94 protein-coding genes, 4 tRNA genes and 2 pseudogenes (2 of these 100 cut by a window edge) are annotated in these 114,501 nt (G+C 69.9%); 58 read left to right on the top strand and 42 right to left on the bottom strand.

From position 1 onward, the window contains the following. Together OG595_RS27460 and speB are read right to left on the bottom strand one after the other, a co-directional pair. Nucleotides 1-1,314, bottom strand: the 5' portion of a protein-coding gene (locus tag OG595_RS27460) for a thiamine pyrophosphate-binding protein (RefSeq protein ID WP_329276536.1). 375 nt of this gene lie to the left of the window's left edge; 1,314 of the gene's 1,689 nt are visible here — the first part of the coding sequence; its start codon is at nt 1,312-1,314; its stop codon lies off the left edge, out of view. Then, a complete protein-coding gene (gene speB / locus OG595_RS27455) occupies nt 1,311-2,315 on the bottom strand; it encodes an agmatinase (RefSeq protein ID WP_329276534.1) in 1,005 nt (334 codons plus the stop codon). Before speB ends, OG595_RS27460 begins: the two co-directional genes overlap by 4 nt. A gap of 224 nt (nt 2,316-2,539) precedes the next feature. On the opposite strand from speB, the gene OG595_RS27450 reads away from it, so the two are divergent. Together OG595_RS27450 and OG595_RS27445 are read left to right on the top strand one after the other, a co-directional pair. After that, nucleotides 2,540-4,057: a helix-turn-helix domain-containing protein gene (locus OG595_RS27450; RefSeq protein WP_329283232.1), complete on the top strand. Its 1,518-nt coding sequence runs from the start codon at nt 2,540-2,542 to the stop codon at nt 4,055-4,057. 73 nt (nt 4,058-4,130) lie between these two features. Further along, nucleotides 4,131-4,925 carry a phosphatase gene (locus tag OG595_RS27445; RefSeq protein WP_329276532.1) on the top strand — a complete coding sequence of 265 codons (795 nt, stop codon included), beginning with the start codon at nt 4,131-4,133 and terminating at the stop codon, nt 4,923-4,925. Between the two features lie 17 nt (nt 4,926-4,942). On the opposite strand, the gene tesB is transcribed toward OG595_RS27445, so the two are convergent. The 3 genes from tesB to OG595_RS27430 all read right to left on the bottom strand — a co-directional run bounded on the left by tesB (nt 4,943) and on the right by OG595_RS27430 (nt 7,807). After that, entirely contained in the window at nt 4,943-5,824 is an 882-nt protein-coding gene (gene tesB, locus OG595_RS27440) for an acyl-CoA thioesterase II (RefSeq protein ID WP_329276530.1), read from the bottom strand. A gap of 129 nt (nt 5,825-5,953) precedes the next feature. Continuing rightward, nucleotides 5,954-7,111, bottom strand: a complete 1,158-nt coding sequence (locus tag OG595_RS27435) for an acyl-CoA dehydrogenase family protein (protein WP_164406893.1) — start codon at nt 7,109-7,111, stop codon at nt 5,954-5,956. A 96-nt stretch (nt 7,112-7,207) separates the two neighbouring features. Continuing rightward, the gene (locus tag OG595_RS27430) at nt 7,208-7,807 is read right to left on the bottom strand and encodes an SACE_7040 family transcriptional regulator (protein ID WP_329276527.1); all 600 of its coding nucleotides are present in this window, start codon (nt 7,805-7,807) and stop codon (nt 7,208-7,210) included. 132 nt (nt 7,808-7,939) lie between these two features. Here OG595_RS27430 and OG595_RS27425 point away from each other — a divergent pair, with 132 nt between their 5' ends. From OG595_RS27425 to OG595_RS27410, 4 genes are read left to right on the top strand one after another with little or no spacing between them, the layout of a single operon-like run. Then, a complete protein-coding gene (locus OG595_RS27425) occupies nt 7,940-9,556 on the top strand; it encodes a carboxyl transferase domain-containing protein (protein WP_329276525.1) in 1,617 nt (538 codons plus the stop codon). A 21-nt stretch (nt 9,557-9,577) separates the two neighbouring features. Beyond that, on the top strand, nt 9,578-11,530 hold the full coding sequence (locus OG595_RS27420; RefSeq protein ID WP_329276523.1) for an acetyl/propionyl/methylcrotonyl-CoA carboxylase subunit alpha: 1,953 nt from the start codon (nt 9,578-9,580) through the stop codon (nt 11,528-11,530). Then, entirely contained in the window at nt 11,527-12,513 is a 987-nt protein-coding gene (locus tag OG595_RS27415) for a hydroxymethylglutaryl-CoA lyase (protein WP_329276521.1), read from the top strand. The genes OG595_RS27420 and OG595_RS27415 overlap by 4 nt, the downstream gene beginning before the upstream one ends. A 6-nt stretch (nt 12,514-12,519) precedes the next feature. After that, entirely contained in the window at nt 12,520-13,692 is a 1,173-nt protein-coding gene (locus OG595_RS27410; protein ID WP_329276519.1) for an acyl-CoA dehydrogenase family protein, read from the top strand. Here the strand turns inward: OG595_RS27410 and OG595_RS27405 are convergent. Together OG595_RS27405 and OG595_RS27400 are read right to left on the bottom strand one after the other, a co-directional pair. After that, entirely contained in the window at nt 13,649-14,335 is a 687-nt protein-coding gene (locus OG595_RS27405; RefSeq protein WP_329276517.1) for a biliverdin-producing heme oxygenase, read from the bottom strand. The two genes, OG595_RS27410 and OG595_RS27405, sit on opposite strands and share 44 nt — an antisense overlap. Continuing rightward, the gene (locus OG595_RS27400; RefSeq protein WP_329276515.1) at nt 14,332-15,504 is read right to left on the bottom strand and encodes a polyprenyl synthetase family protein; all 1,173 of its coding nucleotides are present in this window, start codon (nt 15,502-15,504) and stop codon (nt 14,332-14,334) included. The genes OG595_RS27405 and OG595_RS27400 overlap by 4 nt, the downstream gene beginning before the upstream one ends. 265 nt (nt 15,505-15,769) lie before the next feature. Here OG595_RS27400 and OG595_RS27395 point away from each other — a divergent pair, with 265 nt between their 5' ends. The 3 genes from OG595_RS27395 to OG595_RS27385 all read left to right on the top strand — a co-directional run bounded on the left by OG595_RS27395 (nt 15,770) and on the right by OG595_RS27385 (nt 19,438). After that, complete coding sequence (locus tag OG595_RS27395; protein WP_329276513.1) at nt 15,770-16,708, top strand: hypothetical protein; 939 nt, start codon at nt 15,770-15,772, stop codon at nt 16,706-16,708. A gap of 436 nt (nt 16,709-17,144) precedes the next feature. Then, a complete protein-coding gene (locus OG595_RS27390; RefSeq protein ID WP_329276512.1) occupies nt 17,145-17,699 on the top strand; it encodes a DUF5753 domain-containing protein in 555 nt (184 codons plus the stop codon). 80 nt (nt 17,700-17,779) lie between these two features. Continuing rightward, nucleotides 17,780-19,438 (top strand): IS1182 family transposase, encoded by a 1,659-nt coding sequence (locus OG595_RS27385; protein ID WP_329276511.1) that lies wholly within the window; start codon nt 17,780-17,782, stop codon nt 19,436-19,438. A 105-nt stretch (nt 19,439-19,543) separates the two neighbouring features. Here OG595_RS27385 and OG595_RS27380 read toward each other — a convergent pair. Next, nucleotides 19,544-19,939, bottom strand: a pseudogene (locus OG595_RS27380) (transposase); the annotation flags it as partial. Between the two features lie 397 nt (nt 19,940-20,336). On the opposite strand from OG595_RS27380, the gene OG595_RS27375 reads away from it, so the two are divergent. Beyond that, nucleotides 20,337-21,572 (top strand): IS110 family transposase, encoded by a 1,236-nt coding sequence (locus OG595_RS27375; protein ID WP_329283230.1) that lies wholly within the window; start codon nt 20,337-20,339, stop codon nt 21,570-21,572. Between the two features lie 33 nt (nt 21,573-21,605). Here OG595_RS27375 and OG595_RS27370 read toward each other — a convergent pair. Further along, nucleotides 21,606-21,977: pseudogene (locus OG595_RS27370) on the bottom strand (helix-turn-helix domain-containing protein); the annotation flags it as partial. Between the two features lie 73 nt (nt 21,978-22,050). On the opposite strand from OG595_RS27370, the gene OG595_RS27365 reads away from it, so the two are divergent. Further along, the gene (locus OG595_RS27365; RefSeq protein WP_329276509.1) at nt 22,051-22,434 is read left to right on the top strand and encodes a hypothetical protein; all 384 of its coding nucleotides are present in this window, start codon (nt 22,051-22,053) and stop codon (nt 22,432-22,434) included. 39 nt (nt 22,435-22,473) lie between these two features. Here the strand turns inward: OG595_RS27365 and OG595_RS27360 are convergent, their stop codons facing one another. The 5 genes from OG595_RS27360 to OG595_RS27340 all read right to left on the bottom strand — a co-directional run bounded on the left by OG595_RS27360 (nt 22,474) and on the right by OG595_RS27340 (nt 34,265). Further along, entirely contained in the window at nt 22,474-22,833 is a 360-nt protein-coding gene (locus OG595_RS27360; protein WP_329276507.1) for an SCO4402 family protein, read from the bottom strand. A gap of 124 nt (nt 22,834-22,957) precedes the next feature. Continuing rightward, complete coding sequence (locus OG595_RS27355) at nt 22,958-23,215, bottom strand: DUF7660 family protein (RefSeq protein WP_329276506.1); 258 nt, start codon at nt 23,213-23,215, stop codon at nt 22,958-22,960. Beyond that, entirely contained in the window at nt 23,215-29,721 is a 6,507-nt protein-coding gene (locus tag OG595_RS27350; protein ID WP_329283228.1) for an RHS repeat domain-containing protein, read from the bottom strand. The genes OG595_RS27355 and OG595_RS27350 overlap by 1 nt, the downstream gene beginning before the upstream one ends. A gap of 148 nt (nt 29,722-29,869) precedes the next feature. Next, nucleotides 29,870-33,493, bottom strand: coding sequence for a LamG domain-containing protein (locus OG595_RS27345; RefSeq protein WP_329276504.1), 3,624 nt, complete (start codon nt 33,491-33,493; stop codon nt 29,870-29,872). Between the two features lie 418 nt (nt 33,494-33,911). Continuing rightward, nucleotides 33,912-34,265, bottom strand: a complete 354-nt coding sequence (locus OG595_RS27340; protein WP_329276502.1) for an SCO4225 family membrane protein — start codon at nt 34,263-34,265, stop codon at nt 33,912-33,914. Nucleotides 34,266-34,627: 362 nt separating this feature from the next. Between OG595_RS27340 and OG595_RS27335 the strand changes: the two genes are divergently transcribed. The 8 genes from OG595_RS27335 to OG595_RS27300 all read left to right on the top strand — a co-directional run bounded on the left by OG595_RS27335 (nt 34,628) and on the right by OG595_RS27300 (nt 44,556). Then, a complete protein-coding gene (locus OG595_RS27335; protein ID WP_329276500.1) occupies nt 34,628-35,689 on the top strand; it encodes an ABC transporter substrate-binding protein in 1,062 nt (353 codons plus the stop codon). A gap of 162 nt (nt 35,690-35,851) precedes the next feature. Next, nucleotides 35,852-36,730: a siderophore-interacting protein gene (locus OG595_RS27330; protein WP_329276499.1), complete on the top strand. Its 879-nt coding sequence runs from the start codon at nt 35,852-35,854 to the stop codon at nt 36,728-36,730. A 128-nt stretch (nt 36,731-36,858) separates the two neighbouring features. Further along, nucleotides 36,859-38,331 carry a lysine decarboxylase DesA gene (desA, locus tag OG595_RS27325; RefSeq protein ID WP_329276498.1) on the top strand — a complete coding sequence of 491 codons (1,473 nt, stop codon included), beginning with the start codon at nt 36,859-36,861 and terminating at the stop codon, nt 38,329-38,331. A gap of 10 nt (nt 38,332-38,341) precedes the next feature. Continuing rightward, entirely contained in the window at nt 38,342-39,646 is a 1,305-nt protein-coding gene (locus tag OG595_RS27320) for a lysine N(6)-hydroxylase/L-ornithine N(5)-oxygenase family protein (RefSeq protein WP_329276497.1), read from the top strand. Then, on the top strand, nt 39,643-40,185 hold the full coding sequence (locus OG595_RS27315; protein WP_329276495.1) for a GNAT family N-acetyltransferase: 543 nt from the start codon (nt 39,643-39,645) through the stop codon (nt 40,183-40,185). Before OG595_RS27320 ends, OG595_RS27315 begins: the two co-directional genes overlap by 4 nt. Continuing rightward, entirely contained in the window at nt 40,182-41,975 is a 1,794-nt protein-coding gene (locus OG595_RS27310) for an IucA/IucC family protein (RefSeq protein WP_329276493.1), read from the top strand. Before OG595_RS27315 ends, OG595_RS27310 begins: the two co-directional genes overlap by 4 nt. Nucleotides 41,976-42,157: 182 nt before the next feature. Next, nucleotides 42,158-43,648 (top strand): RICIN domain-containing protein, encoded by a 1,491-nt coding sequence (locus OG595_RS27305; RefSeq protein WP_329276491.1) that lies wholly within the window; start codon nt 42,158-42,160, stop codon nt 43,646-43,648. A 23-nt stretch (nt 43,649-43,671) separates the two neighbouring features. Further along, the gene (locus OG595_RS27300) at nt 43,672-44,556 is read left to right on the top strand and encodes a DUF4429 domain-containing protein (protein ID WP_329276489.1); all 885 of its coding nucleotides are present in this window, start codon (nt 43,672-43,674) and stop codon (nt 44,554-44,556) included. Nucleotides 44,557-44,624: 68 nt separating this feature from the next. Here OG595_RS27300 and OG595_RS27295 read toward each other — a convergent pair whose 3' ends face one another. Continuing rightward, nucleotides 44,625-46,199, bottom strand: coding sequence for a purple acid phosphatase family protein (locus OG595_RS27295; RefSeq protein WP_329283226.1), 1,575 nt, complete (start codon nt 46,197-46,199; stop codon nt 44,625-44,627). Between the two features lie 164 nt (nt 46,200-46,363). Between OG595_RS27295 and OG595_RS27290 the strand changes: the two genes are divergently transcribed. Together OG595_RS27290 and glmS are read left to right on the top strand one after the other, a co-directional pair. Continuing rightward, nucleotides 46,364-46,621, top strand: a complete 258-nt coding sequence (locus tag OG595_RS27290; protein WP_164313127.1) for a hypothetical protein — start codon at nt 46,364-46,366, stop codon at nt 46,619-46,621. Nucleotides 46,622-46,638: 17 nt separating this feature from the next. Then, complete coding sequence (gene glmS, locus OG595_RS27285) at nt 46,639-48,456, top strand: glutamine--fructose-6-phosphate transaminase (isomerizing) (protein WP_329276485.1); 1,818 nt, start codon at nt 46,639-46,641, stop codon at nt 48,454-48,456. Between the two features lie 176 nt (nt 48,457-48,632). On the opposite strand, the gene OG595_RS27280 is transcribed toward glmS, so the two are convergent. Continuing rightward, nucleotides 48,633-49,202: an acetate uptake transporter gene (locus OG595_RS27280; RefSeq protein WP_329276483.1), complete on the bottom strand. Its 570-nt coding sequence runs from the start codon at nt 49,200-49,202 to the stop codon at nt 48,633-48,635. Nucleotides 49,203-49,372: 170 nt separating this feature from the next. After that, entirely contained in the window at nt 49,373-49,900 is a 528-nt protein-coding gene (locus tag OG595_RS27275) for a universal stress protein (RefSeq protein WP_006376589.1), read from the bottom strand. A 358-nt stretch (nt 49,901-50,258) separates the two neighbouring features. Between OG595_RS27275 and OG595_RS27270 the strand changes: the two genes are divergently transcribed. From OG595_RS27270 to OG595_RS27250, 5 genes are all read left to right on the top strand, one after another. Beyond that, a complete protein-coding gene (locus OG595_RS27270; protein ID WP_329276479.1) occupies nt 50,259-50,579 on the top strand; it encodes a hypothetical protein in 321 nt (106 codons plus the stop codon). A gap of 386 nt (nt 50,580-50,965) precedes the next feature. Further along, nucleotides 50,966-52,246: a helix-turn-helix domain-containing protein gene (locus OG595_RS27265; RefSeq protein ID WP_329276477.1), complete on the top strand. Its 1,281-nt coding sequence runs from the start codon at nt 50,966-50,968 to the stop codon at nt 52,244-52,246. A 232-nt stretch (nt 52,247-52,478) separates the two neighbouring features. Continuing rightward, nucleotides 52,479-53,084, top strand: a complete 606-nt coding sequence (orn, locus tag OG595_RS27260; RefSeq protein WP_329276475.1) for an oligoribonuclease — start codon at nt 52,479-52,481, stop codon at nt 53,082-53,084. Nucleotides 53,085-53,191: 107 nt separating this feature from the next. Continuing rightward, nucleotides 53,192-53,264 (top strand) — tRNA-His (locus OG595_RS27255). 84 nt (nt 53,265-53,348) lie between these two features. After that, complete coding sequence (locus tag OG595_RS27250; protein ID WP_329276473.1) at nt 53,349-53,861, top strand: GNAT family N-acetyltransferase; 513 nt, start codon at nt 53,349-53,351, stop codon at nt 53,859-53,861. Here OG595_RS27250 and OG595_RS27245 read toward each other — a convergent pair. Next, nucleotides 53,845-54,651 (bottom strand): serine/threonine protein kinase, encoded by an 807-nt coding sequence (locus OG595_RS27245; protein WP_329276471.1) that lies wholly within the window; start codon nt 54,649-54,651, stop codon nt 53,845-53,847. The genes OG595_RS27250 and OG595_RS27245 overlap by 17 nt on opposite strands. A 90-nt stretch (nt 54,652-54,741) precedes the next feature. On the opposite strand from OG595_RS27245, the gene OG595_RS27240 reads away from it, so the two are divergent. Then, nucleotides 54,742-55,113 carry a hypothetical protein gene (locus tag OG595_RS27240; protein WP_329276469.1) on the top strand — a complete coding sequence of 124 codons (372 nt, stop codon included), beginning with the start codon at nt 54,742-54,744 and terminating at the stop codon, nt 55,111-55,113. Nucleotides 55,114-55,150: 37 nt separating this feature from the next. On the opposite strand, the gene OG595_RS27235 is transcribed toward OG595_RS27240, so the two are convergent. After that, a complete protein-coding gene (locus tag OG595_RS27235; protein WP_329276467.1) occupies nt 55,151-56,206 on the bottom strand; it encodes a LacI family DNA-binding transcriptional regulator in 1,056 nt (351 codons plus the stop codon). A gap of 470 nt (nt 56,207-56,676) precedes the next feature. On the opposite strand from OG595_RS27235, the gene OG595_RS27230 reads away from it, so the two are divergent. The 4 genes from OG595_RS27230 to OG595_RS27215 all read left to right on the top strand — a co-directional run bounded on the left by OG595_RS27230 (nt 56,677) and on the right by OG595_RS27215 (nt 61,551). Beyond that, a complete protein-coding gene (locus OG595_RS27230) occupies nt 56,677-58,005 on the top strand; it encodes an ABC transporter substrate-binding protein (RefSeq protein WP_329276465.1) in 1,329 nt (442 codons plus the stop codon). A gap of 5 nt (nt 58,006-58,010) precedes the next feature. Next, the gene (locus OG595_RS27225) at nt 58,011-59,027 is read left to right on the top strand and encodes a carbohydrate ABC transporter permease (protein WP_329276463.1); all 1,017 of its coding nucleotides are present in this window, start codon (nt 58,011-58,013) and stop codon (nt 59,025-59,027) included. 9 nt (nt 59,028-59,036) lie between these two features. After that, nucleotides 59,037-59,945, top strand: a complete 909-nt coding sequence (locus tag OG595_RS27220; RefSeq protein WP_329276461.1) for a carbohydrate ABC transporter permease — start codon at nt 59,037-59,039, stop codon at nt 59,943-59,945. A gap of 178 nt (nt 59,946-60,123) precedes the next feature. Then, nucleotides 60,124-61,551: a GH1 family beta-glucosidase gene (locus OG595_RS27215; protein WP_329276459.1), complete on the top strand. Its 1,428-nt coding sequence runs from the start codon at nt 60,124-60,126 to the stop codon at nt 61,549-61,551. 184 nt (nt 61,552-61,735) lie between these two features. On the opposite strand, the gene OG595_RS27210 is transcribed toward OG595_RS27215, so the two are convergent. Both OG595_RS27210 and OG595_RS27205 read right to left on the bottom strand, forming a co-directional pair. Next, the gene (locus OG595_RS27210) at nt 61,736-63,154 is read right to left on the bottom strand and encodes a sensor histidine kinase (protein ID WP_329276457.1); all 1,419 of its coding nucleotides are present in this window, start codon (nt 63,152-63,154) and stop codon (nt 61,736-61,738) included. A gap of 10 nt (nt 63,155-63,164) precedes the next feature. Next, entirely contained in the window at nt 63,165-63,869 is a 705-nt protein-coding gene (locus OG595_RS27205) for a response regulator transcription factor (protein WP_329276455.1), read from the bottom strand. Between the two features lie 120 nt (nt 63,870-63,989). Between OG595_RS27205 and OG595_RS27200 the strand changes: the two genes are divergently transcribed. Further along, nucleotides 63,990-64,517: a hypothetical protein gene (locus OG595_RS27200; RefSeq protein WP_329276454.1), complete on the top strand. Its 528-nt coding sequence runs from the start codon at nt 63,990-63,992 to the stop codon at nt 64,515-64,517. Nucleotides 64,518-64,539: 22 nt separating this feature from the next. Here OG595_RS27200 and OG595_RS27195 read toward each other — a convergent pair whose 3' ends face one another. Beyond that, nucleotides 64,540-65,409 (bottom strand): spermidine synthase, encoded by an 870-nt coding sequence (locus OG595_RS27195; protein WP_329276452.1) that lies wholly within the window; start codon nt 65,407-65,409, stop codon nt 64,540-64,542. A gap of 65 nt (nt 65,410-65,474) precedes the next feature. Continuing rightward, nucleotides 65,475-65,918, bottom strand: coding sequence for a hypothetical protein (locus OG595_RS27190; protein ID WP_329276450.1), 444 nt, complete (start codon nt 65,916-65,918; stop codon nt 65,475-65,477). 295 nt (nt 65,919-66,213) lie between these two features. Here OG595_RS27190 and OG595_RS27185 point away from each other — a divergent pair, with 295 nt between their 5' ends. Next, nucleotides 66,214-67,668, top strand: coding sequence for a hypothetical protein (locus OG595_RS27185; RefSeq protein WP_329276448.1), 1,455 nt, complete (start codon nt 66,214-66,216; stop codon nt 67,666-67,668). 86 nt (nt 67,669-67,754) lie between these two features. Here the strand turns inward: OG595_RS27185 and OG595_RS27180 are convergent, their stop codons facing one another. Next, a complete protein-coding gene (locus OG595_RS27180) occupies nt 67,755-68,351 on the bottom strand; it encodes a histidine phosphatase family protein (protein WP_329276446.1) in 597 nt (198 codons plus the stop codon). 284 nt (nt 68,352-68,635) lie between these two features. Between OG595_RS27180 and OG595_RS27175 the strand changes: the two genes are divergently transcribed. The 7 genes from OG595_RS27175 (at nt 68,636) to OG595_RS27145 (ending at nt 75,283) form a co-directional block, all read left to right on the top strand. After that, nucleotides 68,636-69,601, top strand: coding sequence for a phosphatase PAP2 family protein (locus OG595_RS27175; protein ID WP_329276444.1), 966 nt, complete (start codon nt 68,636-68,638; stop codon nt 69,599-69,601). Continuing rightward, nucleotides 69,552-70,778: a hypothetical protein gene (locus tag OG595_RS27170; RefSeq protein WP_329283223.1), complete on the top strand. Its 1,227-nt coding sequence runs from the start codon at nt 69,552-69,554 to the stop codon at nt 70,776-70,778. The genes OG595_RS27175 and OG595_RS27170 overlap by 50 nt, the downstream gene beginning before the upstream one ends. Further along, nucleotides 70,769-72,397 carry a hypothetical protein gene (locus OG595_RS27165; protein ID WP_329276442.1) on the top strand — a complete coding sequence of 543 codons (1,629 nt, stop codon included), beginning with the start codon at nt 70,769-70,771 and terminating at the stop codon, nt 72,395-72,397. Before OG595_RS27170 ends, OG595_RS27165 begins: the two co-directional genes overlap by 10 nt. A gap of 91 nt (nt 72,398-72,488) precedes the next feature. Beyond that, nucleotides 72,489-73,841, top strand: a complete 1,353-nt coding sequence (locus OG595_RS27160; protein WP_329276440.1) for an AAA family ATPase — start codon at nt 72,489-72,491, stop codon at nt 73,839-73,841. A 167-nt stretch (nt 73,842-74,008) separates the two neighbouring features. Then, entirely contained in the window at nt 74,009-74,419 is a 411-nt protein-coding gene (locus tag OG595_RS27155) for a hypothetical protein (RefSeq protein WP_329276438.1), read from the top strand. Between the two features lie 152 nt (nt 74,420-74,571). Further along, the gene (locus OG595_RS27150; RefSeq protein ID WP_329276436.1) at nt 74,572-75,219 is read left to right on the top strand and encodes a hypothetical protein; all 648 of its coding nucleotides are present in this window, start codon (nt 74,572-74,574) and stop codon (nt 75,217-75,219) included. Next, a tRNA-Lys gene (locus tag OG595_RS27145) sits at nt 75,210-75,283 on the top strand. The genes OG595_RS27150 and OG595_RS27145 overlap by 10 nt, the downstream gene beginning before the upstream one ends. 71 nt (nt 75,284-75,354) lie before the next feature. Here the strand turns inward: OG595_RS27145 and OG595_RS27140 are convergent. After that, nucleotides 75,355-76,722, bottom strand: coding sequence for a M6 family metalloprotease domain-containing protein (locus tag OG595_RS27140; protein WP_329276434.1), 1,368 nt, complete (start codon nt 76,720-76,722; stop codon nt 75,355-75,357). Between the two features lie 448 nt (nt 76,723-77,170). Between OG595_RS27140 and OG595_RS27135 the strand changes: the two genes are divergently transcribed. Next, complete coding sequence (locus tag OG595_RS27135; RefSeq protein WP_329276432.1) at nt 77,171-79,150, top strand: putative bifunctional diguanylate cyclase/phosphodiesterase; 1,980 nt, start codon at nt 77,171-77,173, stop codon at nt 79,148-79,150. A gap of 90 nt (nt 79,151-79,240) precedes the next feature. Here OG595_RS27135 and OG595_RS27130 read toward each other — a convergent pair whose 3' ends face one another. Continuing rightward, nucleotides 79,241-80,353 (bottom strand): LLM class flavin-dependent oxidoreductase, encoded by a 1,113-nt coding sequence (locus tag OG595_RS27130; RefSeq protein ID WP_329283221.1) that lies wholly within the window; start codon nt 80,351-80,353, stop codon nt 79,241-79,243. 139 nt (nt 80,354-80,492) lie between these two features. Next, nucleotides 80,493-81,203: a maleate cis-trans isomerase family protein gene (locus OG595_RS27125; protein ID WP_329276430.1), complete on the bottom strand. Its 711-nt coding sequence runs from the start codon at nt 81,201-81,203 to the stop codon at nt 80,493-80,495. Between the two features lie 306 nt (nt 81,204-81,509). Here OG595_RS27125 and OG595_RS27120 point away from each other — a divergent pair, with 306 nt between their 5' ends. The 7 genes from OG595_RS27120 to OG595_RS27090 all read left to right on the top strand — a co-directional run bounded on the left by OG595_RS27120 (nt 81,510) and on the right by OG595_RS27090 (nt 86,744). Next, a complete protein-coding gene (locus OG595_RS27120; RefSeq protein ID WP_329276428.1) occupies nt 81,510-82,460 on the top strand; it encodes a D-2-hydroxyacid dehydrogenase in 951 nt (316 codons plus the stop codon). 187 nt (nt 82,461-82,647) lie between these two features. After that, entirely contained in the window at nt 82,648-83,556 is a 909-nt protein-coding gene (gene ehuB, locus OG595_RS27115; protein WP_329276426.1) for an ectoine/hydroxyectoine ABC transporter substrate-binding protein EhuB, read from the top strand. Next, nucleotides 83,553-84,221, top strand: a complete 669-nt coding sequence (gene ehuC / locus OG595_RS27110) for an ectoine/hydroxyectoine ABC transporter permease subunit EhuC (RefSeq protein WP_329276424.1) — start codon at nt 83,553-83,555, stop codon at nt 84,219-84,221. The genes ehuB and ehuC overlap by 4 nt, the downstream gene beginning before the upstream one ends. Further along, nucleotides 84,218-84,868, top strand: coding sequence for an ectoine/hydroxyectoine ABC transporter permease subunit EhuD (gene ehuD / locus OG595_RS27105; protein ID WP_329276422.1), 651 nt, complete (start codon nt 84,218-84,220; stop codon nt 84,866-84,868). The genes ehuC and ehuD overlap by 4 nt, the downstream gene beginning before the upstream one ends. Next, nucleotides 84,858-85,622 (top strand): ectoine/hydroxyectoine ABC transporter ATP-binding protein EhuA, encoded by a 765-nt coding sequence (ehuA, locus tag OG595_RS27100; protein WP_329276420.1) that lies wholly within the window; start codon nt 84,858-84,860, stop codon nt 85,620-85,622. Before ehuD ends, ehuA begins: the two co-directional genes overlap by 11 nt. A gap of 192 nt (nt 85,623-85,814) precedes the next feature. Then, nucleotides 85,815-86,573, top strand: a complete 759-nt coding sequence (locus OG595_RS27095) for an IclR family transcriptional regulator (protein WP_329276418.1) — start codon at nt 85,815-85,817, stop codon at nt 86,571-86,573. A gap of 97 nt (nt 86,574-86,670) precedes the next feature. Next, nucleotides 86,671-86,744: transfer RNA gene (locus OG595_RS27090), tRNA-Lys, on the top strand. A gap of 40 nt (nt 86,745-86,784) precedes the next feature. Here the strand turns inward: OG595_RS27090 and OG595_RS27085 are convergent. From OG595_RS27085 to OG595_RS27065, 5 genes are all read right to left on the bottom strand, one after another. Then, nucleotides 86,785-88,449: an AMP-binding protein gene (locus OG595_RS27085; protein WP_329276416.1), complete on the bottom strand. Its 1,665-nt coding sequence runs from the start codon at nt 88,447-88,449 to the stop codon at nt 86,785-86,787. Between the two features lie 40 nt (nt 88,450-88,489). Then, nucleotides 88,490-89,038, bottom strand: coding sequence for a DUF3592 domain-containing protein (locus tag OG595_RS27080; protein WP_329276414.1), 549 nt, complete (start codon nt 89,036-89,038; stop codon nt 88,490-88,492). Between the two features lie 113 nt (nt 89,039-89,151). Further along, nucleotides 89,152-89,757 (bottom strand): lytic polysaccharide monooxygenase auxiliary activity family 9 protein, encoded by a 606-nt coding sequence (locus OG595_RS27075; protein ID WP_329276413.1) that lies wholly within the window; start codon nt 89,755-89,757, stop codon nt 89,152-89,154. A gap of 120 nt (nt 89,758-89,877) precedes the next feature. After that, complete coding sequence (locus tag OG595_RS27070) at nt 89,878-91,005, bottom strand: SPFH domain-containing protein (protein ID WP_329276412.1); 1,128 nt, start codon at nt 91,003-91,005, stop codon at nt 89,878-89,880. Nucleotides 91,006-91,114: 109 nt separating this feature from the next. Continuing rightward, on the bottom strand, nt 91,115-92,590 hold the full coding sequence (locus OG595_RS27065) for a peptidoglycan-binding protein (protein WP_329276411.1): 1,476 nt from the start codon (nt 92,588-92,590) through the stop codon (nt 91,115-91,117). 181 nt (nt 92,591-92,771) lie between these two features. Between OG595_RS27065 and OG595_RS27060 the strand changes: the two genes are divergently transcribed. The 3 genes from OG595_RS27060 (at nt 92,772) to OG595_RS27050 (ending at nt 97,273) form a co-directional block, all read left to right on the top strand. After that, nucleotides 92,772-92,845: transfer RNA gene (locus OG595_RS27060), tRNA-Lys, on the top strand. 451 nt (nt 92,846-93,296) lie between these two features. Continuing rightward, nucleotides 93,297-95,339 carry a glycosyltransferase family 2 protein gene (locus tag OG595_RS27055; RefSeq protein WP_329276409.1) on the top strand — a complete coding sequence of 681 codons (2,043 nt, stop codon included), beginning with the start codon at nt 93,297-93,299 and terminating at the stop codon, nt 95,337-95,339. Beyond that, complete coding sequence (locus OG595_RS27050) at nt 95,336-97,273, top strand: kelch motif-containing protein (RefSeq protein ID WP_329276407.1); 1,938 nt, start codon at nt 95,336-95,338, stop codon at nt 97,271-97,273. The genes OG595_RS27055 and OG595_RS27050 overlap by 4 nt, the downstream gene beginning before the upstream one ends. Before the next feature lie 133 nt (nt 97,274-97,406). Here OG595_RS27050 and OG595_RS27045 read toward each other — a convergent pair whose 3' ends face one another. The 6 genes from OG595_RS27045 to OG595_RS27020 all read right to left on the bottom strand — a co-directional run bounded on the left by OG595_RS27045 (nt 97,407) and on the right by OG595_RS27020 (nt 103,436). Beyond that, on the bottom strand, nt 97,407-98,438 hold the full coding sequence (locus OG595_RS27045; RefSeq protein ID WP_329276405.1) for a glycoside hydrolase family 6 protein: 1,032 nt from the start codon (nt 98,436-98,438) through the stop codon (nt 97,407-97,409). Nucleotides 98,439-98,933: 495 nt separating this feature from the next. Continuing rightward, nucleotides 98,934-99,605, bottom strand: a complete 672-nt coding sequence (locus OG595_RS27040; RefSeq protein WP_329276403.1) for a class F sortase — start codon at nt 99,603-99,605, stop codon at nt 98,934-98,936. A 5-nt stretch (nt 99,606-99,610) separates the two neighbouring features. Further along, entirely contained in the window at nt 99,611-100,219 is a 609-nt protein-coding gene (locus tag OG595_RS27035) for a hypothetical protein (protein WP_329276400.1), read from the bottom strand. A gap of 128 nt (nt 100,220-100,347) precedes the next feature. After that, nucleotides 100,348-101,127, bottom strand: a complete 780-nt coding sequence (locus OG595_RS27030) for an HAD-IIA family hydrolase (RefSeq protein ID WP_327695163.1) — start codon at nt 101,125-101,127, stop codon at nt 100,348-100,350. A 105-nt stretch (nt 101,128-101,232) separates the two neighbouring features. After that, nucleotides 101,233-102,009, bottom strand: coding sequence for a hypothetical protein (locus OG595_RS27025; RefSeq protein WP_329276397.1), 777 nt, complete (start codon nt 102,007-102,009; stop codon nt 101,233-101,235). Between the two features lie 242 nt (nt 102,010-102,251). Then, nucleotides 102,252-103,436: an ROK family transcriptional regulator gene (locus tag OG595_RS27020; protein WP_443073363.1), complete on the bottom strand. Its 1,185-nt coding sequence runs from the start codon at nt 103,434-103,436 to the stop codon at nt 102,252-102,254. Between the two features lie 108 nt (nt 103,437-103,544). Between OG595_RS27020 and OG595_RS27015 the strand changes: the two genes are divergently transcribed. From OG595_RS27015 to OG595_RS27000, 4 genes are all read left to right on the top strand, one after another. Beyond that, on the top strand, nt 103,545-104,627 hold the full coding sequence (locus OG595_RS27015; RefSeq protein ID WP_443073362.1) for a Gfo/Idh/MocA family oxidoreductase: 1,083 nt from the start codon (nt 103,545-103,547) through the stop codon (nt 104,625-104,627). After that, nucleotides 104,624-105,157 (top strand): heme-degrading domain-containing protein, encoded by a 534-nt coding sequence (locus tag OG595_RS27010; RefSeq protein ID WP_329276393.1) that lies wholly within the window; start codon nt 104,624-104,626, stop codon nt 105,155-105,157. The genes OG595_RS27015 and OG595_RS27010 overlap by 4 nt, the downstream gene beginning before the upstream one ends. Nucleotides 105,158-105,256: 99 nt before the next feature. Then, entirely contained in the window at nt 105,257-106,147 is an 891-nt protein-coding gene (locus OG595_RS27005) for an LLM class F420-dependent oxidoreductase (RefSeq protein ID WP_329276391.1), read from the top strand. Nucleotides 106,148-106,271: 124 nt separating this feature from the next. After that, entirely contained in the window at nt 106,272-107,783 is a 1,512-nt protein-coding gene (locus tag OG595_RS27000) for a condensation domain-containing protein (protein ID WP_329276389.1), read from the top strand. Here OG595_RS27000 and OG595_RS26995 read toward each other — a convergent pair. The 4 genes from OG595_RS26995 to OG595_RS26980 all read right to left on the bottom strand — a co-directional run bounded on the left by OG595_RS26995 (nt 107,770) and on the right by OG595_RS26980 (nt 110,934). Next, the gene (locus OG595_RS26995) at nt 107,770-108,627 is read right to left on the bottom strand and encodes a fumarylacetoacetate hydrolase family protein (RefSeq protein WP_329276387.1); all 858 of its coding nucleotides are present in this window, start codon (nt 108,625-108,627) and stop codon (nt 107,770-107,772) included. The two genes, OG595_RS27000 and OG595_RS26995, sit on opposite strands and share 14 nt — an antisense overlap. A gap of 125 nt (nt 108,628-108,752) precedes the next feature. Continuing rightward, nucleotides 108,753-109,535, bottom strand: coding sequence for a YidC/Oxa1 family membrane protein insertase (locus OG595_RS26990; RefSeq protein WP_329276385.1), 783 nt, complete (start codon nt 109,533-109,535; stop codon nt 108,753-108,755). A 109-nt stretch (nt 109,536-109,644) separates the two neighbouring features. Then, a complete protein-coding gene (locus OG595_RS26985; protein WP_329276383.1) occupies nt 109,645-109,968 on the bottom strand; it encodes a DUF6412 domain-containing protein in 324 nt (107 codons plus the stop codon). Between the two features lie 141 nt (nt 109,969-110,109). Then, nucleotides 110,110-110,934: a class E sortase gene (locus OG595_RS26980; protein ID WP_329276381.1), complete on the bottom strand. Its 825-nt coding sequence runs from the start codon at nt 110,932-110,934 to the stop codon at nt 110,110-110,112. A gap of 266 nt (nt 110,935-111,200) precedes the next feature. On the opposite strand from OG595_RS26980, the gene OG595_RS26975 reads away from it, so the two are divergent. The 3 genes from OG595_RS26975 to OG595_RS26965 form a co-directional block, all read left to right on the top strand. After that, nucleotides 111,201-112,676: a beta-1,6-galactanase gene (locus OG595_RS26975; protein ID WP_329276379.1), complete on the top strand. Its 1,476-nt coding sequence runs from the start codon at nt 111,201-111,203 to the stop codon at nt 112,674-112,676. Between the two features lie 194 nt (nt 112,677-112,870). Beyond that, nucleotides 112,871-113,890, top strand: a complete 1,020-nt coding sequence (locus OG595_RS26970; RefSeq protein ID WP_329276376.1) for an SEC-C domain-containing protein — start codon at nt 112,871-112,873, stop codon at nt 113,888-113,890. A 309-nt stretch (nt 113,891-114,199) separates the two neighbouring features. Further along, nucleotides 114,200-114,501 carry the 5' portion of a VOC family protein gene (locus OG595_RS26965; RefSeq protein WP_327695174.1) on the top strand. It continues 73 nt past the right edge of the window, so only the first 302 of its 375 coding nucleotides appear in the window; its start codon is at nt 114,200-114,202; the stop codon falls past the right edge of the window.

Below are 114,501 nucleotides of genomic sequence, written 5' to 3'. Positions count from 1 at the left end.
CGGGAAGGCGTAGCCGAGGCCACCCGCGCCCTGGGCCGAGTGCATGGTGTTCGTGCCGCGCGGGTCGAAGGCCGACCATGCCCAGTAGGACAGGATCGTCATGTCCCAGAAGGAGGGCGAGCGGGACGGAAGCGCCCCCCTGATCGACGCCAACAGGCCCTGTTCCAGGGTTAGTTCCTGGGCGGCGAGGCGGGCAGCCACCCGGTCCAGCACTCCCCGGACCCGGTCCCCCGCCGTCGCGTCCTCCCTCGCCGCCGGCACCGTCTCCAGCAGCGCCTGCAGCGCCAGCCGTGCGTCCGCGTGGATGCCCAGCGCCGGGTGGTTGGACTCCAGCTTGCCCAGATCCGCATCGACTTGGACGACCCGGCCGCGCGGCTTGAACGTGTGGTAGTTGGAGGAGAGTTCACCCAGGCCGGAGCCGACGACCAGCAGGACGTCCGCGTCCTCCAGGAAGTCGGTCATGTGCCGGTCCTCCAGCCAGGACTGGAGGGAGAGCGGGTGCGTCCAGGGGAACGCGCCCTTTCCGCCGAACGTCGTCACCACCGGCGCCTGAAGACGTTCCGCGAGCGCCCTCAGCTTGCCCGCGGCGTCGGCCCGTACGACCCCGCCGCCCGCGATGATCGCCGGGCGCTCGGCGTTCGACAGCAAGTGGGCGGCCAGCGCCGTCAGTTCGGGGCGTGGGGGCAGTTCCTCGGGGAAGGCGTCGCCGCCCGTCACCACGGGAATCGGAGTTTCCGCCATCAGCACGTCCTGCGGGATCTCCACCCACACCGGGCCGTGCGGAGCCGTGAGCGCCGACTTCCAGGCGTCGGCGATCGCCGAGGGGATCTGGGACTGCGTACGGACCGTGTGGACCGACTTCACCACACCCCTGAACGAGGCCTGCTGGTCCGGGAGTTCGTGGAGGTAGCCGTGTCTGCCGCCGCCCAGCCCGGCAGTTGGGATCTGGCTGCTGATCGCCAGGACAGGGGCCGAGGCCGCCGCCGCTTCCTGGAGCGCCGCCAGTGACGTCAACGCGCCCGGGCCCGTCGACAGGAGCAGCGGCGCCGCCTCCCCCGTGATCCTGCCGTACGCGTCGGCCGCGAACCCCGCGTTGTTCTCCACTCGCAGGCCGATGTAGCGGAGGTCGGAGCGGCGCAGCGCGTCGAACATGCCCAGGGCGTGCTGGCCGGGCAGACCGAAGACCGTCGTCGTGCCGAGTCCGGCCAGCGTCTCCACGACCAGGTCTCCGCCGTTGCGGCCGGGGGGCGGATTGAGCGCGGCCTCCGTCTGGGCGGCGGTCGGCTTCAGCACCAGGTCGTGGTCGTGGGTCACTTCGTTTCGCCGTCCTTGTTCTCGCCCTTGTCCCTGCGGGCCTCCGCGATCTGCCGGGACATGATCGTCGTCAGTTCGTACGCCGTGTGCGACGCCGCGACCGACGTGATCTCGGCGTGATCGTACGCGGGGGCGACCTCCACGACGTCCGCCGAGACCAGGTTGCAGGACGCCAGGCCGCGCAGGATCTCCAGCAGTTCGCGCGATGTCATGCCGCCGGCCTCGGGCGTGCCCGTGCCCGGGGCGAACGCCGGGTCGAGGCAGTCGATGTCGATGGAGACGTAGAGCGGACGGTCGCCGATGCGCTGGCGGAGCTGGTCGGCGACCTCGTCGACACCGCGCCGCATCACGTCCGCCGACGTGACGATGCCGAAGCCCATCTTCGCGTCGTCGTCCAGGTCCTGCTTGCCGTACAGCGGGCCGCGCGTACCGACGTGCGAGAGGGCGGAGGTGTCGAGGATGCCTTCCTCCACCGCCCGCCGGAACGGCGTCCCGTGCGTGTACTCGGCGCCGAAGTAGGTGTCCCAGGTGTCGAGGTGCGCGTCGAAGTGGAGCAGGGCCACCGGGCCGTGCTTCTTCGCCACTGATCGGAGCAGGGGCAGCGCGATCGTGTGGTCACCGCCGAGGGTCATCAACCTCGCGCCTGTTCCCAGCAGTTCGTCCGCCGCCGCCTCCACCGTCTCCACGGCCTCGTGGATGTCGAACGGGTTGACGGCGATGTCTCCGGCGTCCGCGACCTGGGCGAGTGCGAACGGGGACGCGTCCTGCGCCGGGTTGTACGGGCGCAGCAGCCGCGACGCCTCGCGGATCGCGTTGCCGCCGAAGCGGGCCCCCGGCCGGTACGAGACCCCCGAGTCGAACGGCACGCCGATCACGGCGACGTCCGTACGTCCGCCGACCTCGTCGAGGCGCGGCAGCCGCGCGAAGGTCGCGGGGCCGGCGTACCTCGGAATGCGCGACGAGTCGACGGGGCCTCGGGGCGTCTCGAAACTGCTGGTCATACCGTCTGCCTTCTTCCTGCGCCTCAGGACCGATTCGGTTCGGTTCGGCTCGGTTCCGTTCGACTCGGTTCCGTTCGACTCGAATCAACGCGAATCGGATGCGAGTTCGATGGTGTGGTCCACGCGTCGCTCGCGCCAGAGTAGGTGGCCGGAACGGGTCCAGGAAGTGTACATTTCATCCACTTCCAGCACCCAGTACGGATGGAACATCCATCATGTCCACCATGCCGGACCCCTCCGTATCCCCCGCACCCCTCGCACCGCCCACACCCCCGGTACCGCTCTCCGCCCTCCTCGCCCGCGAGGACCTCGCCCTGCGCCAGATCGCGGGCCCGACCGCCCCCGACCCGGCGATCCACTGGGCGCATGTGTCGGAGATGGCGGACCCGTACCCGTATCTGCTCGGCGGTGAGCTGCTGCTGACCGCCGGGGTGCACATCCCGGAGGCGACGGGCTCGGGGGCAGGGACAGGGACAGGGTCGTACTTCGACGACTACGTGGGGCGGATCGTGGCGGGAGGCGGCGCGGCGCTCGGATTCGGGGTGGCGCCGGTGCACGACAGGGTGCCGGAGGCGCTGGTCGCGGCCTGCGACGCGTACGGACTGCCGCTCGTCGAGGTTCCGCCGCGGACGACGTTCTCGGGCGTGGCCCGCGCGGTCTGGCAGCTCATGGCCCAGGCCCGGCTGGCCGAGCTCCGCCGTGTGACGGAGGCCCAGCAGAGCCTGGCCGCCGCCGCCTGCCGCCCGGACCCGGTGCCCTCCGTGCTGCGTCGACTGGCGCGGCGGGTGGGCGGCCGGGCGGTGCTGTACGGGCCGGACGGGACGGAGATCGCGGCGGCGGGGCGGGAGACGGGCACCCTGGGGGCACTGGCCGCGCTCGCGGCCGTCGTGCGGGCCGACCGCGGCCCGGCCTCCGCCGCCGACACCACCGCCGGCGTCCACCTCGCCGCCTACGCCCTCAGCACCGGCACCGGAACCGGCCGGGGCTTCGCGCTCGGCGTCGCGACACCCGAACAGACGTCCGGCGACCACACGATCGCCTCCGTGGCGGCCGTACTCCTCGCCCTGCTCACCGGCGAACACCAGAGCGGCTCGGGCGCGGCCCGCTCGTCCGCCCTCGTACGGCTGCTGCTGGGGGCCACCCCGGAGACGGTCGCGCCGCTGCTGGGCGGGGACGGTGACGGGCGCTGGGTGGTGGTGCACGCGCGGCCGGAGGCGCCCGACGGACCGGCGCCCGATCCGGTGACGGCCTCGGCGCTCGCCACGGCGTTCGGTTCGCCGCTGGTCGACATCGACGAGGACGTCGTACGCGTCCTGCTGCCCGCCGGTCGCGAACCCGCCCCGCAGCCCGGCTGGACGTGCGGGGTGAGCGCCCCGGCCGGTCCGCGCGAGTGGCCGGCCGCCGACGTGCAGGCGTCCCGCGCGCTGGCCCGCGCCCGGGCCGTCCGCAGCCCGCTGATCCGGCACGGCGAGCGGCCCGCGCTGTCGGACCTCGTCCCCGAGGCGGACGCCGCGGCTCACGCCCGTACCCTTCTCGCGCCGATCGCAGCGACCCCCGCGCTGGTCGAGACACTGCGCACCTGGCTCTCCCTGCACGGGAGTTGGGACCGTACGGCGATCGCCCTGACCGTGCACCGCAACACCGTGCGGCAACGGATCGCGCGCTGCACGGCCCTCCTCGGCACGGACCTCGACGACCCGGACGTACGGATGGAGTTGTGGTTCGCGCTGAGGCGGCACTGACGTCGCGTGACCTGCGTCCCAGCGGTCGGGACGTCCGGGTGCTCGCGGTGTCGCCTGCCTCACAATGGGAGGCATGCCGATACCCGGGATTCCCAGCCGCGCCGAGCTTGTCGATCACCTTGTGAAAACCCGCATCGCGGGTGATGTCGCCACGCCCCGCGAGAACAACCTCTCCCACTACCGCAAGCTGGCGAACGGCGAACGGCACTACTGGCTCGGGCTGGAGCTGGGCGACCGCTGGAGCGACGAGCAGGACGTGCTCGCGGTGATGGCCGAGCGGGTCGGCGTCAACGACGATCCCGAACACCGGTACGGCCAGGACACCATCGATCCCGAACTGACGGTCGCCGGACTGGAGCGGCTGGCGGCCCGGCTGCGCAAGGCGGCCGACGGGCAGCAGCGGGTGCTGTTCGCGACCGGCCACCCGGGCGGCCTGCTCGACGTGCACCGCGCCACCGCCGAGGCGCTGCGGAGCGCCGGCTGCGAGATCGTCGTCATTCCGGACGGTCTGACGACGGACGAGGGATACGTGTTCCAGTTCGCGGACGTGGCGGTGCTGGAGCACGGTGCCTCGCTGTGGCACACGCACTCCGGCGAGCCGATGCGGGCGATCCTGACGGGACTGGAGCGGGAGGGCCGCCCGCTGCCCGACCTGGTCGTCGCCGACCACGGCTGGGCCGGGTACGCGGCACAGCACGGCATCGACTCCGTCGGTTACGCCGACTGCAACGACCCGGCGCTGTTCCTGGCCGAGGCGGAAGGCACCCTCCAGGTGGCCGTTCCGCTCGACGACCATGTGACGAGCCCGCGCTTCTACGACCCGCTGACGGCGTTCCTGCTGAACGAGGCCGAACTGCTCGGCGAGTAAAAGGATAAAACTCCTGTTCAGGGGGTGCGGGGGACCCTGATCACGCCCTCCTGGATGACCGTGATGGCCAGCTGTCCGTCCTGCGTGTAGATGCGGCCCTGGCCGAGGCCCCGGCCGCCGGACGCCGACGGTGACTCCTGGTCGTACAGCAGCCATTCGTCGGCGCGGAACGGGCGGTGGAACCACATCGCGTGGTCCAGGGAGGCGCCGACCACGTCGTTGACGGCCCAGCCGCCCCGTCCGTGCGCCAGCAGGATGGAGTCGAGCAGCGTGTAGTCGGAGACGTACGTGGCGAGGCAGACGTGGAGCAGGGGTTCGTCGACGGCGCCGCCGAGCTTGCCGTTCGTACGGAACCAGACCTGGGAGCGCGGTTCGCGGGGCTCGCCGAACCTGCCGTAGGGCGGGTCGTCGACGTAGCGGATGTCGACGGCCTCGCGGGACTCCAGGAACTTCTCGACGACAGCCGGGTCCAGGTGCGCGTACCGGGGAAGCTGTTCGTCGGCCGTGGGCAGGGTCGCCGGGTCGGGGGCGGCGGGCATCGGGGCCTGGTGGTCGAGACCGTCCTCGTGCCGCTGGAAGGACGCGGAGAGGTGGAAGATCGGCTGCCCGTGCTGGACCGCGACGACGCGGCGGGTGGTGAAGGAACGACCGTCCCGGATGCGGTCGACGGTGTAGACGATCGGCACACCGGGGTCGCCGGGGCGCAGGAAGTACGAGTGGAGCGAGTGCGCGGGGCGGTCGGCGGGGACCGTCCGCCCGGCGGCGACGAGCGCCTGGGCCGCGACCTGCCCGCCGAAGATACGCGGGACGATGGCGGGCCGGGACCGGCCGCGGAAGATGTTCTCCTCGATCTGCTCAAGGTCGAGCAGATCGAGGAGAGACTGAAGTGCCTGACTCATACAGTCATTTCTACGGGTCAGCAATTTCCGGGATCTTACGGACCCATGTCCTTACAGGCCCGCAGGGCCCGCAAGGTCCCGGCCGTGCGGATGTACCGCCTGCATGCACCTATGGGTACCCACAGGTACCTACAGGCCCATGTCCTTGGCGATGATCGACTTCATGATCTCGCTGGTGCCGCCGTAGATCCGGTTGACGCGGTTGTCGGCGTACAGGCGGGCGATCGGGTACTCGTTCATGAATCCGTAGCCGCCGTGCAGCTGGAGGCAGCGGTCGATGACACGGTGTGCGACCTCGGTGCAGAACAGCTTGGCGCTGGCGGCCTCGGCCGGGGTCAGCTCGCCCGCGTCCAGGGCCTCGGTGGCCCGGTCGGCGACGGCCTCGGCGGCGTCCACCTCGGCCTTGCAGGCGGCCAGCTCGAACTTGGTGTTCTGGAAGTGCGCGACCGGCTTGCCGAAGACGACCCGCTCCTGCACGTACTGCTGGGCGAACCGGACAGCCGCCTTGGCCTGTGCGTACGCGCCGTAGGCGATGCCCCAGCGCTCGGAGGCGAGGTTGTGGCCGAGGTAGTAGAAGCCCTTGTTCTCCTCACCGAGGAGGTTCTCGACGGGCACCTTGACGTCGACGAACGCCAGCTCGGCGGTGTCGGAGGTCTTCAGACCGAGCTTGTCCAGCTTGCGGCCGATCGAGTAGCCCTCGGACTTGGTGTCCACCACGAGGAGGGATATGCCGTGGCGGCGGTCCTCGGCGCTGGGCGCGTCGGTGCGGGCGCAGACGATCATCTGGTCGGCGTGGACGCCACCGGTGATGAAGGTCTTCGAGCCGTTGAGGACGTAGTGCGTGCCGTCCTCGCTCAGCTTGGCGGTGGTCTTCATGCCCGCGAGGTCGGAGCCGGTGCCCGGCTCCGTCATCGCGATCGCCCACATCTCCTCGCCGGAGACGAACTTCGGCAGGTAGCGCTTCTTCTGCTCGTCGGTGGCGAGCAGTTTGACGTACGGCAGACCGAGCAGCACGTGCACACCGGAGCCGCCGAAGGACACACCCGCGCGCGCGGTCTCCTCGTACAGGACGGCCTCGAACTTGTACGAGTCGATGCCGGCGCCGCCGTACTCCTCGTCGACGCGGATGCCGAAGACGCCCAGTTCGGCGAGCTTGTAGTAGAACTCGCGCGGCGCCTGGCCGGCGGCGAACCACTCGTCGTAGACCGGAACGACCTCGGCCTCGATGAAGGCGCGAAGGGTCTCCCGGAACGCCTCGTGATCCTCGTTGAACACAGTACGGCGCACCGCCGCCTCCTCGACTCGAACACCTAAGCGCTTGCTCAGATCAACCGTACCGGCGAGTACGAAGCCCCGTCCAGTGGAGTTGGGCCGTAACGCTCATCACTCCCCCGCCCTCGCCGCCGCCGCGAAGGCACCCCTGGCCATCCGGTGCAGCAGGCCCGCCGTGACGCCCCGGCCCGGCAGCGCGCCCGGGCGGCCGAGGTGCGGGGTCGAGTTCAGGAGGCCGAAGACCGAGTGGACGGCCGCGCGGGCGGTCGGTTCCGTCAGCTCCGGGTAGACCTTCCGCACCACCTCCACCCACAGCTCGACGTACTGCCGCTGGAGCTGACGCACCAGCTTGCGGTCGCTGTCGCGCAGGCGGTCCAGTTCGCGGTCGTGGAGGGTGATCAGGGGGCGGTCGTCGAGGGCGAAGTCGATGTGGCCCTCGATGAGAGAGTCGAGGAGCGCCCCGGGGTCCCCGTCGGCCTCGGAGACCCGCCGCTTGCCGCCGGTCAGGAGCTGGCCGCTGATGCCGACCAGCAGTTCGGCGAGCATCGCGTCCTTGCCCGGGAAATGGCGGTAGAGGCCGGGACCGCTGATGCCCACGGCCGCCCCTATCTCGTCCACGCCCACACCGTGGAAACCGCGCTCGGCGAAGAGCCGCGCGGCCTCCTTGAGGATCTGTTCGCGGCGGGTCGGGGCGTCGGTTCTCGTGGCCATGCGATTGATTCTAGACACGGAGGTTAGCGGTCGTTAACCTGAGGGAAATACGTTAACGCTCATTAACCGGTCGGCCTTCGGCGGATCACTGGACGACGACCGGCTTCGGCCACTGGGTGAGGGGACCGCAGGATGCAGGAGGCACCGGAGCTCCACAGCGCGGCGGACCCCGCGTCGGAGGCCTGGCGGGCCAACGAGGCGGCTCACCGCGCGCTGGTCGGGAAACTGCACGGCAAGCTGGCCGCGGCCCGGCTGGGCGGGGGCGAGAAGGCCCGGGAGAGGCACACCGCGCGCGGGAAGCTGCTTCCCCGGGAGCGCGTCGACCGGCTCCTCGACCCCGGGTCGCCCTTCCTGGAGATCGCCCCCCTCGCCGCCGACGGGATGTACGAGGGGCAGGCGCCGGCCGCCGGTGTCATCGCCGGGATCGGGCGGGTCAGCGGGCGTGAGTGCGTGATCGTCGCCAACGACGCCACCGTCAAGGGCGGCACGTACTACCCGATGACCGTGAAGAAGCATCTCCGCGCGCAGGAGATCGCCCTCGACAACCGGCTTCCCTGTATCTACCTGGTGGACTCCGGGGGCGCCTTCCTGCCCATGCAGGACGAGGTCTTCCCCGACCGTGACCACTTCGGGCGGATCTTCTTCAACCAGGCCCGGATGTCCGGCGCCGGGATTCCGCAGATCGCCGCCGTGCTCGGATCGTGCACCGCGGGCGGCGCCTACGTACCCGCCATGAGCGACGAAGCGGTCATCGTCCGCAATCAGGGGACCATCTTCCTGGGCGGTCCCCCACTGGTGAAGGCCGCCACCGGTGAGGTCGTGACCGCCGAGGAACTGGGCGGAGGCGACGTCCACGCGCGCGTGTCGGGCGTCACCGACCACCTCGCCGAGGACGACGCGCACGCCCTGCGCATCGTCCGCAACATCGCCGCCACCCTCCCCGCGCGCGGGCCGCTGCCCTGGGACGTCCAGCAGTCCGTCGAGCCCAAGGTCGACCCCCACGGGCTCTACGGCGCGGTGCCCGTCGACTCCCGCACCCCCTATGACGTACGGGAGATCATCGCGCGCGTGGTCGACGGTTCCCGGTTCTCGGAGTTCAAGGCCGAGTTCGGGCAGACCCTGGTCACCGGCTTCGCCCGCGTCCACGGCCACCCGGTCGGGATCATCGGCAACAACGGCATCCTGTTCTCCGAATCCGCCCAGAAGGGCGCCCACTTCATCGAACTCTGCGACCAGCGCGGCATCCCCCTGCTGTTCCTCCAGAACATCTCCGGCTTCATGGTGGGCCGGGACTACGAGGCGGGGGGCATCGCCAAGCACGGCGCCAAGATGGTCACGGCGGTGGCCTGCACGCGCGTGCCCAAGCTGACGGTCGTGGTCGGCGGGTCGTACGGCGCGGGGAACTACTCGATGTGCGGCCGGGCGTATTCACCGCGCTTCCTGTGGATGTGGCCCGGCGCCAAGATCTCCGTCATGGGCGGCGAGCAGGCCGCGTCCGTCCTCGCGACCGTCAAGCGGGACCAGTTGGAGGCGCGCGGGGAGTCCTGGCCGGCGGCGGACGAGGACGCCTTCAAGGACCCGATCCGCGCACAGTACGAGCGCCAGGGCAACGCCTACTACGCGACCGCCCGACTCTGGGACGACGGTGTCATCGACCCCCTCGAAACCCGCCAGGCAGTGGGGCTCGCGCTCACCGCCTGCGCCAACGCGCCACTGGGCGAACCCCAGTTCGGCGTCTTCCGGATGTGAGACGTGAGGGGACCTCTGACCATGTTCGACACAGTGCTGGTCGCCAACCGGGGCGAGATCGCGGTCCGGGTCGTCCGCACCCTCCGCGCGCTGGGCGTGCGTTCGGTGGCCGTCTTCTCCGACGCGGACGCCGACGCGCGGCACGTCCGGGAGGCCGACACCGCCGTACGGCTGGGACCGGCGCCGGCCGCCGAGAGCTATCTGTCCGTCGAGCGGCTCCTGGAGGCGGCTGCCCGCACCGGCGCCCAGGCCGTGCACCCGGGGTACGGCTTCCTCGCGGAGAACGCGGGCTTCGCGCGGGCGTGCGTCGATGCCGGGCTCGTCTTCATCGGGCCGCCCGCCGACGCGATCTCCCTGATGGGCGACAAGATCAGCGCCAAGGAGACGGTGAAGGCAGCGGGAGTACCCGTGGTGCCCGGCGGCCGTGACCCCGAACTCGCCTTGGCAGCAAGGGAGTTGGGTGCCCCGGTACTGCTGAAGCCCAGTGCGGGTGGCGGCGGCAAGGGCATGCGTCTGGTCCGGGACCTCACCACCCTGGAGGAGGAGATCGCCGCCGCGCGGCGCGAGGCCCGCGCCTCCTTCGGTGACAACACGCTCCTCGTCGAGCGATGGGTCGACCGGCCCCGGCACATCGAGATCCAGATCCTGGCCGACGCCCACGGCAACGTCGTACACCTGGGCGAGCGCGAGTGTTCGCTCCAGCGGCGCCACCAGAAGCTCATCGAGGAGGCGCCCAGCGTGCTCCTCGACGAGCGGACCCGGGCCGCGATGGGCGAGGCGGCGGTCCAGGCGGCACGCTCCTGCGGGTACGAGGGCGCGGGCACTGTCGAGTTCATCGTCCCGGGCAGCGACCCCTCCTCGTACTACTTCATGGAGATGAACACCCGCCTCCAGGTCGAGCACCCGGTGACGGAGCTGGTCACCGGCCTCGACCTGGTGGAGTGGCAGCTGCGCGTGGCCGCAGGCGAGCCCCTGTCCTTCGGTCAGGCGGACGTACGGCTCACCGGGCACGCGGTCGAGGCCCGTATCTGCGCGGAGACGGTGTCCGTGCGGGCGGGCGCGCGCGGGTTCCTGCCGTCCGGCGGCACGGTGCTCGCCCTGCGCGAACCCTCCGGCGACGGCGTACGCACCGACTCGGGCCTGACCGAGGGCACGGAGGTCGGTTCGCTGTACGACCCGATGCTGTCCAAGGTGATCGCGTACGGCCCGGACCGCCCGACCGCGCTCCGCAGACTCCGGGCGGCCCTCGCGGAGACGGTCACCCTGGGCGTGCCGACCAACGCGGGGTTCCTGCGTCGGCTGCTGGCCCATCCGGCGGTCGTGGCGGGCGAGTTGGACACCGGACTGGTGGAACGCGAGGTCGACTCCCTCGTACCGGACGGGGTGCCGGAGGAGGTCTACGAGGCGGCGGCGGCCGTACGACTGGAGGCGCTGCGGCCGAAGGCGACGGAGGGCGGCTGGACGGATCCCTTCTCCGTGCCCAGCGGCTGGCGCCTGGGCGGCACCCCGAAGCCACTGCCCTTCGAGCTACGGGTGACAGGACTCGAACCCGTCACTCACGTCCTCCAGGGCACGCACACGGTCACCGACGACCAGGTGTCCGTGGTCGTCGACGGCGTCCGCCACACCTTCCACCGCGCCGGCGACTGGCTGGGCCGCGACGGCGACGCCTGGCAGGTGCGCGACCACGACCCGGTGGCGGCCTCGCTCAGCGCCACGGGCTCCGCGGGTGCCGGTTCCCTCACCGCGCCGATGCCCGGCACGGTGACGGTGGTGAAGGTGGCGGTCGGGGACGAAGTGGCCGCCGGGCAGAGCCTGTTGGTGGTCGAGGCGATGAAGATGGAGCACGTCATCACCGCCCCGCACGCAGGCACCGTAGCCGAGCTGGACGTCACCCCGGGGACGACGGTCGCCATGGACCAGGTACTGGCCGTGATCGCACCCGCGGAGTCCTCGGCAGAGGAGGAGAAATGACGCTCCCCATGGTCGTACCGGCCCCGGACCTGCCCGCAAGGGTCAGAATCCACGAGGTGGGCGCACGGGACGGCCTCCAGAACGAGAAGACGACCGTCCCGACAGCCGTAAAAGCGGAGTTCATCCGCCGGCTGGCCGACGCGGGCCTGACGACGATCGAGGCGACGAGCTTCGTCCACCCCAAGTGGGTGCCCCAACTGGCGGACGCGGAGGATCTGTTCCCCCAGGTCGGCGATCTCCCCGTACGTCTGCCGGTGCTCGTCCCCAACGCACGCGGCCTGGACCGCGCCCTGGCGCTCGGCGCACGGCAGGTCGCCGTCTTCGCCAGCGCGACCGAGTCCTTCGCCAAGGCCAACCTCAACCGGACGGTCGACGAGTCGCTCGCGGTGTTCGAGCCGGTGGTCCGGCGGGCGAAGGACGAGGCGGCGCATGTGCGCGGCTATGTGTCGATGTGCTTCGGCGACCCCTGGGAGGGGGCGGTCCCGCTCCACCAGGTGGTACGGGTGTGCCGGGCGCTGCTGGACATGGGCTGCGACGAGTTGAGCCTGGGCGACACGATCGGCGTCGCCACCCCCGGCCATGTCCTGGAGCTGCTGTCCTCCCTCAACGAACAGGGTGCGCCGACGAACGTGCTGGGCGTGCACTTCCACGACACGTACGGACAGGCGCTCGCCAACACCCTGGCCGCGCTCCAGCACGGCGTCACCACCGTGGACGCCTCCGCGGGCGGCCTCGGCGGCTGTCCGTTCGCCCGGTCCGCGACCGGCAACCTCGCCACCGAGGACCTGGTGTGGATGCTCCAGGGCCTCGGCATCGAGACCGGGGTCGACCTCACCGGCCTCGTCGCCACCAGCACCTGGATGGCGGACCGGTTGGGCCGGCCGAGCCCGTCCCGCACCGTACGAGCCCTGTCCCACAAGGATTCCGCGGAATCAACGGAATCCACGGAACCTACGGCACCCACGGAATCCCAGGAGCGGTGAAGGACCATGGACCACAAGCTCTCCCCCGAACTGGAAGAACTCAGGCGTACGGTCGAGCAGTTCGCGCACGACGTCGTGGCCCCGAAGATCGGCGACTTCTACGAGCGGCACGAGTTCCCGTACGAGATCGTCCGCGAGATGGGCAGGATGGGCCTGTTCGGGCTGCCGTTCGCCGAGGAGTACGGCGGGATGGGCGGCGACTATCTGGCGCTGGGCATCGCCCTGGAGGAGTTGGCGCGGGTCGACTCGTCGGTGGCGATCACGCTGGAGGCGGGGGTGTCGCTGGGCGCGATGCCCATCCACCTGTTCGGCACGGAGGAGCAGAAGAGGGAGTGGCTCCCGCGCCTCTGCTCCGGCGAGATCCTGGGCGCGTTCGGCCTGACGGAACCGGACGGCGGCTCGGACGCGGGGGCGACCCGGACGACGGCCCGGCTGGACTCCGACACCGGTGAATGGGTGATCAACGGCACGAAGTGCTTCATCACCAACTCGGGCACGGACATCACCGGCTTCGTGACGGTCACGGCGGTGACGGGCCGCAGGGCGGACGGCAGGCCGCTCATCTCCGCGATCCTCGTCCCGTCCGGGACGCCGGGCTTCACGGTGGCGGCGCCGTACTCGAAGGTCGGCTGGAACGCCTCGGACACGCGGGAACTGTCCTTCGCGGACGTACGGGTGCCGGCCGCGAACCTGGTCGGCGAGGAGGGGCGCGGCTACGCCCAGTTCCTCCGCATCCTCGACGAGGGGCGCATCGCGATCGCCGCGCTGGCGACCGGACTTGCCCAGGGCTGCGTGGACGAGTCGGTGAAGTACGCCAAGGAACGGCACGCGTTCGGGCGTCCGATCGGCGCGAACCAGGCGATCCAGTTCAAGATCGCGGACATGGAGATGAAGGCCCACACGTCCCGCCTGGCCTGGCGGGACGCGGCCTCCCGGCTGGTGACCGGCGAGCCCTTCAAGAAGGAAGCCGCCCTGGCCAAGCTGTACTCGTCCACGATCGCGGTGGACAACGCCCGCGACGCGACCCAGATCCACGGCGGCTACGGCTTCATGAACGAGTACCCGGTGGCCCGGATGTGGCGCGACTCGAAGATCCTGGAGATCGGGGAGGGCACAAGCGAGGTCCAACGGATGCTCATCGCGCGGGAGTTGGGGCTGGGGATGGAGATGGCGGGCTGAGATCCACGGACAGGGCGCCGGTGATCGCGGCGATGTGCCGGTAGGCACTGTGGGCCGCCGCGACGGCCCGGTCCTGCGCCTCGGGGCCGCTGAGTGCCTGGTTCATCCGGGCGGTGAGGCGGGCCCAGCGCTCGCGGTCGCCGCTGGTGTAGTAGTCGACGCCGTCCGTGCCGGGCAGACGGTAGGCGGCGGTGACGTACGGGTGCAGGAAGAGGGCGCCGAGCGTCGAGCCCTCCATGACGTAGAGGGACCCGACGAGGGCCGGCAGGTCGGACTCCTGGGCCCGCTCCCGAATCTCCGCCGCGAACGCTTCCGCCTCCTCGGCGGCCTGGGAACCGGGCGCGGTGCCGAGGTCCGCGAAGTAGGCCAAGTCGCGCTCGATGAGCGGGAGTTTGCCGAGGTCCGCCGACCACACGGAGTCGGCGGAAGGCTCCACGGCTCGGGCGAGTTCACCTTCGAGGGCGCTCAACACCACCCGGTAGGCGGCGAGTTGACCGACGTAGCGCTCGACGGGAAGTGTCCCGGCGATCATCGCGCTCGCGAAGGGGGTGGCCTCCAGTGCGTCGTGCCAGTCGCGGGTACTCGCACGCAGCCGCTCGACCGGCGTGGCCGACGCCGGGACCGGGGCCGGGGCCGCCGTCACGCGCCGCTCCGCTGCTGGAGCGTCTCGTGGAGACGGTCGATGAGGTGGCCCTTGCGTTCGATGGTGAGGTCGAAGTAGGCGGCGCTCCGGTCGGACCGGCACACGCGGTACACGCTCTCCTTGGCCTCACGCTTCAGCAGGACCGCTTCGGCGGCGAGCGCGAGAAGCGTCGACTCCAGTTTCGGATGCCCGAGGACGTACGACTTGAGCGCCTCCCCCGAGAGTGACGGCTGAGCCGACTGGGACGACTCCGGGTCGAGCAGTTCGAGGAAGACCCGGTTGCTGAGCCCGTCGTAGTCCTCGTGGATCCGGCCGCCGCCGAACTCGGGCACGAAGTCGGTGAGGTCGTTGAACAGCTGGCTGGCCAGGCCGAGTTGGCGCATGGCGGCGTCCAGGACGTACTGCTCGTCGTCGACGACGCGCAGACCCGCGAGCGCCGAGTCGAGGGGCATCCGGAAGAGGGTGCCGGTCTTGAGGGCGGCCAGCGACTCCCAGTAGGCCACGCGCTCTTCGAGGGGCGCGGCGATCAACTCGGCGCGGGTCTCGGCCGTACGGGTGGACAGGTCGACGGCCTGCCCGGTGAAGCCGCTCTCGACGGCCCGCACGAGGCTGTCCACCACAGCGGGATCGGCCGCGTGCCGCAGGACGGCCGCGATCAGCCAGGAACCGGTGTTGAGCGCGAGGGGCACGCCGTGGGTGACGTGGAGGGCGGGTTCGCCGTAGCGGACGTCGCTGCCGTCCTGGATGTCGTCGATCGCGACGAATGCCTTCAGCATGACCCGCACGGCCACGGCGGCCCGCCGGACGACGGCCAGGTCGGCCTCGGCAACGTCGTGCCCGGTCTCATCGGGGAAACCCCGGTAGTTGCGGTAGGCCCAGTACACCATCGACGGCCGCAGCGGAGCCCGGTCGCCGCCGGGCGCCCCGGCGGTCGGGGGCAGCGCCTCCTGGCCCACCTTCGACCCGACGGCGTCGGCGACGGGCTCGTACAGGGAACGTCGCAGGGCAGCCTCGTACACGGACTGCGCGGCGACCGCCCCGGGAGCGGTCAGCGAACCGAGAAACTCGGCCAAGTCGTCCTCCAGCAGTGCGGCGTCGCTCCGCACCACCTCCGCCACCGCGTCCAGCGCTTCCCCAGCCGCCTCAGCGACCCTCTCCGTGGCACCCATACCCGCCCCAGCCTCCGCTTCCCGCTCCCGCCCCGACCCCCGTCGACACGCAGAAGCGTGATCGCAACTGGCATATTTCGCAAGGGAGTTCGAGGACAGTGAGGCGGTCAATATGGCAAAATCCGGCCACCGAGTGCACCGAACAGGCCTGCACAGGCATGCACGCATACCCCTCTGGCAAATTCCAAAGACAAAAGCCACTCGTACGGCTGAACGCATCGCCTTGGCACCGCAGAAACGTATTCACCCCATTACGTTCCATCGCATGGTCAGCTCACCGCACGAGGCGATGCACCAGATCTTCAGGGAGGACCCGGAGCTCTTCGCCCGAGCCCTTCCGAGGGCCGGCATCCCCTTCCCCAAACCCACGTCGATCCAGTTCCTGGACACCGATCTCACCGAGATCAAGCCCCTGGCACGCCGCGTGGACACCCTGTTACGGATCACCACGGAGGACAACGACGGTTATCTGCTCGCCTTCGAGTCCCAGGGCAAACCGGACCAGGAGAAGCACAGCAGTTGGACGTACTACTTGGCCTATCTCTACGCCACATACAAGGTGCCCCCGATCCTGCTGGTGCTCTGCCGGGACAAGAACACCGCGTCCTGGGCCGCGAACCCGATCCGCATCGGCCTGCCGGCCCACACCAGCATCGCGGCCTTCCCTCTGGTCCTGGGCCCCGACAACCTGCCCACGATCATCGACCCGGACGAGGCGGAACAGGACATCCCCCTGGCGGTCCTCTCCGCACTCGCTCACGCCAAGGACCCGGCCCTCCCTGCGATACTGGAAGCTCTGGCAACGGCGCTGGCCAACATCGGCGGCAATGCCTTGGATGACTGGGCGGAATACACCGAAATCGGCTTGGGCGACACCCCGGCCCGCGCACTCTGGAGGAACCTCGTGGCCATGCGTCCCAGCCGCTTCCCGGGCAGCGGCACCATCGTGGAGGAGTACCGCATCAAGGGCTTCGCCCAGGGGGAGGCCGAAGGCAAAGCCAAGGGCGAGGCCGAGGGCCGGGCCAGGGGCGAAGCTGAAGGCCGCGTCCAGGACATCCTCCGCATCCTCGACCTCCGCGGCATCGACATCACCGAGGCCGCCCGCGAACGCATCAGCGGCTGCACCGACCTGGACACCCTCGGCACCTGGTTCGACCGGTCACTCACAGCCACCGACGCGGAAGAGCTGTTCGCCCAGGGGTAGCCTCCGGAACCGACACGGGCCGCGCCGCCAGAGTTCACCGGGGGCGCGGCCCGTTCCACTTGAGGAAACCTTGGGTCGGGGGATCAGAGCGACTGGATCCGGGAGCGACGCCGGCCTGAGAGGGCACGGCCGAAGGCGACCGATTCCCCTGTTCTTCTCACGCTATAAACTCACCCAACTACCCTAGGTGCACATTCGTTTTCAAGTGCCCCACCGCGTCCACAAATTGCCAGGCCCGGAGTGCGCACAGGTAGGGACTCGGGATGCGGCGATCTGACAGCGCGAGGGGCGTGGTCCGGTGACAGCACAGGACAGCAGGGGCAGGCAGCAGGGTCGGGGTACGGGCGTAGGGCTTGACCCGTACGCGTCGCCGAGGGCCTTCTACGGCTGTGAGCTGCGCCGGGAGCGGGAAGCAGCCGGCTTCTCCCAGGAGTAGTTGGGCGAGAAGGTCTTCTGCTCGGGCACGTACATCGGCCAGTTCGAGTCCGCGATCCGCCGCCCACAGCCGGACCTGTCCCGCCTTTTCGACCAGATCTTCGGTACGGGACAACACTTCGAGCGGCTGTGCGGCCTTGCCCGCAAGTCCAAGCACGCGGCCTACTTCGCGGACGCGGCGGAGTTGGAGACACTGGCGAAGACGATCAGCGAGTACGCGCCGATGTTGGTGCCGGGGTTGCTGCAGACGGAGGCGTACGCGCGAGCGCTGATCAGCGCGGCTCAGCGGTTCGAACCGCAGAAGACGGTCGAGAAACTGCTGCGGACCCGAATGGAGAGGCAAGCCCTTCTGACCAGCCCCACGGCTCCCCAACTCTGGGTCGTTCTGCACGAGGCTGTGTTGCGTACGCAAGTGGGCGGTGCAGCCGTGATGGCCGAGCAGCTGACCAGTCTCGTCGAAGCGGCTCGGACGAATCGCCGGGTACTGATGCAGGTGCTGCCGTTCGAGGCTGGGGCGAGCGCGTTCCTCAACGGAACGACGAGACTCTGTTGGTGATCTTCAGTGGGTGCTGACAGTCGCTCCGGTCGGTGCTTCAGTGGAGGCAGCGGGGCGGTGTCGAGGTCGGGGCGGGCCTGATGTCGTTGCAGCCAGGGGATTACCAGCGGATTCCGGCGCGGACCGTGCGCACGGCGTGGGCGGCCTGTCCGAAGGGAACCCCCGCGATGCTGGTGCGGGATCGTCTCGATGTGCTGTTCGAGGATGAGGAGTTCGCCGACCTCTATCCCGCAGATGGGCGGCCAGGGTTCTCGCCGGGGCAGCTGGCACTGGTCTCGGTGCTGCAGTTCGCCGAGGACCTGTCGGACCGGGCAGCCGCGCAGGCGGTGCGCACTCGGATCGACTGGAAGTACGCCCTGGGCTTGGAGTTGGAGGACTCCGGGTTCGATCACTCGCTCCTGTGCGACTTTCGGGCACGGCTGGTCGAGGGCGACGCGGCGGACCGGATGCTCGGTGTGATGCTCAAGCGGCTGACCGAGGCAGGGCTGCTGAAGTCCGGCGGGCGGCAGCGGACCGACGCGACGTATGCGCTGGCCGCGGTGCGGCGGCTCAGCCGCCTGGAGCTGGCCGAGGAGAGCCTGCGGGCGGCCCTGGAGGAGCTGGCGGAGATCGCGCCGGGATGGCTGCTGCCGTTGATCGAGCCCGAGTGGGACAAGCGTTACGGGCGGAGGATCGAGATCAGGAAGGTAGCCGGCGGGCCGGAGGCCGTGATCGCGCGGGCGGAGACTTTCGGACGGGACGGGCAGAAGGTGCTGGCCGCCCTGTGGTCTCCCGGCACGCCGGGCCGGCTGCGGGCTCTTCCCCAGGTGGAGATCCTGCGACAGGTGTGGGTTCACCACTACTACTGGGACGAGGAAGGACGACTCCGCTGGCGTGACGGGCACGCGCTGCCACCGGCGAGCCTGCGCTTCGACTCCCCGTACGACACCGACGCGCACTACTGCACCAAGAACGGCACCGAGTGGAGCGGCTATCGCGTGCATTACACCGAGACCTGCGAGGAACAGCGGCCCGAGATCGTGGTGCACGTCGCCACCACGATCGCCCCGGTCCAGGACGGCCGGCTCACCGAGCAGATCCATGACGACCTGGCCCAAGCAGCCCTGGTCCCGGCCGAGCACGTGGTCGATGCCGCCTACATCACCCCGGCTCACGTCCAACGCGCCCAGCAGGTCCACGCGATCACGCTGCTCGGCCCGATCGTCGCCGACCACAGCCGCCAGGCCAAGAACGGCGAGGGTTTCGGGAAGTCCGCCTTCACCATCAACTGGGGGAACCAGCAGGCCACCTGCCCCCAGGGCAACCTCAGCCGGGAATGGCGCCCCCTGCGCATCAGCGGCCACGACTACATCCAGGTCAAGTTCGACAAGGCCACCTGCCTGGCCTGCCCGGTCCGCCCGCAGTGCACCGACGCAGTCAGCGGACCGCGCTCGCTCGCGCTGCTACCCACCCGCGAACTGCACGAGATCCAGCAGAGCAACCGCCTGGACCAGAACACCGAAGACTGGCAGCGTCGCTATGCGATCCGTGCTGGCATCGAGGCGACACTCTCCCAGACCGTCCGGAGCAACGGCCTACGGCGTGCGCGCTACCGCGGGCTCGCCAAGACGCACGTCCAACACATGCTCACCGCCATGGCCTGCAACCTCACCCGCACCGCCGACTGGATCACCGAGACACCCAGAGGACGCACACGATCAAGCCGATTTCACACCCTTTGCACTGCAGCCACTGGATGACTCCCGAAGATCACCAACAGAGTCACGGCATTGCCTCTAAGGGCCGTCCCGTAAGTGATCTCCGAGCTGCCTCGGGCGTGACTGGCCGTGGACCGACTCGCCCGTCTATCCGGCGAGGGCGAGGTTGTGCAACCGAGCAATACCGAGCATGGCGTGGTGGACTCCGTCGCCTTTGAGACGGCAGTCACGGAGGATCTTCCACGTCTTCATGCGGGCAAAGACGTGCTCGACGCGCGCGCGGACCTGCTTGTGGGACTTGTTGTGCTCCTGCTTCCAGCCGGGCAGGTCTTCGCCCTTGCGCGGACGGTGGGGCATGACGAGCCCGGTGCCGGGATAGCCTCCGTCGGCGATTGTGAGTGTCCTGCCAACGGCGGCCTTGGCGCCGGATTCCTCCCACGCTTTGCAGTCATTGCGGTTTCCGGGCAAGGGCCGGCCGACCACGACGACCAGCCGGGTATCGGCATCGATGACGACCTGATGGTTGGTGGAGTACCGGTAGTTCTAATAGCTCATCGGTGAGCCTGAGCGCGTGAGCGCAAGGGCTGCCGAGTGAGGTGGAAGCCTGCCCCACTTCCGGGACGAGATCCCCGTGGTCAGACCGGCTCTGCCTCGCGCCCGCCCTGCCGGGCGGAGACCTTCGGTAGTTCCGGGACCTTCGATCTCTTGTCTAAGACCGGTCCCGCCCGGCAGGAGCGGGTCAGGTTTCATGTCGCCAGCCCGCCGACAGGGGCCGACCTCTCAACAGTTCGCGAGCCCAGAGCTCTCCAGCAGACCGAGGTCCCTGCCGGTCGCTGGAGACACGAACGGCTCATGAGATGGCGTGCCCCGAGCACTTCTATTAGAGCGCCGCGTGCTCCGCCCGGGAAATGACGTGCATGACGAGACGGAGGTAGAGAAGTTGAGCGCGATCTTCTGCGGCATCGACTGGGCGGAGGGGCACCACGACATAGCCCTCGTCGACCAGGACGGCAGCCAATTGGCCAAGTTGCGGATCAGCGACGACAGCGCCGGCTTCCACGCCCTGCTGGAACTCCTGGCCCGCCACGGCGACAGCGCCGAGTGCCGGATCCCGGTCGCCATCGAGACTCCGCGTGGGCTGCTGGTCGCCTCTCTGCGAGCCACCGGCCGCACGGTCTATGCGATCAACCCCTTGGCCGCCGCCCGCTACCGCGACCGCGGCAGCGTCTCCAGGGCCAAGTCCGACGCCGCTGACGCCCGAGTACTGGCCAACATTCTCCGTACCGACCGGCACGCACATCGCCCACTGCCCGCAGACAGCGAAGCCGGGCAAGCCATTGCCGTCCTCGCCCGTGCCCACCAGGACGCGGTCTGGGATCGGCAACAGATGGTCAACCGGCTCCGCTCCCACCTGCGCGAGTACTACCCGGCCGCCCTCACCGCCTTCCACGGACCCGGCAAACTGGGACTCGACTCCGCACACGCACGAGCGGTTCTTGCGGCCGCCCCCACGCCGGCCTCTGCGGCCAGACTCACCCGCAGCCAGTTGCGCGGACTCCTCACACGGGCGGGTCGCCTGCGGCGCGGCATTGAAACGGAGGTCGAACGGCTCCGGGAGATCTTCCGGGCGGAGCACCTCCACCAACTGCCGCTGGTCGAAGAGGCCATGGGGCGACAGGCATCGGCACTCATCCAGCAGGTCAACGCTGCCTGCAGCAGTGGCACCGACCTCGCAGCGGCGACAGAGGATGCGTTCCTCGCGCACCCAGACGCCGACATCATCACCAGCTTCCCGGGTCTGTCCGTGCTCTCCGGGGCCCGACTGTTGGCCGAGATCGGCGACGACCGCTCCCGGTTCGCGGACGCGAGGGCGGTCAAGGCATACGCCGGAGCGGCACCCGTGACACGGGCGTCAGGCCGCAGCCACGTCGTCGTGGCTCGGACCGTCAAGAACCAACGACTCGCCAGCGTTGGTCACATGTGGGCCTTTGCCACACTCCGCACAGGCGCTCCCCGCGCCCATTACGACAGGCGACGAGCCGGCGGAGAACGCCATACCGCCGCACTACGAAACCTGTTCAACAAGCTCCTGGGCTGCCTATACCACTGCCTGCAGAACCGAACGACGTACGACCCCGACCGAGCCTTCCCAGCCCCTTTGCCCCTCGCCGCCTGAGCGCGGACTTGACCTCTCAACGACATGAGATGTCTTGGACTGCTCGGACACGGTGTGATCGCGGGTGGGCACCAGAGTGCCGTCCACGATGAGCACGGTGTCCTTGGTGAACCGCTTGCGGCCCTGGAGAGCGAGCATCGGCCCGAGGTGATCGATGATGCGGTCGGCCGCGGACTTCGAGACCCCGAACAGCGGGGCAAGCTGGCGCATCGTCAAGTTGGTTCGCCAGTAAGCCGCCACCAGCAGTGCTCGGTCCTCCAGCGGCAGGTTCCACGGTCGGCCCCGCCGCACCGCATCCGCGCCCCCGCGGCGCAACATGGTCACCATCTTGGCGAACTGGCGCGGGCTCAGCCCAGTGAATGGGGCTATCCAGGTCGGCTCCGACGCCGTGATCACACAAGCCATCGCCTGATCATCTCAGTTGCACGTGTGGCTCTCTCCAGCCGATCCTGTGTACTCGACGGATGAGGAGGACGGCGTGGGGCTGATTCTGTTCCCAGGCGACGGGGACACTACCAGTCCGGATGTCGCCTGGTCCTACTCCGGCTTCCACGCGTTCCGCTGCCGCCTGGCGCAGGCGGAAGGATTCGCCCTCGACGAGATGCGGGGCTTCGGCGGAGAGCGACTCTGGAGCAACGTCTCCACCACGCTGGAGCCCTTCCTCGACCGTCCGGACGACGGCGGCGGTGAGCTCTCGACTGCCGAGTGCACCGGGATCTTGCCCCGGCTGGAAACGATCACCGGCGAATGGCAAGAGCAGACCGCCCGCCCTCTCCTCCAGCAGCACATCGAAAATGCCCGCCAACTGGCGCTCGTCCTAAGCCTCTGCATCGAGAAAGACGTCGAACTCCTCTTCATGTGAGGCCTGTCGATCCGGGTCCACTCACCATGGCGGCCACAGTTACGGGACAGCCCTTAGCGCACATTGAGCGGCAGCGACAACATCTACCCAACCCACGGAATGAATTATCTCCTCATCGCTCATTCCCCTTCCGCTTACCACACCGTCCAGGACGCGATTCAGCTGTTCCAGTGCAACAGCTTTCCTGTCGTTCAGCAGAATGAATCCGATTCGCCCGGAGGGCTCGTCGAGCACTCCGGTGTCGTCGAAGAAGTCCAAGGCGTCGTCGAACCCGACCCCAGCCTGTGCCACCGGCAGCCAGTTCTTCTCCTGCCATTCTCGACTGCACAGCCTGCGCAACCATTCCACAAGTTGGAGGCGCAACCAGGGCATCTGCGCGTCGGGGCCGTCAACGTGCATTGCAGCTCCTCCACGCCATAGCCACCACTGCGGCAACGGTCAGCTCTTCCGGCAGCACCGGACTCCAATGCCTCCGCACGGCGCTGCTCGGACATAAACATGGTGCACCTCTTCTATAGAAGTGTCACTCATACACCCGAGCTGCCATCACCATGTCCCCCACGAACTTCCAGCTCGGCGATTCAGGCACCTCTTGGCCATTGTTCCGAAACCAACCGGGGCAGTCGTTCAGCCAAGCGGCCCAGGCTTCCAGGAAGGCGGGCAGGGAATCGTTCTCCCAGCGCTCGGGATGCGCAGCTAGGTCCTCCGCAGCCAGTTGAAGGAAAGCCGCCAGATCCTCCCTGGTGCGCAGTTCGCGCACCTTGCCAGCCAGCCGTTCCATTACTTTCCTCTCACTGCGATCGAAATTCCGTCATTCTGCGTGGTGAACTTCCACGACTGATTCTCCACCTCGGCAGCCGTGGCCCGCTGGAACCGGATATCAACACCGGCCTGTTGGAACACATAGAGCCTTCGGTTGTCAAGGGTGTACTTCTTTCCATCTCTTTCGAATATCTTAATGGGCGGAATGGCGTCAGCGTTGGTGCGACCGAACTTCAGGTCGTCGATCACCTCGGTGACTGACCTCCCGTCGCTGAATTTTGCGCCGATACTATCCTGCGAGAATCGCACGGCCTTGGGTGAGATGGTCCCCTGCGCAGGTAGGCCGCCCATCGGTCCTGGCTTCCGCGGCCCCGGCTTGCCCTTGCTTCCGGCGCCTCCCTTGCCGCCGGGCAGGATGGCGCCGGCTGCGGCCCCGACCCCAGCCGCGTTGCCGTCAGCACTGAACCCGTGCTCCTCGCCCCAGGCCCTGTACCTGTCGGCGAGGCACTCGTTCTGCACGATGCAGGCAGGTGTGAAGAGGGCACCGATAATGTCGAGAGTGCTGGCGATCGGCAGGCCCACACCATAGAGGGCGTTGGCCAACGGACCCTTCTGGCTGCTGGTCGCCCAAGCCATCACCACCGGGTCTTCGGCCCACTTTGGATCGAAATAGGGCCCAGGGGTGGTCAGGTCGGTGTCCCCGAACAAGGACCCGGAACTGGAGGTAGCAGCGGTCCCCTTGGAGTAGTTGACGGCCTCCATCGGGCGCCCATTCCCGGACGAACCGTCAGGACGCTTCGGGCAAGCATCCTCCTTGCCACCGCACGCAAGCCCCAGCCCCGTGGGGTCGCTGAACGTAAGCGGGTTCTGGCCGCCGTAGGTGTAGCCGTTGAGGGTCTGCTGCTTGTCGAGTTCCAGTAGCGGGTCGACGCTGATGAACCGCCCGGTAGACGGATCGTATTCACGCGCCCCCAGATGCGTCAGCCCCGTACCAGAATCCGTCGAAGCGCCAAGGAACCCCTTGTCGTCGGGCCAAGGGCCGAAGGTCGACTGGTCTCGGTCCGCGCCGAACGGTTTGCTGTAGCGCTTCGTGATCCCCTGGGTCGCGTTGTCCACGGCGAGGCTGCTCGTGCCGTGGTGATCCGCGGCCAGCCAACTCAGCTTGTCCGTACCCGACTTGTTGGTGCGCATCGCGATCGTCGCGCCGGCGCCCGAGTAGTAGCGCTGAGCCCAGAACTTCGCCGTCGAGGTCGAGGTGTCGAGGTGGATCTCGCTCGATCCCAGGTACAGGACCGTCTCGCCGGCTGTGTTGCGGCGGATCAGGAGGCTGCCGTCGGCGTCGTAGACGTAGCCGGTAGTGCTGGTGCCCTCCTTGAGGGTGTCGAGCTTGCTCTCCGCCGACCAGGTCAGTGTCTGGCTCGCGGTGCCGTCCGGCCGGGTCGTGGTGTTGCCCGTCGCGTCGTAGGCGTAGGCCGAGGCGATGCCGGTGCAGGTGTTGGCGGTGGTGGCGAGGAGACGGTGGGTCTTCGCGCTGTCGTAGCAGTACGTCGTGGTCGTGGGTGTACTGCTGGTTTTGGTGACCTCGGTCGCACGCAGGCCCGAGTCCTTGTACGTGTACGACGTCCAGTAGGGGGCGGCGCCTCCCAGGCTGGCCGTCGTGCGGTTGGCCGTGGAGCAGTCCGCTGCCGCCGGGGTCCAGGCGTCGGTCAGACGGCGGTGGCCGTCGTAGGTGAAGCACTGGTTGTCCGCCGCGCCGGTACCGCCGAGGGTCATCGGGTCCGAGACGGACGTGACGTTGCCCGCGACGTCGTAGCCGTAGTTCAACTGCTGGAGCGTGTAGGCGTGTGTGTCGTCGGTGACCGACGACCGGAGGAGACGGTCGGTACCCGGCTCATAGATGTTGCTGACGTACACGTTGTAGGTGCTCTCGGCCTCGGACTTGCCCAGGCTGAGCACCTGAGGCTGCCCCAGGGACGTGTAGCTGGCGTCCAGCATGTAGACGCTGGTCCCCTTGACCCGGGTGTTCAGACCAAGGCCGTCGTACGAGTAGGCGACGAGCTCCGACTCAAGGCCACCGGCGGCCGGCACCGTGACGTTTCGTTGAGTCCCGTCGACGTCGTAGTACGCGGTGGAAGTCAGCTTCGCAGCGACAGCCTTCTTGGCGACGAGGGGGTCCGCCTCCGGCAGTTCGAGCTGGGTGGCGGTGGCCCGGTACATGCTGTCGAATTCCGTGACCCTCTTCGTGTACGCGGTCTCAGCAGGCTTGACAGCCCCGCCGACATAGCGGGTGGCGGAGTCCCGCTGGCCCTTGGCGCCGGTGACCCCGTCGTAGGTGTACGCGGTGAGTTTGTTCGCGTCGACCTTTTCCTCGGTGGTCGAGGTCAGGTCCGCCGTTGCGGGGGCCGACCACGTGCCGGTGTTGCGGCCCAACACGTCGTAGCCGCTGATCACGACCCGGGCCGCCGCGTCCTTGGTCCAGGAGACCTGGTCCAAGGTCGTGTAGCCGGTGGTCGTCGTACCCATGTCGGGATCAGTGGCGGAGGTCTGACGGCCGTACAGGTCGTAGGCATACGACCAGGCGCTGTCGGGGCCAGTGATCGTGAACGGCTTACCGTCGCGGGTGTACGTGAACTTCGTGGACGTGTAGGTCGCGCCCACCGTGGCGCCGTAGCCGGTGTCGGCCGGGCTGGTGCCCTCGTACTCGCGGGTTTCCGTCGTACGGCCCTGGGCGTCCACGATCGTACGGACGGCCGAGCCTCCGTCCAGGGCAGTCGTCGCGGTGGAGTCACCCGTGTAGCTGGTGCTGGTGCTCCACTTCTTCACTCCCCCGCTGTAGAAGGTGCTGGTGACGGGCCGTTCCGCACCATCGAAGACGATCACCGACTCTTTGGGGGTCTGGCCGTCGCCGGCTTCGAAGTACTCGCCGGACGGAGGGTTCTCGTCGTCGAAGAGATCGGCGTACGTCTGGCTGACCAGGCCTCGGTTGTTGTAACGAGTGTCCGTCAGCAGTCGACCGCCGTGCGGTGTGACGCTCTGGGTCTGGAGCGGCCTCAGCAGCGAGTCGTAGATCTCGTAGCTGGTGTTGTACGTGCCGTCGTTCTTGAGCGTCGAGGTCGAGGACCAGGAGTTGTCGGCGTTGGAGACCGAGTAGGCGTACGTGTAGTTGGGGCTGTAGTCGGCAGCGCGGGAGCGGTTGGGCAGCCACGTCGCGGTCTGTCGGCCGAGGGCGTCGTACGTCGTCTCCGTGATCTTGCTGTTGATGTCGTAGACCTTGGTCGGCAGACCTCGGGCGTAGTCCGCGTAGACAAAGGTGCTCTGCGTCTTGGCGTTGGTGACCTTGGTCCGGGTCAGCGGGCCCGCCGTCTCGGGAACGTAGAACGTGGCCGTGGTGTTGCCGTCGGTGTCGGCTACCGTGGCGACGCGGCCCAGGGTGTCGTACGTCGTCCGACTGGTCGTCTGCCATGCGGACGGGTGGCGTTCGCCGTTCGTGGCCGCCGCCGGGTAGGCGGTGGGGCGGCCGACCCAGGTGACCGCGCCCTTGGTCGGGGTCTGGGACGCGGACCAGGCGGCTGTCGTGGACGTGCCGTCGTAGACCATCGCGGTGTCGGAGAGGACGTCACCGCGTGTGGCCGATGACGTGGGCAGAGCCAGATCGGTCTCGGCGGTCGTGCAAGCTCTGCCGAGCACTCGGGTACGGGAAACCAGGGAGTTGATACCGAGCGTGTCATTGGCCGCGTACCAGGTGCGGGTGCACGTCTCGTCGCCGGTGATGGCCGCGTCACCCGCGTCGTACACCTTCAGCGGCTGGCCGTAGGCGTCCCATTCGGTGGTGGCCGTGGTGCGCGTGCGCCAGGATGTGTTCGCCGTCAGATAGGTGTGCGTGTACGCCTTCTCCGTACGGACGAAGTAGGCCTTGCTGTTCGAAGCGCTGTGGGTGGCAGTGGTGCGGTACCAGGGGTCGTTGACGGTCACGCTGACCGGTGTCGAACCGTTGTAGGTGATCCGCTCCCGCAGGAAGCCCGCGTACGGGTCGCTGTCGGTCTGGTCGGCGATGTCCAGGCCGGTGAAGTCGATGCCGGCGACCGAGGCGGACCGCGTGGTGGCGGTGCCCTTGAGTTTGTCCCCGTGCATGCCCTGCAAATAGGTGGAGACCGTCTTGCTCTGGGTGGTGCCCGCGATGCCCTTGGTGGAGGTGACCTTTCCGTAGCCGCGCCAGTCGGACCACGTGCGCTCGGCTACGGGGGTCAGCGGGTCGTCGTTGTAGTGCCAGGCGGGGCCGGAGTAGGTGTAGGTGTTCTCGACGTCCGCGCTCTGGCTGTACGGGTCTGCGCTGAGGACAGCGGTGACCCGGTACTTGTGGAACCAGTCGATGGATGCCTCGGCGGCTCCGTTGATGTTCCAGTACTGCGGATAGCAGGGCTTCGAGTTGTCGTCCTCGGCGGTCGGCATGTTCGAGCCGCGCACGCACTCCGGGCCGGTGATGGTGACCGTGGTGACGGCGCCCGTCTCGGAGGTGACCGTCCTGATCCGGGGGCGGTTGAGCGGCAGGATGTTGTCGGTGTCGCCGTCGACCCGGTTTGGCCGCATCTCGTAGGTGAAGGTCACCGGATCGAGCTTGATGGCCGTGCCGTTCTTACCGGTGTGCTGAACGGACTCCAGGACCAGGCTGTGGTCGGAGGTGTCACCGATGTCGTTGCCGTCCTTGAAGTCCTGGTCCAGGGCCCAGGAGTCGACGGCGGTGAACGCGCTCGTGGCGGCCGACCAGGCGTAGGTGTTGACGCCGGTCAGGCGCTTGCGGGTGAAGAAGGACGGGCTCGACGCGTCGCAGTCGGCCCCTGAGGCACAGATCGAGTCGAAGGGGACATCGGGCCACTTGGGGGCGGAGGAGTCCGTCAGTTCGCCGCAGTCGGAGACCGTGCAGCGTTCGGCGTAGGAGAAGGTGACCTTGTCGGAGGTCACGCCTGAGAACAGGGTGTCCTTGTTCTGGCCGTAGCGGATCTCAGTGAGGTAGCCGCCGCGGGTGTACTTGGCTGTGGCGGTGGAAGCGTCGTTCTGGGCGTAGTAGTTGGTCTCGGGGGTGTACCAGTACGTCATGGCATTGCCGCGAACGTCCACGACGTAGTCCAGGTTCCAGCGCCAGGCCTGGGTGAGCGAGCGGCTGGCGAAGGCGGAACCCTTGTCGTAGCCGGGCTCGCCGGAGTCGTTGCCGTAGACCGGCACCGTCCATACGGAGTTGGTGCGGTCAGTGGTGGCCGCGCCGGGGAGCTTGTGCTGACCGAAGACGTACTTCGTGCCATCGCCGGTAGTGACGGTCCAGTACTCGCCATCGTCGTCGCCGTTGTCGCCCCCGGTGGAGCGGACAACGGTGGAGGCGTCGTCAGAGCTCAGTCGCCAGACGTCGTCGGTCTTGTCGGCCGCGTCGACCTTGACCAGCTTGCTGGACTTGCCGTTGAGGACGATCGAGGCGTTCTCGAACTTCCAGCACAGGTCGAACTTGTCGGCCTGCCCGTCCTTGTCACAGCTGCCGTAGGAGCGCTCGATGTACGAGGACGACGAGATTTCGAAGCCCTCGCCAACCGGGTTCGACTGGTTGTTCGTCGAAGCGGTACGCCCGTCGACACTGCCGGAGTCGTAGGACAGCGACAGTGACGGGGACGGTCCGGCCGCAGCGGGCGGCACGGCCATGCCGTACGACCATGTGAAGGCGCCGGAGGAGCCCCCCGCCTCCCAGCTGGAGGCGGGGGAGAGCGGGCTCGCTGTGTAGTCGCCCGCGCCGGACGGGGACGCGCCCGCAGTCGCCGCGAGGGCCAGGACGGTCACCGCAGAGGAAGCGGAGGACGTCGAAGTGGTGACCTTGGCGGTAGAGTTGGGCGTCGACGAACTCTTCTGAGCCCTCGATGCCCCAGGTTCCGCAGCGAGGGATACCTTCGCCGAGACGGTCTGGCCCGAGATGTTGTTGTGCGAGTCGAGCGGTGTCCGCTCTCGGCAGGCCGCCTTGTTCGGCGTCGTCAACGCACAGGCCGGGAGCTGGAACAGCCGCAACCGACCGGACCATCCGCCGCCGTACGCGGAAGCGAAGTCCGAGTAGTCGACGCTGACTTCGGCAGTGCCGGGGTCGGCAGCCGTCGCCGTCAGCAGTACGCCCTTGATACCGGCAGCTTCGGTCGCCTTGCGGCTGCGGACCTCGACACGGGTGTCGCCCGAGGCTCCGTCCCGCGTACCGGTCAGCGTCACCGGAAGACCGCCGGCCGTCAGCCGGGCAGCCTTGCCCTTCCCTGCGAGCCCCGCCTTCGCCGAACCCGCCTTCGGCCAGGTCGCGGTCTGCTCAGCGCGGGCGCGCCTGCCCTGTTCGGCGTTCTCCGCACGGGTCTCGGCCACCCGGGCCCTGGCCTTCTTGGCGCCCTGCCCGTTGAACTCGTGTACCTCGGAGACCAGTTGCTCCGGCATCTTGGGCTTGCCCAGGCCGACGACGCTGTCCGCCGCCTGGACGGGTGCCGCGACAACGCTCGACACGACGAGGGACATCACCACAGCCGACAGAATGCGTCGGCTGAAGACAACCCGTCTGATACTGGCGCCAACCCCACGCCTTCCGGCACTCACAGCAGAACTCCCCATTTGATCAAGGCGAACAGAGAATGACCGGACGGCGGAAGACCGGTGAGACGAAAGGTCAGTCATCCGTGCCACCCACGATGGCGCCGACCTGCTGCTCGGACATGGCACCGGCCCAGATCCGAATCCGGGTGATCCGGCCCCCGAGGTAGTGGCCCCAGGCGGAGTCGACGAAGCCCGTGCCGACCGCGAAGTCGCCCGAACCCACCACAGCGGTGTAGGCGAGGTCGGGGCCGTTCGGGTTGCCGCCGATGTACAGGCTGATCGTGCCTGCGGAGGCGTCGAACACACCGGTCAGCCGCGTCACACTGTTGGCCGTCACCGTCGTGGGCAGATCGGAGGCAACGGCTGTCCAGGCCCCCGCTGCGTCCAGCCGACCGAAGTACCATTTACCGATGGGGAGTTCCTTTTCGGTCTCCGGGTCGAATTCGGTGCCCTTCTTCTCGAACCACAGACCCCACGAGGAGCCGTCGGCGCCTCGCTGACCGACGACCTGAGCGACATAGTCGTCACTCTTGGCTTCCATAGCCTGTGTGTCCAGCTCCACGGCCGTCGTCACTGTGAAAGACCCCGAGTCGTCCACGACCGGGCCTGCCGTGGTGGCCGTGTCATTCGTGCCGTCAAGGACGATCGCCTTGCCGTCGAGGGACGCTCCGTTGGAGAGCCTGAGGGACCGCTTGTAGCCGGAGAAGGTGTCCGCCAACGGGCCTGTGCCCGGAACAGCCCCGTCCGGATTCCAGTCGGCGACGAGCTCGGTGTACGCGTCGCCGTTCTCGTCCAGTAGGTGGGCCTCCGTGGCCACGTCTTCGTCGGTCAACAGCCGCTGCCAGACAGTCATTTCGTCGACGCGACCGCTCATGTAGTTCTGGTAGGTGCCACCCGAGGTGAACGCGACCCGACCGACCTGCAGCGCGCCACCCGCGACCGTCGCCTTCGACGTGCTGGGCAGGAACACCGGAGAACCCTGTGGCTGGCCGTTCACGTAGAGGCGGATCGACCGGCTTTCGGCGTCGTAGGAACCCGCCACGTGGACCCACGCATTGAGCGGCACGCCTGTGGCACTCGCATTGACGCTGTCGTACTTCCGTACACCGTTCTCGTACCAGCTCCACAGGAACACCCAGCGCTGTACGCCGGACGAGTAGTAGAGAGTGAAGTTGGAGTTGTCGCTTCCCGTCTGGGAGATGACTGTCCGGCTGGCGGACGCGTCACTCAGGTTGGCCCAGGCCGAGACAGTGAAGGAGAACCTCGCGTCGACCACTGCCTCCGAGGTGGCCGCGTATCCCGACTGCCGAACGGCATCGTTGGGATCACCGTTCAGCCACAAGGAGTAGTCCAGCTCACCCCGTCTCGCCAGCAAGGACCAGCCCGCGCCCGCGCCGCGCAGAGTCATGGGGTGCCGTGTGCCCTCTGTTGCGGTGTCAGCCGCCGAGGTCTCAGTCGTGGTGGGGTCAGGGGTGTAGTCGTTGAAGTGCCAACGGCCAACTGCCGGTTGGCCCTCGGCGACCTTGAACTCCACGATTTTACTGTCGCCCTCACCAGCGCTGTCTCCAGCCCGGACCTCAAGCTGTTCCGTGCCCGCGACCCTCGGCGTGACCCATGTCACGACCGTGTTTCCCGCGATCCGTTCCGACCACGACGCGCTCTTGGACAGCTTGTACTGGTAGTAGTCGTTCACGTCTCCAACCGCCGGAGAGAACGTGAACTTCCCCTTGATGCCCGGCCCGCCGGCCGCCACGCAGACGCCGTCACACTCGCTGTACGGACCGCCGAAGGTCACCACCGGGGGCTTCGGGGAGTGCAGGTCGACCGTGAAATAGCACCAGTTCTTGGTCGTCACCGTGCTGGACGACTGTAGGTAGCTCTTGTCGTCGTTGTAGAGAGACTGTGTGGACGCCGCCATCCGGTACGTGCCGTTCTCGGCGAGTGTGATCGGCGTCTCGGCCTTCACCTGTGCGTTGTCGAGCACGGTACTGGGCTGAGGCCGCACCGGCTCGGTGGCCAAGACCCATGTGCCATCGTCCTGCTTCTTCTGGACGTAGAAATGGGCTCGCAGGTGCGCAGCACCCTCACCACCCGCGGCGGTCTGCGGTCGCGCGGTCAGTATCGGATTCCGGTCCGCGATGACGTCCGGATCCGTGGACTTGGTCGAGCATTTGACACCCTTGCCCACTGCGATGCCGGGATAGGTCGGCACAGCAGGCAGCCCCACGAACTTGACCGACAGAGTGGCGTTGTCGTCGAACCGCTTCCATCCGTTGGGGTCGCCCTCGTCGTGCGCCTTCAACATCAGGGTCAACCGGGAGAAGCCACCGTCCGCGAAGACCTTCACCGTGTGGGTGAGGTTCTGGTAGCTCTTGGCAGGGTCGTCATTGAACTCGACCGGCGCGTCCGGCTGGCTCGGAGAACATGCCGTCCCACGCCCTGCAGCGACTCTTTGGTCGCCCATGACATCCCAGTTCGCCGTCGGGCCCGGCCAGTTGGTCGCCGAGGAGATGTTGCCGGTACGGACGAGGTCGACGACCGTCTTCTCGCAGGACATCGAAAACAGCTCGGTCACCCGGAAGGTCGCGTCAAGTACGTGCTTGCCCGCGAGCTTTGCCGACCCGAACTCGAAGTACATGCGCTGCCGGTAACCCGAGCCGCAGTAGTAGGCGAACCCGCCGGTCACGTACGTACCGCAGAGGCCGACGCCCTCGCCGTCGTCTCCGCCGTCGAAGTTGTAGAAGGTGTCGCCGTCCGAGGACAGCACGGTGCGCTCGGACTCGTCCAGCCCCACATCCGGGTCGATGTACAGCGGGTAGACCGTGTTCTCGCCGCTCAGCAGGCCCGCGTCCGGCACCACGGCCACCGCGTCCTCGGTCAGTTCCACCTGCAGCACGGCTGAGGCGTCGCCGTTGCCGGGGCCGTCGGCCGGGTCGGCGGAGGTCTCACCATGGCCGTCCACGACGGGCTCGTCGTCAGCGGCGGCAAGCGACATGGTCGTCGTCCCCGTGCCGGCGGTGTCCCCTGCCGAGTCCCACATCCGCGCGGCCGGTGAACGGAACACCGCGTTGCCGTCCTCGTCCATGGCGGCGAGACCACCACCCGCCCGGGTGGCCACCGTCAGGCCCTGCGTCTTGAGGGAGAACTCGATCCGCTCCAGCTCCGGATTGGCGGCTGCCTCGGCGGACTTGACGATCAACACCTGCCGGACGCCCTCGACCGTCGCCGTCATCCGCAGGTCAACTCCGGGCAGCACCTCCGGGTACGTGGCGGACGCACCGTCCAGCACCGGCTTCGGCAGGTTGCCGGGCCAGCCCAGGCTCAGCCAACGGCCGTCCTCGGCCAGCTTCACCAAGCCTCCGCCGTCACCACCGGCGGAGAAGGAGGTGTCGGCCACCGACGCCTTCGGCCCGATCGAGCCGTCGGCCCGGCGCTCCAGGGTCGCGTCCGGCTCCGCCCAGGATCCGTCCGGCCGCGCGACGCGCACCGGTACGGCGGACTGGGTGAGGGTGAACGAGTAGCCATCAGGGTTGGCGTGGGTCGTGGCGTATTCCTCGCGGGCGCCTACGACTTCGACCGCTTCGCCGGAGGCCGCTGCCTGTTCCAACGCGGCGGACGCCTCGGATGTCGGCGACTCCGTGTCGTCGGCTCGCGCCACCGATGTGGTGACGCCCAGGGCGGGTAGAGCCGCCAGCAACGCCGTGACCGTCAGAGCGGAGACCAACCGTCTCGCACGTCCGACGCTTCCGCGCTGCGGGCAGCGCAAAGAGTCCCCACCCATCCGTACCCCCGTTTTACGTGATCTTTATGAGCCCCCATATCGAACACGGTTGATCGAGAACGGTCAAGCAATTTCAAAGTGAACACATCGGCGTCACAGAACTGCGCACCGAGTGCTGACGCACCTTCTGTGACCGCTCATTGAGACTCAAAATCGATGTTTACCCATGCGCACCATCCGCCAAGATGGCAGCCAGAACGCCATGCTCACACCAGAAGGTGAGTGCGAGTGGCTTGAAATCAACCACCGTTCCAGCTCGCACCCAAGCGGCTTCGACCAACAAGAAAAGGGCCCCGCAAGGCCCTTACCTCACCACCGCACCCCGTTTCCGGGCTCACACCCCAGCAGCCGCACCCCCCGAAGCCGGCCGGATCTGCCGCAGCGCGTAACCCATGAACGCCGCGTTGGCCAGAGCCGCCGCCGCGATGCCCACGAGGTAGAGGGCCAGGAACACTCCGTCACCCGTGCCGTTCAGGGTGCCCTCCGGGAGAAGCATGTAGAGGAGGCTCAGCGGGGCGGTCAGCAGCCACGGGACCACGCCCGACATGGAGGCGTCGGCATGGGAGACGAAGAAGGTGTCGACGAGGAAGAAGCCCGTCGCGGCGACGACCGCGGCCAGGTAACCCCGGGAGAGCCAGTTGTCGGTGGCCAGGGTGAGCAGGGTGCGGGGGCGGCGGTTGCCGTTCATCGTGTCCTCCGGTGAGTGCGCCGCGTCGTGCTGCGCGATGCCTCAACAATGGCCCGCGCCGGCCGACCTGGCATGAGTACACCTACTCATCCGTAACTAGGCTTTCCTGAGTGCGAGTTGGACCTCACGCACCCCTTCGCCTTCGCGGCGCGGGCGGCACCATCACGCGCGAACTGCCACCTGGACGGGCACCCCGCCTTCGATACACGGGCCCACCACAGGAATCGGCACGCGCCACCCCGCCCACGCACCCACCCGCACCACTCGCATGACCCGCCCCCTGGACAGCAGATAAAGTTAGGCTAACCTAACTTTCGAATTGTTCGGTGGGCCGACCCGCCCCGTTCGAAAGCAGCCATCTCATGTTCAACGCCCGTGCCACCCACCTCTCCCGCCGCGGCATGCTCGCCGCAGGCGGCGCCCTCGGCCTCGGGGCCGTCCTCGCCGCCTGTGGGGACGACGACGCGAAAAGCGGTGGCTCGGGCGCGGACGCGTCGAATGCCGCCGCCACTCCCGCCGCCGGTCCCTGGACGTTCAAGGACGACCGCGGCGAGACGGCCAAGGCCGACAAGGTGCCCTCCGACATCGTCGCCTTCACCGGCGTCGCCGCCGCGCTCCACGACTACGGCGTCGAGGTCAAGGGCGTCTTCGGCCCGACCACCACCAAGGACGGCAAGGCCGACGTCCAGGCCGGTGACCTGGACGTCACCAAGGTGACCGTCCTCGGCAACGAGTGGGGCCAGTTCAACATCGAGAAGTACGCGGCCCTCGCCCCCGACCTCCTCGTCTCCACGATGTTCGACAGCGCCGGCACCCTCTGGTACGTCCCGGAGGAGTCCAAGGAGAAGATCCTCGCCGTCGGCGCCCCGACCGTCGGCATCTCCGTGTTCGACATCCAGCTGGACCAGCCGCTGCAGCGCATGCTGGAGCTGGCCAAGACCCTCGGCGCGGACATCACCTCCGCCAAGGTGACCGCCGCGAAGAAGGCCTTCGAGGACGCCGCCGCCCGACTGCGCGCGGCCACCAAGGCCAAGCCGAACATCAAGGTGCTGGTCGGTTCCGCGAGCCAGGACATCTTCTACGTCTCCGGCTCCAACCTCTCCGTCGACCTGGAGTACTTCAAGGCCCTCGGCGTGAACTTCGTCGAGCCCTCCGCCGATGCCCTGAAGGCGAGCGGCGGCTGGTACGAGAACCTGAGCTGGGAGAACGTCGACAAGTACAAGGCCGACGTGATCATGATGGACAACCGTACGTCGGCGATCCAGCCCGGCGACATCACCGAGGCGACCTGGAAGCAGCTGCCCGCGGTGAAGGCGGGGCAGGTGATCGCGCGCAATCCCGAGCCGATCCTGTCGTACGACAAGTGCGTGCCGCTTCTCACGAGCCTCGCGGAGGCGATCGAGAGCGCGAAGAAGGTCGGTTGACACCGGGCGCCCTGAATCTGCGCAGTGAGTGTGCTTGGCGGTGGGGAACTGCGGGCCCGCCGTGGCTGGTCGCGCCCCGCGGCGGAGCCGCAAATGTCACAGCCCCGCGCGCCTTTCGGGGCGCGTCATCGCGTCCCCTGACGATTCGCATCAGGAGTTCGCATGCCGACCGCCACCGACGCCGCCCCCTTCCGGTTCTTCGCCCTCCATGTCGTGCGGACCGCGCGGCCCGGGCCCTCTCTCGTCCGGGTCACCTTCGCCGGGGACGACCTGGTCGCCTTCCGCTCCGACGGGCGCGACCAGAGCCTCTCCCTCTTTCTCCCCCACCCGGGGCAGGAAGCCCCGGCCGTGCCCGTCGAGCTGGGTGACGGATGGTGGCAGGGGTGGCGTGAACTCCCGGACGACGTACGGGCGGTGATGCGCTCGTACACCCTTCGCGCCCTGCGCGCCGACGCCCACGGCCGTACGACGGAGATCGACATCGACTTCGTTCTGCACGGCGTCGAACCCGGTGCCGTCGCCCCCGCCGGGCCGGCCTCCCGCTGGGCTTCCCGGGCCGGCGCCGGTGACCGTGTCCTGCTGCTCGGACCGGCGATCGCGGACAACCGTGCGATCCGCTTCCGCCCGCCGACCGGCACCGACCTCGTCGTCATCTGGGCCGACGAGACCGCCGTACCGGCCGCCTCCGCGATCCTCGAACAGCTCCCCTCCGGCACCAGGGCCCAGGTCTGGCTGGAGGCCGGGCACGCCGGGGACATCCAGGATCTGGCGACCGACGCCGATGCCGAGATCACCTGGCTCGTACGCGGCACAGGCACAGCCGCAAACACCGGGGCACACACGGCCCTCGACGCCATCCGGGACACCCAACTCCCCGCCGCCGAGCGGCCGTACGCCTGGATCGCGGGCGAGTCGTCCGCCGTGAAGCAGCTGCGCCGGCATCTCGTGGGTGAGCGCGGGATCGACCGTCGGGCCGTCACGTTTGTCGGCTACTGGCGGCGCGGGCTCAGCGAGGAGCAGCTGCGCGAGCAGTCCGAATGACGGGTGGGGCGGGTGATTCACACAGAAACCCAAGTTAAGTTAGGTTAGCCTTACCTAAGTAGATCGTTCGGTATGCCGAACCTGAACCTGCCCTCTCCTGCCCTCTCTGTCCCCCGGAGGCTCCCCCCATGCGCTCGCACCTGCTCAATGACACGACCGCGGAGCGGTACCGCCGCTCCGTGACCGAAGGAGTCGAGCGGGTGGCGGCCAAACTCGCCACCACGGACCGTCCGTTCACCGGCGTCACGGTCGACGCCCTCGCTCCCCGCATCGACCGGATCGACCTGGACCGGCCCCTCCTCGACGAGGCCGCCGCCCTCGACGAGCTCGAAGAGGTCTATCTGCGCGACGCGGTCTACTTCCACCACCCGCGCTACCTCGCCCACCTCAACTGCCCGGTCGTCATACCCGCGGTGCTCGGCGAGGCTATCCTCTCCGCCGTCAACTCCTCCCTCGACACCTGGGACCAGTCGGCCGGCGGCACCCTCATCGAGCGCAAGCTGATCGACTGGACCAACGAGCGCATCGGCCTCGGCCCCGCCGCCGACGGCGTCTTCACCAGCGGTGGCAGCCAGTCCAACCTCCAGGCGCTGCTGCTCGCCCGGGAGGAGGCCAAGAGCGAGTCCGCCGCCGACCTGCGTATCTTCGCCTCCGAGGTCAGCCACTTCAGCGTGAAGAAGTCCGCGAAGCTCCTCGGGCTGGGCCCCGACTCGGTCGTCTCCATCCCCGTCGACCACGACAAGCGGATGCAGACCGTCGCCCTCGCGCGCGAGCTGGAGCGCTGCGAGCGCGACGGGCTGGTGCCCATGGCAGTCGTCGCCACCGCGGGCACCACCGACTTCGGCTCCATCGACCCGCTGCCCGAGATCGCCGAACTCTGCGCCCAGTACGGCACTTGGCTGCACGTGGACGCCGCCTACGGCTGCGGACTGCTCGCCTCGGTCAAGCGCCGCGACCTCCTCAGCGGCATCGAACGCGCCGACTCGGTCACCGTCGACTACCACAAGTCCTTTTTCCAGCCGGTGAGTTCGAGCGCCCTGCTGGTCCGGGACGCGGCCACGCTCCGCCACGCCACCTATCACGCGGAGTACCTCAACCCGCGCCGCATGGTGCTGGAGCGCATCCCCAACCAGGTCGACAAGTCCCTCCAGACGACCCGCCGCTTCGACGCGCTCAAGCTGTGGATGACCCTGCGCGTGATGGGCGCCGACGGCATCGGCGAACTCTTCGACGAGGTCTGCGACCTGGCCCAGGAGGGCTGGGAGCTCCTCGCCGCCGACCCGCGCTACGACGTCGTGGTCGAACCCTCCCTCTCCACCCTCGTCTTCCGCTACATCCCCGCCGCCGTCACCGACCCCGCGGAGATCGACCGCGCCAACCTGTACGCCCGCAAGGCCCTGTTCGCCTCCGGGGCTGCCGCGGTCGCGGGGACGAAGGTCGGCGGACGCCACTACCTCAAGTTCACCCTGCTCAACCCCGAGACCACGACGGACGACATCACCGCCGTACTCGACCTGATCGCCGGCCATGCCGAGCGGTACCTGGGAGAGTCCGCCGACCACCTCGCCGCCGTCACCACCGTCGCCTCCGTCGCTTCCTGAAGCCGCAGCCATGAACAGGAACGAAGCAGTGAACAGGACCGGAGCAGTGAACAAGACCTACGACTTCATCGGGATCGGTCTCGGCCCCTTCAACCTCGGCCTCGCCTGCCTCACCGAGCCGATCGACGAACTCGACGGCGTCTTCCTGGAGTCGAAGCCCGACTTCGAGTGGCACTCGGGGATGTTCCTCGACGGCGCCCATCTCCAGACGCCGTTCATGTCGGACCTCGTCACCCTCGCCGACCCGACCTCCCGGTACTCCTTCCTCAACTACCTCAAGGAATCGGGGCGGTTGTACTCGTTCTACATCCGCGAGAACTTCTACCCGCTGCGCGTCGAGTACGACGACTACTGCCGCTGGGCCGCGAACAGACTGCGCAGCGTCCGCTTCGACACCACGGTCACCGAGGTGACCTACGAGTGCGAGGACGAGCTGTACGCCGTCCGCACGGCCGCCGGTGAGCTCTACCGGGCGCGGAAGCTGGTCCTCGGTACCGGCACTCCCCCGTACATCCCGGAGGCGTGCGCGGACCTGGGCGGCGACTTCATCCACAACTCCCAGTACATGCGGCACAAGCGGGAGTTGCAGGCGAAGGAGTCGATCACGCTGGTCGGCAGCGGTCAGTCCGCCGCCGAGATCTACCACGACCTCCTCAGCGAGATCGACGTCCACGGCTACCGGCTCAACTGGGTGACGCGCTCGCCGCGCTTCTTCCCCCTCGAATACACCAAGCTGACGCTGGAGATGACCTCCCCGGAGTACATCGACTACTTCCGCGCGCTGCCCGAGCGGACCCGCTACCGCCTCACGCAGGAGCAGAAGGGCCTTTTCAAGGGCATCGACGGCGAACTGATCAACGAGATCTTCGACCTGCTCTACCGGAAGAACCTCGGCGGCCCGGTCCCGACCCGGCTGCTCACCAACTCCGCGCTGAACACGGTGACCTACGAGGCCGGGAGCGGGACGTACACGCTCGGGCTGCGTCAGGAGGAGCAGGAGAAGGCGTACACCCTGGACACCCAGGGCCTGATCCTCGCCACCGGCTACAAGTACGCCGAGCCGGAGTTCCTCAAGCCCGTCCGCGACCGGCTGCGCTACGACACCCAGGGCAACTTCGACATCGCCCGCAACTACGCGATCGACACGACCGGACGCGGGGTCTTCCTCCAGAACGCCGGCGTCCACACCCACTCGGTCACCTCGCCCGACCTGGGCATGGGCGCGTACCGCAACAGCTTCATCATCGGCGAGCTGCTCGGCAGCGAGTACTACCCGGTCGAGAAGACCATCGCCTTCCAGGAGTTCGCCGTATGACCTTCACCTTCCGGCCGCTCGACCCCCTCCAGGACGCCGAGTTGCTGCACAGCTGGCTCACGCACCCCAAGGCGGCCTTCTGGATGATGCAGGACGCCCGCCTCGAAGACGTCGAGCGTGCCTACATGGAGGTCGCCGCCGACGAGCACCAGCACGCCCTCCTCGGTCTCCAGGACGGCGTGCCCGTCTTCCTGCTGGAGCGGTACGACCCGGTCCACCGCGAACTGGTCGGCCTGTACGAGCCGCAGCCCGGTGACGTCGGCATGCACTTCCTGGTGCCGGCGACCGACACACCCGTGTCCGGGTTCACCAGGTCCGTCATCACGGCCGTGATGGCCCACCTCTTCGAGGACCCGCGCACCGCCCGCGTCGTCGTCGAGCCGGACGTCGGCAACAAGGCAGTGCACACCCTGAACGAAGCCGTCGGGTTCGTGCCCGAGCGAGAGATACAGAAGCCGGAGAAGAAGGCGTTGCTGAGTTTCTGCACCCGTGAGCAGTTCGAGAAGGCGATGAAGTCGATGCAGGCGATGTCCGTATGAACCTCGCCGACGCCACCGCCCACCTCTCCCCCGAGCGCTGGGAACAGGCCAACCGCCTCCTGATCCGCAAAGCCCTGGCCGAGTTCGCGCACGAACGGCTGCTGACCCCCGAACCCGAAAGGGGCGACGGCGGTGACCACGCCGACGCCGGTTACGTCGTACTCGGTGACGACGGCCTGACCCGCTACCGCTTCGCCGCCACCCGCCACGCCCTCGACCACTGGCAGGTCGACGCCGAGTCCATCACCCGGCATCGCGGCGGGGCCGAACTCCCGCTCAACGCGCTCGACTTCTTCATCGAGCTGCGGAAGTCGCTCGGCCTGAGCGACGAGGTCCTGCCCGTCTACCTGGAGGAGATCTCCTCCACCCTCGCCGGCACCTGCTACAAGCTCACCAAGCCGCGGATCCCCGTCGCCGAGCTCGCCGAAGGCGACTTCCAGGCGATCGAGACCGGGATGACCGAGGGCCACCCCTGCTTCGTCGCCAACAACGGGCGGCTCGGCTTCGGCGTGCACGAGTACCTCGCGTACGCGCCCGAGACGGCGAGCCCGGTCCGGCTGGTGTGGCTGGCCGCGCACCGCTCGCGCGCCGCGTTCACGGCGGGCGTCGGCATCGAGTACGAGGATTTCCTGCGTGCGGAGTTGGGGCAGGAGACGGTCGTCCGCTTCCGTACAAAACTGTCCGACCGGGGCCTCGACCCCACCGAGTACCTCTTCATCCCGGTGCACCCCTGGCAGTGGTGGAACAAGCTCACCGTCACCTTCGCCGCCGAGATCGCCCAACAGCACCTGGTCTGCCTGGGCGAGGGCGACGACGAGTACCTCGCCCAGCAGTCCATCCGGACCTTCTTCAACCGGTCCGCCCCCGAGAAGCACTACGTCAAGACCGCTCTCTCGGTCCTCAACATGGGCTTCATGCGCGGGCTTTCGGCCGCCTACATGGAGGCGACCCCGGCCATCAACGACTGGCTGGCCCAACTCATCGACAACGACCCGGTGTTGAAGTCGACGGGCCTGTCGATCATCCGGGAGCGCGCGGCCGTCGGCTACCGCCACCTGGAGTACGAGGCCGCCACCGACCGCTACTCCCCGTACCGCAAGATGCTGGCCGCGCTCTGGCGCGAGAGCCCGGTGTCGTCCCTCGACGACGGCGAGTCGCTGGCCACCATGGCGTCGCTCGTCCACGTCGACCACGAGGGCCGCTCCTTCGCCGCAGCCCTCGTCGAGCAGTCGGGCCTGCCCCCGAAGGAGTGGCTGCGCGGCTACCTGGGCGCCTACTTCACCCCGCTCCTGCACAGCTTCTACGCCTACGACCTGGTCTACATGCCGCACGGCGAGAACGTCATCCTCGTCCTGCGGGACGGCGCGGTCCAGCGCGCGATCTACAAGGACATCGCCGAGGAGATCGCCGTCCTGGACCCGGACGCGGTACTGCCGCCGACGGTCGAGCGGCTGCGCGTGGACGTGCCGGAGGACAAGAAGCTCCTGTCCGTCTTCACGGACGTCTTCGACTGCTTCTTCCGCTTCCTCGCCGCCAACCTCGCCACCGAAGGCGTCCTGGCCGAGGACGACTTCTGGCGGACGGTCGCCGAGGTCACCCGCGCCTACCAGGAGGCGAACCCCCAACTGGCCGACAAATTCCGCCAGTACGACATGTTCGCCCCCGAGTTCGCCCTGTCCTGCCTCAACCGGCTGCAACTGCGTAACAACAAGCAGATGGTGGATCTGGCGGATCCGGCGGGCGCCCTCCAGCTGATCGGCACCCTGAGGAATCCCGTCTCAGGGTTCTGATCAAGGCAGACGGGCTCCCCGGGTACGGTCCCCGGGGAGCTCGTCACCGTCCGCGTCGACGTCTTCGCCCTCCGTACCGCTTCCGTGTGTGTAACACGGGTGCGTGAACGCACAGCCCCCGCACAGAATGCGGCACTACGGTCCTGGCCTTGCCGTGCCCGCTCCGTGGGGAGTCAAGATTCATGACCGAGCACTTTGCACAGCAAGTCCCGCACCACCAGCCGTCCGTGCCCGGCCTCCCGCCGGAACACGCCCCGGCTGTCCACGCGTACGCGAACGCCTTCTGTGCGAGGCCGCGCGACGCCACCGACCTGGCCGTCCAGGTGCTCGCCCGCGGATCGCGGCAGCACGGACCCGCCCTGCGCACCGATCTCCTCGCCGACGTGCGGCGCACCGCCGACAGCTGGCTGCACGAGGGGCGGGAGGGGCTGCTGCGCCAGGAGTTCCGCGACTGGTCGAAACGGGCCGCCGACACCTTCGGGCCCGTCGACACACTGCACCGGGTGGAGCGCGGCTCGGTTCTGCTGGCCGCCTTCGAGCAACTGCCCGAGCAGCAGCGGGCCGCGCTGTGGCTGTGCCTGGCCGAGCCGGAGGAGACGGTGTCGGCGGCGAGGATCCTGAACACGACCGTGGAGTTCGCCGACTCCCTGGCCCAGTCGGCCCGCAGCCGCCTCGTCGACACCTTCCTGCGCGTACGGGCCGGACGCACCGCCGACCCGCAGTGCCTCCGCTACGGCGCGATGCTCGGCGCCATCGCGCGCGGCACCCATCGTGAGGCGCCCGCGGACCTCCAACAGCACCTGGACACCTGCGACTTCTGCACCGTCGACCTGACACTGCTGCGCACGCTCGCGGTGGGTGACGCGGAGGACGTACGCCGGCTGCTGGTCGACCAGATACTGGTGTGGGGCGGGGCCGCGTACCGCAAGGCGCGCTCGGGGGACCGGGTGCCGAGCCGCGAGCCCGCCACACCGGCCTCGTCGGCCTCACCGGTCAGGCCGACCGGGAACGGAGGTCACCGGGCCGAGGACCGCGGACGCAGACGTCCGGTGCTCGTGGTGGCGGTCACCGTGGCCGTGACAGCCGTGCTGACCACCGGGGTGCTGCGCCTGTTGGCGGGGTCCGGCTCCGCCGAGGGAGCCGAGCGTCCCCAGGCCACGGCGACCGCCTCCATCGCACCGTCCTCCGTGGCCGCCGCGACCACGGACACGATCACCCTCAAGAGCGTGTCCACCGGACGCTGCGTCAACGGCCCGGCCACAGACGCCTCGCCGGGTTCCGGCCCCGCCCCCGCCGCCGACCCCGTCCTGGCGGCCTGCGACGGCGGACGGACACAGGAGTGGCAGGTCGTCCGCCTGACGAAGGGGGCGGTCGCCCTGGTGAACGTCGGGTCGAGGCTCTGCCTGGACATCGCGGGCTACCGGGTCGCCGGCGACGGGATGCAACAGCGGCCGTGCGCCTACGAGCAGGGTGCCTCCGCGCCCTTCCCGGAGGACCAGGCGTTCCTGCCGAGGGCCGCGGCCGGGGACTCGTTCGTCCTCGTCTGTCAGGACAACCCGGAGATCGCCATCGGGGAGCGCGACGGCAAGCTCTCGATGCGCACAACGACCTTGACCAACAAGGCGGTTCGGTTCACCTCCGACGAGGAGGCCGCGAGCGCGCTGGGGCTGTGACGGCCCGGTGCCAGAATCTCCCCATGGCGGAAATCATCCAGAAGGACGGCACATGGGTCTTCGACGGTGACGCCCTCCGGCTCACCCCGGGGCGGGACAGGAACGTCAGCCTGCTCCGCAGGGAACTGGGCGAACTCACCCTCCCCCTGCACGCGTTGGCCGGTGTCTCCTTCGAACAGGGCAGAAAGTCGGGGCGCCTCAGGCTCCGGCTGCGCGACGGCGCCGACCCGCTGCTCCAGGCGACCGGCGGCAAGCTGGCGGAGACCGACGACCCGTATCAGCTGAACGTCGAGTCGGACCGGTACGGCGTCGCCGAGTACCTCGTGGACGAGGTCCGGAACGCGCTGCTGCTCGACGAGGTGCCGTCCGGTGCCGTGGACCGGTATCTGCTGCCCGGGCCCGCCATACCGCTGTCCGTGTCGGCCGGGGACGGCACCGCGACCTTCGATGGTGAGCACGTCCGGCTGGAGTGGAACTGGAAGACGGAGGACGCGAAGGCCGCCGCCGGCCCCCGTTCCCTGGCCGTCGGCGACATCGCGGCCGTGGAGTGGCATCCGGCGGTGGGCCTGGAGAACGGCTACCTGCGCTTCGGTGTGCGGCACGCGCCGACCAAGGCCCCGCCGAAGTACGACCCCAACTCCGTGGAGCTGTGGGGGTTCAAGAAGGACCCGCTGATGGCGTTGGTGGCGGCGGCCGTCCAGGCCCGCCTGCCGCATCCGGCGACACCCGTGGCGGACGTACCGTCGCGGCGGCCGGAGGAACTCCCCGCACCCGACGGCGGGACGGTCGAGCACGACCACGACGCCCACCTCCGCCGCCTGCGCGAACTCGGTGAGCTGCACCGGACGGGTGTACTCACGGACGACGAGTTCGCGCTCGCCAAACAGGCGGTCCTCAGGCGCATGTAGGAACACGCGCCGGAGAACCGCCTGTCGGTGTTGCTCGTACGCCCTGCCTTCGGGGCATACGAGCACGCTCAGCGTACGCGGCGCGCGACCGTGAAGCGGTCGACCTCCTCGCCGGTCTCCGCGATGCCGCGCACGGTCAGGGTGGCGAGGCGGCCCTTGGCGGCGGGGGTGACGTCGACGCGGAGGAACGAGTAGTCGAGGTAGCGCACGCGCGACCAGGTGACCGTCTCGTTGACCTTGCCGTCCTTGGTGTTGATGAAGGAGGCGACGGAGTCGACCTCGTTCTCGTGGCCCTCGTAGGACAGCGGGGCGGTGAACGCGTACAGGCTGCGGCCGGCCGCGCCCGCCGTCACATAGACGACACCCTCGGTCTCGGGGTACGAAGTCCCGCCGATCGGGAGCTTCTTGACGACCGCGCCCGCCTTGATGACATCCGTCCGCTCGTACTGGTGGTTGTGGCCGTTGATGACCAGGTCGACCGTGTACTTCTCGAACAGCGGCACCCACTCCTGGCGTACGCCCCCCTCCGAGGCGTGCGCGGTGGAGGTGCAGTAGGCGCAGTGGTGGAAGAAGACCACGACGAAGTCGACGTCCTTGGCGGCGCGGAACTTCTTGAGCTGCGCCTCCAGCCACTTGGTCTGGGTACCGCCGGAGAGCCCCAGGTTGGCCGGGATCTCGAAGGAGATGTCGTTGGCGTCGAGCGAGATGACCGCGGTGTTGCCGTAGACGAAGGAGTAGACGCCGGGGAGGTTCTTCCTGTCCGGGCCGTTGTCGGGGAGGTTCCAGCGGGCTTCCTCACCGCCGTAGCCGTTGGGCGAGTACCAGGCCTCCATGTCGTGGTTGCCGTAGGCCGGCATCCACGGGACGGACTTGGCGACCGACTCGGTCTGCGCGAGGAACTGGTCCCACACGCGGGAGTCGAAGCCGGTGTCGGAGGTCTTGCCCTGTCCGGCCGGGTCGCCGTACGCGATGTCGCCGGCGTGCAGGTGGAAGGCCGGGTTCTGGCCGAGGAGCAGGCTGTTGTTGGCCAGCGCGTGATAGCTGACGCCCTCGTCGCCGAAGGCCGTGAAGGTGAACGGCTTCTTGTGGTCGGGGGCGGTGGTGAAGGTGCCGAGCGTGCCCAGCAGGTGCGCCTCGGCCGGGTCGAACCCGGCGTGGCCGACGCCGTAGTAGTACGTCCGGCCCGGGCGCAGGTGGGTGAGCTTGGCGTGCAGGTAGTACTGGGTGTGGTCGCCGCTGGCGCCGACGCCGGCCGGGGTGTAGAGGGTGCGGACCTCGGCCTCGATCTTGCGCGAGAGGTCCCACGGATGGGCGCCGATCCGGATGAAGGGCTTCTTCACCGCGACCGGGACCTGCCAGGAGACGGTGATCTCCGTGCGGGGGTCGTTGCCCCAGGCGAGGTGGCGGCCGAAGGGGGCGACGAGCGCGCCGTCGACCTTCGCGGCCTGCGAGTACGTCTGCCGCGTCGGTGCGGAGGTCCGCGTCGCGGCCTGGGCGGCGCCCGGCACGAACGCACCGCCCGCGACGGCGCCGACGGTGACGGCACCGCTTCTGATCATCGTGCGCCGCGAGAACTTGGCGCGAAGGTACTCGTGCTGCTCGGCCATGCTCATGCGCTCTGCGAGCTGCTCGGGTACGCCCATGCGAGGAGTGTCCATGGCTGAAAACAGTGCTGTGGACAGCCATCGCCACGCAGGACACAGGGTGAACAGGCCCCGAACAGGGTCCCATAAGAGTTTCAACAGACCGTTGCCCGATATCGGGCAGGATTCTTGCGATTGCCAGCGCTTTACCTCAGGATCGTCGGGTGCACGACGAACTCGTTGATCACCTGACGCGTACCACACCCCTCTCCCGGGGCGAGGCGCTGCGGGTGATTCAGGACGTTCTCGCCTACTTCGACGAGACAACCGAGGATTATGTCCGTCGCCGCCACCGCGAACTCCAGGGCCAGGGCCTGGTGAACGCGACGATCTTCGACCGGATCGAGGCGGACCTGAAATACAGAGCGGTCGCACCGCCGGAGCTCACCCTCCGGCAGCTGCGCCGCATCGTCTACGGCTAGGGACCAGGTACTCATATATGTGCGGGATTGTCGGATACATCGGCAGGCGTGACGTGGCGCCGCTGCTCCTCGAAGGCCTTCAGCGCCTGGAGTACCGCGGCTACGACTCGGCGGGCATCGTCGTGACCTCGCCGAAGGCTGCGGGCCTGAAGATGGTCAAGGCCAAGGGCCGGGTCCGGGACCTGGAGGCCAAGGTCCCCAAGCGCTTCGCCGGCACCACGGGCATCGCCCACACCCGCTGGGCCACGCACGGCGCCCCCTCCGACCACAACGCGCACCCGCACATGTCGGCCGACAACAAGGTCGCCGTCGTCCACAACGGGATCATCGACAACGCCTCCGACCTGCGCAAGAAGCTCGAAGCCGACGGAGTCGAGTTCCTCTCCGAGACGGACACCGAGGTCCTCACCCACCTCATCGCCCGCTCCCAGGCCGACACCCTGGAGGAGAAGGTCCGCCAGGCGCTGCGCGTGATCGAGGGCACGTACGGCATCGCCGTCATGCACGCCGACTTCCCCGACCGGATCGTGACGGCCCGCAACGGCTCGCCGGTCGTCCTCGGCATCGGTGAGAAGGAGATGTTCGTCGCCTCGGACATCGCCGCGCTGGTCGCCCACACGCGGCAGATAGTGACGCTGGACGACGGCGAGATGGCCACCCTCAAGGCCGACGACTTCCGCACGTACACCACCGAGGGCACGCGTACGACGGCCGAGCCGACCACCGTGGAGTGGGAGGCCGCCTCGTACGACATGGGCGGCCACGACACGTACATGCACAAGGAGATCCACGAGCAGCCCGACGCCGTGGACCGCGTCCTGCGCGGCCGGATCGACGACCGCTTCTCCACGGTCCACCTCGGCGGCCTCAACCTGGACGCCCGCGAGGCGCGTGCCGTGCGGCGCGTGAAGATCCTCGGCTGCGGCACCTCGTACCACGCGGGCATGATCGGCGCCCAGATGATCGAGGAGCTGGCCCGCATCCCCGCCGACGCCGAGCCCGCCTCCGAGTTCCGCTACCGCAACGCGGTCGTGGACCCCGACACCCTGTACGTGGCCGTCTCCCAGTCCGGTGAGACGTACGACGTGCTGGCCGCCGTACAGGAGCTGAAGCGCAAGGGCGCGCGGGTGCTGGGCATCGTGAACGTCGTCGGTTCGGCGATCGCCCGCGAGGCGGACGGCGGCATGTACGTGCACGCCGGCCCCGAGGTCTGCGTCGTCTCGACGAAGTGCTTCACCAACACCACCGTCGCCTTCGCCCTGTTGGCCCTGCACCTCGGGCGCACCCGCGACCTCTCCGTCCGGGACGGCAAGCGGATCATCGAGGGCCTGCGCAGGCTGCCCGGGCAGATCGCCGAGATCCTGGAGCAGGAGGAGGAGATCAAGAAGCTGGCCGAGCAGTACGCCGAGGCCCGCTCGATGCTCTTCATCGGCCGCGTCCGGGGCTACCCGGTGGCCCGCGAGGCCTCCCTGAAGCTGAAGGAGGTCTCGTACATCCACGCCGAGGCCTACCCCGCCTCGGAGTTGAAGCACGGCCCGCTGGCCCTCATCGAGCCCGCGCTGCCCACGGTCGCGATCGTCCCGAACGACGACCTCCTGGAGAAGAACCGCGCCGCCCTGGAGGAGATCAAGGCCCGCAGCGGTCGCATCCTCGCGGTGGCCCACCAGGAACAGGAGAAGGCCGACGAGACGATCGTCGTCCCGAAGAACGAGGACGAACTGGACCCGATCCTGATGGGCATCCCCCTCCAACTCCTCGCCTACCACACGGCGTTGGCCCTGGGCCGGGACATCGACAAGCCGAGGAACCTGGCGAAGTCGGTCACGGTGGAGTAGCCGGCCTCCTGGAGGGCCGCCCCGAAGGGGCGCCCGCCAGGGGCGCGGGGAACTGCGCGACCAGCCCCCACGCCCCCGCAGAGGCCGACGAACAGAAGCGGACCCCCCGTGTTGCCACCAGACACGAGGGGTCCGCTCATATCGCCGGGGATCGCCCAAACCCCCAGCCTGCGCGGCTAACCGGTGGCCGTCACGCCCCGGCCGGCAGCACGTCGTGGAAGAACCGTCGGCCAGTGGGCCAGTGCCGCCGTCGCGGCGTACCAGGCGGCCAGGCCGCCCACCGCGGCGAACCATCCGCCCACCTTGGCGAGTCCCCCGGAGTCCCCGAACTGCGCGATGGCGAGCAGCAGCATCGCCACGAACAACATGCCGTACGCACCCCGCGTGAGCGGAGCCGCCGCGGACGCTCCCAGCGTCAGACTCAGCGCGACGAGGGCGAACAGCAGCAGGAACAGCCCCGCCGCGTTGGCCGAGACCTGGCTGTCGGCACCGACTCCCCAGGTGAACCAGAACGCGCCCAGGGCGGCGAAGGCCGTACCGGTGAAGGTGTCCCGGTCGCGGAAGGCCAGCAGCCCGGCGATGAAGAGGGCGAGGCCGCCGACGTAGGTGGCGAGTGGGACCGCGCTCGCGGCCGTCACGCCGTCGATCACCTCGGTGTGCCCGAGGCCGAAGGCCAACAGGGTGAGTCCGAGCGCGAGATGGCCGAGGATCGTGGTGATGCTTCCCGCGGAGACGTCATTGTCCACGGCGGGCTCCCTTCGTGCATGTGCCCGTACAGCTTGTGCGGTGACCGATATATGCCCTTCACAAGGACACAAACACCTCTACGCACAAGTAGGTTTGCTCAACGCAAAAAGGCACGCCACAAGGGAGATCGGCGGTACCCACCGCTCATCTCACGCAGGAGAAGGGGGAGTTACGGAATGACAACGACAGGCCGCTGGGCGCGCTTCGCGAGCCGCCCGGCCACCGACCCGAAGATGCGCCCGACGATGCCGTGGGTCGAGCCGACGACGATGGCGTCGGCCTCGTACTCGCGCCCGACCTCTTCGAGTTCGTGGCAGATGTCGCCGCCGCGCTCGACGAGGATCCAGGGCACCTCGGCCAGGTAGTCCGCGCACGCGAGTTCGAGCCCGAGGACCTCGGTTCTGTGGTCCGGCACGTCGACGAAGACGGGCGGCTCGCAGCCGGCCCACACCGTGGTGGGCAGCCGGTTGGCCACATGCACGATGATCAGACCCGAACCGGAGCGGTGGGCCATGCCGATGGCGTACGCGAGGGCGCGCTCACTCGACGTCGAGCCGTCGAAGCCCACGACGACACCGTGCTTGAACGCGGGGTCGCAGGACTGACGTGGTTCTTCCGCCGCCAAGGGCTCGGCCGCCGTGTGATCGGCGACGGGGCGCTTGCGGTCCGCGGGTTCCAGGAATTCGTGACCGGCCATGGGATTCTCGGCGTTTTGATCCTCGTGGTGGGACAACGTGATGTGGGACGACGGAGTGCGGCGGAGCTGTGTCCGGGAATCATCTTCCCAACCCCATACCCCCAAGGGTACGGCGACACTCCTCCGTAGCCCATAGCCCGCACGTGCTCCGGACGGGTTCCAGGGAGCATGCACGAGGGGGTGCCCGTAACGCAATGGTTGCTGCCACGTACAGGCTGTTTCCACAGGGTTCGCCTACATCTCGCCTACTCCGATCACGCTCGCGCACATCTTCCGGACATCCTGGCCAGTGACCGACCGCTCGAACACGCGTTGAACCCCGTGACCCGTCGTCGACCAGTCGTCACAGGGAGCAGCCATGACCTCACCGAGCCAGGACTCCGCGAGCGACCTCGTCCGCTGGGCGGCCTTCAGTTGCGTCCTGGTCCCCGTGGTGCTCGTCCTCTACGGCACCTCGCTCGGCGGCGCGGCCGGTACGGCACTTGGGCTGGCAGCCGTGACCGGGGTGTGCCGGGTGCTGCTGCGGCAGTCCGAGCGCGGCGCGGCCCGGATGCCGGCCGAGGAGAGCGCCCCGCCCCGGGGACGGCACGGCAGGACCCCTTCCGGCGCCCATTCCGGGACCGTTTCCGGCGCCCACCGCGGCGGCCGGCACTCTGGCGGAACTACACCGGTCGACTGACCTGTTTTCGCGCACGCGCCCGATGCTTTTCAGCCAACTTCCGGCTACCGTGCACCCCTTGGCCGAACAACCCCCAAACCCCTGTTCCACCTGCACTGAAAGGGTCCCGGCGGGCCCGTGCACCCTACGCGGATTGGCCACTGCGACGAGGCGCACTTCCCTGCGCGCCCCACGAGTGCAACGCTTCGTGATCGAATGCTTTACGCCAAGTTGCCAAGTCGACAATCCGTCGAGTGACCAACTGGTCACCTCGGCATCATGGGACACAGTAGATTCGATCTTGACTGTCTACGGCGGGGGACTCGTGCAGGACCGAGGGGAAACGTGCTGGAGCGACAAGCCCGACAAGATAGGGGCGACGCGACCACCGAGGGGGGCTTAGCAGTATGAGCCACGACTCCACTGCCGCGCCGGAAGCCGCGGCCCGGAAACTTTCCGGGCGACGCCGCAAGGAGATCGTCGCGGTGCTGCTGTTCAGCGGCGGCCCCATCTTCGAGAGTTCCATACCACTTTCGGTGTTCGGGATCGACCGCCAGGACGCCGGAGTGCCGCGCTACCGACTGTTGGTGTGCGGAGGCGAAGAGGGTCCGTTGCGGACCACCGGCGGGCTGGAACTGACCGCACCGAACGGCCTGGAGGCGATCGCGCGGGCAGGCACCGTCGTCGTGCCCGCCTGGCGTTCGATCACAGCGCCGCCACCGGAGGAGGCGCTCGACGCACTGCGTCGGGCCCACGAAGAGGGTGCGCGGATCGTCGGCCTGTGCACAGGTGCGTTCGTCCTCGCGGCGGCGGGCCTGCTGGACGGCCGCCCGGCGACAACACACTGGATGTACGCACCGACGCTGGCGAAGCGCTATCCGTCCGTCCATGTCGACCCACGGGAACTCTTCGTGGACGACGGCGACGTACTGACGTCCGCGGGCACGGCGGCGGGCATCGACCTGTGTCTGCACATCGTGCGGACGGACCACGGCAACGAGGCGGCCGGTGCGCTGGCCCGCCGACTGGTGGTCCCACCGCGCCGGTCGGGCGGCCAGGAGCGCTATCTCGATCGGTCTTTACCCGAGGAGATCGGCGCCGACCCGCTCGCCGAGGTCGTCGCCTGGGCGCTGGAGCATCTTCACGAGCAGTTCGACGTGGAGACGCTGGCGGCACGCGCGTACATGTCCCGTCGTACGTTCGACCGCCGCTTCCGCTCGCTCACGGGAAGCGCTCCGTTGCAGTGGCTGATCACGCAGCGTGTCCTTCAGGCCCAGCGTCTCCTGGAGACGTCGGACTACTCGGTGGACGAGGTCGCGGGCCGTTGCGGCTTCCGATCCCCGGTGGCTCTGCGTGGCCACTTCCGCCGCCAGCTGGGCTCGTCCCCGGCCGCGTACCGCGCGGCGTACCGGGCGCGCAGGCCGCAGAGTGAGCGGGTGCAGGAGCCGGACGGAGGGCTGCCCGGGGCGCAGGGCGGCCCCGGCGGAGGCATGGGTACGCCGACCACGGCGGGCCAGGGACACGGGCACCACGGCCAGGGCGGCCACGACCGCGCCCTGCACCCGGAGAGCCCGGTCCCGATCCAGGCCCGGCGTACGGCGAGCTCGGTCGGCCTGTCGGCGGAGCACGCGCGGGATCCGTACGTCGGAAGCCGCGCGAGCCTGCCCGGGCAGCGGAGCGGTGCGTAGCTTCTGAGTGCCGGACGGGCCGGGGGTACGTTCCCCGGCCCGTCCGGCATCTCCAGCCCGGGCGACACCATCCGGCCCGTCCGGCGACCGAGGACGAGCGTGTTCGGCGCGAATGGGGGTCTGGGGGCGGAGCCCCCGGCGAGGCCCGCACCGGCGCCGGGTGCCCAACCCCCCGAACGAGCACACCGCACCACTGGTTCGCCCCGCGCCACCTGCCCGTAAGGTGAGACGCATGAACGATCGCATGGTGTGGATCGACTGCGAGATGACCGGTCTCTCGCTGTCGGACGACGCGCTCATCGAGGTGGCCGCGCTGGTCACCGACTCCGAACTGAACGTGCTCGGCGAGGGGGTGGACATCGTCATCCGTCCGCCCGACTCGGCGCTGGAGACGATGCCGGAGGTGGTGCGGCAGATGCACACCTCGTCCGGACTCCTGGACGAGCTGGCCGGCGGTACGACACTGGCCGACGCCGAGGCACAGGTCCTGGCGTATGTGCGCGAGCACGTCAAGGAACCGGGCAAGGCGCCGCTGTGCGGCAACACGGTCGGCACGGACCGCGGCTTCCTGCTCCGCGACATGGGCACCCTGGAGGCGTACCTCCACTACCGGATCGTGGACGTCAGTTCGGTGAAGGAACTGGCCCGGCGCTGGTTCCCGAGGGCGTACTTCAACAGCCCGCCCAAGAACGGCAACCACCGCGCCCTCGCCGACATCCGCGAGTCGATCGTCGAGCTCCGCTACTACCGCGAGGCGATCTTCGTACCGCAGCCCGGCCCGGACTCGGACACGGCCCGCACGATCGCGGCGAAGCACGTCCTGCCCACGACGCAGTAGCCCCTGCGGCAGCCCCGGGGAAAGCCGGGCGCGAGCACCCCTTCGGACCCTGTACACTTTTTCTCGGCCGGTCAGGAAGACCCCACGGACTTCCCAAGCCGGTCATGGTGGGTGTAGCTCAGCTGGTAGAGCACCTGGTTGTGGTCCAGGATGCCGCGGGTTCAAGTCCCGTCACTCACCCTGATCGATCAAGGGCTGACCTGTGAAAACGGGTCAGCCCTCAGTCGTATCCCAACCCTTGGGAACATCGTGGGAACACCGCCTTTGCGCACCGTCCGCCTGGATCTGCTCCCGCTGGCCGTCGAGCACGCCGAGGAGATGGCGGCGGCGCTCTCGGACCCCGCCCTGCACACGTACATCGGCGGCGCCCCGAGCACTCCCGACGCGCTGCGCGCCCGCTACCAACGGCTCGTCGCCGGTTCCCCGGACCCCTCGGTGACCTGGCTCAACTGGGTCCTGCGGCTGCGCGCCGACGGCTGCCTCACGGGCACCGTCCAGGCCACGGTCATCGAGGACCGGCGGCTCGCGGAGATCGCCTGGGTGGTGGGCACGCCCTGGCAGGGCCGTGGGCTCGCCTCGGAGGCGGCACGGGAACTGGTCGAGTGGCTGAGCCGGCGATCGTCCGTCCGTTCGATCGTCGCGCACGTCCACCCGGAGCACCGGGCGTCGGCGGCGGTGGCAAGGGCTGCGGGCCTGTCCCCCACGGAGGAGGAACAGGAAGGGGAGGTGAGATGGCGGCTGTCCCTGCCCGATCCCCCGGCTACACCGCCCCGCTGACCGCCCGCCAGGCCGCCACGAACTCCCGCACCCCCGCGAACCGGTCCCCCGGGTCGTCCCGGGTGGCCCGTTCCACGACCGCCAACTGCCCGTCCGTGCCCCGCCATTGACGCTCGGCGTCACCGGCGTCGAGCAGGAGGCGGGCGGCGCGGGCGAGGACGTACACGGTCGTACGGACATCGATGACAGCGCCCCGTCGCCACTCCTCCGGGGCCATGAACCGACTGGACCCCGGCAGCCGGTCCTCCTGGAGCACGAACGGCCCCGGACGGTACTCGTCCAGGTCGACCAGGTGGACGGCGTCGCCCTCGAAGTCGTACAGGAACGCGCCGTCGTAGAGGTCGACGGCGACCTGGCCGGCGGCCTCCACGGCGAGATGGGCGTCCAGGATGCGGTCGATCACCCGGAGGACGGTGGGGACGGGCAGCGCGCGGAAGCGGGTCATGGGGGCGTCCGGCCCCGCCTGACGCCCCTGGTACAGCGTCTCGCCCGGCCGCCAGGGCAGCACCGCCGCCGTACGGCCGTCCCGTACCGCGAACCGGTGCACCTGCGGGACGATCACCGGATGGCGCACCCTGCGGTGGAACGCCCAGGCCCGGTCCATGGCGGCCTGGGCACGTCCGGTGACCGCCTCCTTGACGAACCAGCTTTCCCCGTCCGGGAGTTGGACCCCGTAGCCGACGCACCCGGAGTCCTGGTCCCCGAACACGCGGAACACCTCCCCGGTCCTGCGCAGGTAGGGCTCGACCTCGGCGACCTCGACGGCGGACAGCAGCGGGTGGGAGTCCATGGGTCCAGGGTGAACGCTCCGGCGGGTGCGGGACAGAGGGCGGGCGTACCGTCGAGGCGTGGGCCGGTCACGGAATCCGGGAGGCCTCGCATGCACAAGCAACGGCATCAGCGGTTCCAGGGGTGGGCCGACGGCACGGCTCCCCCGCCGCCGCACCGGCCGGCCCCACGTGCTCGGCGGTTTCCCCGGTGGCGGCCTCCGACCTGGGTGATCCTGGTCTTCAACGCGCTCATGCTGCTGTGGCTCGTCGCCGGCATCAACGCCGCCGACGACGCCGGCAAGGACTGCCGGGGCGAGGAACTGTGTGAGAACGCGAACGATCTCGGCACGGCCCTCGGCGCCGGATTCGTCGTCTTCCTGTGGATGGCCGGCGCCGTGATCCTCGGCGTCATCCGGCTTGTCACCAACCGCTCCGGGCGTCGGCCGCCCCGACCTCCGGACTCGCCCCCGCCCGGCTGGTGACCCCCGGCTTCAGGACCACGTCTTCAGGACCACGTTTTCAGGACGACGTACGGGTCATCAGTTCCGTGGGAAGCACCAGCCGGCGTCGCTCCAGGATCCGGGACGCCGTCGGACGGCGGTCGGCGACCTCCTCCAGGAGGAGGTCGATCATCGCGCGGCCCATCTCCACGATCGGCTGGCGGACGCTCGTCAGGGGCGGGTCCATGTGGCGGGCTATGGCCGAGTCGTCGTAGCCGACGAGGGCCACGTCCTCGGGTATGCGGCGGCCCTCCTCGCGCAGGACCTGGCGGGCGCCCGCCGCCGTCACGTCCGAAGCGGCGAAGACCGCGTCCAGGTCGGGGCAGCGGGACAGGAGACGGGTCATCGCCCGGCGACCGCCCTCCTCGGTGAAGTCGCCCGGTTCGATCAGGTCCTCGTCCACCTCGTGGCCCGCCGCCTCCAGGGCTTCGCGGTAGCCGTCGACGCGACGCTGGGCGCCGTACACGTCCAGGCGGCCCGTGATGTGGGCTATCCTCCGACGCCCCCGGGAGAGCAGGTGTTCGACCGCTTGCCGGCCGCCGCCGTAGTTGTCGGAGTCGACCGAGGTGAGGGTTTCCGCCGCGGACCTCGGGCCGCTGATCACCGCCGGGATCTCCAGCTGGGCCAGCAGGTCGGGGAGCGGGTCGTCCGCGTGGGTCGAGACCAGCAGGACACCGTCGACCCGGTGGGCGGCCAGGTACTGGGCGAGGCGTTCGCGTTCCCGGTCGCTGCCCGCGAAGATCAGCAGGAGCTGCATCTCCGTGTCCGAGATCGCGCTCCCCACGCCGCGCAGCATGTCCGAGAAGTACGGTTCCGCGAAGAAGCGGGTCTCCGGCTCGGGGACGACCAATGCGATCGCGTCCGTGCGGTTCGCGGCGAGGGCGCGGGCCGCGGTGTTCGGGACGTAGCCGAGTTCCGCGACCGCCGCCTCGACCGCGGCGCGGGTCGCGTCACTGACCCTCGGAGAGCCGTTGATCACCCGGGAGACCGTGCCGCGGCCCACTCCGGCGCGCGCGGCGACCTCTTCCAAGGTCGGCCGGCCACCGCTGCGGCCCCGCGCTCCGTGGCTTGCCATCTGGCTCCGCCCTTCCGCTGTCATCACCCTGGCCTGGAATCTAACAGTCCCGCCTGGGGGCACCCGCCACCACCGGGGACACCCGGTCGCCCCGGAGGCCGACCGCCCCGGGGAGCCGCCGGGCAGGACCCGGTGCCGGCCGGGGCCCGGCTGCCGCCCGGCTCACGTCCGGCTCGTGCCCGACTCCGCACTGGCCGATCTCCATCGGTCCGCGTCCCGTTCGTACCGTCCCGCCGAATTAGTTAACAGGCCGATAACTGAAGGCACCTCCTCCCGTCATCGCCCTTGACACCCCCGCCCGGACCGACGAACCTTCAACACATCACCGATGGGAGCGCTCCCACGGTACCTGACACATACACATCCCGCACGTTCCCCGCCCGAGCCGCAGCGCTGAATCAAGACGAACTAACGGGCCCAACAATGCAGTTGGCCGGGGGGTCGGCACGTCAGGGCAACAGGAGGACGTAATGCGAGCACGTACCCGAACCGCCCGTCAGGCGGTGGTCCTCGCGGCCGTAGCATCGCTGGGCGCCGGGCTGCTGGCCGGCTGTGCCGACGACGGCGACGGCGACAGCGGCGGCAGTTCGTCTTCGGGCGGCGGTGGTGGCAAGACCACCATCACCCTCGGGCTCTTCGGCACGATGGGCTTCAAAGAGGCCGGTCTCTACACCGAGTACGAGAAGCTGAACCCGAAGATCAAGATCGCCGAGAACGTCATCGAGCGGAACGAGAACTACTACCCCGCTCTGCTCAACCACCTCACCACCAACAGCGGTCTGCAGGACATCCAGGCCGTCGAGGTCGGCAACATCGCCGAGATCGTGGCCACGCAGGCCGACAAGCTCGAAGACCTCTCCAAGGCTCCCGGTGTGGACAAGAGCGCCTTCCTCGACTGGAAGTGGGCCCAGGCCACCACCGCGGACAACAAGACCATCGGGCTCGGTACGGACGTCGGTCCGATGGCCATCTGCTACCGCAAGGACATGTTCGAGGCGGCCGGGCTGCCCTCGGACCGGGACGCGGTCGGCAAGCTGTGGGCCGGGGACTGGAACAAGTTCGTCTCCGTCGGCCGGCAGTACAAGGCGAAGGCGCCCAAGGGCACCACGTTCATGGACTCCCCCGGCGGCCTCCTCAACGCGATCCTCAGCAGTGAGAAGGAGAAGTTCTACGACGCCTCGGGCGAGATCATCTACAAGACGAACCCGGCGGTCAAGGCCGGCTTCGACCTGACCGCGAAGGCCGCGGAGGACGGCCTGGTCGGCGCCCAGACACAGTTCCAGGCGTCGTGGGACACGACGATCGCCAACAGCAAGTTCGCCGCGATGGCCTGCCCGCCGTGGATGCTCGGCTACATCAAGGGCAAGTCGAAGCCGGAGTCGGCGGGCAAGTGGGACGTCGCCGTGGCCCCCAAGTCCGGCAACTGGGGCGGCTCCTTCCTCGCGGTCCCGAAGAGCGCCAAGCACGTGAAGGAGGCCCAGGCGCTGGCCGCCTGGCTGACCGCGCCCGCCCAGCAGGCCAAGCTGTTCGCCGTCCAGGGCAGCTTCCCGAGCGCGCAGGCCGCGTACACCTCTCCCGAGGTCACCGGCGCCAAGAACGACATGACCGGCAGCGCGCCGATCGGTGAGATCTTCGCCGAGGCCGCCAAGTCCAGCCCCGTGCAGGTGATCGGCCCGAAGGACCAGATCATCCAGCAGGGTCTGACCGACAACGGCGTCATCCTGGTGACGAAGGGCAAGTCGGCCAAGGAAGCCTGGGAGACGGCGACCAAGACCATCGACAACAACCTGGAGAAGTGACCGGTATGTCCACCCGGCACGACACCGCCGCGCCCCCCGAGAAGGAGGGGGGCGCGGCCCCGGCCGCCCGAGGCGGGTCGGCTCCGCCCACGGAGGCGGAGGCCCGCCGCCGGCTCCGGCTGTCCCGTCGATGGCAGCGGGACGTGCGCTGGAGCCCGTACGCGTTCGTCTCGCCCTTCTTCGTGCTGTTCATCGCGTTCGGCCTGTTCCCGCTGATCTACACCGGCTGGGCCTCGCTGCACACCGTGGAGCTGACCGCGCCGACCGACATGGACTGGGTGGGGATGCGCAACTACACGCGCATCTTCGACGACGACTTCTTCTGGAACGCGGCGAAGAACACCCTGACCATCGGCGTCATCTCGACGGTTCCGCAGCTGGCGATGGCGATGGGTCTCGCGCACATCCTCAACTACAAGCTGCGTGCCTCGACCTTCTACCGGGTCGCGATGCTCGCGCCCTACGCCACCTCGATCGCCGCCGCCTCGCTCGTCTTCGTGCTGCTCTTCGGGCGCGACTACGGCATGATCAACTGGGTGCTCGACGCCGTCGGTCTCGACAAGATCGACTGGCAGAACGACAAGTGGCCGTCCCAGATCGCCGTTTCGACGATCATCATCTGGCGGTGGACCGGCTACAACGCGCTGATCTACCTCGCCGCGATGCAGGCCATCCCGCAGGACCTGTACGAGTCGGCGGCCCTCGACGGGGCCAGCCGCTGGCGGCAGTTCATCCATGTGACGCTGCCGTCGCTGCGTCCCACGATCCTGTTCACCGTCGTCGTCTCCACCATCGGGGCGAGCCAGGTCTTCGGTGAGCCGCTGCTGTTCGACGCCAACAAGGGCGCGTCCGGCGGCGCCGAGCACCAGTTCCAGACGCTGGGGCTCTATCTGTACGAGCAGGGCTGGGTCAACCAGCACCTCGGCCGGGCCTCCGCCATCGCCTGGACCATGTTCCTGATCCTCATCATCATCGGGATCGTCAACTACGTCATCTCGCGCCGGCTGCGCGCCAGCAGTTAGGAGCCCGTCGTGACGACGACCTTGACGAAACCCCCCGCCGACGCCGCACCCGAGCCCACCAAGCGCTCGCGGCTGCCCAAGTCGGCGCGTGCGGGCGGGACTCTGCACGCCGGGCCCATCGCGTACGTCATCCTCGTGCTGTTCACCGTCGGCTCGCTGTTCCCACTGGTGTGGACCGCGATCGCCGCCTCCCGCGACAACAACCGGCTGGCGCAGACACCGCCGCCGTTCTGGTTCGGCTCGAACCTGTTCAGCAATCTCAAGATCGCCTGGAACGACGCCAACCTCGGCGAGGCGTTCTTCAACACCACGTTCGTGGCCGGGGTCTCGGCGGCCACCGTCGTCATCCTGTCGACGATCGCCGGGTTCGCCTTCGCCAAGCTGCGGTTCCGCGGCCGGGGCGCGCTGATGCTGCTCGTCATCGGCACGATGATGGTTCCGCCGCAGCTGAGCGTGATCCCGCTGTACATGATGGTCGCCAAGCTCGACTGGACCGACCAGCTCCAGGCGGTGATCCTGCCGTCCCTGGTGAGCGCGTTCGGTGTGTTCTTCATGCGGCAGTACCTGATCCAGGCGCTGCCGGACGAGATCATCGAGGCGGCGCGGGTGGACGGCGCGAGCAGTTGGCGCGTGGTGTGGCACATCGTGTTCCCGGCGGCCCGGCCCGCGATGGCGGTCCTGGGCATGCTGACGTTCGTACAGACCTGGAACGACTTCCTGTGGCCGTTCCTCGTCCTCACCCAGACCGGCAACCCGACCGTGCAGGTCGCCGTGGCGGGCCTGGGCCGCGGCTACACACCCGACCAGTCCCTGATCATGGCGGGCGCGCTGCTCGGCACGCTGCCGCTGCTGATCGTCTTCTCGATCTTCGGCAAGCAGATCGTGGGCGGGATCATGCAGGGCGCCGTCAAGGGCTGAGCCACTGCCCCACCCACACGCCGCCCCGCTGACGCGCCGACTCGCTGACGCGCACAAGGACATCTCCACGGGAACTCACCTGGGGGCCGGGTCACCGCCGCCTCGGCCCCCTCGCACGTCCCCCCACTTCCCTTCCTCCTCACCCGTCGGCTCCACGACTTCCTATGGGAGCGCTTCCATGCCTGAATCCGTTACCCCTGTGACCTTTCCTCCCGCCTTCCTCTGGGGCGCGGCGACCTCCGCGTACCAGATCGAGGGGGCGGTGCGGGAGGACGGCCGCACCCCCTCGATCTGGGACACGTTCAGCCATACCCCGGGCAAGACGGCCGGCGGCGAGCACGGTGACATCGCTGTCGACCACTACCACCGCTACCGCGACGACGTGCAGATGATGGCCGACCTGGGCCTGACCGCGTACCGCTTCTCCGTCTCCTGGTCGCGGGTGCAGCCGACGGGCCGGGGGCCGGCGGTCCAGCGCGGTCTGGACTTCTACCGGCGCCTCGTCGACGAGCTCCTCGCGCACAACATCAAGCCCTCGCTCACCCTCTACCACTGGGACCTCCCGCAGGAGCTGGAGGACGCGGGCGGCTGGCCGGAGCGGGAGACCGCGCTGCGTTTCGCCGAGTACGCGCAGATCATGGGCGAGGCGCTGGGCGACCGCGTCGAGCAGTGGACCACGCTCAACGAGCCCTGGTGCAGCGCGTTCCTGGGGTACGCCTCGGGTGTGCACGCGCCCGGCCGGACCGAGCCGCTGGCCTCCCTGCGGGCGGCGCACCACCTCAACCTGGCGCACGGGCTGGGCACTTCGGCCCTGCGCGCGGCGATGCCGGCCCGCAACACGGTCGCGGTGAGCCTCAACTCCGCCGTGGTCAGGCCGCTTTCGCAGACCCCGGAGGACCTGGCGGCGGTCCGGAAGATCGACGACCTGGCCAACGGTGTCTTCCACGGCCCGATGCTGCACGGCGCCTACCCGGAGACCCTGTTCGCCGCCACGTCGTCGGTCACCGACTGGTCGTTCGTCCTCGACGGCGACCTCCCGCTGATCAACCAGCCGCTGGACGCGCTGGGTCTCAACTACTACACGCCGGCGCTGGTGTCGGCGGCCGAGGAGAAGCCGAGCGGTCCGCGCGCCGACGGTCACGGGGCGAGCGACTTCTCGCCGTGGCCGGGGGCGGACGAGGTCCTCTTCCACCAGTCGCCGGGTGAGCGCACGGAGATGGGCTGGTCGATCGACCCGACGGGGCTGCACGACCTGATCATGCGGTACACGAAGGAGGCTCCGGGTCTGCCGATCTACATCACCGAGAACGGCGCCGCCTACGACGACAAGCCCGAGTCCGACGGCAGCGTCCACGACCCGGAGCGGATCGCCTACCTGCACGGCCATCTGCGGGCGGTCCGGCGCGCGATCGCCGAGGGCGCGGACGTCCGCGGCTACTACCTGTGGTCCCTGATGGACAACTTCGAGTGGGCCTACGGCTACGGCAAGCGCTTCGGCGCGGTGTACGTCGACTACGCGACCCTGACCCGCACCCCGAAGTCGAGCGCCCTCTGGTACGGCCGCGCGGCTCGCAGCGGGAGCCTGCCGGCGGCCAACTCGGAATGAGCGGTTCCCTGACGGGGCGCGGCATCTGAGGGGGGCGCCGCGGCCCGGCGGTCGTGTGCGTTGTCGGATGCGGGTGGGTGGGCGCTGGTCGCGCCCACGCGGCGGAGCCGCACATGTCACAGCCCCGCGCCCCTGAAAGGCAGAGGCTGCGCCCTCTGCCTTTCGGCCCGCAGGGCCGGGTCTCTTAGGGGCGCGGGGAACTGCGCGAGAAGCCCCACCGGCCGGCACCCGACAACGAACCCGGCCAGGGACCCCCCGCTCTGCGGTCCCGGTGGCCCCGCCGAACCGGCGCTCCGCCGTCCAGCTGGATCCAGATCCGTATCTCCGTGCCGCCGAGCACCGACGAGCCGATGCGTACGTCCCCGCCCGTCGACTCCGCGAGCCGGCGCACGATGTCCAGGCCGAGGCCCGTCGATCCCGCACTGCCCGAGCCGCGCCCCCTGGCCATGGCGGCCTCGGGGTCGGTGATCCCGGGCCCCGCGTCCGACACCAGCACGATCACCGCGTCGTCGCCGTTGTGCACGTCGACGGCGAAGGCGGTGCCCTCCGGGGTGTGCCGGAAGACGTTGCCGAGCAGGGCGTCGAGGGCGGCGGCCAGGTCGGCGCGGGCCACGGGTATGCGCACCGGGCGTTCCACACCGGCCACCCGCACCTTCCTCCCCTCGTCCTCGGCGAGCGCCGACCAGAAGGCCATCCGCTCCCGCACGACCTCGGCGGCGTCGCAGCCGGCGCCCGGTCCGGGAGCCGTCGTCTGCGGTTTGGCCTCACGGGCGGTACGGATGATCGTGTCGACCTCGTGCTCCAGCTGGGCGACCGCGGCCCGGGTCTGTTCGGCGGCCGGGCCGTCTCCGAGGGAGGCTGCGTTCAGCCGCAGCACGGTCAGCGGCGTCCGCAGCCGGTGGGACAGATCGGCGGCCAACTCCCTTTCGTTCGCGAGCAGTTGTACGACCTGGTCGGCCATCGAGTTGAACGCGACCGCAGCGAGGCGCAGTTCGGCAGGTCCTTCCTCGGGCACTCTGGCGCCCAGCTTCCCCTCCCCCAGTTCGCGCGCGCCCTCGACGAGGCGCCGGGCGGGCCGCACCATGCGTACGCCCAGCCGGTCGGCGACGGCGACCGAACCGACGACGAGGACCGTCCCGACGCCCGCGAGTACCGCCCAGGCCAGGCCGACGCCGTTGCTGACCTCGGCCTCGGGGACGTACACCTCGACGACGGCTATCTCACCGGAGCTGAGCGCGACGGGCTGGAGGAGGACGGACCCGCCGGACACCTCGGCGGTGGAGGCCCGGCCGAGTCGGCGGACGGCCTCGATGTCGGCGTCGGCGGCGCGCTGGCGTCCGAGGTCGACCGCGCCGGTGCCGCCGCTCGCGGGAAGGTGCACGGTCAGTCCGGCGTCCGATCCGGCGGAGGCGACGACCCGTTCCAGCTGGTCGCGGTCGGTGGTGATGGAGAGGGCGGGGGCGACGGCCGCGGCCTCCCGCTCGGCGTTGGAGAAGGCGCGGTCGCGGGCCATCTCCCCGATGACCAGGCCGAGCGGCACGGCGAAGGCCACCACGACCATCGTCGTGACCGCCACGCACACCTTGACCAGCGCCCACCTCATGCTGTCCACCTCACAGCGGCGCCTCCGCTCCGGGCGGCGCCAGCTTCACACCGACACCCCGCAGGGTGTGCAGATAGCGGGGGCTGGCCGCCGTCTCGCCCAACTTCCGCCGCAGCCAGGACAGATGGACGTCGATGGTCTGGTCGTCGCCGTACGACTGCTGCCACACCTCCGCGAGCAGTTCCCGGCGCGCGACGACGACACCCGGCCGGCCGGCGAGGAAGGCGAGCAGGTCGAACTCGCGGCGGGTCAGGTCCAGCCGTACGCCGTCCAGTTCGGCCTGGCGGCGCAGCGGGTCGATGGCCAGGCCGCCGACGCGGATGACCGTGGAGGGCGGGGTGTCCGCGGGTGCGGTGCGGGCCCGGCGCAGTACGGCGGCCATGCGCGCCGACAGGTGTTCGACCGAGAACGGTTTGGTGAGGTAGTCGTCCGCGCCCGCGTTCAGCAGCCGGACGATCTCCGTCTCCTCGTCGCGCGCGGTGGCGACGATCACGGGCACGTCCGTGATTCCGCGCAGCATCTTGAGGGCCTCGGACCCGTCGAGATCGGGCAGACCGAGATCCAGGATCACCACGTCGAAACGGAAGTGGGCGACCTCGCGCAGCGCCTCAAGGGCGGTGCCGACACTGCGCACGAGGTGCGCGGCATCGGTCAGATGCCGGATGAGGGCGGAGCGCACGAACTGGTCGTCCTCGACCACGAGCACACTTGCCATGCGCCGCACCGTACGCCAATCCGGCCGGCCGGGTCCGGCGCCTGTGGATAACTCCGTGGCGACCGCACCCGGCCGGCGACAGGCGACACCGGTGGGGCGCGTGAGGCAGTATGACCGGCGATGCGCAGAGGACTCGTACACCTGCTGGCGTGGACGCTGGCCACGGGCGCGGCGGCCACGATGACGTGGTGGGGTGTCCACACGGTGATGGCGGGGACGGCGTACGACCCGCCCCGCGCGCTCCCCATCACGGCGGCCGACGTGGCCGGGCAGAAGTCGACGGCACCGGAACCGAACCCGCTCGCCACGACGTCGGCCCCGGAGCCCACCCGCCCGGCACCGGCTCCGACGCCCACCCCGTCGACGTCCCCGTCGCCCACGTCGACACCCGCCCCGAGCGCGACCCCCTCGAAGACCCGGACCCCGTCCACGGTGAAGGCGTACGACACCGACGGCGGGCGGGCGGTCTTCGACCTGGGTACGGACTACGCGACGCTCGTGTCGGCGACGCCCGGGGCGGGCTGGTCGATGCAGGTGTGGAAGACGGAGACGTGGATCCGGGTGGAGTTCGCCGCGGGCGCGGACCGGGTCACGGTGTTCTGCACCTGGCACGACGGCCCGCCGCACGTGCAGGTCCTCACCTACTGAGACCGCTGACGGGCCGCCGGTGTCAGCGGAACACCGACGGCGGTGGTGCCGGTGAGGCGACCGCAGCCGCGTCCGTGACCGGTACGGCTCCGCCGGTGAAGTCCGTGAGGGCGCGGCCGTGTTCGAGGCGGGCGGGGTGCGGGTCGGAGGCGGTGCGGCGGGTCAGCTCGGCGATGGGCAGCGGGTGCGCGGAGCCGACGAGCACCGCGTTGCCGAACCGTTTTCCCCGGAGCACGGTCGGGTCGGCGATCAGGGCCAGCTCGGGGAAGACGGCCCCAGCGGTGGCGATCTGGCCGCGCAGATGGGCGAGCGGCGGCCCGTCTGCGAGGTTGGCGGCGTAGCAGCCGGCGTCGTCGACGACCCTGCGTACGTCCGTCAGGAACTCGACCGAGGTCAGATGGGCCGGGGTGCGCGCCCCGCTGAACACGTCCGCGATGACGAGGTCGGCCCAGCCGTCGGGGATCTTCGCGAGTCCTTCGCGGGCGTCGGTGGAACGCACCCGGATCCGGGCGTTCGGGTCCAACGGCAGCTCGCGGCGCACCAGTTGGACGAGGGCCGCGTCCCGTTCGACGGCCTGCTGGGTGGACCGGGGGCGGGTCGCGGCGACGTACCGCGCGAGGGTGAGGGCGCCGCCGCCGAGGTGCACGACCCGCACGGGCCTGCCGGGCGGGGCGACGAGGTCGATCACATGACCGAGGCGGCGCTGGTACTCGAAAGAGAGGTACGCCGGGTCGTCGAGGTCGACATGGGACTGCGGGGCGCCGTCGATGAGCAGTGTCCAGGCGCGCGCCCGGTCCCGGTCGGGGATCAGCTCGGCGAGCCCGCCGTCGACCGTCTCGACGACGGCCTCGGCGGCCGACTGTCCGCGCCGCGCGTTCCTGGACTTTCCCATTCCCCCATTATCGGGGCGGGCGAAAGCCCTCGGCGCAACGGCGGCCGTACGACGTGCGGGCCAGGTCAGCGCCGGTTGTCGGCGGCCTCGATGAGCCGGGCCGCCTCACCGAGGGCCGCGCGGAGCACCGCCGGGTCGGTGGCCAGGTCCGCGTCCCCGGGCGGGAGCAGCCAGTCCGAACCCTCGACAGGGGGGACGGAATCGGGGACCGCGAGGCTCAGGCCACGCCCATTGGTCTCCGTGCAGGTGCTCCCGGGGACGTCCCAGGCCGCGGCGGTGCCGGGTGGCACCAGGAAGCCCAGGGTGTCGCAGCCGTCGTCGTGCAGTACGGGGCCGACCCCGTCGCCGGCACCCCGGCGCAGGATGTCGACCGCCTCCAGACCCTGCCGCGCCGGAACCGTCACCAGATCGCAGATGTGCGCTGCGTTTGACGCGGACGACGCGGGCAAAGCGGGTGATGTACGCGCACCGAACTGCGTACAAGGATCGGTGCTCTGACTGATCTCCATCCCGGCCTCCACCACGGAACCCCTCCTGAAACGAACGGGTCGGGAGTTCGGGTGGCTCCCGGTCCATCGGGTTCAACGCGCCAGAGCGTCAACGGCTACGGCACAAGACCGCTGCAAAGGATGGCAGTTCATGGCAGAACGTGGATGAGATATCCGGTTTGTAGCCAAACTCCGCATGGCGGGCCGTGCACAGCGGGTACGTTCTTGCCCGCCGGAAACAGGACGTCCGATGGATAACTGTTCCAACTCGTCAGGTTTCCGGCACGGTTCGACGGTTCGCAGAGAGGGCCCGGCCATGACGTCGTCAACAGTGACCTCGTCGCAGTCCCCCCGGCCGCCACGGCCGAACCTCGCCTTTCGGCAGTTGCGCGGCCAGCGCTCTCCGGGCGAGTTCGCCGCGGCGGTACGGCGGGCCGCCCGCGACATCGGGGAGCGGGTCAGCTGTGACGCGCGTTACGTCGGTCGGGTCGAGGCGGGTGAGATCCGCTGTCCCAACTACGCGTACGAACGGGTGTTCCTGCACATGTTCCCTGGTCGGACACTGGCCGACCTCGGGTTCGCACCCCGCTCGTCGGTGCGCGGACGCGGGGCGCGCGACACGGAGGACACGCCTCCCGCGCACGCCGCGAGCCCGACGTACGGCACCGGTGAGACGCAGGGGGCGTACGAGACGTATGACATTCAGGACGCGCAGGACCCGTACGAAACGCACGACAACTACGAGGAGAGCGACGTGCTGCGTCGCGCATTCATGACGGGCGGTGCCACCGCGGCAGCCGCCTCCCTGAGCCCTTTCGGGTTCATGTACGAGACTTCGGCCTCGGCCGCGGACCGCCCCGTGCGCCGTGTCGGAGCCGGCGAGGCGGGGGCGCTGGAAGAGGCCGTCCGCCGGATCAGACTGCTCGACGACCGGCACGGCGCAGACGGCCTCTACCGGCGCGCGGCGGCACCTCTGCGGGCCGCCTACGAACTGCTCGACGCGGGCGTCGTACGGCAGACCATCGCGGACCGGCTGCACTCGGGCGCCGGTGAACTCGCCATCTCCGTCGGCTGGCTGGCGCACGACTCGGGCCGCTTCGACGACGCGCGCTCGCACTACGCGGAGGCGCTGGCGACCGCCCGGGTGTCCGGGGACGCGGCCCTGGAGGCGCACGCCTTCTGCAACACGGCGTTCCTCGCGCGCGACTCGGGTCGCCCGCGCGAGGCGGTCAGAGCGGCGCAGGCCGCACAACGCGTGGCCCGGCCCCTGGGCTCACCCCGCCTGATGTCGCTGCTCGCGCTGCGCGAGGCGGGCGGCTGGGCGGGCCTCGCCGACCGCGCCGGCTGCGAACAGTCGCTGGCGCGGGCACAGTCGCTGTACGAACGCGGCCCCTCGGAGGCCGACCCCGAGTGGATGAGCTTCTACGGCGAGGCCGAGTTGGAGGGCCTGGAGGCGCAGTGCTGGTCGACGTTGGGCGACTGGCCCCGCGCGGCCCGGCACGCGCGTCGCGCGGCCCATCTCCAGAACCCGCACTTCACCAGGAACATCGCCCTCTACACGGCCGAACTCACCGACGACCTGGCCCGCGGTGGCCACCCGGACGAGGCGGCGGTGGCGGGCATGCGGGTTCTGGACCTGCTGGACGAGGTCCAGTCCTCCCGGATCCAGACGATGCTGGCGGCCACGGCGCGGGTGCTGTTGCCTCACCGGCGGGCTTCGGGGGTGTCGGCGTTCCTGGAGCGGCACGCCGGCCTGCCGAGAACGGCGTAGCGGCGGGTCCTGGCGCTTCCCTGCCCGGCTGCGGCCCGGTGGGGGCTGGTCGCACGGTTCCCCGCGCCCCTTTCACGGGCGCGCCGCTACCCGGCCAGGTGCCCCAAGTCGTTCCAGCTCTCGATCGCCGGCTCGCCGTAGGCCCAGCCCAGGACCGACAGTGATGTCGGGTTCAGTCTGATCCGGGCCGCGAAGTCGATCGGCAGCCCCAGCCAGCGCGCCCCGATCGACCGCAATATGTGGCCGTGCGCGAACACCAGCACGTCGCGTTCGGCCGACCGCGCCCACGCGACCACCTCGTCCGCGCGCGCGGTCACCGCCTCCAGGCTCTCGCCCCGGGGCACCCCGTCCCGCCAGATCAGCCACCCCGGCCGGACGGCCTGGATCTGCGCCGGGGTCATGCCCTCGTACGTCCCGTAGTCCCACTCCATGAGCGTGTCCCACACTGCCGCACGCTCACCGAACCCGGCGATCTCGCACGTCTCACGCGCGCGTGCCAGCGGACTCGTGCGCACCTCGACCCCGGAGAGCCCCTCGAAGGGCGCCCGGTGCAGCCGTTCGCCGAGCAGCTTGGCGCCGCGCCGCCCCTCCTCAAGGAGGGGGACGTCGGTCCTGCCGGTGTGCTTGCCGGACAGTGACCACTCCGTCTGTCCGTGCCGGGCCAGCAGGATGCGCGATGCCATGAGGAGCCCTTCCGGGGGGAGACGGTAAGCGTGGCAAATCAGGTGAGAGACGAACGAAAGGGAACAGTCAAGCGAACCAGGAGTACCGAATGGTGGAAAAGCCAGGCGGAACCCCTCCATCATCGCGCACGCTGTCCGAGGGCAACCCGGGGGTCGATCTTTGCGTCTTGTGGGACGGAGCGCCGTATGGGACGTTCACGTACACCGTAAAATCGGACGAACCGCAGGCCACCGACGACCGGAGGCGCAGCTCAACGGGAACACAGAGTGGGAGAGACGATCGGATGCCGCGGACCGATAGTGCACCGACCGGGACGGCCTCGCCCACCCGCCTCCGCTGGTGGACCGAGCTGCCACTGCTCCTGCTGGTCTACGCGTGCTATTCGGCCGGCCGCCTGCTGGCGCGGGGCGACGAGTCGACCGCCGTCGACCACGGCCTGGCCATCCTCAGGTTCGAGAAGTCCCTGTGGCTGAACGCCGAGCACCCGCTCAACCGCCTCTTCACCCGCGAACCCTGGATCGGCATACCGGCCGACTTCTGGTACGCGTCGCTGCACTACCTCGTCACCCCGGCCATCCTGATCTGGCTCTTCCGGTCCCGCGCCGTCCACTACCGGGCGGCCCGCGCCTGGCTGATGACCTCGACCTTCATCGGCCTCATCGGTTTCACCCTGCTGCCCACCTGCCCGCCCCGGCTGCTCGACGCCGGCCACGGCTTCGTGGACACCATGGCCCAGTACAGCTCGTACGGCTGGTGGGGCGGCCAGGCCAGCGCCCCGCGGGGGCTCGGCGGTATGACGAACCAGTACGCGGCGATGCCGAGCCTGCACGTCGGCTGGGCCCTGTGGTGCGGAGTGATGCTGTGGCGGTACGGCGGTACGCGCACCACCAAGGTCCTGGGCGTCGCCTACCCGCTGATCACCACGATCGTGGTCATGGGCACCGCCAACCACTACTTCCTCGACGCCGCCGCGGGTGCCGCCGTAATGGGCCTCGGGCTGCTGCTGGCACCGCTCGTCCTACGGAACGCGGACCGGGCCAGGGCCTGGATCACGGCCCGCGTCGCGCCCGTCGCAACGCGCTCTCGCGGCACAGAGGCCCCAATTGTCAGTGGCGAATGCCAGACTTCCCCGCGTGAGCGAATTCCAAGGCAGCGCGAGTCCGTCCTCGGGCCAGGTCCCGGGCCAGGGGCCGAGCCGGGTGCCGCTTCCGCGGACGCGGGGGACGGCGCTGCGGCAGCGGCTCGCTGAGCTGCGCGGTCCCGCGGTCCCGCCGAAAGCCCTGGACGCGCGTGCCCTCGCGGCCCTCGCCGCCAACCCCGGGTGCAGGCGGCGCGCGATCCTGGACGGCGCGGGGGTGAACAAGGCGACGCTGGCGAGCGCGCTGGGTTCACCGTCCGCCTTCGGACAGTCCCAGTTCGCCCTGGCGCGCGGCAACACCTTCGAGGCCCGCGTCAAGGCCGACGGCGGCGCGGAGCTGCTCCGGCTGGTGCACGAGAAGCTGGACCCGGGCGCGGTACCACCGGCGGAGGCCGCGGTCCCCGACCTCACGGCGAGCGGACCGGAGGGCCGCACCGCGCGGACAACCCTGGCCCTGCGCGAAGCCACAGCGGCGGCGAGATCCGGCAGCGGCAGTGGCATCAGCGGCTGGACGCTCCTCGACCACCCCATGCTCGCCCTCGACGTCGCGGGCTCACCGGCCTTCCTGGAACCGGACGCGGTGGTGGTGCACCCGGACGGCAGCTGGACGGTCGTGGAGATCAAGTCCTTCCCGATGCTGGACGGTTCGGCGGACCCCGCGAAGGTGGGCGCCGCGGCCCGCCAGGCCGCGGTGTACGTGCTGGCACTGGAGGAGGTCGCCGACCGGCTCGTCCGGGACGGCGAGCCCGAGCCGGTCGTGCGCCACCGCGTACTGCTGGTCTGTCCGAAGGACTTCTCCAACCTCGCGGCGGCGTCCGCGGTCGACGTCCGCAAACAGCGCGCGGTGACCGGCCGACAGCTGTCCCGGCTGACCCGTATCGAGGACATCGCCGACGCCCTCCCCGAGGGCACCTGCTTCGCCCCGGACCTGCCCACCGCCGAACTGACCGCGGCGGTCGAGTCGGTCCCCGCGGAGTACGCGCCGGAGTGCCTGTCCGCCTGCGAGCTCGCCTTCCACTGCCGTGACCGTTCCCGCGCGCGGGGCGCGGTGACGTCCCTGGGCCGTTCGGTACGGGCCGAACTGGGCGCCCTGACCACGGTCGACGACGTCCTGTCGGCGGCCCACGGCCGGTCCGGCGACCCCCGGGACCCGACGGTCGCCGCGCTGCGGAGGGCAGCGGCCCTGCGCGCGGAGGCACTGCGCGGCGCCGAACTCGCCGCTCCGGAGCCGGAGTTGGACTTGAGTATGAGCTTGGGCCTGGAACCGGGGGGTGCCGGATGTCGTTGATCGCCACGCTCGCCCGTCTCGAAGCCGTCAGCAGCGGGCGCGCCCAGCCCGCCGCCACCGTCCGGCACCGCCATCTGTCCGAGCGGCCCCTCGTCCTCGTACCGCTGACCACCGCCGGTGAGGCCGGGGCACCGCTGGGCGCGCTGGTCGGCGACGACCGGGACGCGCCGCGTCTGCTCGTCGTACCGCAGCCGCGCGACCGCGACCTCAGGTTCGCGTTCCTCGCCGAACTGGCCGACATCGTCCTGCCGTTCATCGACTCCCACGCCGACACCGTGGAGGCCGCGGAGCGCAACGAGATCGACCCGGAGACCGGCAAGCGCGTCAAGGTCGAGGTCGAACTGTGCGCGGACGCACCCCAGTTGATCGTCCCGAGCCGCGCCGGCATCGACTTCGTACGGCTGCTGGGGCGCTCGATGCGCTTCCGGCGTACGGCGGAACAGGACCCGGAGACGCCGCATCCCGCGCCGCCCCGGGTGCCGTTGCTCGGCCGCTGGTTCACGCACTACGGGGAGCGGGCCCGGGTCCCCGGCTCCGCTCTCCTCCTGGCGCTGACGGACGTGCTGTCACGGCACTGGGCGACCGGGCAGTCCACGCTGGAGGACCAGCATCTGGGCGCGCTGCTCGCCTGGATCGACCCGCCGGACGGCATGACGGGCGCCGAGGCGGCGCTGCGGGCCGAACTGGCGCGGGACGGGAAGGGACAGCTGCTGTGGCCCCCGGCCGGTCCGGCGACCGACCCCGCGTTCGACAACAAGCTGCTCGCCCCCGCCATCGAGAACTACAACCGCGCGCGGACCGCGCTCGCCGCCGCCGAGGACGGCGAGTCGGCGGACGACCGGCTCGGTGAACTCACCGCCGCCGAGCGGGAGATCCGCGCCCTCGTCGAGAGCCGTACGCGGCCCACCTGGGACGCGGTGTGGCGCGGCCTCGACCTGCTGCGGACACTGCCGGAGGGCGCGCACGCGGCCGACCGGTGGACGCGCGACCGCTGGTCGTTCACCGGCCACCGCGACCGGGTCACCGCGGGCGAGCCACCGCAGCCGCGCCGCGACGACGCGGTGACGGCGGCGAACAAGCTGGCCACGCGCGAGCGCGAACAGGCCCGCCTGGAGGCCCAGGAGGCCCTCGACGACCCGCTGGTGATGGCCGGCCGGCGGCTGTCCGGGGAGGCGTTCGCGGGGGAGGTCACGGACGTCGTCATGACGTACAGCGAGGGCAAGCGCCCGAGCCCGCGCCCGCTGGTCACCGTCCGCACGGACGACCGTCCGCAGCTCGCCGAACGAGTGAAGGTGTACCGCTCGCTGGGCGGCAAGCCGCAGGCGGCGGAGTTCGTGGGCCACGAGGACGATCCGGGAGCCGAGGGGTCGGGAGCCGGGGGGTCGGTGATCGTTCTGCGGGTGGTCGACAAGATGGGCCGCGGCAAGGAGCCCGAGGCCGGGTCGGTCCCGGAGAAGGGGGACCTGGTCTGCTTCACCCTCTTCGAGCACGAGCAGCGGGGCGGGGCGAAGCTCCCGGACGCGGACCAGACACCGTGGACGCACGGCGGGCCACCCGGCGGGGAGACGACGCCGACACTGCCGGAGCCCGACCCGGTGACCGACGAGGACGTGCTGTGAACGCCGTTCCACGGAGGGGCTGTCGGGCCGTCGGCGCCCGCCGGCCCCGTCGCACCCCTCGCCTCCGCCCCACCCCCGAGGAAGGCACCCCGTGAGCGCCGCCCGTACCCCGCAGGCCGCCTTCGATCCCGGTGCCGCCGCCGGGCGGGCCACCGACGCGATCCTCCGTGACACGCTGCACGGCACCCATCGCGGAGTCGTCGTCGACTCGCCGCCCGGGGCCGGGAAGTCCACGCTGGTGGTGCGGGCCGCGCTCGAACTGGCCGAAGCCGGGCGCCCGTTGATGGTCATCGCGCAGACGAACGCCCAGGTCGACGACCTCGTCGTCCGTCTCGCCGAGAAGAACCCCGAACTGCCGGTGGGCCGCCTGCACAGCAGCGACTCCGACCCGTACGACAAGTCGCTGGACGACCTGCCGAACGTACGGAAGTCCGCGAAGGCGGCCGAGCTCGCGGGACTGGACGTGGTCATCTCCACGGCCGCCAAGTGGGCCCACGTCAAGGTCGACGAGCCGTGGCGGCACGCGATCGTGGACGAGGCCTACCAGATGCGCTCCGACGCGCTGCTCGCCGTCGCCGGGCTGTTCGAACGGGCCCTGTTCGTGGGCGACCCGGGCCAGCTGGACCCCTTCTCGATCGTCGGCGCGGAACAGTGGGCGGGCCTGTCGTACGACCCGTCGGCCTCGGCGGTCACGACCCTGCTGGCCCACAACCCCGAGCTGCCCCAGCACCGCCTGCCGGTGTCCTGGCGGCTCCCGGCCTCGGCCGCGCCGCTCGTCTCGGCCGCCTTCTACCCGTACACCCCGTTCCGCAGCGGCACCGGCCACGGCGACCGGCGGCTCGCGTTCGCGGTCCCGTCGGACGGCTCGGGCCCGGACCGGGTCCTCGACGAGGCCGCCGAATCGGGCTGGGGCCTGCTGGAACTCCCCGCCCGGCACACCCCGCGCACGGACCCCGAGGCGGTACGCGCGGTCGCCCTGGTAGTACGCCGGATGCTGGACCGGGGCGGCGCGGCCACGTCGGAACGCGGACCGGACCCGACGCCCCTCACGGCCGACCGGATCGCGGTCGGCACCGCGCACCGGGACCAGGCGGCGGCGGTCCGGGCGGCGCTCTCCGAACTGGGGGTCGCGGACGTCACCGTGGACACGGCGAACCGGCTCCAGGGGCGGGAGTTCGACGTCACGGTGGTCCTGCACCCGCTGTCCGGCCGCCCCGACGCCACCGCCTTCCACCTGGAGACGGGCCGGCTCTGCGTCCTCGCCTCCAGACACCGGCACGCGTGCGTGGTGGTGTGCCGGGCGGGCGTGCCGGAACTCCTGGACGACCATCCGTCGACGGAACCGGTCCAGCTGGGGGTGACGGTGAAGTTCCCGGACGGCTGGGAGGCCAACCACGCGGTGCTGTCGCATCTCGCCGAGCACCGGGTCGCCTGGCGTCCGTAGGGGCAGATCAAGTGCCTCATCGGGCGAACCCGGGGCCCACTTGCGCGGGCAGGGGACAATGGACGGTGGCCCGGCTCGACGGCGGGGCCTTTCGACCGTGTGCCGTACATGCCGTGGTGCATGGAGGGTACGTACGAACGGTGCGGACCGTACGAGGAGGAGAAAACATGGCGGAGCCAACGCCGCGTCGCAACGAACCGCGGCTGCGCCCCGCGCCCCTGCTCTTCGAGCCCACGCAGGTGGCCGACGACCCCGAGCACTTCTTCGACCTGGAGTCGATCGACGACCCCCGTGCGCTGCTGACCCGCGCCACGGAGCTGACCCTCGCGTTCCGCGCCGCGACCGACCGCGCCGTCGAGTTCCAGGCGATGGCGGCGGCCCAGCTCGCCGACCCGCGCCGCTTCGACCGGCTGACCGAGGCCGACATCGCGGAGCAGGCGCAGTGGACCGAGGACTACGCGCGGAAGATGGTCGAGTACGGCCGTGAGCTGCTGCGCGACGGCGGGGAGCGCGCCAGCGGCGGAGGCGGCGGGAGCGGTATCGGCGGCCACGGTCAGGGTCACGTCGATCCGGTCTGATCGGTCCGATCCGGCCTGATCCGGTCCGATCCGGCCTCGAAAGTCCGTGCGGCATATGCAGAGGGGGCAAGGTACCCCATCTCGCCCCCTCCCGTCCCGATTTCCGGCAACCCTCGGAGATCACGCGGTCACTGCCGGTAGATCTTTGTGCCATGAGCAGCACACACTCTGACGTCTCGGGAGTCACCTCGGAGGGCGCCGTCTGGCTCGCCTCCGCAGGAACGTATCCGCGCAGCACGCTCTCGCTCTGGGCCGAGCGGCCCACCGCACCGCTGGTCCTGCCCTGCGGCACCGCGTTCGACGTCGTCAACGTGCCCGCCGTCTTCGGCCGCAGAATGCTCGACCGCCTCTGGGACGACGGACCCGGCTCCGGCCCGGTGGCGGCCTACCGGGGCCGGATCCTCCTGTTCGCGGCGCTGGGTACGGCCCAGCGGCTGCCGTCACTGCTGAGGTGGGAGGAGTGGGGCTCAGCCGGCGAGGGACGCGAGGACGGTGACGGTGGCACCCGGCGCCGGTACGCGATTCCGCCGCTCCTCTGCCACGGCCGCGGCGACGCCGTGACCGTCCCCGCACTGGAGAACGACGACACCGAGCACGGGGAGACGGCAGGTGTCCTCCGGCCCGAGTCCCGCTGGGTCGTCGCCCCCGACACCGGCCACCCCTGGCTTCCGGGCCCCGAAATCCTGCTCTGGGCGGCCGTGCGAGCGGCCCGTTCCGCGGTCTCCGGCGAGGTGCGGATATCGATTTTTCCTCCCGCCGATCAGGGTGCTAAGGTCTACGACGTCAGCAGGCGCCGCTAGCTCAGTTGGTTAGAGCAGCTGACTCTTAATCAGCGGGTCCGGGGTTCGAGTCCCTGGCGGCGCACGTTGTCGATTGGCGAGGCTGTTCACCAACAGCCTCGCCAACGTCGTTTCCGGACCCCCTCACCGATCCGCTCAGCGGGCACCCGTGATCTGCACCGTCCATGCCCCCGAGGGGGTACGGCCCTCCACCTCGACGCGGACGTTCTCACCGGGCACCGTGAAGCTCTCGCCGAGGGCGACGGGCGCGTCCGCGAGGGGCGGATAGACGGAGTCCTCCCAGCAGGCCTCGGTACGCGGGTGGGCGTCGACCACCTCCACCGGGCCGCCGCCCGACTCGGCCCCGCCGTGCACCCGGTAGACGAGCACACCCTGCGTGCAGGTCGCGCTGTCGTTGCCCGCCGTCCCGCGCGCCTCGAAGGCGAGCGCCCGGTCGGCCCCGGTCCGCACGACGGCCAGCTTCACCCCGTCCCCCTGCCCGAAGACCGGCGCACCGGCCCCCGTACCCCCGACCCCGACCGCATCGGCATCGGCATCGGCACGTGCGTCTGCGGTCGTAGCCGGATGGGTTCCCAGCGATTCCAGGGTCAGCCGGGTCGAAGTTCCCCTGCGGACGCACACCACTTGGCGTGGTTCCAGCCACCCGAGTTTCCACTTGTGCCAGGCGAACAGGTCCGGCGCCAGACCGAACTGGCTGCCCATCAGGTCCCAGTCGCCGACGTACGTGTCCCAGTCGCCCTTTCCGTCCACGGGCCGGTGATAGAGGTCGGGCAGGTCGAAGACGTGGCCCGTCTCGTGGGCGAGGACGAGCCGGTCGGGCGGGTGTTTCTCGAAGACGGTGACGACCCGGCGGATGTCCGCGCCGTCGGCCCGCAGCGGGACGTCCAGGTTGACGACCTTCGTCGCGTCGGAGTCGACGCCGGGCGCGTCCGGGTCGGCCACGAAGTACACGATGTCGTAGCGCGAGAAGTCGACGTCCCGGTCGGCGGCGGCGAGCGCGTCGCGCAGATAGGCGGCCCGGTGGGCGGCGCTCCAGTCCCGCTGTATGGCGTACGCGGTGGACGGGCGCGGCATCCGGATCCAGTTCCGGAGCGGGTGCGGGCGCAGCGTGAACCTGCCGTACGAGGCACGGGCGAAGAAGTCGCTGGTGGCGGGGAAGTGGTCGGCGGCCAGCTCGGCGGGGGTGGTCCGGGGGTGCGCGTCCGGGAAGGAGAGGAACACCATCACGGCGTCGAGGGCGCGGGCCGGGCGCGGATAGACGGCGTTCCAGGTGTCCAGGCCCTCCGAGTGGTGGGCGTCGGTGCGCTGGAGGGCACAGGACTGCGCCGAGAAGGGTTCGGCGACCGAGGGGCCCGCGATGAGGGAGGTGGCGGCCAGGGCCGTCATGGTGGTGAGAACGGCGGCCGTGCTCCGCAGGCGGGGGCGCGCTCCGGCGCGCGCGAGCCCCATGAACCCCGTCAGGGCGTCACGGGTGAGCCCTTTGAGGGGGAGCTGACGCGGCACGCAGACCTCCGGATGCGGTTGGGGGACACCGCAACCCAGCCTGTGTGATCTTGTGTTTGTATGCCCTGTTTGTCTGCACCAGAAGGGTGACTGAGGGGCGATCAGGCGGATGACCAGCAACGATCGAGGGCAGCCCGGTAAACGACCAAGCATGCGAGGGCTCACCCTTCGTGGAGCGACACCCCGAAACACTCACGGAACGTCACAACCGATCGAGGGCGAAGGAACCCGTCCAGGCGCGGGCAGAAACGATCTGTCAAAACCGCCGGTCGTTCATGGACACTGGACAGTGGCTGGAAGGGCCTGGGACCAGCCTCTATGATCGGCACACTTTCCTGGCACTTCCCTGACACTTTCCTGCACGGACAAGGCCAGGGCGGCGGTTTGCCGCCCGGCCGGCCGCCCGACGGGATCCACATCAAGACCGAGTGCACTGCGGGAGCGAGCGGTGAGCGGAACGTCCGAAGGGCCGGCGCCCTCGGTAGATCTCATCCTGCCGGCCGTCACAGAGAGTAACTCCGGCACGTCTACTACGTCATCCACGTCTTCCACGTCGACCATTTCATCCACGCCGCCCATGTCGTCCAGGTCGCCCATGTCGTCCTCCCATATGGCCGCCGGTACGGCCCTGCTGCGCGGCGCGTTCGCGGCGGCGCCGCTGGCGATGGCCGTGGTGGACCACGAAGGGCTGGTCGTCACGGCGAACGAGTCCCTGGGCGCGCTGCTGGGCATCGACCCGGAGGTGCTGGCCGGGAAGGTGGCCGCCGATCTGGTGGATCTCGCGTCCGACACCCGTGCGTGGCACGCGTACCGCGAGGTACTGCGTGGCCGGCAGGCACGGCTCCGCTGCACACGCCGCCTCAAGCACCCGGACGGGCACTCCCTCTGGGCCCAGGTCACGGTCACACCGCTGCCTGCGGAGACCGCGGCGGAGGCGGCAGCGGCGGGTTCGGAGGGATCTCGGGGTTCGAAGGGAGTCCAGAGGTACGGCGGCCGGGGCGTTCTCCTGTCCGTTGCCGACATCAGCGCGCGGCGTGAACTCCAGGCGCGGCTGCGGCACTTGCAGATGCACGATCCGGTGACCCGGCTGCCCAACCGCACGCTGTTCTTCGAGCGGCTCTCGGCGGCGCTGGAGGCGGAGTCGTACGAGCAGAGCGGGACGGGCCGGATCGGCCTGTGCTACCTGGACCTCGACGGGTTCAAGGCCATCAACGACACCCTCGGCCACCGCGTCGGTGACCGGCTGCTCGCCGCCGTGGCCGAACGCCTCACGCGGTGCGCGGAGGAGGCGGGCCTGACCCGGCGGAACCCGGGCGCCGTCGCCCCGCTGGTGGCAAGGCTGGGCGGCGACGAGTTCGCGCTGCTGATCGAGGACTCCACCGGCACCGACCAACTGGCCGACCTGGCCGAGTCGGTGCTGAAAGCCCTCCAGCTGCCCTTCGACCTGGCCGGGCAGCGGATGTCCGTCTCCGCCTCCATCGGCGTGGTCGAACGGCACGCGGCGGGCACGACTCCCACGGGTCTGATGCAGGCCGCGGACACGACGCTGTACTGGGCGAAGGCCGACGGCAAGTCACGGTGGACGCTCTTCGACCCCGAGCGCAACGCCCACCGGATGACCCGCCAGGCCCTGTCCTCCACCCTCCGACCGGCCATCGAGCGGGGCGAATTCGCCCTGGAGTACCAGCCGTTGGTGGGTATGGCGGACGGCCGGGTGCACGGCGTGGAGGCGTTGGTGCGCTGGCACCACCCGCAGTTCGGCACGTTGACGCCGAACCGGTTCATCGGGCTGGCCGAGGAGGACGGTTCGATCGTGCAACTGGGGCGCTGGGTCCTCGCCACGGCCTGCCGCCAGGCCCGCCGCTGGCAGCTCGAACGCCCGGACGAGCCACCGATCTTCGTGAGCGTGAACGTCGCCGTACGTCAGGTCTGGGACTCGGACCTGGTGGCGGACGTGGCGGAAATCCTCGCGGAGACCGGCCTGTCGCCGGAGCTGTTGCAGCTGGAGCTGACGGAGTCGGCGGTCATGGGTTCCGCGGGCCGACCCCTCCAGGCACTCCAGGCACTCAGCGACATGGGCGTGGGCATCGCGATCGACGACTTCGGCACGGGGTACTCGAACCTCGCCTACCTCAGCCGGCTGCCGGTGTCAGTACTGAAACTGGACGGTTCCTTCGTGCGGGGGTTCCAGTACGAGGGCGAGGGCGTCGCGCCGAACCCGGCCGACGAGATCGTCGTCGAGGCGATGATCCAACTCGCGCACCGGCTGGGGCTGACGGTCACCGCCGAATGCGTGGAGACGGCGGCCCAGGCCGAGCGCCTGCGCCGTATCGGGTGCGATACGGGGCAGGGCTGGCTCTATTCGCGGCCGGTGGGGGCGGATCGGATCTCCTTGCTGATGGGAGGCAGTGCCTGTCGGCAGGGGTGATCCGCTGCCGCCCATGCGCTGTCGCCCGTCACCTGCCGCCTGCCGCTCGTAGCCCGAGCACGTGGCCCGTCGCTGTCTCCTGTTGCTTCGTCAGGCCGTTGTCGGGTTCGTGTTCTGGTTCGTGGGCAATCCGTAGGCGTCCGCGATGAGTTCGTACGAGCGCAGACGCAGGTCTCCCCGGTGGGCGTGGGAGACGAGCATCAACTCGTCGGCTCCGGTGCGCTTTTGCAGGTCGTCCAAGCCGGTGCGGACCTCGTCCGCCGTGCCGTGGATGATGTTCGTCATCCAGGAGCTGACGAACTCCCGTTCCATCGGGCTGAATTCGTAGGCCTCCGCCTCCTCCGGTGCCGGGAACAGGCCGGGGCGGCCGGAGCGCAGGCGGGCCATGTTGAGGCCCATCGCCAGGACCTGGCGGCGGGCCTCGTTCTCGTCGTCGGTGGCGAGAGCGGAGACCCCGATCAGGGCGTAGGGGGCGTCGAGGACCTCGGAGGGCTGGAACGACTCGCGGTAGAGGTCCAGGGCCGGGACGGTGTTCTGCGCGGAGAAGTGGTGCGCGAAGGCGAAGGGGAGGCCCAGGACGCCTGCCAGGCGGGCGCTGAAACCGGAGGAGCCGAGCAGCCAGACGGGCGGGCGGTGGGCGGACTGGACTCCGCCCGGGGACGTCGACTGGATCGGGCCGGGGATGGCGTGGATACGGCGGTAGGGGTGGCCGTCGGGGAAGTCGTCGTCAAGGAAGCGGGTCAGCTCCGCCAGCTGCTGGGGGAAGTCGTCGGCGCCTTCGTTGAGGCGCTCCGTGCGGCGGAGGGCCGCCGCGGTGGCGCCGTCCGTGCCCGGGGCCCGGCCGAGGCCCAGGTCGATACGGCCCGGCGCCATGGCTTCGAGGGTGCCGAACTGCTCCGCGATGACCAGAGGCGCGTGGTTGGGGAGCATGACCCCGCCGGAGCCCAGGCGGATGCGGTGGGTGTGGGCGGCGAGGTGGGCGAGGATCACGGCGGGCGAGGACGAGGCGACGCCGGGCATGGAGTGGTGTTCGGCGACCCAGTAGCGGTGGAAGCCGCGGGATTCGGTGAGGCGGGAGAGGGCGACGCTGGTCCGCAGGGCGTCGGTGGCGGTGTGGCCGGAGCCTACGGTGACCAGGTCGAGGACGGAGAGAGGGACGGGGGCGGTGCCCTGTGTCGTCCCCCGGATCTCGTCTGCCGTCATGTCTGCCGTCGCGTCTGCGGTCACGGTGAGTGCCTCCTGCTGCTGTTTCGGTGCCGTGCGCTGTCCTCCGGGGATTAACAGGAGGGTGGCTCCGCTTTATTCCCGGAGACGGACGCCGGGCTGGGGGTGCGCGGGCACGTCAGGCCTGTACCAGCGGTTCCCTGGTGAAGAGCGTGCCCAGGGAGGGGGCGTTCACTTTGCGGGCCGTCAGCCTCAGGGCCTCCCACACGGAGACCTGGTTCGCCGTGAGGACCGGCTTCGTGAGGATTTTCTCCAGGGTCTCGATGTGGGACGCCGTGTGCAGTGCCGTACCCGGCAGGAGCAGCGCCTCCGCGTCCGCCTCGTCGGCCTCCTGGGCCAGCGACACCAGCTCCTCCTCTCCCCACTCCCCCACCTCCGCCGCCGCGCCGGTCCCGGCACCGTGGACCGCCGTCACCTCGATCCCCGCCGACCTCAGGAACTCCGCGAACAGTTCCGCCACCTCCGCCGGGTACGTCGCCCCGATCGCCACCTTCCGCACCCCGAGCTCCCGGACCGCGTGCACGAAGGCGAACGACGTCGACGACGCCGGCATGCCCGAGGCCCGGGCAAGGGCGCGCATCTGCTCATGGGCGCCCTCCCACCCGTACCCGAAGCTGCCGCTGGTGGACGCCCACACCACCGCCTCCGCGCCGCTGAGCCGGAGTTCCTCGGCGCCCGCCGCGAGCCGGTCAGCCGAGCCCGTCTCCAGCTCCTCGCCGACGTCCGTGTGGACCAGATCCAGGCGGATGTCACTGCCGAGGAGCTGCTCGATGCGCTGGTAGTCGTCCTCGGCGGAGTGGCCCGGGGAGAGGAATCCGAGTGCCGTCATGTCCAACCCTCCTGTTGCTGTTGCTTCTTGGTCCCGGTCCTGGTCCTGCTGTCCTTCCGGCAGTACCTGGGGCCGGGCGGCTCCCCGGCTCGGGTACCCAGTCCGCGCGCCGCCGCCCACATCGGCCCCCGGTCGGCCGAGATCACCGGGATCCGCGGCACTCAGTACCGGTGAGGCAACGGACCGTGCGCACGCCCGTGTTGACGAAGGTGGGTTCGGGTGCGAGCGTGGTCAATCCGCGCATGTCAGACACCCGGACGCCCGTGAACCCAGCCATCCCGCCTCCCTGATCGGAAACGGCTCCCGATGCCCGCGCTCCCCACGCTCCTCGTCCTGGACGCCGACCCGCCGCCCCGTCTCGGCCGGCTCACCGGGCGGGTCCGGATCGTGCACGCCGACGAGACCACCCTCGCGGGGCAACTCCCGTACGCCGACGTCCTGCTCGTCTGGGACTTCGCCTCGCCCGCCGTGCGGGCCGTCTGGCCGGGCGAGGGGGCGCGCCCGCGCTGGGTGCACACCGCGAGCGCCGGCGTGGACCATCTGATGTGTCCCGAACTCGCCGCGTCCGAGACCGTGGTGACCAACGCGCGGGGCGTCTTCGACCAGCCCGTCGCCGAGTACGTCGCCGCCCTGGTCCTCGCGATGGCCAAGGACATTCCGCGAACCGTGCACCTCCAGGGGCAGCACGAGTGGCGGCACCGGGAGTCGCAGCGGGTCACCGGCACGAAGGCGTGTGTCGTCGGGTCGGGCCCCATCGGGCGGGCAATCGCGAAGTATCTCAAGGCACTTGGCGTGACGACGGCGATCGTCGGGCGTACTCCGCGTACCGGTGTCCACGGGCCGGACGACCTCAACCGGCTGATGGCACGGGCCGACTGGGTGATCGCCGCCGCTCCCCTCACCGCCGACACGCACCGCATGTTCGACACCCGCCGCTTCGGCGTCATGCAGCCCTCGGCGCGGTTCGTCAACGTCGGCCGGGGACCGCTCGTCGACGAGGCGGCGCTCGCCGAGGCGCTGTCGAAGCGGTGGATCGCGGGCGCCGCCCTCGACGTGTTCGAGCACGAGCCGCTCACGCCCGACAGTCCCCTGTGGGAGGTGCCCGGGCTGATCGTCTCCCCGCACATGAGCGGCGACACGGTGGGCTGGCGTGATGAACTCGGCGCGCAGTTCATCGAGTTGTACGAGCGCTGGGAGGCGGGGACGACGCTGACGAACGTCGTCGACAAACAGCGCGGTTACGTGCCGGGGCACTGACCCGATCCCGACTTCTCGTCGGGATGGCGCGGGACACCGCCCGCCTTCCCTCACCACTCGGAAAACCGCCCGGAAAACCACCCGGAGAACCGCCCGATAGGCGTTCCGCACGGTCGAGCAGGCCATATCACCGCCGCCCCGCATTCCCCGATGCATAACTCGTTCGCTCTCGGGTAGCCGCGCGCCCATGGCTCCATCAGACGCACCACCAGATATCAAACGACGGTCGCTGTTCGCGGGGGTGGCGGCGCTCGGCACGCTCGGTACGGTCGGCTCGCTCGGCACCGGGTGCAGCCGGGTGTCCGCCGCCTCCGGTGTCAAGGGCGGTGACCTGCTCGACCGCCTCCGGGCGCAGGGCGTCGTGCGGCTCGGGATCGCCGGTGAGATCCCGCAGGGATTCATCGACAAGGACGGCGAACTGACGGGCGAGGCACCCGAATTGGCGAGGGTCGTCTTCAAACGGCTGGGGGTGGACCGGGTCCAGCCCGTGCCCACCGAGTTCGGATCACTCATTCCCGGGCTGAATTCCCAGCAGTTCGACGTCGTGGCCGCCGGGATGTACGTCAATCCGGAACGCTGCGAACAGGTGATCTTCGCCGATCCCGACTATCAGATGCTCGATTCCTTCATTGTCCGCAAGGGAAATCCCAAGAATCTTCACACTTACCGGGATGTCGTCGAGAAGAAGGCAAGACTCGCGACCGGAACCGGATATGCCGAGATCCAGTACGCGGTCGAGGCCGGCTACCGGGAGAGCGACCTTCTGATCGTGCCCGACCAGGTGGCCGGACTGAACGCCGTCGAGGCCGGCCGGGTCGACGCCTTCGCCGGTACGGCGGTCACCACGCGGCTGGTGGTGAGGAAGTCCGGCAAGGCGGAGGCCACCAAGGCGTTCGCCCCGCTCGTCGACGGCAAGCCGCATGTGGACGGGGGCGCCTTCGCGTTCCGGCCGACCGAGACGAGGCTCCGGGACGCCTTCAACGTCGAGCTGCACCGGATGAAGAAGAGCGGCGAGGTGTTCCGCATCCTGCGGCCGTTCGGCTTCACCCGGGCCGAGATGACCGACCTGACCGCGAAGGAGCTGTGCGGCGGATGACCTCGGGACTCTGGGAAATCGTCCTCAGGGGAGTCTGGGTCACCGTCCAACTCCTCGTGTTCAGCGCGCTGTTGGGTGCCGTCGTCGCCTTCACGGTCGGGATCGCGCGGACCCACCGGCTGCGGTCGGTGCGCTTCCTGGCGGGCTGCTACACCGAGGTGTTCCGGGGAACCTCGGCACTCGTGATGATCTTCTGGGTGTACTTCGTGCTGCCCCCCGCCTTCGGCTGGCAGCTGGTGCCGATGTGGGCGGGCACGCTCGCGCTCGGGCTGACCTACGGGGCGTACGGCACGGAGATCGTGCGCGGCGCGCTGAACGCCGTGAACCCGGCGCAGCGCGAGGGCGGTATCGCGCTCGGGTTCACGCCCTGGCAGCGGATGCGGCTGATCCTGCTGCCGCAGGCGGTGCCGGAGATGATCCCCTCCTTCAGCAACCTGCTGATCGAGCTGCTCAAGGGCACGGCTCTGGTCTCCGTCATGGGCATGGGTGATCTGGCCTTCAGCGGCAACCTGGTGCGGCTCGCACTGCAACAGAGCGCGGAGATCTACTCGTACATCCTGGTGATCTACTTCGTGATCGCCTTCCTCCTCACCCGGCTGATGCGCGGGCTGGAGAAGCGGCTGAAGGAGCAGTTGGCCGGGCGACCGGCGGGAGGTGCCGCATGACGTGGGACTGGGGCGCCGTACGCGATTTCCTGCCGCACCTGTGGGACGGGCTGCTCGTCGCCCTCCGGGCGCTGGCCCTGGGGTCGCTGATCTCGTTCACGCTGGGCCTGGTCTGGGCGCTGCTGATGCGGACGCCGACTCTCTGGGTGCGCCGGCCGGTGGGGGTGGTCACGGAGTTCGTGCGGGACACCCCGCTGCTCGTGCAGCTGTTCTTCCTCTTCTACGTGCTCCCCGAGTGGGGCATCGCCGCCTCGGCGCTGACCACCGGTGTCGTCGCGATCGGGCTGCACTACTCGACGTACACGATGCAGGTCTACCGCGCCGGTATCGAGGCCGTGCCGCCGGGCCAGTGGGAGGCGGCCACCGCGCTCAGCCTGCCCGTGCGGCGGACCTGGACTGCGGTGATCCTGCCGCAGGCGCTGCGCCGGGTCGTACCGGCGCTCGGCAACTACGTGATCGCGATGCTCAAGGACACGCCGTTGCTGATGACGATCACCGTGCTGGAGATGCTCGGCGAGGCGCGGCTCTTCTCCCAGGAGCACTTCCGGTTCACCGAGCCGCTGACCGTGATCGGCGTCGCCTTCGTCCTCATCTCCCTTCCCGCCTCCCTCCTCGTACGAGCTCTGGAGCGACGTCTTGCAGGTTGACACCCTCACCCAGTCCCCTTCCGAGCTGGTTCGGCTCGATCAGGTCACCAAGCGGTTCGGTGAGCAGACCGTGCTCGACCGGCTGAGTCTCTCCGTCGAGGCGGGGCGGCACGTGACCCTGATCGGCCCCTCCGGGTCCGGCAAGACGACGATCCTGCGACTGCTGATGACCCTGGCCAAGCCCGACGAGGGCACGATCACCGTCGACGGGGAGGCACTGTTCCCGGCGCCCGAGAAGCGGGTCCGCGAGGTGCGGAAGAAGATCGGGATGGTGTTCCAGCACTTCAACCTCTTCCCGAACATGAGCGTGCTGCGCAACATCACCGAGGCGCCCGTCACCGTCCTCGGCCTGCCGAAGGAAGAGGCGGAGGCGCGCGGCCGTGAGCTGCTGGAGCTGGTGGGCCTCGCGGACAAGTGCGACGAGCGTCCGTGCCGGCTGTCGGGCGGGCAGCAGCAACGGGTGGCGATCGCGCGGGCGCTGGCCATGCGCCCGCAGATCCTGCTGCTCGACGAGGTGACCTCGGCGCTCGACCCCGAGCTGGTCGCGGGCGTCCTCGACGTGCTGCGGGACATCGCCCGCAGCACCGACATCACGATGCTCTGCGTGACCCACGAGATGGGGTTCGCCCGGGACATCTCCGACCAAGTGCTGATGTTCGATTCTGGCCATGTGATCGAGTCCGGTCCGCCGGAGCAGATCTTCGGCGATCCGGAGCAGGACAGAACGCGCGAATTCCTCGGCACGGTGCTCTGACCGTGCCGGAGAGCACGGCATGGCGACTTTCTTCATGCCAATGACATATGCCAGATGAACAATACCCCTGCTGAGAGACCGGAACCCGGACGACAATCTCGTCAACGCCCCCTCCACACAGACCCCTTGGCGGTTATCGTGGAGGGGATTGGCTGTCCGGATCACGGCTAAAAGCAAGCCAGGGGGAACACCGTGGCTCTCAAGCACGAGCCGACCGCGCCGCACCACTCGACCCAGGACGCCCTGCGCGTCCTGGAGACGGTGGCACGGCACTCCGCCGGTGTCACCGACGCCGAAATCGCCCGCCAGACCCACCTCGGCACGGACCTGCTCACCCCGCTCCTGCGCATGCTGCGCCGCGAGGGGTACGTCGAACAGGCCGCCGACGGTTCGTACGTCACCGGCACCGCCCTCAGCCGCCTCGGCGCGGCGCACGGCCATGACCAGGCCCTGCGCGCCCAGCTCCAGCACACCCTCGACCGGCTGCGCGACTCGGTGGGCGCGGCCATCTACATGAGCCGTTACGTCGACGGCGAGATCCATGTCACCCAGTGCGCGGACAGCGCGGCGACGCCCGCGGTCAACGAGTGGGTCGACTTCCGCTCGGCCGCGCACGCCAGCGCGATCGGCAAGAGCCTGCTGGGCCAGCTCGACCACAACAGCCGCCGCGACCATCTCGCCCGCCACAAGCTGGCCCGCCTCACCTCGCACACGATCACCAACGAGCGACTCCTGCTCTCCCACCTGGAGACCCAGCCGCCCACGGTGCCGGTCCTGGACCTCCAGGAGTACGCGGTCGGCACGGTCTGCGCGGCGGTCCCGATCACGGCCGGATCCACGGTCGGCTGCCTCGCCCTCTCCCTCCCGCTCCGCCACGCCCACCGCCTGCGCCAGGCGGCCGACCGGCTGAACCGGAGTGCGGGACCGGTGCTGCTGTCGCTGGCCATCTAGCCGTCGCGCCGCCTGCTGCCACCTGGTCCGGAGCACTCTCCCGGACCAGGTAGTATTTTTCCTGTCGCCAGCCGCGAGAGCGGTCGGCGGGAGTCATGCGCCGCTAGCTCAGTTGGTTAGAGCAGCTGACTCTTAATCAGCGGGTCCGGGGTTCGAGTCCCTGGCGGCGCACACAGGAAAGGGCCTCTCGCAGCTGCGAGAGGCCCTTTCGCTATCTGCTCAGCAGCTCCTCGCGCCCCCGCTCCCGGTACCACTCCAGCAGGCCCGCCACATCGTCGCCGGTCAGCCTGCGGTACGTCTCCTCACCCGGCGGGCGCCACCACACCGGGTCCGGGCAGCGGAAGCCCTCGCGTCTGAGCCCCGCCCGGTGGATCTTGTTGGTCGCGGTGACCGGCATCCGCCGCACGACCCGTACGAACCGGGGCGGCATCTTCGTCCCCAGGTCGGGCTGCGCGGCCAGGAAGGCGGAGAAGGCGGCGGGGTCGAAGGTGCCGGCCAGGGTCGCCATGACCTGGTCTCCGGCCACCGGGTCCGGCACCGCGTAGACGGCGACGGCCACCGCGCCCTCGTACCGGGCGAGGATGTTCTCGATCGTCGCGGCGGCCAGGTTCTCGCTGTCGACGCGCAGCCGGTCGTCGGCGCGGCCCGCGAAGTACAGGAAGCCGTCCGGGTCCCGGTAGAAGAGGTCGCCCGTCCAGTACCAGCCGTCGTGGCGGCGGGCCGCCTCGGCCTCCGGGTTGCGCCAGTAGCCCTCGAAGGGGTTGGGGCCCCGGTTGACCAACTCCCCTATCGCAGCCGTCCCGTTGAGGAGGCGCCCCGAGGCGTCCAGGACGGCAGGCGGGCACTCGGTCCGTGTCTCCGGGTCGACCACCGCGAGGTCGTCGGCCGGGGCCGCCCGGCCGACGGCACCGGCCGGTGTCCCGGGCGTCCACCGCACCGCCGCCCCGCCCTCCGAGGACCCGTATCCCTCCACCAGCCGTACCCCGAACCGGCGCTGGAAGGCCGCCGCGTCCACCGCCCCCGCCTCCGTGCCGAAGCCCAGCCGCAGGGGGTTGTCCCGGTCGTCGGGCCGGGCGGGCGTCGCCAGCAGGTACTGGACGGCCCGGCCGACGTACGTGAAGTAGGTCGCCCCGTAGCGGCGTACGTCCGTGAGGAAGCCGGAGGCCGAGAAGCGGCGGCGCAGCGCGACCCCGGCGCCCGCCGCCAGGGCCGGGGCCCAGTCGGCGATCACCGCGTTGCCGTGGAACATCGGCATGCAGACGTAGTGCACGTCGTCGGGGCGGACGGCGAAGGTTCCGGCCAGTGTCCGCCCGGCGGCGGCGAGTCTGCCCTGGGTGCAGATCGCGGCCTTGGGGGCGCCGGTCGAGCCCGAGGTGAAGTAGAGGAGGAGACGGTCGGCGGGGTCGGCGCGCGCGGTGTCCGGTTCGGCGTCGGCGTACGGGGCCAGGAGGTCCGCGTACTCCGGGGTGTCGGTCAACAGAAGGCGTAAGCCGGGGAGTTCGAGGTCGGCGAGGAGTGGGAGGTGGGTGCGCGCGGTGATCAGGACCGGGCACTCGGTGTGCAGGATGTCGCGGGCCAGTTCGGGACCCCGGCGGGTGGGGTTGATCCCCGCGACGGCGGCACCGGCGAGGGCCGCCGCGCTCAACCACAGGACGTATTCAGGGGTGTTGTCGAGCAGGACGCCCACGTGCGGCTCGGCGGCCGGCGGCAGCAGGTCGGCCAGCAGCGCCGCTCTGGCCGCCGCGCCCGCGGCCACCTCGTGATGCGTGAGCGTCCGGTCCTCGCACCACAGACCCGGCCGGTGGTCGCCCCACCGCGCCGCCACGAGTTCCGCGACCGTGCTCCTGCCGGGCCCGTCGGGCTCCTTGAACTCCATGGACGGGCACGGTAATTGACATACCGTCAGATGTGGAGACTCACGGCGAGTCGGTGCTCACGTCCCAGCCCTCGGGGAACCCGTCGCCCGTGCCGGAGTCGGTGCTGCTGTAGCCGCTGTCGTCACCGAAGAACAGGTCGCCGAACGGTTCGAAGATCTGGCTGTACGTCACCATGAAGCCGACGCAGAACACCACCATCACCCCGAGGAACCCGAGGATGCCCGCCAGGGCCAGCCCGTGCCGGACCGGGCTCGGGCGGTGCGCCGTGGCATTGATCCGCTCGCCCTCACTGTAGAAGACGGTGACGTAGTCGCCCTCGATGACCGTGCCCGGGCCGTGCGGCTCGTCGAAGCGGACGGTGCGGCCGTCGCGCGCGACGAACTCGTACACGTGGTGCAGCGTCGTGTGCACGGAGGAGTCGCCGGAGCCACCGCTCGTGGTCGTGTAGGTCCGGAGGCAGCGCGCCTCGGCAGTCAGGCCGCTGTTCCAGGCGCGGCGCATCCGCAGCACCCGGCGGATCACGAACGTCGCCATCAGGACGGTCATCACGATGATGAGCGTCGGCACCCCGTAGAACATCAAGTCCATGGCCGTTCCCCCGGTCTCTCTTTCGGTACGGCTCCCCGTACGCCGCCTCACCTGGTCCTGGGGGCGTACGGGGAACGTACCCGTGGGGGGTCGCGGATTTACTCAAGGAATGCTCAGAACCTGACGTCCGAGCAGGCGTAGAACGCGTTGGCCGTGTCCGCGATCGTCCACACCGCGACGATCACATGCCGGCCGCTGAGCCCGGACGGCAGTGTGCCCGTGTGCGAGAGCGTGGCCGGCGGACGCTGGGCGTTGTAGGGGACGGTGAGGAACGGGGTGAGGTTGAGGTCCGAACGGGCGAGGGCGTGGTTCTGGTTCCAGCCGGACTTCGTGACGTAGTACTTGAAGTCGGTCGTGGCGTGCATGGCGGTGAACTGCCAGCGGAAGGTGTAGCTCTGACCGCCCGTCACCGCGGTCGCCGGCCAGGTGCCGCCGGACGGGGTCTTCGGCTGGTCGAGCGCGCCGAAGTTGCCGTGGTTCGCCGAACAGATCTGGCCGTCGGCCGGTCCGGCGGCGGGGAAGCCCTTGGGGCCCTCGACACTCTGCGGCTCCCACTGGATGTCGCCGCAGCCCGTCACGGTGCCGTTCTGGCAGAGCTTCTGCCTGCTGATGGGGAGGTCGGTGTAGCCGTGGCCGCTGGCGCCTCCGGCCGTGAGGACGAGGGCGCCGGTGGTGGCCAGGCCCACTGCGGACGCGTACCACCTGGTCTTTTTGCGCATGCTGCCGCTCCTGCTGAACGTGGGGGAGGTTCAAGTGAGACGTGCAGGTCTAGACCAAGTCCCAGATTATTACCGACCCTTGAGCATGTCCAGACCAATCGCAGTCCCGCTCCCCCACCCTCACGCCCCGGACTCGCTCCGCCCCGCGCAGAACGCGACCGTCAGGTCCTTCACCAGCACCTTGCGTTCGTAGTCGTCCAGTTCGACCAGACCGCGCAGGGTCAGCCGGGTCACCGTGTCCTCCACCGAGTCGACGACCGAGGTGAGCGTGGCCGCCCGGTGCTGGGCGTCCAGAGCGGCGATACGGCGGCGGGTCATCGCGGCGGCCACCTCGGGGGCGTACTCGACCCGGACCGGCAGCACCGAGAACACCTCCAGGCCGACCGGGGCCGTGTCCGCCGCGACCGCCCGGGTCAGCGCCTCCCCGGCCGCCTCCATCGCCCGCTTTCCCGCGCCCGGCATCTCCACCGGCACCCGGACGAGCGCCGCCTCGACACACTCGCGCAGGTAGGTCTCGTGGTCCTCGACGCCGAGCGTGGCCCGCGCGGTGTCCCGCACCCGCCACACCACGAGGACGACGACCCGCAGCGCGACCCCGTTCGCGTCGGCCGCCGGCATCGGCTCGCCGCGCCAGTGCCGCAGCCGCACGTCGACCCGGGCGCGCAGGAGGAGCGGGTTGACCCACAGCAGCCCGGTGCGCCGGACCGTCCCCCGGTAGCGGCCGAACAGGCCGAGCACCCAGGCCCGCCCGGTCCGCCCCCGGGCCAGCCCGCCGAACCCGAACAGCCCGAGGGCGCCGGCACCGGCGTACGCCGCCCACTGGGCCGGACCGAGACCGGCACCCGCGTACGCCGTCGGCAGCCGCAGCGCCTCCACCGCGAGGGGTGGCAGCGCGCCCGCCCACCAGGAGGTCAGCACGCCTCCGGCCAGCCCGGTGGCGCCGGCGAGCACGCCCACCGCGCCGGGCAGCACCCGGGCCGGGCGCTCCACCAGGTCGGGGTCGACCGTCACAACCGCCGGTCGCGGTGCGGCCGGCGCGGGCCTGCGGATGCGCGGCTGCTCACCCGTACCCTGCCTGCGGCCCACGACGGCGGGCCGCAGCGGCACCGGCGCCGGATCGGGTTCGTCGCGGAACAACAGGTGGACGGGGATCTCGGTGGTCGCCTCGTTCTGGATGAGCCGGGCGGGCCGGGGGCCGCCGTCCGGGGGCCCCTCGGGCTCGGGTGCGTGTTCGGTCGTCGTACTCATTTGTGCCTCCAGCCTCCGCGCCAGATGCGTTCATGTCTGGGTGTGCTGCCGCGTCGCAACAGTGGTTACCGGCCAACCGGCCCGTGCCGGGCACCCGCCGGGGCTTGCGTCACCTGGAGAAGAGGCGGCGCCAGGTCTCCGGGCCCGGGTAGCCGTCGGCCGCGCCGCCCCGCCAGCCCTGGGCACGCTGGAAGGCCTGCACCGCTCGGCGGTCCGCCTCGTTCCAGCGCGGGTCGGGCCGGGTCGTGTAGTACCGCCCGAACCCCTTCTTCACCAGCTGCTTTCCGAGCTGGGTGATGTACGGGCTGCTGGAGCCCGGCCGGAACAGGCCCCGTCCGGGGAACTCGGGGACCGCTTTGCCGGCGGAGGGCGGACCGGCCGCGCCGGGGACCGTGCCGGGCGCGGTTCCCGGGACCGTGCCAGGAGCCGTGCCGGGGTCGGTCCCGGTCGGCGGCCCTCCCGGCCCGTCCCCGTTCCCGTCCCCGATGTCACTGCCCGTCCCGCTGACCAGCAGCGCCCAGGTGCGCGGTCCCGGCAGCCCGTCCGCCGCCGTGCCCTGCCAGCCCTGGGCCAGCTGGAACGCCCGGGTCGCCCTGCGGTCCGCGTCCGACCAGCGCGGGCCGGGGCCCGAGGTGTAGTAGCGGGCGCCGCCGCGCTCCACGAGCATCCGGCCGAGCTGGGTTACGTACTTGTTGCTGGCGCCGGGACCGAAGTACGTCCGCCCCGGGAACCGGGCCGCCGGGTCCGGGGAGGCGCCGGGCGCCGCGCCCCCCGTACCGTCCGGGTCGCCCGTACCGGCGGTACCGCCCGGGTCCGGGGTACCGCCGCCCGGCTCCGAGGTTCCGCCCGTGCTCGCGGTGAGGCCCTTGTAGCGGTAGGCCTGATAGCGGTCCGAGTGGCTCCAGTAGGAGAGCGGGGTGGCCTGTCTGCGGGCGTGCGGGCGGGTCTCCTCGTAGGCGATGTAATAGGTGTGCGTGTAGTCCGTCCAGCCGCCGAAAATGACGACGTGCGAGCCCTTCTCCGGGTCCGAGGGATTGTGGAACAGAAGAATGTCGCCGGGTTGCAGATCCTCCTTGGGAATGCGTACGCCGTACTTGTCGAGGCTGCCCGTCCATTCGTTCCCGGCGAGGTTCCAGGCCATGGAGACGAAACCCGAGCAGTCCTGCCGGTAACCGTCCCCCCAATAGGTGCTCATGCTGTACGGCACCCGCGCGGCGACCCAGGTCCTGGCCCGGTTGATGATCTCCGCCCGAGTGGTCGTCCGGAGCTTGTCCAGCGCCGGTTTCCCGGCCGGGCCGTGCAGCGGAGCCTTGCCGCCCTGCGGGGTGTCGGGCTCGTCACCTGCGGGTACGCCCGGACGGTGGGGGGCCTGCGGGGCGGCGGCGGCCGGCAGGGCATGCCCGGCACCGAGCACCGTGGAGGCCGCCGCCGCGACGACGAGGGTCCGCCGGACCGCCGTACGGGCCGGTCCCGGGCCTGTTCCCGACACCGGTCCGGAATACGGTGCGGCCCTTCGCCGGTGAACACATCCGGGGCATTCGCAGTCGCTCGCGGGATCGAATTCCTCGAATACCGGAGTCGCCATACGATTCCCCTCACGTCCCAGGCGATGACTTGCACGCTTCTGCACCCTCGCAGTTTCTCAACTGTCACCCGCTGTCGCATGTTGACGGTCCGAATGATGTACAGCCGGCGTCCGGCCGGGCGCGAACCGAGGGCGGTCCGGACCACTCGTCGGGGTCGGGTAGAGTTGTCCGCGTCACCGCGCGCCGCTAGCTCAGTTGGTTAGAGCAGCTGACTCTTAATCAGCGGGTCCGGGGTTCGAGTCCCTGGCGGCGCACAGACACACGGCAGGCCCTCCGCTGAGGCGGGGGGCCTGTTCGCGTACACCCTGTAAACACTTCGGAACCATCCGCGCACAAGCGGTCCCAATTGCACCAATCGGGCTCAACAGCCGTCACAATGAGCGCGTATGACCGGTAAACACCGTGTTTCGCATCTTGCGATCATGCTGAACGGCGTAGAACCCTGGGCTGCAACATGCTGCGGACACGCAGCCCTTGGGGGCGGACCGGTTGCGCCGGCGCGGGGATGGGGCCCCGTTCATGAACGGATGTCGAGGGGGGCATCCTGCAACCGGAAGGACACTCTTCCATGTCTATACAGTGTGGATTATGGATGACGTGGGAGCAGTGGTCCATTACTGATGCGCCCGTGACGGCCGAGGGGGGCCGAGCGGACGTGTAAAGAACCGACAAACACGCAGTGACCTGCGTGTGGGGGGATGACTCATGACGTCGACGCCGACGGGCGCCCGGCATAACTTCGACTCATCACAGACGGCCCAGCTCAGGCTGCCGTCCAACCGCACCGGCGGGTTCCGCCGGATCAAGAAGAGCCTGCCCAAGTACGACTACGAGCACTACAGCCGCCTGGCCGGACCCCTCACACAGCCCGACCCGACCAAGCCGTACACGGTCAAGTACCGGTCGCTCCTCTCGCAGGAGCCGCACCGCCTTCGGGCCGCGCTGATGCTGGGTGCCGCGCCGCTGCTCTCCGTCGTCCTGCTCGTCTGGCTGCTCCAGCCCGCGCACTGGACGGAACGCGACTACCCGGCCTTCGACTTCCTGCCGGCACTCGACATAGTGATGCTTGTCTCGATCGGACTGATCGAGCTGTTCCGCTGCCTGAACGTGCTGTCGAACGCGCACGCCACCCTGGTCGCCCGCGACCCGATCCCGGTGGTGCCCGAGACCGGCACGAGAGTGGCCTTCCTCACCTCCTTCGTGCCCGGCAAGGAACCGCTGGAGATGGTGACGAAGACGCTCGAAGCCGCGGTGCGGATCCGGCACCGCGGCCTCATGCACGTCTGGCTGCTGGACGAGGGCGACGACCCGGACGTGAAGGCGGTCTGCGCCCGCCTGGGCGTGCACCACTTCTCCCGCAAGGGCGTCGCGAAGTGGAACCAGCCCAAGGGCCCGCACCGCGCCAAGACCAAGCACGGCAACTACAACGCCTGGCTCGACGCGCACGGCGACGACTACGACTACTTCGCCTCCGTCGACACCGACCACATCCCGCTCCCCAACTACCTGGAGCGGATGCTCGGCTTCTTCCGGGACCCGAACATCGGCTTCGTCATCGGCCCGCAGGTGTACGGGAACTACGACAACTTCGTCACCAAGGCGGCCGAGTCGCAGCAGTTCCTCTTCCACGCGCTGATCCAGCGCGCCGGGAACGCCTACGGCTCGCCGATGTTCGTGGGGACCAGCAACGCCGTACGCATCAGCGCGCTGAAGCAGATCGGCGGGCTGTACGACTCGATCACCGAGGACATGGCGACCGGCTTCGAGATCCACCGCCACAAGAACCCGGCGACGGGCAAGAAGTGGCGCTCGGTCTACACGCCGGACGTACTCGCGGTCGGTGAGGGTCCCAGCGCCTGGACGGACTTCTTCACCCAGCAGATGCGCTGGTCGCGGGGCACGTACGAGACGATCCTCAAGCAGTACTGGAAGGGCTTCTACTCGCTGCCGCCGAGCAAGCTCTTCAACTACACGATGATGATCATCTTCTACCCGATGTCCGCCCTCAACTGGATCCTGGCGGCGCTGAGTTGCGCGCTGTTCCTGGGCCTGGGCGCCTCGGGTGTGAACATCGACCCGACCGTGTGGCTGATGCTCTACGGCAACGCCTCGGCGCTGCAGATCGGCCTGTACATCTGGAACCGGCGGCACAACGTCTCCCCGCACGAGCCGGAGGGCTCCGGCGGTGTGGCGGGCATGGTCATGTCGGCGCTGTCCGCGCCGCTCTACGCGAAGGCCCTGATCGACTCGGCGCTGCGGCGCAAGAGCAAGTTCGTGGTCACGCCCAAGGGCGACTCGGCGAGCCCGGACCGCTGGTTCGGGACGTTCCGCTACCACTGGTACTTCATCCTGATCTTCGGCGGCTCGATCGCGGCCGGCTTCACCTTCGGGCACTCGCACCCCGCGATGATCATCTGGGCGACGTTCGCCACGGCGATCACCGCGACGCCGATGGTCGTCTGGCGGCTCATGCTGCGCCAGGAGAAGAAGAAGCTCGCCGCCGGCCCGGCCGAACCGCAGGATGCCGCGCCGACGCCGCAGCCGTTCGTGCCGGCCCAGCCGACGCCACAGGCGCCACACGCCCCGCACACATCGCACGCCCCACACGCCCCCCACTCCACCCACGCGCCGCAGCACAAGCCCCAGTGGGCCGCATCGGGCGGGACGGGCGGGGGCAGCGTAGGGGGCGAGGGCAACGACCAGACCATGCAGATCGCCCTTGGTGGACTTGGGGGACGTAAGGAATGACAGACCGTGCAGGCCGCCGCCGCGCCCGTCGACTCGCGATAGGCACGGCGGTGGTCCTCGCGTTGGCGGGGATGAACGGGCCGTGGGTGTACCGCTTCAGTACCGAGAAATACCACGACTACAAGATCAACAGACCGGAGTACAAGGCCGAGAACGGCAAGTGGGAGGTGGTGAACTTCCCCAAGGAGTACCGGCAGAACACCATCCACGCCGCCCTGCTGCACACCGGCAAGGTGCTGCTGGTCGCGGGCTCCGGGAACAACGCGGACAACTTCGACGCGAAGAAGTTCGACACCCGGCTCTGGGACCCGGTCAGCGGCACGATCAAGAAGATCCCGACGCCGAAGGACCTGTTCTGCACCGGCCACACGCAGCTCGCCAACGGCAATCTGCTGATCGCGGGCGGTACGAAGCGGTACGAGAAGCTGAAGGGTGACGTCACCAAGGCCGGTGGCCTGATGGTGGTGCACAACGAGAACCCGGACAAGCCGATCACCCTGCCGGCGGGCACCAAGTTCACCGGCAAGGAGAACGGCAAGACGTTCGTGTCGAAGGACCCGGTCGTCGTGGAGCGCGCGACGAAGGTCTTCGACAAGGCGACGGGCGCGTTCCTGCGCAACGACCCGGGGCTCGGCCGGATCTACGTCGAGGCGCAGAAGAAGGGCTCGAAGTACGAGACCGGCACGCAGGACAACTACCGCGTGCAGGGCCTGTCGGGCGTCGACTCCCGCAACACGTACGGCATCGCCGAGAAGCTCGCCCTGGACAAGAAGGACTTCCAGGGCATCCGGGACGCCTTCGAGTTCGACCCGGTCGCCGAGAAGTACATCAAGGTCGACCCGATGAACGAGGCCCGCTGGTACCCCACGCTCACCACCATGTCGGACGGCAAGATCCTCAGCCTCTCGGGACTGGACGAGATCGGCCAGCTGGTGCCGGGCAAGAACGAGGTGTACGACCCGAAGACCAAGAAGTGGACGTACACGACTCACACGCGGCAGTTCCCGACGTACCCGGCGATCTCCCTGATGCAGAACGGCAAGATGTTCTACTCGGGCGCGAACGCGGGCTACGGTCCCGACAACGTCGGCCGTGACCCGGGGGTCTGGGACGTGGCGACCGACAAGTTCACCAAGCTGAAGGGTCTGAGCGACCCCAACATGCTGGAGACCGCCGGCACGGTGCTGCTGCCGCCGGCGCAGGACGAGAAGTACATGGTGATCGGCGGGGGCGGCGTCGGCGAGTCGAAGCTGTCGAGCAAGAAGACCCGCCTGATCGACCTCCTGTCGGACGACCCGAAGTTCACCGACGGCCCGTCCCTGGAGAAGGGCACGCGCTACCCGCAGTACTCGATCCTGCCCGACGACACGGTGATGATCTCGGGCGGCTCGGAGGACTACCGGGGGCGTGGCGACTCCAACATCCTCCAGGCCCGTATGTACGACGCGAAGACCGGCAAGCTGCGGCGGGTCGCCGACCCGCTGGTGGGCCGGAACTACCACTCGGGCTCGATCCTGCTGCCCGACGGCCGTGTCATGTTCTTCGGCTCGGACTCCCTGTACGCGGACAAGGCCGACACCAAGCCGGGCAAGTTCGAACAGCGCATCGAGATCTACACGCCGCCGTACCTGTACCGCGACGCGCAGCCCTCCCTGTCGGGGGGTCCGCAGACGATCGCGCGCGGTGCGTCGGGCACCTTCAAGTCCCAGCACACGTCGACGATTCTGACGGCCCGTCTGATCCGGCCGAGCGCCTCGACCCACGTCACGGACGTCGACCAGCGCTCCATCGCCCTGGACCTGAAGAAGACGAAGGACAGCATCACGGTGACGGTCCCCAAGAACCGGAACCTGGTGGAGTCGGGCTGGTACATGCTCTTCGTCACGGACGACCAGGGCACACCCAGCAAGGCCCAGTGGGTCAAGGTGCCTTGATCAGGCTGTACAAAAGCCGATGGGTGCCCTTCGGAAGAAGGGCACCCATCGGCTTTTCAGGGGCGCGGGGAACTGCGCGACCAGCCACGGACGACCCGCGGCCGACACACCGCAGAACCCCCCACCCCCGTGGTCACTTGCTCGCCTTCGCCAGCTTCAGCGCATAAGAAGCCCACCACTGCCCGGCCTTGGGCCCCCCCTTGCACTCCCCGTCGGACTCCCCGGGCCGCTTCACCCACAGATACGCGTCGACCAGCGGATCAGCCGTCTTGACGGTCGGGGCCTCCCCGAGCGCCCTCCCGGGAGGGTTGCACCAGTTCTCGTCCGCCTCGCCCCCGGTGTAGGGCCCGTTCCCGTTACGGGACGTGTCCACCACGAAGTGCTTTCCGCCCACCTTCGCCGACAGTTCCTTGCCGTACTTGATGGAATCCGCCGTCGAGTAGAAGTTGGACACGTTGACGGAGAACCCGTCCGCCTGCTCGATGCCCGCCCACTTGAGGGGCTCGAAGATCTGGTCGGGATGTGTCCACCCCGCGTTCCCCGCGTCCAGGTACACCTTCGTGTTCTTCAGCGCCGACAACTTGCCGATCGCGCCGTTCAGCAGGTCGTACCGCTCCTCGTGGAACTCGTCCTGGGTGCAGCCGTCCACCAGGTGGAGGATCGCGTCCGGTTCCAGGATCACCGTGGCCGCGCGGTCGCCGATGCCCCTGGCGACGCCGTCGATCCAGGCGCGGTAGGTGTCGCCGTCGGCGGCGCCTCCGCTGGAGTACTGGCCGCAGTCGCGGTGCGGGATGTTGTAGAGGACGAGGAGTGCGGAGCGGTCCGCCTTCTGCGCGGCCTCCGTGAAGCCGCGGGCCTCCGCCTCCGGGTTCTCCGGGCTGATCCACTCGCCGGTCGGCTGCTCGGCGATCTTCCGGATCTGCTCGGCGTCCGTGGTCCTGTCGTCCTTGACGTACGCGGCGACCTGTTCCGCCGCGGTGCCGTCCGGGTTCACCCAGAACGGGTTGGTCCCCTTGGGCTGCTGGGTGATCCTGGCCTCCGCCTCCTTGGCCGACTCGTCGTCGCTCCCCTTGTCGGAGGAGCCGGAACAACCGGTGAGCAGCAGTGCCGCCCCCAGCACCGCCGCGGACGCCCGCCCCCAGGTCGCCCCCTTACTGCCGAACATCGAACTCCCCCTCGGATGCACTGTCCTGGTCCCCCCTGGATGCAGTGTCGTAAGCCTCAATCCTGACATAGGTGGCCGGGCACCCACGAGATCGCCAGTGCCTTGTCGGTTACCTGTTACAGCGCGTTCGGGCGGGGTGGACGAGGGCCGGGCACCCTGAACGCCGGGGCCCGGACCATGGTGCGGGAACGACTCATAGAACTATCTACTACCTGCACGGATAACTCAGAGCCACCGGACCGGGACTTGGCGTCAGTCTCCCTCTAGGCCTGGGCGCTCATCCGTTCTACAGTCGTCTCAGACGGCCCCGGCCCCCGGCCAACAGTTCACCGTCCGTGATCTCAAGGACGGGCACCGAACCTCCCGCGCAGGTCGCCGGGTTACTCCCGCAGCCCGTGCGCCCGCGGTCGAGGACCAGCCCGGTCGGCGGCTCTGGGGGGAGCGGGTCGTCGACCGGGCAGGGTGGGGCCATCGGGACGTACCGCCGGTAAGGGGTCAGACGGCCGCGCCCGTCAGGTACGCCGACACGACCACGTTCGCCGTGTAGGTGCGGGAGGCCCGGTCGAACGTACCGCCGCAGGTGATGAGCCGGAGTTCCGCGCGGCCCGACTGCCTTGTGCCGTACGCCTGTCGGGCGTCGAAGCGGTCGCGGGACAGGACCCGGACGTCGTCGACGGTGAACTCGGCGACCTTGCCGTCGGCCCGGGTGATCCGGATCGTCGCGCCCGGCCGCAGGGTGCTGACCTTGTAGAAGACCGCGGGGCGGCTCTCGGTGTCGACGTGTCCGACGAGGAGCGCGGTACCGGCGGCGCCGGGCCGGGTACCGGAGCCGTACCAGCCCACGACGCCCGCCTGGTCGAAGGGCGGCGGGTCGATCGCGCCGCGCCGGTCGAGGCCGCGGGCCACCACCGGGGCCTGCACACCCAGTTCGGGTATGTCGACGCGCTGCGGCAGGGCGCCGCTCAACGGCTCGTGCGCGGGCGGGAGTCCGGGGTCCGGAGGGCGGCCGACCGCGGCGATGTCGCCGGTGGTCGGCGCGGATACGCCATGGCGCACGTCGGTCATCTCGCGGCCCCACAGCCACAGCCCGAGAAGCAGCAGCGCCCAGGCGACACCCATGGTCAGGCGCCCGGCGCCCGGGGATCGTTCGCGGTCGTCGTCGGACATGCGCCTCAGTCCGTCCCACGGCCCCGGCGGATCCCGCGCACCGCGACGACGACCGCCGCCACACCCGCGAGGACCAGCCCGACCACCGCCTGCCCGGTGCCGGGGCCGGTGCCCCGCGCCTCGTCGGCGGCCAGTTCCTCCGCCGCGCCGCCACCACCGGCGGGCACGGGGGCCACGGGCGAGGCGGCCGAACGGGAGGGCACGGCGCCGGACGGCTTTCCAGCCGCTTCGCCCGCCCCTTCGCCCGCCCTTTCGTCCGTCTCCGCCTCCTTCGCGGCCACGGCGAGCACGCCCCTGACCTTGCCCTCCTGCCCGCCGCAGCCGACCGTGACGTCGTACGTGCCCGGCGAGACCGACGAGCGGACGCGGGACCCGCCGACGAGCGCCCCGTCCTCCCCCTGCGCCGCGAGCAGCACATCGGCGACGAAGGCCTCCGACTTCGCGGTCCCCGTCCTCCCTTCGCAGCCCCGCACGACCAGCCGTACGTCACTGCCGGGGGCCGGGGACTCCGGGGTCACCGAGATGCCCCCGCCGGCGGCGAACACCACGGGTACGGGGAAGAGCGCGGCGGCGACCGCGACACCGGCACAGAGAGTGAGACGTGTGGAACCCATCGTGAACCTCCAGACACCTGGAGACTCCTCCTCCGGGACCGGGTCCGCATCTCCGGAGCGGGTGCGGCTGCTCCGTACGGGTTGCGAAGGGTTTGGAGGCGTACGGAGATCGCTCGGGCGGGGAGGGCTCAGACGCGGTCGACGAGGTCCGCGATGGAGTTGACGATCTTGGACGGGCGGTACGGGAAGTTCTCGACCTGGTCGGGGCCGGTCAGGCCGGTGAGCACCAGGAAGGTCTGCATCCCGGCCTCGATGCCCGCCAGGACGTCGGTGTCCATCCGGTCGCCGATCATCGCGCTGGTCTCGGAGTGGGCGCCGATCGCGTTCAGCCCGGTCCGCATCATCAGGGGGTTGGGCTTGCCCGCGAAGTACGGCTTCCGGCCGGTCGCCTTGGTGATCAGCGCGGCCACGGCGCCGGTCGCGGGCAGCGGGCCCTCGGTGGAGGGGCCGGTCTCGTCCGGGTTGGTGGCGATGAAGCGGGCACCGCCCTCGATCAGGCGTACGGCCTTGGTCATGGCCTCGAAGGAGTAGGTGCGGGTCTCGCCGAGGACCACGTAGTCGGGCTCGTGGTCGGTGAGGATGTACCCGATGTCGTGCAGGGCGGTGGTCAGCCCGGCCTCGCCGATGACGTAGGCGGTTCCGCCGGGGCGCTGGTCGTCGAGGAACTTGGCGGTGGCGAGCGCCGACGTCCAGATGTTGTCGACGGGCACCTCCAGGCCCATGCGGCGCAGGCGGGCGTGCAGGTCGCGTGGGGTGTAGATCGAGTTGTTGGTGAGCACCAGGAAGGGCTTGCCCGACTCGCGCAGCTTCTTGATGAAGGCATCGGCGCCGGGGATCGGCACGCCCTCGTGGATGAGCACACCGTCCATGTCGGTGAGCCACGAGTCGATGGGCTTGCGGTCTGCCATGTCCGGTCTCCTGCTCCTGCACTGCGTTCTGCGTTGCCGTACACGCGTACGAGATGCCGCGTGCGCCCAGCCTGTCACAGCCCGGATCTTGGGGGAATGGCCGGTTTATGTCCGCCCCACCGGCCGGACCCGGGCGAGCAGCATCAATCCGCCGCCGGTCAGCACCAGGGCGAGGGCGATGCCCGCGAGGCGGAGGGCGGTGTCGTGTCCACCGGTGCCGGCGAGCTCGCCGAGGTCGGACGGAAGTCCGTCTCCCGCGTCGGGTACGGGACCGGTCGACACCGGGTCGGCGGACTCGGAGCCGGAGTCGGAAGTGGACGTGGAAGCGGGGGCCACGACGCGGAAGCGGTAGTCGTTGGACTGGCCGACCCAGTCGCCGTCGCCGGCGTGCCGCTGGACCACGGCGGCGTTGGCGACGACGTCGTTGGCCACCGCGCCGGCGCCGATCGCGAGCCGCACCCGCACGGAGACGGTCCGCCCGGGCCCGACGGTGAACCCGGGAAACCCCTCGCCGTCGAACACGCCGATGGTCTCGTCGGCGTCGGTGGCCTCGAACCGCACGGGGTACGGACGGGGGCGGTGCTCGTCGTAGAACTCCAGGCGCGGCTGAGCCGTCGTCAGGGCGCGGCGCTCGTCGACGAGTACGAGGACGGGGTGGATGTCCGTGCAGGTGCGGGCGGTGTTGTTGGTGAGGTCGAGGCGCCAGGTCCGGTGCTCGCCACCGGCTTCGTAGGCGGCGGGCCCGCCGTGGATGCGGGTGGTGAGGGGGAAGGCGCGGTCGGTGGAGGTGGTGGCGCAGCCGGCCGCGCGGGCGGGGGCGGCCAGGGCACCCGGAGCGGTGAGGAGGGCAGCGGTCACGGTCGCGGTGACGGTCGTGGCCATGGTCAGGCAGGTACACAGTCGCATGAACACATGACCATGCCGGGGTGGTGGGGCTGTTGGACGGCACCGCTCCGAGAGGTGCGGGGCTACGCCCCGAACGGGCCCGCGAATGCGCCCGAACGGCGGACGCCGATCAGGGGCGCGGGGCTGTATCGGTCTGCGATGAGCAGGCAGGTGAACGGACAGCCAGGTAAGCGGGCAGGCGGGCAGGCGGGCAGGCGACGATCACGGCGATCGCCTCTCTACTCGGTGCGTCCGAACAGCGGCGCGAGGAGCAGTTGAGCCGCGCCCACCGCGACTCCGCGCTCACCCCCCGGGGCGACCCCCACGGGCACCGCCCGCTCGGCGCCCTCGCGCCGGGCGCGTCCGTCGAGGACGGCTCCGACCCCTCGTACGAACCGTTCCGGCTGCGCGGCGACGGTACGGCCGCCCAGCAGGACCCGGTCGATGTCCAGCAGTCCCACGAGGTTCGCGGCGCCGACGCCGAGCACCCGGGCCGCCTCGTCCAGGTCGCCCCGGGCCACCGCACCGAGACACAGCGCCTCGATACAGCCGCGGTCGCCGCAGCCGCACGGCGGTCCGTCCAGCTGGACGACCTGGTGCCCGAACTCGCCGGCACCGGTCCTGGTCCCCCGGTGCAGCACCCCGCCGATCACCAGGCCGGCCCCGAGACCCGTACCGAGGTGGAGGTAGGCGAAGGAGCCGCCCTCGCCGCCGACCGACAGCCCGAGAGCGGCGGCGTTGGTGTCCTTGTCGACGGCCACCGGCACCCCGAGCCGCCGAGCCAGCGCGTCCCGCAGCGGAAACCCGTCCCACTCGGGAAACCCGGTGACGCGGTGCAGCACGCCCCGGACGTGATCGAGCGGCCCGGGCAGGGCAACCCCGACCCCGAGGAGGGCACCGGCCCCCGCGCCCGGCGTGCTCCGCCCGGGCCCTTCCCCGAACAGCCTCCCGGCCTCCCCCGGCCCTCCGCCGAGCAGCGCCTCGACCTCACCGGCCACCCTCTCGACGACCACGTCAGCGCCCGCGCCGAGGTCCAGTGGCGCCCGCCGCCCGCCCGTCACGGTTCCCATGAGGTCGACCAGCACCAGCCTCACCTCGTCCCGGTCCAGGTGGACGCCCACCGCGTGGCCCGCCTCCGGCACCAGCCGCAGTACCGTGCGCGGCTTGCCGCCCGTCGAGGCGCGGTGGCCCGCCTGGGCGGCGAGACCCTCGGTGCGCAGACGGGCGGTGATCTTGCTGACCGCCTGGGGGGTCAGTCCGGTCCGCTCGGCCAGTTCGAGACGGCTGATGCCCGCGGCGCCGGCCGCGCGCAGGAGGTCGAGGACGAGCGCGGCGTTGTGACTGCGCAGGGCCGGCAGGTTCACCCCCGGGACGGTGGCGGTGACGGTCGTGGTCGTACCGGTCGTGGTCGCGCCGGTGGTCACGGGCGGGCCGGCCGAGGCGTTCGTCCTGTTCACGGGAACTATTCTCCCCGCTGCTTGCACTTTGGCAACAGCGTTGCGAAAGTGGACGGCATGACTGGTACGACTGGAATGACCCGCACGTCCGGTGCCCCTCTCCGTCTCGGCCTCGTCGGCTACGGCCTCGCGGGCTCCGTCTTCCACGCCCCGCTGATCGCCGCCACCGAGGGCCTCGTCCTCGACACGGTCGTCACGGCGAACCCCGAGCGGCAGGCACAGGCCCGCGCCGGGTTCCCGGACGTACGGATCGCGGCGACCCCGGACGAGCTGTTCGCCCGCGCCGACGAGCTGGACCTGGTCGTCGTCGCGTCCCCGAACAAGACGCACGTCCCGCTGGCCACCGCCGCCCTCAAGGCCGGCCTGCCGGTCGTGGTCGACAAGCCGGTCGCGGGCACGGCGGCCGAGGCGCGTGACCTCGCCGCCCTCGCCGACCAGCAGGGACTGCTCCTCTCCGTCTTCCAGAACCGCCGCTGGGACCACGACTTCCGCACCCTCCGCAAGCTGATCGCCGAGGGCGAGCTGGGTGACGTATGGCGGTTCGAGTCGCGGTTCGAGCGGTGGCGGCCCCGGCCCAAGGGCGGCTGGCGCGAGTCCGGCGACCCGGCGGAGTTCGGCGGACTGCTGTACGACCTGGGCAGTCACGTCGTCGACCAGGCACTGGTCCTCTTCGGGCCCGTCGACTCCGTGTACGCCGAGACGGACATCCGCCGCCAGGGCGCCGAGACCGACGACGACACGTTCATCGCGCTCACCCACACGAGCGGCGTCCGCACCCATCTGTACGTCTCCGCGACCACCGCCCAGCTCGGTCCGCGCTTCCGGGTGCTGGGCTCGCGGGCCGGATACGTGAAGTACGGCCTCGATCCGCAGGAGGACACCCTGAAGGCGGGCGGGCGGCCGGGGGACGCCGGCTGGGGGCTCGAACCGGAGAGCATGTGGGGGCGGGTCGGGGCCGGAGAGTCCCCGCTCACGGGTGGCGGACGGCCGGAGCCGACACTGCCCGGCTCGTACGAGAAGTACTACTCTGCGATCGCCGCGGCCCTGCGCGACGGCGGCCCCAACCCGGTGACCGCGCTGGAGGCGGCAGCCGCGCTCGACGTACTGGAGGCGGCCCGGCGTTCCGCGAACGAGAAGGTGACGGTGACCCTGCGATGACCAGTCAGAAGCCCGGCGGCCACAAGGCGGGCGGACAGCCCTCGCTCGGTCCGCGCATCGCGCCCGAACTCACCCCGAGCGTCGAGGAACTCGAAGCGGAACAACGGCACCTGGTGTTCCCGCAGTTCTCGCACGACGACGCGTGGACGCTGGGTTCACTGCTCGTGGAGCTGGCGCGGGAGCGGCAGGCGCCGGTGGCCGTCGACATCCACCGGGCCGGTCAGCAGCTCTTCCACGCCGCCCTGCCCGGCTCGACGCCCGACAACGACGCCTGGATCGACCGCAAGCGCCGGGTGGTGGAGCGTTACGGCGCCTCCTCCTATCTGGTGGGCGCCCGCTTCCGCGCCAAGGGCACGACGTTCGAGGACGACTCGCGCCTCGACCCCGGCACCTACGCGGCCCACGGCGGCTCGTTCCCGATCACGGTCGAGGGCGTCGGCGTGATCGGGGCGGTGACGGTGTCCGGGCTGCCCCAACTCCAGGACCACCGGATGGTCGTGGAGGCGCTGGAGATCTTCCTCAAGGTGTAGCGGGGGCAGGCGGAAGGGCGCCCGCCGGGAATTATCCCGAGGGACCCTCCGTTTTCGGGAGCCAAGCACGGCATCCGGACTCGGAGGGAAACAGAACCGATGAACCAGGTCAGCGCCTCGCAGGTCAACCCGCTGAAGGAAACGGTCGGGCCGTACGGCGTCTGGAGTTTCGGGCTGCGTTCGGAGGATCCCGAGGGCATCACCGAGCGCGCCGAGGCCGCCGCCGAACTGGAGGAACTGGGCTTCCGCGCCCTCTGGTTGGGCGGCAGCCCGGGCGTACGGCACGCCGTTCCGCTCGTCGCGGCGACCTCGCGGCTCGTCGTGGCGACCGGCATCCAGAGCATCTGGCAGTACGACGCCACCGAAACGGCTTCCGCCGTCGCGGAGTTGGAGGCGTCCCACCCCGGCCGTTTCCTGCTCGGCCTCGGGGTGAGCCACGCGGGGCAGGCGGAACGGTACCGTCGCCCGTACGCCTCGATGGCCGCATACCTCGACGCTCTGGACGCGGCCGGGCAGCCCGCCGAACGCCGGGTGCTGGCCGCGCTCGGCCCGAGGATGCTGGGGCTCTCGCGGGACCGCGCCGCCGGCTCGCACCCGTATCTGGTGACCCCCGAGCACACCGCGCAGGCTCGTGAGGCGCTGGGCGAAACCCCTTTGCTGGCACCGGAGTTGAAGGTCGTACTGGAGACGGACCCCGAGCGGGCCCGCGCCACCGCCCGCGGCACCCTCGCCATGTATCTGACCCTGCCGAACTACACCGACAACTTCCTGCGCATCGGCTTCACCGAGGACGACATCGCGGACGGCGGCAGCGACCGTCTGGTCGACGCGGTGTTCGCCTGGGGCAGCGAGGAGCGGATCCGTGCGCGGGTCGACGCCTTCCGCACGGCGGGCGCGGACCATGTCGCCCTCCAGGTCGTCGAGGACCGGTCCAGGGGCGCCCTCCCCCGCGACGGCTGGCGCCGGCTGGCCGCCCTGCTGAAGCCCTGACGCCCTGGCGCCCTGAAGCCCTGGAGCTCTGGCGTTTCCTTCGGATGCATCCGATCGTTGGTCTGCACGTGTCATCGGGCGAGATCCAGGAGCCCGGTGACACGCATGCGAACGGAGAAGTCCCGTGCGATTGACCGATATCCACCGTTGCGAGATCCGGCCCGGACGGCTCGTGACCTGGACCCTGCATCCGACGACAGTCGAAAGCGTCGCCGAACTGCCGGAGGACACCCGCCCACCCGCGTACGTACAGGAGGCCCACGTCCGCACCGCGCGAACGGTGCGCGAGGACGGCCTGTTCGTACCGACCTGGCTCGGTACGGCCTTCGACATCCCCGGGCGGGTCGATCTCGACGTCCTCCAGGGCGCGTTGCGGGCCTGGACGCTGCGGCACGAGACGCTGCGCAGCGGATTCCGCTGGGTGGACGGCCCGCCCGGCTCTCCCGACAGCCCTCCCTACGACGAACTGCGGCGCTTCACGCTCGCCCCCGAGGACGTCGTCCTGCACCGCGAGGACGTCGGCGACTTCCGGGACGGGGCGGTACTGTCGCGCTATCTGCAGGATCGGTTCGACATCGCGGCGGACGCGCTGACCTGGCCGAACTTCATCTACAGCGCGGCCGTCAGGGACGACGGCACCAGCGTGTACATGGCGTTCGACCACACCAACGTCGACTCGTACTCGATCTTCCGCATCGCCGACGAGATCCACCAGCTCTACACGGCCGGCCTCGACGGCAGGACGGTGGACACGGCGCCGGTCGCCAGTTACGTCGACTTCTGCGCGAGCGAGCGTTCGCACGCCGACGGGATCGACGAGACCCACTCGATCGTCGACGAGTGGCGGAAGTTCATCGCCCGGTGCGACGGCAAGCTGCCGAACTTCCCCGTCGACCTCGGCCTCGACCCCGAAGGACCGCTGCCCACGCAGAAGTTGATGCGGGAGTGGCTCACGGACGACGCGGACGCGGCGGCGTTCGAGGCGTACTGCCGTCCGTACGGCGGCAGCATGACCGGCATCCTCGCGGCCACCGCGCTCATCGTGCGCGAGATCAGCGGCCAGCAGGTGTACCGCACCGTCGTGCCCTTCCACACCCGGGCCAGGTCGGAGTGGTCGGACTCGGTGGGCTGGTACGTGGGCGGCGCGCCGATCGAGATCCCGGTGGGCGAGGTGTCGGACTTCGACGGCGCGCTGAACCTGGTCCGCAACGCGCTGCGGGCCAAGCGACCGCTGTCGAGGATGCCCATCGCCCGGGTGCTGAAGCTCCTGGGCTCCGACTTCCGGCCCACCTCACCGGACCTGTACTCGATCGTGTCGTTCGTCGACACCCGGGGCATCGCGGGCTCGGAGAGGTGGGACGACCTGAAGGCGTACGGGCTGATCCGGGTCTCCTACGGCGACCAGGTGTGCGCCTGGACCACCCGCCTCCACGAGGGCCTCCAGTTCGCGGCCCGCTACCCGGACACGGACGTGGCGCGGAAGAACATGCGGCTGTACGTGGCCGGGCTGCGCGACCTGATCCAGTCGGTGGCGCGGGACGCGCCCACCGACAGGGTCGCGGGGAACTGCGCGACCAGCCCCCACAGGCCCGCGGCCGAAGATCCCGCCCCCAGCGGAGCGCTTACGCGTCTTTGAACTCCTGACGCTGCCGCCCGAGCCCTTCGATCTCCAGCTCGACCACATCCCCGGCCCTGAGGAACGGCTTGGGCTCGGGCGCACCCAGCGCAACCCCCGCCGGCGTACCCGTGTTGATGACGTCACCCGGGTACAGGGTCATGAACCGGCTGACGTACCGCACGACTTCGGCGACCCCGAAGATCTGCTCGGCGGTCGTCCCGTTCTGCTTCCGCACCCCGTTGACCCACAACCGCAGCGCGAGCGCCTGCGGGTCCGGCACCTCGTCGGCGGTCACCAGCCAGGGCCCGAGCGGGTTGAACGTCTCGCAGTTCTTCCCCTTGTCCCAGGTGCCGCCGCGCTCCAGCTGGAACTCGCGCTCGGACACGTCGTGCGAGACCGCGTACCCGGCGACATGCGCGAGCGCCTCCTCGTGCGAGCCGAGGTAACGGGCCGTACGTCCGATGACCACCGCGAGTTCCACCTCCCAGTCGGTCTTCGTCGACTCGCGCGGCACGAGCACCGTGTCGTACGGCCCGACGACCGTGTCCGCCGCCTTGAAGAAGATCACCGGCTCGGCGGGCGGCTCGGCGCCGGTCTCGCGGGCGTGGTCGTGGTAGTTGAGGCCGATGCACACGATCTTGCCGATGCGGGCCAGCGGCGGCCCGATCCGCAGCCCGGTGGCGTCCAGGACGGGCAGCTCACCGGCGTCGGCGGCGGACCGGATCCGGCCGAGCGCCGCGTCGTCGGCGAGCAGCGGTCCGTCGATGTCCGGGACGACCCCCGACAGGTCCCGCAGGGTTCCCTCGGCGTCGAGCAGCGCGGGCCGCTCCGACCCCGCCGTACCGACTCGCAGCAGCTTCATGATCGTTCTCTCCCTCGGTTACGTCCCCCGGCCACGCCCTCAGCCACCTTCAGCCAACCTCAGCCGCCATTCATCGGAGGACTGGTCGATCGTCCAAGGTCGACGGCCCGTCCGCAATACCCGGTTCACGTGGTGGACCGGGCACCGGAAGCGGGCCCCGCGGCCACCGGCGCCAGCTGCCAGCGGTAGAGGACCGCCCGCTCGACGGCACTCCAGGTCGTACTGGTCACCATGTAGAGCGCGGCGGCCAGCGGCATCACGGCCACGGAGAAGAGCGTGAAGAAGGACATGAAGGGCGCGAACTTCGCGGCGGACGCGACCCCGGGCACCGCCTCGCCGCCGCCGGCGTTCACGGACATCGGGTTGGCCGCCATCACCAGCTTCATACGCCGGTAGTTGAAGGTGGCGACGGCCGCGACGAGGACGAACAGTCCGAGGTAGACGAGCCCGGCGGCCCCGAGGATCCCGTCACCGCCGAGCGCGTCGGCCCACCGCTCGCCGAGCGGCGCGGCGAACAGCCGGTGGGTGAGGAGCCCGTTGGCCCGGCCGCCGATCTCCGGGTTGGAGAAGAGGTGGTAGAGCAGGAAGAACGCGGGCAGCTGGAACAGGCTCGGGAAGCACCCCGACAGCGGCGAGACCTTCTCCTCGGCATGCAGTTCCATGACGGCCTGCTGGAGCTTCTTGGGGTCCTTCGCGTGCCGTTTCCGCAGCTCGGCGACCTTGGGCTGAAGCGCTGCGCGCGCCCGCTGCCCACGCGCCGCCGCACGGGACAGGGGGTGCACGAGGAGTCGTACGAACGCGGTGAACAGGATGATCGCGACGGCGGCCGAGGAGGCGTGGAAGAGGGGCTGGAGCAGGTCGGCGAGCTGGGCGACCAGGCTCGCGAAAGCGGACAGGAAGGTGGACATGGGTGAGCCCTCCGAGGGGTCTCGTCGTGCCGGGATGAGGAGAGATCGGCAGGACGACCCGCGCGGGGGCACGCCACAGAGGAGTGAGAGGAGTGTGGTGCTGTGTGCCCTACGCGGTGGCCGTCGGGAGGGCGATTCCGGGGGCGCGGGGGCGGGTACGGCCGCGGGCGTCCGGGTCGCTCTGCGGCAGGAAGGCCGTACGGCGGGCGCGGTCGCGGATGGCCGTGCGGACCCGGGTGGGCGGCACGGCGGGCGCGCAGCGCGAGGCGATGAGCGAGCAGGCGGCGAGCGCGGACCCGGCCGCGGCGGTCGCCGCGAGGGCGACGGCGGCGGAGAGGCTGCCCGCGTCGAGCAGCGCGACCTCGATGAGCAGCAGGAACAGCGCGGCGGCGGTACGCGGGTTCACCCGGACCGGACTCCAGCTCCGGATCATGCCCACGCCTCCTCCGTACGTTTTGTACGTCTTGCGGGTCTTGTCTGTACGTCTTGCGGGTCTTGTACGTCTCGCGCTTCTCGCGCTTCCCGTACGGCTGTCTGCTCTGCCGTTCGTTATACAGGATGCCCGGGTTTCGGCTCAGCGGGGCCGCATCGACGTGAGCTTGCCCCAGACGACCAGACGGTAGCGGGACGTGTACTCCGGGGTGCAGGTGGTGAGGGTGAGGTAGTAGCCGGGGGCTCGGTAGCCGTAGGCCGGCCTGACGGTGGAGCGGGGGACGGCCCTGATCACACCGTCGTCGCGGGCGGAGGTCTGCGGAAGCGTCCGGTCGACGGTGTACGAGTACACCGCGTCCGCCGTCTCGACCCGGACGGTGTCCCCGCGCCGCAACCGGTTGATGTACCGGAAGGGTTCGCCGTGGGTGTTGCGGTGCCCGGCGAGGGCGAAGTTACCGGCCTGGCCCGGCTGTTGGGTGCCGGGGTAGTGGCCGACGTACCCCTTGTTGAGAACGCCCGACTTGCTGACGCCCTCGGCGACGGGGACGCGGAGGCCGAGCCGGGGGATGCTGAGGACGGCGTACGCCTGGGACCAACTGGGCGTGGAGGAGCTGGAGTTGGTGAAGCGGGTGCCGTCCTGGCCGCCGGATCCGGACGACTCGGCGGCGCCGGACGAGCCGGCGGATCCGGAGCCGCTTGCCGGGTCCACCGGGTTCACCGGTCCCGCTGCGCTCCCGCCGGGATTCGCGGGGTCGGCCCACTCCTTCTCCAGGGCCCGCACCTCCCGCTGGGCACCCTGTTCGGCCTGGCGGTTGGTCCACCAGAGCTGGTGGACGACGAGGAGCGCGAGGACCGTGCCGAGGGTGACGAGGAGTTCGCCGCAGGTCCACACCGCACGGCGGCGGAGGGCGCGGCGGCGGAGCGTGCGGTGCCGTACCACCCGTGTCGCAGGAGCCCGAGCCCGCATGCGTACGCCCCCTTCGCGCCTCACGTGGGTCGGCCGCACGATAGGCCAGACCTCGCGAAGTAACCAGGCCTGCCCCTCCCCCGCTGCGGACCCTGTCCGTCCGCTCCCTGTGAGCGCCCTTTGTCCAATGGTTTTAGAAAGCGCTGTCACAACTCTCGACAACCCCACGCGCCGCACCTGATGCTTCCTTCTGGCATGAACGGGGCAGGCCGGACACCGGAGGGACGACCGGTGGTTGGCCGGCCCGGACTCTGGACGGAGAAGCCATGATCCGACGCAGATCTCTGCTGGCCGCGGCAGGAGGCACTGTCCTCGGCAGCGCCCTGGCGACGGGCACCGCACGGGCCGACGCGACCATCACCGTCAACCCCGCGACGAAGTACGGCACTTGGGAAGGCTGGGGCACCTCGCTCGCCTGGTGGGCGAACGTGTTCGGCGCCCGGGACGACTTCGCGGACCTCTTCTTCACCACCAAGTCGGTCACGTACAACGGGACGTCGCTGCCGGGCCTCGGCCTGAACATCGCCCGCTACAACCTCGGCGCGTGCAGCTGGAACAGCGTGGGCGGCACGACCATGGTGGCGTCGGCGAACATCCCGGCGTACAAGCAGATCGAGGGCTACTGGCAGGACTGGAACAACGAGGACCCCACGTCCTCCGCCTGGAACTGGTCGGCGGACGCGAAACAGCGGGCGGCGCTGACGAAGGCGGTGGCGCGCGGCGCGACGACCGAGCTGTTCGCCAACTCGCCCATGTGGTGGATGTGTTCGAACCACAACCCGTCGGGAGCCTCGGGCGGCGGCAACAACCTCCAGACCTGGAACTACCGCCAGCACGCCTCGCACCTGGCCGCCGTGGCCCTGTACGCGAAGAACAACTGGGGCGTGAACTTCGCGACGGTGGACCCGTTCAACGAGCCCTCGGCGAGCTGGTGGACGGCCACCGGCACGCAGGAGGGCTGCCACATGGACGCGTCCGTCCAGGCCGCCGTACTCCCTTACATGAGAAGCGAGTTGGACGCCCGCGGCCTGACGGGGATCAAGATCTCGGCCTCGGACGAGACGAACTACGACGTGGCCCGCTCGACCTGGGCGGCCTTCGGATCGTCGACCAAGGCCCTGGTGAACCAGGTGAACGTGCACGGCTACCAGGGTTCGGGTGGCCGCCGCGACCTCCTCTACACCGACGTGGTGACGACGTCCGGCAAGAAGCTGTGGAACTCGGAGACGGGCGACAGCGACGGGACCGGCCGGACCCTGGCGTTCAACCTCCTCTACGACTTCCGCTGGCTGCACCCCACGGCCTGGGTCTACTGGCAGGTCATGGACCCGACGGCGGGCTGGGCGATGATCGCCTACGACCCGAGCACCCTCCAGCCGACGACGGTCCAGACGAAGCACTACGTGATGGCCCAGTTCAGCCGTCACATCCGCCCCGGCATGACGATCCTCGACACGGGCGTCAGCTATGCGGTGGCGGCGTACGACGCGAGCGCGAAGCGCCTGGTCATCGTGGCCCTGAACACGTCGACGTCGGCCCAGACCCTGACCTTCAACCTCGGCAACTTCACCACGGTGACGGGTGGTTCGGGCGGCCTGGTCCCGCGCTGGAACACGGTGACGGGTGGCGGCGGCGACCTCTACACGGCCCGCTCGGACAGGTACCTGAGCGGCAAGACGGTGGCGGTGCCGTTCGCGGCGGGCGCGGTGCAGACGTTGCAGGTGGACGGGGTGACCATCTGAGTCGGTGAGGGCGGCCGAGGAGCCGCCGAGGTCGTCGCCGAGCAGTTGTCTGGAGGCCGGCGAGGGGTCGGCGGGGAGCCCGTGAGAAGGGGAGGCACCGGGCCCGGGTGCCTCCCGGCGCCGCCCCTCCTCCGCGGAGATCCCTCTCATGGCTGCCACTCTTCTTTGACGGGCGTCGGCAGTACGGTGATCCCATGCGCCCCGACACGCCTCCGGAAAACGTCGACCACATCGCCGAAGCGGCCCGCCTGGAGCGGACCGCCGGCCTCTACCCCGAGGACGCCGAACACCTGCTCGTGCAGGCCTCGGCCCACCTGGAACTGGCCGGCGACCGCCCCGCCGCGTCAGCCCTGTACGACCGCCTGCTGCAATCCCCCGGTTCCCTGGAGAACCCCCACCTCGTGCGCGCGCTCAAGGCGTCGAACCTGTGGGAGTACGGCCACGAGGCGGAGGCCCGGGCGATCATCGACGGCGTCCGCGCGGCCGGCCCGCGCGACCCGGCGCCCTGGGTGATCGTCGCGGAGTCCCTGGAGGCCCACGACGAGCTGGAAGCGGCCCAGGAGACGTTCACGGAGGCGGCCCGCCTGCTGATCTCGGACGCGCAGGAACCCCCGTACTCGACCCATCCGCTCCTCTACGGCCGTCACCGTGTACGCCGGATGCTGGGCGTCGCCCACGACGCATGGGACACCCTGGCCGACACGCTCCACTCGTCGCCGGTGTCGCTGGACGAGCTCCACGACCCCAAGCGGGTCTGGTCGCTCGGCTCGGACAACCCGGCGGAACTCCAGGCGGAGATCTCCCGGCTCCGGGCGGAGCTGGGCGCGTACCGGGAGGCGCTGTCCCGCCCGTTCCCGGTGGCGGTACTGCACTGGCCGGCGGAGGAACTGGCGGAGCTGGTGGCCGCGTATCCCGACCTGGCGGACGAGTACCCCTCGCACGAGGAGCACCTCGCGACGATAGAGGCGTCCCTGCGGGAGCTGGCGGATTCCGGCACGCCGAACCTGGGGATCGTCACGGGCACGGTGCCTTCCTACGAGGCGTTCGCGGCCTCGGAGCAGTCGTCTCCGGGGGCTGTGGAGCTGTTGCCGCAGTACGCGACGACGCTGGCGGCCCGGGGGAAGGCTGTGGGGTGGCCTCCGCAGCGAGGGGCGGTTTGCTGGTGCGGCTCGGGGACCGCTTATGAGGAGTGCCACGGGCGGGTGGCGGTGTAGGGGGCGGGAGGACGAGGTCGGGTGGGGCAGGCCGGAGGTCGGGGGGGCGGGGGCCGAGGTTTCCGCCCCCTGTCCGCCCGTTGAAGTGGTCGGTCGGATCAAGTAGCGTCACCGACATGAACACCGGACCGGCGCTTCGACGCCACACACGGATCGGCTGTCCGGTGGAGGTCTGACCCTGCGGCGGGTGCGCAGAAGGCACCCGCTCGGTTCGACATCCAGTTCGGCGCCCAGTTCGGCACGCGGACCTCCCAGTGCTTGTGCACTCCGAGTCCGTTCCTCGTGTCGAACAATATTGAGGTCAGCCGAATGACAGTCGCGTTCAACCACACCATCATCGCGTCCAAGGACCGCCAGGAGTCGGCCCGCTTCTTCCGCGAGCTGCTGGAACTGCCGGAAGCGCCGTCCTGGGGCCCGTTCACCAACATCCAGCTCCCCGACGGGGTGCTGCTGCAGTTCGCCGAGCCTCCGGTGGACATCCAGATGCAGCACTACGCGTTCCTGATCGACGACGAACTGTTCGACCGGGCGTACCGGCGGCTCTGTGACCAGGGCGTCGAGCACTGGGCCGACCCCCAGATGCGACACCCTGGCGAGATCAACAACGAGCA

It is taken from the genome of Streptomyces sp. NBC_01451 (assembly GCF_036227485.1).
Classification (GTDB): Bacteria; Actinomycetota; Actinomycetes; order Streptomycetales; family Streptomycetaceae; genus Streptomyces.
This window is presented reverse-complemented; position numbering and strand designations above follow the sequence as displayed.

Excerpts from the sequence above, each read along its gene's own strand:
- speB (WP_329276534.1), bottom strand. The coding sequence starts at position 2,315 with ATGACCAGCAGTTTCGAGACGCCCCGAGGCCCCGTCGACTCGTCGCGC.
- OG595_RS27450 (WP_329283232.1), top strand. The coding sequence starts at position 2,540 with ATGCCGGACCCCTCCGTATCCCCCGCACCCCTCGCACCGCCCACACCC.
- OG595_RS27445 (WP_329276532.1), top strand. The coding sequence starts at position 4,131 with ATGCCGATACCCGGGATTCCCAGCCGCGCCGAGCTTGTCGATCACCTT.
- tesB (WP_329276530.1), bottom strand. The coding sequence starts at position 5,824 with ATGAGTCAGGCACTTCAGTCTCTCCTCGATCTGCTCGACCTTGAGCAG.
- OG595_RS27430 (WP_329276527.1), bottom strand. The coding sequence starts at position 7,807 with ATGGCCACGAGAACCGACGCCCCGACCCGCCGCGAACAGATCCTCAAG.
- OG595_RS27425 (WP_329276525.1), top strand. The coding sequence starts at position 7,940 with ATGCAGGAGGCACCGGAGCTCCACAGCGCGGCGGACCCCGCGTCGGAG.
- OG595_RS27420 (WP_329276523.1), top strand. The coding sequence starts at position 9,578 with ATGTTCGACACAGTGCTGGTCGCCAACCGGGGCGAGATCGCGGTCCGG.
- OG595_RS27415 (WP_329276521.1), top strand. The coding sequence starts at position 11,527 with ATGACGCTCCCCATGGTCGTACCGGCCCCGGACCTGCCCGCAAGGGTC.
- OG595_RS27410 (WP_329276519.1), top strand. The coding sequence starts at position 12,520 with ATGGACCACAAGCTCTCCCCCGAACTGGAAGAACTCAGGCGTACGGTC.
- OG595_RS27400 (WP_329276515.1), bottom strand. The coding sequence starts at position 15,504 with ATGGGTGCCACGGAGAGGGTCGCTGAGGCGGCTGGGGAAGCGCTGGAC.
- OG595_RS27395 (WP_329276513.1), top strand. The coding sequence starts at position 15,770 with ATGGTCAGCTCACCGCACGAGGCGATGCACCAGATCTTCAGGGAGGAC.
- OG595_RS27385 (WP_329276511.1), top strand. The coding sequence starts at position 17,780 with ATGTCGTTGCAGCCAGGGGATTACCAGCGGATTCCGGCGCGGACCGTG.
- OG595_RS27360 (WP_329276507.1), bottom strand. The coding sequence starts at position 22,833 with ATGCACGTTGACGGCCCCGACGCGCAGATGCCCTGGTTGCGCCTCCAA.
- OG595_RS27355 (WP_329276506.1), bottom strand. The coding sequence starts at position 23,215 with ATGGAACGGCTGGCTGGCAAGGTGCGCGAACTGCGCACCAGGGAGGAT.
- OG595_RS27350 (WP_329283228.1), bottom strand. The coding sequence starts at position 29,721 with ATGTCCCTCGTCGTGTCGAGCGTTGTCGCGGCACCCGTCCAGGCGGCG.
- OG595_RS27340 (WP_329276502.1), bottom strand. The coding sequence starts at position 34,265 with ATGAACGGCAACCGCCGCCCCCGCACCCTGCTCACCCTGGCCACCGAC.
- OG595_RS27335 (WP_329276500.1), top strand. The coding sequence starts at position 34,628 with ATGTTCAACGCCCGTGCCACCCACCTCTCCCGCCGCGGCATGCTCGCC.
- OG595_RS27330 (WP_329276499.1), top strand. The coding sequence starts at position 35,852 with ATGCCGACCGCCACCGACGCCGCCCCCTTCCGGTTCTTCGCCCTCCAT.
- desA (WP_329276498.1), top strand. The coding sequence starts at position 36,859 with ATGCGCTCGCACCTGCTCAATGACACGACCGCGGAGCGGTACCGCCGC.
- OG595_RS27320 (WP_329276497.1), top strand. The coding sequence starts at position 38,342 with ATGAACAGGAACGAAGCAGTGAACAGGACCGGAGCAGTGAACAAGACC.
- OG595_RS27315 (WP_329276495.1), top strand. The coding sequence starts at position 39,643 with ATGACCTTCACCTTCCGGCCGCTCGACCCCCTCCAGGACGCCGAGTTG.
- OG595_RS27310 (WP_329276493.1), top strand. The coding sequence starts at position 40,182 with ATGAACCTCGCCGACGCCACCGCCCACCTCTCCCCCGAGCGCTGGGAA.
- OG595_RS27305 (WP_329276491.1), top strand. The coding sequence starts at position 42,158 with ATGACCGAGCACTTTGCACAGCAAGTCCCGCACCACCAGCCGTCCGTG.
- OG595_RS27300 (WP_329276489.1), top strand. The coding sequence starts at position 43,672 with ATGGCGGAAATCATCCAGAAGGACGGCACATGGGTCTTCGACGGTGAC.
- OG595_RS27295 (WP_329283226.1), bottom strand. The coding sequence starts at position 46,199 with ATGGGCGTACCCGAGCAGCTCGCAGAGCGCATGAGCATGGCCGAGCAG.
- glmS (WP_329276485.1), top strand. The coding sequence starts at position 46,639 with ATGTGCGGGATTGTCGGATACATCGGCAGGCGTGACGTGGCGCCGCTG.
- OG595_RS27275 (WP_006376589.1), bottom strand. The coding sequence starts at position 49,900 with ATGGCCGGTCACGAATTCCTGGAACCCGCGGACCGCAAGCGCCCCGTC.
- OG595_RS27270 (WP_329276479.1), top strand. The coding sequence starts at position 50,259 with ATGACCTCACCGAGCCAGGACTCCGCGAGCGACCTCGTCCGCTGGGCG.
- OG595_RS27265 (WP_329276477.1), top strand. The coding sequence starts at position 50,966 with ATGAGCCACGACTCCACTGCCGCGCCGGAAGCCGCGGCCCGGAAACTT.
- orn (WP_329276475.1), top strand. The coding sequence starts at position 52,479 with ATGAACGATCGCATGGTGTGGATCGACTGCGAGATGACCGGTCTCTCG.
- OG595_RS27245 (WP_329276471.1), bottom strand. The coding sequence starts at position 54,651 with ATGGACTCCCACCCGCTGCTGTCCGCCGTCGAGGTCGCCGAGGTCGAG.
- OG595_RS27240 (WP_329276469.1), top strand. The coding sequence starts at position 54,742 with ATGCACAAGCAACGGCATCAGCGGTTCCAGGGGTGGGCCGACGGCACG.
- OG595_RS27235 (WP_329276467.1), bottom strand. The coding sequence starts at position 56,206 with ATGGCAAGCCACGGAGCGCGGGGCCGCAGCGGTGGCCGGCCGACCTTG.
- OG595_RS27230 (WP_329276465.1), top strand. The coding sequence starts at position 56,677 with ATGCGAGCACGTACCCGAACCGCCCGTCAGGCGGTGGTCCTCGCGGCC.
- OG595_RS27225 (WP_329276463.1), top strand. The coding sequence starts at position 58,011 with ATGTCCACCCGGCACGACACCGCCGCGCCCCCCGAGAAGGAGGGGGGC.
- OG595_RS27215 (WP_329276459.1), top strand. The coding sequence starts at position 60,124 with ATGCCTGAATCCGTTACCCCTGTGACCTTTCCTCCCGCCTTCCTCTGG.
- OG595_RS27210 (WP_329276457.1), bottom strand. The coding sequence starts at position 63,154 with ATGAGGTGGGCGCTGGTCAAGGTGTGCGTGGCGGTCACGACGATGGTC.
- OG595_RS27205 (WP_329276455.1), bottom strand. The coding sequence starts at position 63,869 with ATGGCAAGTGTGCTCGTGGTCGAGGACGACCAGTTCGTGCGCTCCGCC.
- OG595_RS27200 (WP_329276454.1), top strand. The coding sequence starts at position 63,990 with ATGCGCAGAGGACTCGTACACCTGCTGGCGTGGACGCTGGCCACGGGC.
- OG595_RS27195 (WP_329276452.1), bottom strand. The coding sequence starts at position 65,409 with ATGGGAAAGTCCAGGAACGCGCGGCGCGGACAGTCGGCCGCCGAGGCC.
- OG595_RS27190 (WP_329276450.1), bottom strand. The coding sequence starts at position 65,918 with ATGGAGATCAGTCAGAGCACCGATCCTTGTACGCAGTTCGGTGCGCGT.
- OG595_RS27185 (WP_329276448.1), top strand. The coding sequence starts at position 66,214 with ATGACGTCGTCAACAGTGACCTCGTCGCAGTCCCCCCGGCCGCCACGG.
- OG595_RS27180 (WP_329276446.1), bottom strand. The coding sequence starts at position 68,351 with ATGGCATCGCGCATCCTGCTGGCCCGGCACGGACAGACGGAGTGGTCA.
- OG595_RS27175 (WP_329276444.1), top strand. The coding sequence starts at position 68,636 with ATGCCGCGGACCGATAGTGCACCGACCGGGACGGCCTCGCCCACCCGC.
- OG595_RS27165 (WP_329276442.1), top strand. The coding sequence starts at position 70,769 with ATGTCGTTGATCGCCACGCTCGCCCGTCTCGAAGCCGTCAGCAGCGGG.
- OG595_RS27155 (WP_329276438.1), top strand. The coding sequence starts at position 74,009 with ATGGCGGAGCCAACGCCGCGTCGCAACGAACCGCGGCTGCGCCCCGCG.
- OG595_RS27150 (WP_329276436.1), top strand. The coding sequence starts at position 74,572 with ATGAGCAGCACACACTCTGACGTCTCGGGAGTCACCTCGGAGGGCGCC.
- OG595_RS27130 (WP_329283221.1), bottom strand. The coding sequence starts at position 80,353 with ATGACGGCAGACGAGATCCGGGGGACGACACAGGGCACCGCCCCCGTC.
- OG595_RS27125 (WP_329276430.1), bottom strand. The coding sequence starts at position 81,203 with ATGACGGCACTCGGATTCCTCTCCCCGGGCCACTCCGCCGAGGACGAC.
- OG595_RS27120 (WP_329276428.1), top strand. The coding sequence starts at position 81,510 with ATGCCCGCGCTCCCCACGCTCCTCGTCCTGGACGCCGACCCGCCGCCC.
- ehuB (WP_329276426.1), top strand. The coding sequence starts at position 82,648 with ATGGCTCCATCAGACGCACCACCAGATATCAAACGACGGTCGCTGTTC.
- ehuC (WP_329276424.1), top strand. The coding sequence starts at position 83,553 with ATGACCTCGGGACTCTGGGAAATCGTCCTCAGGGGAGTCTGGGTCACC.
- ehuD (WP_329276422.1), top strand. The coding sequence starts at position 84,218 with ATGACGTGGGACTGGGGCGCCGTACGCGATTTCCTGCCGCACCTGTGG.
- OG595_RS27085 (WP_329276416.1), bottom strand. The coding sequence starts at position 88,449 with ATGGAGTTCAAGGAGCCCGACGGGCCCGGCAGGAGCACGGTCGCGGAA.
- OG595_RS27080 (WP_329276414.1), bottom strand. The coding sequence starts at position 89,038 with ATGGACTTGATGTTCTACGGGGTGCCGACGCTCATCATCGTGATGACC.
- OG595_RS27075 (WP_329276413.1), bottom strand. The coding sequence starts at position 89,757 with ATGCGCAAAAAGACCAGGTGGTACGCGTCCGCAGTGGGCCTGGCCACC.
- OG595_RS27070 (WP_329276412.1), bottom strand. The coding sequence starts at position 91,005 with ATGAGTACGACGACCGAACACGCACCCGAGCCCGAGGGGCCCCCGGAC.
- OG595_RS27065 (WP_329276411.1), bottom strand. The coding sequence starts at position 92,590 with ATGGCGACTCCGGTATTCGAGGAATTCGATCCCGCGAGCGACTGCGAA.
- OG595_RS27055 (WP_329276409.1), top strand. The coding sequence starts at position 93,297 with ATGACGTCGACGCCGACGGGCGCCCGGCATAACTTCGACTCATCACAG.
- OG595_RS27050 (WP_329276407.1), top strand. The coding sequence starts at position 95,336 with ATGACAGACCGTGCAGGCCGCCGCCGCGCCCGTCGACTCGCGATAGGC.
- OG595_RS27045 (WP_329276405.1), bottom strand. The coding sequence starts at position 98,438 with ATGTTCGGCAGTAAGGGGGCGACCTGGGGGCGGGCGTCCGCGGCGGTG.
- OG595_RS27040 (WP_329276403.1), bottom strand. The coding sequence starts at position 99,605 with ATGTCCGACGACGACCGCGAACGATCCCCGGGCGCCGGGCGCCTGACC.
- OG595_RS27035 (WP_329276400.1), bottom strand. The coding sequence starts at position 100,219 with ATGGGTTCCACACGTCTCACTCTCTGTGCCGGTGTCGCGGTCGCCGCC.
- OG595_RS27030 (WP_327695163.1), bottom strand. The coding sequence starts at position 101,127 with ATGGCAGACCGCAAGCCCATCGACTCGTGGCTCACCGACATGGACGGT.
- OG595_RS27025 (WP_329276397.1), bottom strand. The coding sequence starts at position 102,009 with ATGGCCACGACCGTCACCGCGACCGTGACCGCTGCCCTCCTCACCGCT.
- OG595_RS27015 (WP_443073362.1), top strand. The coding sequence starts at position 103,545 with ATGACCCGCACGTCCGGTGCCCCTCTCCGTCTCGGCCTCGTCGGCTAC.
- OG595_RS27010 (WP_329276393.1), top strand. The coding sequence starts at position 104,624 with ATGACCAGTCAGAAGCCCGGCGGCCACAAGGCGGGCGGACAGCCCTCG.
- OG595_RS27005 (WP_329276391.1), top strand. The coding sequence starts at position 105,257 with ATGAACCAGGTCAGCGCCTCGCAGGTCAACCCGCTGAAGGAAACGGTC.
- OG595_RS26995 (WP_329276387.1), bottom strand. The coding sequence starts at position 108,627 with ATGAAGCTGCTGCGAGTCGGTACGGCGGGGTCGGAGCGGCCCGCGCTG.
- OG595_RS26990 (WP_329276385.1), bottom strand. The coding sequence starts at position 109,535 with ATGTCCACCTTCCTGTCCGCTTTCGCGAGCCTGGTCGCCCAGCTCGCC.
- OG595_RS26985 (WP_329276383.1), bottom strand. The coding sequence starts at position 109,968 with ATGATCCGGAGCTGGAGTCCGGTCCGGGTGAACCCGCGTACCGCCGCC.
- OG595_RS26980 (WP_329276381.1), bottom strand. The coding sequence starts at position 110,934 with ATGCGGGCTCGGGCTCCTGCGACACGGGTGGTACGGCACCGCACGCTC.
- OG595_RS26975 (WP_329276379.1), top strand. The coding sequence starts at position 111,201 with ATGATCCGACGCAGATCTCTGCTGGCCGCGGCAGGAGGCACTGTCCTC.
- OG595_RS26970 (WP_329276376.1), top strand. The coding sequence starts at position 112,871 with ATGCGCCCCGACACGCCTCCGGAAAACGTCGACCACATCGCCGAAGCG.